This window comes from Lysobacter sp. Soil_C_15 (assembly GCF_057657315.1).
On the sequence record NZ_JBDGIR010000005.1, the window covers coordinates 203,021 to 313,235 of the forward strand.

The following is a 110,215-nucleotide window of genomic DNA, read 5'->3' on the forward strand; positions in this document are numbered from 1 at the left end:
GCCCAGGCCGTAGGCGATCGCCAGTTCGCGCACCCGATGCGGAATCGAGCCGTCCGCGCCCGGATCGGCGCCTTGAAACGACCGCGGCGGCGCCGCGCAGAGCCAATCGACATCCGTATGCGTCATGGGCGAAATCCGTTGGCATTGCTCTTGCATCCGAACAATATCGTCTTTACGTGAAGACAAGCGCGGCCAAATCCGGCCAACGCACACAGCGATCGCGAACTCAGTCGCAAACACGCAAAGCGGCGACGCCGAAAGCTTTCATTTCGGCGTGGATCACGTGCGCATTGCGATGCGAATCTGAACCACGGGTGCGCGGCATCCTGAATCGACGTGCGTGCCGTCACGGCCGCGCAAACAAAAAAGCGCCGCCCGGGCGGGCGGCGCCGCGAGCGCGACCTGCGCGCTCAACCCTTGATGCAGACCACCTGGCGCAAGGTGTGGACCACCTCGACCAGGTCAGACTGCGCCGCCATCACCGCCTCGATCGGCTTGTACGCTGCGGGCGATTCGTCGACGACCGCCGCGTCCTTGCGGCATTCCACGTGGGCCGTGGCCTCGCGGTGCTGTTTGAGGGTGATCGTCCGCCGCGCCTCGGCGCGGCTCATCAACCGGCCGGCGCCGTGGCTGCAGCTGTGGAAGCTGTCCGCGTTGCCCTTGCCGCGCACGATGTAGCTGCGCGCGCCCATGCTGCCGGGGACGATGCCGAGCTCGCCCTCGCGGGCGCTGACCGCGCCCTTGCGGGTCACCCACAGCGATTCGCCGAAGTGCTGCTCGCGCTGGACGTAGTTGTGGTGGCAGTTGACCGCGGTCTTCTCCAACTGGAACTTCGGCAGCTGGATCCGCATCGCGTGCAACACCCGTTCCATCATCGCCTCGCGGTTGTGGCGGGCATAGTCCTGCGCCCAGCCGACCGCTTCGACGTAGTCCTCGAACAGCGGCTCGCCCTCGAGCAGGAAGGCCAGGTCCTTGTCCGGTAGATGGAAGCCGAGCACGCGCCGCTCCAGCTTGATCCGCGCCAGCTCGATGAAGTAGCTGCCGATCAGGTTGCCGGTGCCGCGCGAGCCGGAGTGCAGCATCACCCACACCGCGCCGGCCTCGTCCAGGCAGACCTCGATGAAGTGGTTGCCGCCGCCGAGCGTGCCGATCTGCTTGTCGAGCTTGTCGGTGCGCAGCTTGCGGTGCTTGGCGTGGATCGCGTCCAGCCGCGTCGCCAGCCCGGACTTGGCCAGGCGGGTGGCATGGCTGTCGGGCAGGCGGCGGTGTTCGCCGCCGCGGCCGTTGCCGACCGGGACGCAGTGCTCGATCGCCGAGCGCAGCTTGGCCAGGCTGTCGGGCAGGTCCTTGGCGCGCAGGCTGGTGCGCACCGCGGCCATGCCGCAGCCCAGGTCGACGCCGACCGCGGCCGGGATGATCGCGCCGCGGGTCGGCACCACCGAGCCCACGGTCGCGCCCTTGCCCAAGTGAGCGTCGGGCATCACCGCGATCCAGGGGCCGACGTGGGGCAGGGCGGCGAGGTTGCGCAGCTGTCGCCGCGCCCCTTCGTCGACCGCGACCCCGCGCACCCAGCCCTTGACCGGGACCGAGCCTTCCTCGGCGTGCAGCAGTTCGTAGCTTGATGTACTCATGTCAGTGTTCCTTGTGCAGTGCGCCGGTGCGGATCGGTCCGCGGTACTTGCCCACGCGCCGCGGGCGGCGTGGAGCGGGCGCGTCGTAGGCGTCCGGCAGGTCGTCGTTGTTCAATCCGTGTTCGAGCAGCTCCGCCCGTCCCAGCTGGCGTTTGCGCTGCGCGTACAGGTCGCCGCGACCGTACAGGCTCTCGCGCCGTACCTTGCACTCGCTCGCCTGTCGGCCGAGCACCGCGTCGTAGGCGAACGCCCGCACGGTGGCGTGCGGGCCGTGCCGGGGCTGGCGCTGCCAGGCCGGCGGCACGGGCGCCAGTTCGATCGCATACCAGACGCCATCGATACGGCGCAGTTGGGCGGTCGGTCCGAGCTTGCGCACGTCCGGTTCCAGGCCGCGTTGGCGCAGCTGGACCGCCCGGGCATGGACCCGCTTGCGTTCGAGCTGTGCGCGCAGCGCCGCTTCGTTGCGCATCAGGCAACCGCTGTCCGGGCACACGTACAGATCGTGCCAGGATTCGGCCAAGGCCGTCAGGCCGCCGTAGCGGCGCATCGCCTGCAGTTCGCCGTCGATACGCTGCACGCGCATCGCAACGAAATCGTCGATGTGCTGGTGGATGTGCTGTTGCACGGTGTTGCGCCGGTCGACGCGCTGGCACAGCTCCGAATAGACGAAGTCCCAGCGTCGCCCGACCTGTCGGTCGAGGTAGCGCTTGAGCGGATTGAGGTTTTCGTTGAGCCACTTGCGATTGCTGTGGCGGTGTTTCATGCCCTCTTGATGGGGATGGTCCTCGGGATCGCGCGGCGGGCGCGTGCGGGCCTGGGGGCCGCCGCCGCGGCGCGGTCGTTCGACGATCACTTTGTACATGTCGTTGCGCATAGTCGTTTGGTCCGATAGTCCGTCGCCGGCGCAGCGCGCACGGCGACGCTGGCCGCTCCCGCAGGAGCGGCGTGCGTTTAGGGCTTGGGGCCCCGGCGCTATCGGAATCCGGACGGCGGCGCCGCCCGGTCCTGCTTTCAGCCGTGGCCCTTGAGGCTGACCAGTTGCTTCATGACTCCCTCCAGACCGCCGAACACGGTCAACTTGTCGATCTTCTCGGTGATCTTCTCCAGCGCCTCGAGCTCCTTGAGCCGCATCAGCACCGGGCTGTCCTCGATCAGCTTGGCGGTGTTGAGCAGGCTGCGGGTCGCGTTCGCCTCCTCGCGGCGGCGGATCACGTTGGCTTGAGCCGTCTTTTCCGCCTGCACCACGCCGTTGAGGATCTCCTTCATCTCGCCCGGCAGGATCACGTCCTTGACGCCCACGCCGAGCACCTCGATGCCGAACTGGCCGACCTGGCCGCGCACGTAGCCGAAGATGTCGGCGTCGAGCGAGGCCTTGTCGCCGAGCAACTCGTCCAGGCTCTTGGCCGAGACCGCCTTGCGCAAGCCATACTGCAACTCGCGGTAGACATGCTCGGCGTACTTGGCGACGCGGGTGCGCGCGGCGACCGGGTCGGTCACGCGCAGGCTCGCGGCCAGGTTGACGCGCAAGGAGACCTTGTCGCGGGTCAGCAGCTCCTGGCCCGACACCTCCATCGCCTGTACGCGCAGCTCCACGGTCTCGACCGCGACGTTCTTGCGCAGGTTCCAGAACGCGTAGGCGCCCGGCGCCAGTTCGCGCACCAGAGTGCCGTCGACGAACAACAGGCCGGCGGACTCGGAGGGCACGTTGCCGGCGACGGCGACGCGCTCCAGCCAACCGATCTGGCGCAGGCCATCGACGATCTCGCGCTCGATCTCCAGGCCCTCGCCCAGCGCGATCGCGCGGATCTTCACCTGGCCCAGGCCCTTCCAGTACAGGCGGCGAGTGCCGGGATTGAGCACATCGGCGATGCGGCCGTTGCGCAGCATCAGGCCGACCTCGTCGCTGCCGATGTCGGCCAGGACGAAGTCGTCGTACAGGCGCTCGGCCAGGCCGGCGATCAGCGCCTCGCCGTCGTTGCCGCTGTATTGCGGCTGGACGATGGCGTGGACGACCAGCTCGAGTTCGTTGCCGAAGTCGGTCAGCTTGTGCACGCCGGGACCGAGCACGCGCTCGATGCGACGGTTGCGGTACACCAGGACGCGCTCGGCATCGCCGACCACGACCTTCTTGATCCAGAACATGATGAGTCTCCTTGTCGTTCCGGTGATCCGATCCGTGGTGAGCTGCCGCAGCGACCGAATCGGTTCGTCGCCGGGCGTGGTGGGCGGCGCGCTGGCGTGCGCCGCGGAATAAGTGGAAACGCCCCGACGTCGTCGCTGCGGGGCCGGCGTGCTGCCTGCGGGGCCGGTGCGGGCTCGCCGCGGCGACGTTCCCTGTCGCTGCGGGCGGGCGTCGTACCGCAGACCGCGTCGAGGACGCGGGTCCGGCATCGTCGCCGTTGCGGCGTTCCTTGGCGCGCCCCAGGCCGGCGGCGCGTTGCGGAACGCCGCTCGGGGCGTTTCCTGGTGCGGAACTTTCGTTCCTATTTCTAAGCCGTCGTGAAAGGACGGTGGACAGCGGGAGTCGAACCCGCGACCAACAGCACCCTAAGCTGTCGCTCTACCCAACTGAGCTATATCCAAGAGACGACGCATCGGATTCGAACCGATGACCTGACGGCTTGCGCCGCCCGCTCCACCATTGAGCTAGCGTCGACGAGAAACATCCCGACGCGGACTTCGGCATACGCCACGGCACAGCCGCGCGCACCGGACGGGAACGAACCCGTACCGCTGTAGTCCTGGCCTTGCGGATGCTTCGTATTGCCGCCTGTCGCCAGGCGGCAATGCGTTCGGGCGCAAGCGCCCCTGTTCTGCGATTCCTTACGCGCGGCCCGTGCCGAAGCACCGGAGCACGGCGCTGATGCGCCTCATTGGCCTGTCCCCTTTCCTCTCGGATGCTTCGGGGGCGTCTGGAATGGCGGAAATCCTGCCGTTTCCGGCGGTTGTTGGTGATTCCCTTTGCGAGCGCTGAAACGAAAACGCCCCCGGAGTGGAGTCCGAGGGCGTTCGCTGTCCTCGGGAGATCGGGGCGACCGACCTCCCATGGGCGGGAGATCAATCCGGCGTGTGCAGTTCCTGGTGGCGACCGCGCTTCGACGAGGCGCAGTCGAACGACCCGAGGCACAGTGGCCGCGGCGCGTTCTGCATGGCGATGTCGGAGTGGATGAGCATGGGAAGGCGGTCGTTGGAGATTGCGTCGCGAGGACGATGGAGGCGCACGATACTCGTGAGAAATTCGTTATGCAATACCGTTCGTCGCCGCATGAGCGGACGAATGCAGGCGCGATGCGTGTTGGGACGTAGGCGCTGCATGCGCATCGCACATCGAGGGCGAGCATCGAGCCGCGTCGACGGCGAGTCGAACCGGCACTCGGCCGTCGGTGCGGCCGGTGCGCGACATCGTGCTCGACCGCGCTGCGTTCCGGTTCAGTCCGCGCGAAGGCGCGCCAATAGCGCCTGGGTATCCACGACTTCGGCGAATTCCGCATGCAGGGTCGCCAGATGCGCGCGGCTGACGGCGTCGGCGTCGATGCGCCGGCCTTCGGCGTCGACCAGGTCGAAGCAGAAGCAGGCATCGCCGACGACCAGAACGCGATAGCCAAGATTGGCCGCGACCCGCGCGGTGGTCGATACGCACATGTCGGTGCTGATGCCGAACAACACCACCGTGTCGACGCCGAGGCGGCGCAGGCGCAGGTCCAGATCGGTGCCGATGAAAGCGGCGTTGACCGACTTGGTCACCAGCGGCTCGCCCGGCCGCGGTTCGAAGCCGTCGCGGAAGCCGTTGCCCGGATGCGAGGGGTGCAGGGTCGAGTCGGGCAGGACCGAGTCGTGACGGACATGGATCAGCGGCCGGCCGGTTTCGCGCCAGGCGGCGAGCAGGCGTCGGCCGTTGGCTTCCATCGCCGGGTTGTTGCGCGCGCCCCAGGGCGGAAAGTCGAAACCGCGCTGCACGTCGATCGGGATCATCGCGGCAGTAGCGAAGGCGGCAGAAGCCAGGGCGGCGGAAGCGGGGTCGGACATCGGGCGGCTCTCCTGCGGGGCGGCGTTGGTCGAGACGCCACTGTGGGCGCTCGCGCCGGCCGGTCTCAACCCGGCAAAATGCCGGCCAGGCCGACGCGCCTTCCGACCGCGCCCCGCATTGCGACCATGAAGACTCTCGACGATACCGACCGCAAGCTGATCGCCCTGCTGCAGGACAACGCCCGTCTGTCGACCGTCGCCCTGGCCAAGGCGGTCGGACTGGCGCGCAGTTCGGTGCAGGAGCGCCTGCAGCGGCTGGAGTCGGCCGGGGTGATCGCCCAGTACACGCTGCGCTTGGGCAGCGGCGGGGATCCGTTGCGCGCCTGGCTGCTGCTGCGTTACGGCGACGGCTTCAGCTGCGACGACGTGGTGCCGCCGCTGGTCGCGTTGCCGCAAGTGCGCGCGATCCACAGCGTCGCCGGCGAGATCGACCTGATGGTGCTGGTGGAAACCGTCGGACCCGGCGAACTGGCGGACCTGCGCGAACGGGTCGCGGCCTTGAAGGGCGTGGACGACGTGACCACGCTGCCGGTGTTGCGCACCGCGTTGGAGCGGGGCTGAGTGTTTCGTAGCCGCTACTCCGACTCCACCCCGGCCAGGTTCAACACCCAGTCCGGGGTTTCCGGTTCGCCGGCGAAGAACGTCGCCGGCTTGCGTTCGCCGATCGCCCAGCGGTGCAGCCAGCTCGGTCCGGCCGGGCCGAGGTAGGCGTCGGCGCGCTGGTAAGCTCGGTCGCGCAGCGCTTCGTCGAGGCCGACGAAACGGTAGCCGCGTTTGCGCGCCATCGCGATCAGCTCGCCGTAGGTATCGGCGTTAAGCAGGTTGGCGTGGATCAACCACACCTGCGGCAGGTTGTAGCCGAGCAGGGCGATCGATTGCCGCTCGTAGTAGTCGAGCTTGGCGCCCATGTAGCGCAGGTAGTCGCGGCGCAGGCGCGCCTTGAGCCGGGCGTCGCCGCGCTGGTCCAGGCGCAGGTAGGCGCCGGCCCAGATCCAGTCGGCGTTGTCGACCGTCACCGGGGCGATGCGGTAGCCGTGATCGGCGAGAAAAGCCTGCAGGGCGGCCTTGTCCTCGGCGCTGCGACCCGCGCGCAGATAGGGATGGCGGAACCAGCGCGGCGCCGGCTGCGATTTCTCGCCCGCCAGCGCCTTGAGTTGGCGCTCGCCGCGCAGGATGTCGGCCTGGTAGGCCTGCAGCCCGACCGCGTGCAGGTCGGAATGGCCGTAGCTGTGGTTGCCCAGTTCGGCTCCGGCATCGCGCCAGTCGCGCAGCATCTGCAGGCGCTCGGGATCGATCCGGCCGCGGTCTTCGAGCTTGCCTTCGTTGACGAAGCCGACCACCGGCGCGCCGGCGCGGGCGACCGCTGCGACCAGGCGCCGGTGTCCGGGCAGGACCTCGATGGTGGGAACCTCGGGCAAGGGCACCCAGGGCAGGTCGTCGACGGTCAGGGCGATGCGCCGGTCCAGCGGCGGCGCGGCGACCGCGCTGGCCGCGGCGGCAAGACTCAGGATCAGGCTCAGGATCGCAGCACGGCCCCACGGGGCCGCGGCGGACGGAAACGGACGCATGCGGGGTTCTCGGCGGACGACGCGGCGATCATCGCCGCGCCGGAGCCCCATGCCTAGCGAACTGCGGCAAGACCGCGGCGAGTGTCGACCGCGGTCCGCCTGGCTTGCGATGGCGGTCGCGTCAGCTCAGCCGGCGCGAGACGAAGTAGTACGCCAGGTTGCCCAGGCCGCAAGCGGCGAGCAGCACCGCGACCATGCCCGGGGTGACCTCGCGCCAGCCGGCGCCCTCGATGATGCCGAACGCGGCGGCCAGCAGGACCAGGACGATGCCCCAGCGCAGCGCGCCGTGGCGGCGGCGCTGGTCTTCGTCGCGGGCCATCGAGCGCAGCAGCTCGTCGGCGCCGCCGGTGGACAGCAGCTTGCTGCGGAAGCGCGCCTCGACGGCGATCTTGATCGCCATGACGATGCAGATGAACAGGGTGATCGGAATCAGGACTTCGGGATCCATGGTGCGCCTCGGCAGAGTGGGTCGGGTGGGTTCGAGGCAAGAGATACGGCCGGGCCGGGATCGGTTGCAGCCGGTCCGGCCGGCCCGGGAACCGCCCGGCGTCACGTGTTCAATATGTCGTGTGTCATATTTGGCCGGGTATCGAAGTCACTGCAACCGATCTCGCCATGCCCGCATCCTCGATGAGATGACCGGCGAACCCGACCGTCCCGACCATCCCGACCGCCTGCTGGTGAGCGCCGTGCTCGATCGCGCCCCCGGCGCGTTCGAGCGCCTGGTGCGCGAGTACCAGGGCCTGTGCTGGCACATCATCCAGCGCATGGTCCGGCATCCGGACGATACCCGCGAGCTGTGCCAGGAGGCGTTCCTGCGCGTGCACCAGTGCCTGCACCAGTACCGGCACGAGAGCCCGCTCAAGTCCTGGATCGGCCAGGTCGCCTATTCGGTGGCCAAGCGCCATCTGGAGCGCAAGCGGATCCCGATCGTCGAGGCCGCCGACGACGAGGACGCGCCGTCGCCGCTGGAAAGCGTCAGCGACGGCTTCGACCTGGAGGCGGCCTGCGCCGACGAAGAGATCGCCGCCGGCCTGCACGCCGAGATCGAGGCCCTGCCGCCGTTGCAACGCACCTTGCTGACCCTGTATCACCTGGAAGAACTGCCGATCGGCGAGATCGCCGCGATGACCGGCCTCGCCGAAGGTACGATCAAAAGCCACCTGTTCCGAACCCGGGCCCGGCTGCGCCAGCGCCTGGAAGCCCGGTTGGGAGAATTCGCATGAACCGCACGCCGCCTCCGTTCGATCCTTCCGATGACCGCGATCCCGCCGTCGCCCGCGAGTGGCGGCTGCAGGAACGGGCGATGCGCGACGAGCGCGCCGGCGCGCCGATGGAAGCCGGCGACCCGCGCCTGGCCCAGTACCGGCTGCTCAGCCGGGCGCTGCGCGCGCCGGTGATGGAGCCGATCCCCTACGGCTTCGCCGAGCAGGTCGCGCGTCGCGCGCAAGCCGCGGCGCAGGGCAACGACCGGCTCGAACGCTGGCTGCAGCAGGGGCTGCTGGCCGCGCTGGTGGTGACCGGCTTGGCGGTGGCCGCGCTCGGCAGTGCGCAATGGCTGCCGGCGTTCGCCTCCGCCGCCGGCCTGCTGCCCGACGGCAGCCTGTCCTGGGGGCTGGTGGTGGCCGCCTGCTGCATCGTGACCTGGGGCTGGGACGGCGCGATGCGCAGCGTCGGCCGGGGCCAGGCCTCCGCCCGCGCCGCCTGAGCGCGATCGCGGATCTGCTGCGTCCGCGTCCGTGCGGCCGCACGCCGTGCCGCGCCACGCAAGCGTTTGGTGAAGCGCGACGGTTTCGTCCGCACGCGCGCGGACGCGCGCGCCGGCGCCTGCCGCACAGCGCACGCGCGCTCGAATGCGCGCCGACTGCGGACCGCGATCGGCATGGAAATCGCGTACCGCGACGGGGTACGCAGTTCCGTGCCGGAGCCGGCAGGCGCGTGTCACCCAAGTAACAGCTATCCCCCGACCCCCTAACCAGACTCGCCTCACGTGCTCGACACAGGAGAGGCGAGTGATGGAACGTAACGAAATCGAACAGGGCGATTACGCTGCGGCCGATGCGATGTTCACCGTCGCCTGGCGCGAGAATCTGCCCGAACTGGAAGCGCGCGCGCGGCGATTCGCCGAAGGCCAGCGCGACCGCGCCGAGGAATTGCTCGGCAATACCGCGATGAAGGCGTGGCTGTTCATGCGCAACTCGCCGCAGACGATCACCGACCCGTGCGGCATCCTGTTCGTGGTCATGCGCCATGTCTTTCTCGACAGCGTGCGCCAACGCAACCGCGACCGCGAAGTCTTCGACCGCAACCGCGACATCGACAACGACGCCGCCGGCTTCGCCCACGACGGCCTGTCGGCGCTGCAACGGCTCGAGCTGGACGAGCAACTCGACCGGGTGATCGTCGCGGTATCGAAGATGAGCCGCGAGCAGCGCCGGCTGTTCGCCTACCGATTCATCGACGACCTGCCGTATCCGGAAATCGCCGCGCGGCTGCGCATCAACCAGCCCCTGGCGCGCAAGCGGGTGGAACTGCTGCGAAATCGGCTGCGCAGCGCGGTCGGCGACTGATCCCGATCCGGCGACAAGCCGCGGCCTCCGGCTTCACAAGCCGCCAGGGGCTGCGTTCCACCCGTTAGACCCACGCGACACCGTCATGCGGCTCAGGACGTCGGTCCTGCAGACGTTTCCTCCACCGACCGATCAAGGACAGGCTCATGGCCGCTCCCGATACTCCCGTCAATTCGCAGATCACCGATGCAGTCACCCAGACCAACGTAAAAGTCGTCGCCGAAGCGCCCGCGCAAGCGATCGCCTCGCTATACCAGGTATCCAGCCATTCGGCCGGACTTTCGCTGCAGAACGCGGTGTACAGCCAGCAGGCCCTGAACCAGATCTCGACGGCGGTAGTGTCCAAGGCGGTCGCGCTGATCATGTCGATCGGGGAGAAGTCGTGACGCGCGCCACGCCGATCCGGCGCGCATTCGCCGTGGCGAACCGATAACGCGGGAGAACAGCGATGAGATGGTTCGGCAAGAAGACGACGCCGCCGGCGGCCGCAGCGCCCGCAGCCGCCACGACGGCCGCCGCACCGGCATCGCCGGCCGCGGCGCCCACCCCCGCCGCCGCGGCGCCGTCCGCGCCTGCGGCGGACGCAGCGGCCCCTGCGGCCGCCGTAGCCACCGGGACGGCGGCGACGCCGGCGGCCGCGGCCCCCGCTGCCGCAGCGGCCGATGGCGCGAGCGCTGCCGCCGCCGGCAACGGCGCCAGCACCAGCGGTGCCGCGGCGAGCGGCAGCGGTTCGCCGGCGGGCGCAGGCAATGGCGGCAGCGGTAGCGGTAGCGGAAATGGCAGCGGAAACGCCGGCGGCGGCGATGGCAACGGCGGCAGCGGCAACGGCGGGTCGACGTCCGATACCGGTTCCGCCGCCGCGGCGCCCAAGTCGCCGTTGAGCATGGCCCGCGATCGCGCCGTCGGCCAGGCCGACGCGGCGGCGCCGCCGCCGACCGATGCCTTGAACCAGCAGATCGTCCAGGCGGTGCAGTTCACCAACACCGAAACCGCTTCCTATGCGCCGTCGCAGATCGCGACCGCGCCGGACATGATGATCAGCCAGGCCGCGGGCCTGGTCGCGCAGTCGGCCGCCGGCTACTTCGACGGCATCAGCAAGATCACCCTGGCGGCGCAAGGCATGCTGATGAAACAGCTGACCCAGGACTTGGTCGAAGGCCAGTTGGAAAAGGCCGCCGAAGACGCGCTGGGCATCCTCGCCACCGAGATCCTGATGGGCGCCGCCGCCGCGGTCGCCGCCGCGTCCGGCGCGATGGAGGCCGAGTCGGCCAGCTTCGCCATCGACCGCATCGACCAGAGCATCTCCAAGTACTCCTCGCTGCTGCAGAACCGCAAGAGCTAGGCGTCGCGCCTACCGCCTTGACAGGACCCGGCCATGGCCTACTTCGCTTTGCCCGCGATCGAATTGCCGCGCTACCGCTTCGACTACTACAGCCGTCTGGAAGCGATCCTGCCGGTCGACGCGCCGGCGACGACCGCGAGCGCGTCGCTGATCCTGCCGGTGAGCTATCGCCGCCGGGACGCGGACAGCCAGGCCGAAGTGCAGGCCACGGTCGAGGTGGTGCAGGGCCTGCCGTTGTCGCTGGTCGGCCTGTTCGGCGGCGGCGGCGATGGCGGGCAGCGCGCGCGCGGCCAACTGGCCTTGTTGGTCGGCGCGCTGCGCTCGATGGAGCGGCGCAACCCGCTGGCCGCGCTGGCCGCCAGCGCCGATCGCCGGCGCTACCGGCGCGGCGAATGCGCTGCCGAGAATCTGTACGTGGCTTGTCAGTGCTTGGCCGGGCCGCTCGGATTGGCGTCGGCGGCCGGCGCGGCCGCGACCGACCCGGTGCTGTACCGCAGCGTGCGCCGCGCGCTCGAGCGTTTGCAAAAGCGGGCGTCGGCCGACGGCGCGGCGCGAGCGTCGCAGGCCCTGCTGCCGGCCCTGGAGGAGTTCAACCGGCGGATCTACGACGCCGGCGCCTACACGCCGTTCGAAGACGCCTGCCGCGCGCGTTCGCTGGCGCTGCGCCGTCTGCGCGCCACGCCCGGGGGCGAAAAGCGCTATCTGCAATCGATCGCGATGAGCCTGCGCAGCCTGGAGCAGCAGGGCGTCGTGCATGCCCAGATCGGCGTCGGCGTCGGTCAGGTCGAGGCCGCCAATGCGGTGGTCGCGGCCTACAACGGCGTTCGCCAGACCGCGTACAAGCTGCTGGTGCGGATCGCACCCGGCGCGGCGGGCGCGTTGGGCGAGCGATTGCGGACCCGGATCCTGCCGCTGTTCGAAGCCCCGAGCCTGAGCGAGCTGATCGGGATCGACCTGAGCGGCGGCGGGAACGAGGACTACCGCCAATGGCTGGATTTCCTCGACCGGCAATCGGCGACGCTGGCCCAGTACTTCGGCGGCGCCGCCGGAGCGCGTGCGTTGCAATTGTGCAACCGGGTGGATTGCGGCGCCGGCGCCGGCGTGGCCGCCGACCAGCGTTCGGCGATCGGCTATGCCATGGCCTATGCGCGGCAGTTGCCGGACGCCGGCTTCTATCGCGCCTATGCCGGCCAGGTGTCGGCCGCGCAAGCGCTGGAGCGCGGCGATACCGCGGCGGGCGTGTTCGATGCTCTGTTCCGCGACGCCACGCTGAGCCTCGACGGCTTGGCCCTGCGCCGCTACCGCGCCGACGGCGAACCCTGCCGCGCCCTGGTCGCGCAGGCCGGCCGGCGCGACACCATGGCGCTGTGCGAGGCGCTGGACCGGCCGCTGCCGGGCGTGGACGGGGCCGATGCGGCGGCCCCGGCCGGTTCCGCCACTGCGGCGGGTACGGCGACGGCGCCGGCCAGCGCCTACGCGACGTTGGCCGCGACCCAGGCCCCGTTCGGCTTCCGCCTCGGCCCGGCCGCTGACGGCCGAAGCTACTTCGGCGCCCGATATCCGCTATTCGCCTTCGACACCCGTCTGCAGGCCGTCGCCTTCGATGCCTTCGAGCCGGCCCCGGGCGGCCGTCTGGGTTATGTCGACACCGATGCGCTGCAGGCCCTGAGCGACCGGCTGATGCTGTTCGGATTGCAGGCGCTGGCCCCGGCGCAGCTCGACGCCCTGACGCAGCTGGTGCGCGGCGCCGATTCGCTCGCCGACCTGTTGAGCCAGGGCCAGGGCGTGCTGCAGCCGATGCTGGCGGCGGCGCTGGCGCCGATCGGCCCGGCGCTGAGCGCGGACCAGGGCTACGCCGCTTTCTCCGCCCTGGTCGAGGCGATGGCCGGCGGCAGCGCCTTGCGCAGCCTGTGGTTCGCCGCCCTGGCGCGGGCCTTGAACCTGTTCATCAACTGGCGCGCCTACCTGCTCGCCAGCGGCGGCCAGGGCGCGGCGCAGAACGACGTCCAGGAAGCGTTCCTGCGCACGGTGCTGCTGCTGGCCTATGCGCTGGTGCCGCTGGACGCCGGCGCGCAGAGCCAGGTCGGCGAGCAGCTGCAGCAACTGGTCGGCGCCGTCGCCGCCGCGTACTGGCAGACCAGCGTCGGCCCGTTGGCCGCCGTCGCCGACCCGCGCACCCGCACCGCGACCATCGCCGGCTACAAGGCGCCGGGCTCGGTCGTCACCGTCACGCGCGATGCCGCGCCGGCCTGATCGGCAACCGCATTGCGTATCGAATCCCTTGTAAGACCGGAGTTGGCCATGGACGAGAATCTGCGCTGCCTGCTGCACATGGAACTGGAGGGGCTGTTCGATCCGCGCGCGCCGGCCGCGGCAGCGCCGGAGCGCGCGCCGTCGCCGGCCGCGGCGGACCAGGCCGATGCAGGGTCGGACGATGCGAGGCTGGCCGACGCGGTGTGCGCGCGGCTGCGCCAGCCCGAGATGCGCGCGACGCTGGGACGGCTGGCCACGCAACTGGGGCTGCACTGATGGCGCGTACCGAGCAGACCGCGCAGCCGCCCGCGCCGCCGCCGGCCGCGCCCGCCGCCGCGCCCGCGCCGGTCGCCGAGACGCCGGGCGAGCTGGATCGCCAGATCGGCGTGTTCGCGCAGAAGTGGTTCGACTTGCAACTCGATCCGGAGAAATGCCGCCAGGTCGCGGCCCTGCTGAGCGCGTCGAACGCCTCCGGCGCAGCGCAGACGCGCGCGCCGGATTCCGCCACGGCCGTGCAGGCCAAGGCGGTCAGCGTAGTCGACGCCGGCCGCGAACGGATCCAGAAAGTGATCCAGCAAGGCCTCGCCCGCACCCAGGACACGGTGCGCAGCGCGACCCAATCCGAACGCGAAGCCGAAGCCAACATCCTCGGCGCGGTCGAGCGCGCCACCTCGCTGGAAGACCTGCGCCTGCCCAAGCCGCGGGTCGGCGACGAGTCGGTGCAGCCGCCGCTGGCGCAGTTCGCGCATCAGTTGCAACGGCTGATCCGGGCCGAAGTCGACACCTGCTTCCAGCAGCAGTTCGCGCCGCTGGCGCAGCAGCTGCAATCCGTCATCGAAGCCGCGCGCAGCAAGGGACTGCTGCCGGGGCAAGCAGATTCCGATCCCTCGGAGCCGTCGCGATCCGGGCCGGAAAACCAAGGCGGCGCCGCGAAAAACGCCGCGAAACCCGATCCGAACAACAATCAAAACAACGCCGGCACGGCGCCATGATCGGCTTCACAACGCGATGGACGCTTCGTTACTAACCAACGTACGGCATGGGCCGTACACCACTTCAAGGAGTTCAACATGGCTTTCCCGACCGCCGTCAACGACCAAATCACCGATGCCGTCACCCAGTCCAACGTCAAGGTCATCGGCGAAGCGCCCGCCTTCGCGATGGGCTCGATCTACCAGTCGATGGCGCACTCGACCAGCATCCTGTTCGAGAACGCGGTGTCGGCGCAGCAGCAGCAGAACACGCTGTCGCAGGCCGCGACCAACCAGGGCGTGATGCAGATCTACACCGTCGACACCACCGCCGCCGCCGGCGCCACCGAGAAGGTCGCCCAGACCGGCGTGTCCGACAACCTGACCAGCCTGCTGACCGTGCTCAACGCGTTCAAGTAAGCCGAACGGTCCGACCGTTTAGATCGGCCGCTGGGCGCCGGTCAGGAAGTTCCGCTGCCGCCGGCGTCCGCGTCCGATCCGTTTTTCGCTAATCGCCAATCGAGGACCTTGTTATGGCTTACCCTACCGCAGTCAACAATCAGATCACCGACGCCGTCACCCAGTCCAACGTCAAGGTCGTCGGCGAAGCGCCGGCCTTCGCGATGGGCTCGATGTTCCAGGCCGCCGCGCACTCCACCAGCATCCTGTTCGAGAACGCGGTGTCGGCGCAGCAGCAGCAGAACTCGCTGTCGCAGGCCGCCGCCAACCAGGGCGTGATGCAGATCTACACCGTCGATACCACCGCCGCCGCGGGCGCGACCGAGAAGATCGCCCAGACCGGCGTGGCCGACAACCTGACCAGCCTGATGACCGTGCTGAAGGCGTTCAAGTCGCCGTACGGCTCGTAAGCAGCGCCAAGCGATGCCGGTCCGCTACGGCGCCGGCATCGTTACGGCTCCCGCACCGGCGCGCAGGCGCGCGCCGCGGCGACGCCGAGCCGATCGCCGGGCCTGCGTCGTCCAGCTTCCATCGCTGGGCTTCGATCGCTCAGTCCCGGCCGCCGTATGACGTCCTCGCTGCGGGCGTCGAAGGCAGACGAAACACCAAGGGGGGCGTTATGGAATCCGCAACCGGCCGCTGCCGCGGCCGTCTCGTGGCCGCATCGACGGCCGCGCGGTACCCGCTATGGGCATGAGCGCCGACGACGGCGTCGCGGTCCGGCGCAGGCGCTGGGGACTGGATCGCTGCAGCCTGCTGCGCGGCTTGCCGCCGGCGCTGCTCGACCAGATCGCCCGCCACGCCAGCGAAGTCAACTTGGAAGAAGGACACGCGCTGTTCTTCAAGAACGATCCCAGCGACTTCCTCGCCTTCATCGTCCATGGCCGCATCTACAAGCTGCTGTACGGGCCGGACGGGCAGGAGCTGATCGTCGATACGATCGAAAGCGGCGAGACCGTCGACGAGACGCCGCTGCTGGATGCGCATCCGCACACCTTCACCGCGGTGGCCTACAGCCCGACCCGGGTGCTGCTGCTGGCGCGCCGTCACTTTCCGCTGCTGACCGCCGATGCGATGGTGCTCGAGCGCGCCCACGCCTCGCTGTGCCTGCGCCTGCGCCACGCGGTCGAGAGCCTGGAAACCATGTGCCTGCACCGGCTCGAATCGCGCCTGGCGCGCTATCTGCTGTCGCTGATGCGCACCCAGCCGCATTCGCGCGGCGAGGACTTCGAAGTCGCCTTGCCGCCGACCCAGAGCATCCTGGCGGCGATGGTCAACGCCAGCCGGCCGAAGTTGAACGCGCAATTGCAGACCTGGCACCGCAGCGGCCTGGTCAGCCGCAAGCGCAACATTTTGCGCATCAACGACATCGACCAGTTCCGCTGCAAGGCCTATCTCGGCCGCGAAACCGAGCGCCCGGCGCAGCCGCGCGCGCGCTCGGCGGTCTCGCGGCGCAGCGCCTGACGCGGCTGCGCCGCGCCGGCCGCCGACTCGCTCCGGCTCACTTCAGCATCGGTCCCAGCACGGTCCAGACGTGGTCGCGCAGTTTGGGCTGGGCGCTGGCGATCGGATGCAGGTTGTCGGCCTGGAAGGCGTTGCGGTCGAGCGCGATCGGCTCGAGCAGGAACGGCAGCAGCGCGGTGCCGTGCAGGCGCGACAGTTCGCGGTAGTTGCGCTCGAAGCCGGCGGTGTATTCCTTGCCCAGATTGGGCGGCATGCGCATGCCGATCAGCAGCACCTGGGCCTTGGCGGCCTTGGCGGCGAGGATCATCCGTTCCAGGTTGGCCCGGCTTTGCGCCAGTTGCAGGCCGCGCAGGCCGTCGTTGGCGCCCAGCTCGATCACCACCACCGACGGACGGTTGCGCTGCAGTTCGCCGGCGATGCGCGCCGCACCGCCGGCGGTGGTCTCGCCGCTGACGCTGGCGTTGACCACTTTCCAGCCCGGACGGCTGCGGGCGACGCGCTCGGCGGTCAGCGCGACCCAGCCCTGCGACGCGGCCAGGCCGTAGCCGGCGGACAGCGAATCGCCCATCACCAGCACGCTGCGCGCGGCCTTGGCCGCCGGCGCGGCGGCCGCCGCGCGCGGCGCGGGCTGGGCCATCCCCACCGCGGGCAGGCCAGCCGCGGCCAGGCCGACCGCGAGCAGCGCGGCGGTCAGGGCGCGCGGCCATTGAACGCGGCGGCCCGATCCCGCATATCGTTGCCTGGACCGTGACTTCATGGACCCGACAGGGTTCTTAAGAATCATTTAATAACGTCTCCCGAAGATGCGGCGAGGCGACCGCAAGGGCAAACATAAGGGCGATCATGGCAGCTTCCCACCTGGCCGATACGATCATGGCCGATTCCATCGCCAAAAGCGCCGACGCTGACGCGGCCGAAGACGCCGCCGCGCGCGCGGCCACGCCGACCTTGCAGGTCGAGCGGCTGGGCAAGACCGTGAGCCTGCCTTCGGGCGAGCTGACCATCCTCGACGCGATCGGCTTTTCGATCGCCAAGGGCGACAGCGTGGCGATCGTCGGCGCCTCGGGTTCGGGCAAGAGCACCTTGCTGTCGCTGATGGCCGGGCTGGATTCGCCCAGCAGCGGCCGGGTGCTGCTCGACGGCGAGGCGATCTCCGCGTTGGACGAGGACGGCCGCGCGCGGGTGCGCAGCGAAAAGGTCGGCTTCGTGTTCCAGAGTTTCCAACTGCTGCCCTCGCTGACCGCGCTGGAGAACGTGATGCTGCCGCTGGAGCTGCGCGGCGATCGCGACGCGCGCGCGCCGGCGCAGGCGATCCTGGCCAAGGTCGGGCTCGGCCAGCGCCTGGATCACTATCCGCGCCAACTGTCCGGCGGCGAACAACAGCGCGTGGCCCTGGCGCGCGCCTTCGTCACCCGGCCGTCGCTGCTGTTCGCCGATGAACCCACGGGCAATCTCGACACCCACACCGGCCAGGCGATCATCGAACTGCTGTTCGAGCTCAACGCCGATGCCGGCACCACCCTGGTGCTGGTGACCCACGACGATCACCTGGCCGCGCGCTGCCGCCGCCGCCTGCGCCTGGACAGCGGCCGGCTGGTGCAGGGATGAACGGCGCCGCCACCACCCTGGCGATGGCCTGGCGGCAACTGCGCCGCGACCTCAAGGCCGGCGACGTGCGCATCCTGCTGACCGCGCTGATCGTCGCGGTGCTGGCGGTGACCGCGGTCGGCTTCGTCACCGACCGCGCCGAGCGCGCGTTGGCGATCGAGGCCAATCGCCTGCTCGGCGGCGACGCGGTGATCCGCGCCGACCAGCCGATCGCCGGCAAGCTGCGCGCAGCTGCGAATGCGCCGGCGCTGCGCCGCGCCGAAGCCACCGAACTGCAGACCATGATCCGGGTCGGCGAGCGCCTGCAGCTCGGCGACCTGCGCGCGCTCGGCCAGGGCTTCCCTCTGCGCGGCAGTTTCCGCATCGCCGAGCGCGCCGGCGGCGTCGAGCGCGACGCCGACGGCGTGCCGGCGCGCGGTACGGTGTGGATGAGCCGCGCCGGCGCCGACACCCTCGGCGCGCAGGTCGGCCAGCAGATCGCGATCGGCGATACGCGCCTGCGCCTGGCGGCGCTGGTGACCCAGGAGCCGGACGCGTCGCTGGACTACTTCAATATCGCGCCCAAGGTGTTCCTCAACCTGGCCGATTTGCCGTCGACCGGGTTGATCCAGCCCGGCAGCCGGATCCGCTACCGCCTGGTGGTGGCCGGCGCGCCCGGCGCGGTCGAGCGCTTCGTCGCCGCGGCCAAGCCCGCGCTCGGTCGCGGTCAGCGCCTGGAGACGATCGCCGACGCGCGCCCGGAAGTGCGCTCGGCACTGGACCGCGCCGGCCGCTTCCTCGGCCTGGCCGCGCTGGTATCGGTGGTGTTGGCGGCGGTCGCCGTGGCGATGGCCGCGCGCCGGCACAGCGAACGCCATCTGTCCGGCACCGCGGTGATGCGTTGCCTCGGCGCCAGCCAGCGTCGCCTGGTCGGCATCCATGTCGGCGAAATGCTGCTGCTGGGCCTGATCGCCAGCGCGATCGGGGTCGGCCTGGCGTTCGCCTTGCAATGGGCGATCGGCGGCTGGCTGGAGCAGGCGCTGAAGATGTCGATCCCGGGCGCCGGCTGGCTGCCGGCGCTGCAGGGCCTGGGCGTGGGCCTGGTGGTGCTGCTCGCGTTCGGCGCGCCGCCGGTACTGGCGCTGCGCCGGGTGCCGGCTTTGCGCGTGCTGCGCCGCGACCTCGACCCGACCGAGCCCAGCGCCTGGCTGGTCGCGATCGCCGGCCTGCTCGGCCTCGGCGGCCTGCTGTGGTGGAAAGCCGGTTCGGCCGCCCTCGGCGCGGCCATGCTCGGCGGCATCGCCGCGACCTTGGCGGTGCTGGCGCTGCTGGCCTGGGGCTTGATCGTGGTGGTGCGCCGGTTGCGTTCGCGCCTGCGCGGCAGCCTGCGCTACGGCCTGGCCAACGTCAGCCGCCGCGCCGGCACCAGCATCGCCCAGATCTCGGCCCTGGGCCTGGGGCTGATGGCGCTGCTGCTGCTGACCTTCGTCCGCACCGATCTGCTCGACCGCTGGCAACTGGCCCTGTCGGCCGATGCCCCGAACCGCTTCATCATCAACGTGCAACAGGACCAGGTCGCCGACCTGCGCCGCTTCGTCGCCGACCAGGGACTGGCGGCGCCGACGATGTTTCCGATGATCCGCGCCCGCCTGACCGAGCACAACGGCAAGCCGGTCACCGGCGCCGACTACGCCGACCGCGGGGACCGCGCCAAGCAACTGGCCGAGCGCGAATTCAATCTGTCGGTGGCCGAACGCCTGCGCGCCGACAACAAGATCGTCGACGGCAGGTTCTGGGCGCCGCAGCGGCTGGCCGCGCCGGAGGTGTCGGTCGAGGAAAGCTTCGCCGAGACGCTGGGCTGGAAGGTCGGCGACACGGTCGCGTTCGACGTCGCCGGACAGTTGTTCGAGGCGCGCATCACCAGCCTGCGCAAGGTCGACTGGGAAAGTTTCCGGCCGAACTTCTTCGTGATCGCCTCGCCGGGCTCGATGGACGGTTACGCGGCCAGCTACATCACCGCGATCAGCGTTCCGCCGGCGCGGACCCGCTTCACCTCCGAACTGGTCGAGCGCTTCCCGAACCTGTCGGTGATCGACATCGAGCAGGTGCTCAAGCAGGTGCGCAACACCGCCGACCAGGTCTCGACCGTGGTCGAGGTGGTGTTCTACTTCTCGCTCGCCGCCGGCCTGCTGGTGCTGATGGCCGCGGTCAGCGCCAGCCAGGACGAGCGCCTGCTCGAAGGCGGGGTGATGCGCGTGCTCGGCGGCAGCCGCCGCCAGTTGCGCCTGGCCCAGGCCTCGGAGTTCGCCGCGATCGGCCTGTTGTCGGGACTGACCGCGGCGATCGCGGCCTCGGTGCTGGCCGGGGTGGTCGCGGTGCAGGTGTTCGATCTGCCGTGGCAGTTCGATGGGCGCATGGCCGCGGCCGGCGCCGGCGCCGGCGTGCTCGCGGCGCTGCTGGCCGGCCTGTTCGCGACCCGGCGCGTGCTCGACGCGCCGCCGTCGGTGACTTTGCGCGAACTGCAGGGCTGAACCGGCGGGCGCCGCAGGCTGCGGCGCCCGCGGGCGTTCAGGCGCTGAGTTGCGGCTCGGCCTGGAAGCGGCGCGCGTAGCCGCGCTCTTCGGCGACCCGCTCGACTTCGCCGTCGGCGAGGTCGGGTGCGGCGTAGACCGCATACACGGTGGCGCTGTCGCGGCGGCCGATGTGGTGCAGGCGATAGCGCGAGGCGCCGCTGCCGGTGTTGGGCGGGTAATGCTGCGGCGGCACGCCGCCTTCCAGATCGAGTTCGCTGTTGTCGACGGTACCGCCGACGAAGAGGGCTCGCATCGCGCGGGTCTCCTGTGTGCTGGGCCGTGGCTCGATCCTCCCGGGGCTGACGTTGGCGGGCGATGAAGCCGCCGTGCAAAGAACGCAAAGCGGCGCAGGCGGCGCCGAGACGGCTCAGTCGCCGGGCGTCAGATGGCCGGAGAACAGCTTGCGGCGCAGGCGCGCGCGCAGCCAGACGGTCTGAACGAGCAAGCCGAGGCCCAGCGCGAGCGCCAGCCAGGCCACCAGCATCGCCCCGGGCCGCGCCGAGGCCGATTGCTCGAAATAGACCCCGGCCAGCCCCCACAGCGCGGCGAAGACATAACCGGGATTGCCGCGCATGCGCGCGTTGAGCGCGCCCAACAGCAGCGCCATCGCCGCCAGCAGGGCCAGGCTCCAGCCCAGCATGCGTTCGGTCGGCAGCAGCCGATAGGCGACGATCGTCTGGGCGGTGTTCAGAAATGCCGCCAGCGACAGCCAGCCGGCGTGCAGCGAGACCGGCAGCTTGGCCCACCACGCCTGCGCCGGCAGCGGTTCGGTGTCGCGCGCCAGCCGCAGCGCGGCCCAGGCCAGGCAGGCCAGGGCCAGCCAGATGATCGCCAGCGCGAGCCAGAACCACTGCTGCGAGAACACCGGCATCCACAGTGCGGTCAGGGTGAAACCGGCCGCGACCGCGGGCCGCATCCGGACCAGGGTGGGGTCGTCGCGGTAGCGGCGGCGCGCCTGCCACAGCGCGAACAGCAGGTCGAACAGGAAGATCGCGCCCCAGATCGAGAACGCATAACCGGCCGCGACCAGCAAAGTGGGGTAGCGGTCGGACAGGCTACCGTTGTCGGGGCCGAAGGCGCCGCGTTGCGAGAACCAAGCCACGACCGGCATCAGGGCCGCGGCGACGACGACGGGCAGGCGCATGTGCGGGCCTTCTCTCGATCCGGTGCCGACACCCTAGCCCGGGGCCGCGTAAAATCCTTGCGATGACCGCTCAACTTCGCTCACGAGACCGTTGCCACGATGCGCGCTGACCGCTCCGACGACGCGCTGGAAACGCTGTTCCAACCCTTCGCCGACGGGCTGCTGCGCTGGCCCGAACAGGGCGGCGCGCTGTTCCTGGGCGCCCGCGACGGCATCGGCCTGCGCCAGCGGCCGCGCCCGGGCCTGGTCTGCGAGCAGGGCTTCAAGCCCGACGTCGACGCCTTGCGCCGCGCCGGGCTGGATACGGTCGACCTGGAAACCCTGGATCCGCAGCAGCGCTACCCGCTGGTGCTGGTCCTGCCGCCGCGCCAGCGCGACGAGGCGCGCGCGCTGTACGCGCAGGCGCTGGCGCGCACCGCGCCGGGCGGGCGGGTGGTGGCCTGCCTGCGCAACGACGAGGGCGCGCGCACCGGCGAGGCCGACCTGGGCCTGATCGCCGGCCCGGTGGCCAGCCTGTCCAAGCGCAAATGCCGCGCGTTCTGGACCGCGCCTTGGCAGGGTCCGAAAGACCCGGCGCTGGCCCAGGCCTGGGCCGGCGCCGACGCGCCGCGCGAAATCCTCGGCGGACGCTACCTGAGCCGGCCCGGCGTGTTCGCCTGGGACCGGATCGACCCGGCCTCGGCCCTGCTCGCCGAGCATCTGCCGGCCGACCTGCGCGGGCGCGCCGCCGATCTGGGCGCCGGCTACGGCTATCTGGCGATGGAGTTGCTGGCGCGTTGCCCCGGCATCGTCGCCCTGGGCCTGTACGAAGCGCAGTCGCGCGCGCTGGCGCTGGCGCGGGCCAACCTCGCGCGCGCGTCGACCGCGGCGGCGCTGGAATTCTTCTGGCACGACGTCACCGCCGGGCTGGAGCGGCGCTACGACGTGATCGTCAGCAACCCGCCGTTCCACGCCCAGGGCCGCGAGGAGCGCCCCGACATCGGCCGGCGTTTCATCGCCGTCGCCGCACAGGCGCTCAATCCCGGCGGCCGGCTGTGGCTGGTCGCCAACCGGCATCTGCCTTACGAAGCCGAACTGGACCGCAGTTTCGGCGAGGTGCGCACGGTCGCCCAGCAAGGCGGCTTCAAGATCGTCGAGGCGATCCGCCGGGCGGTGCGCGCATGAAACTGGTCAAGCTGATCGCCAACCTCGGTTACGGCAGCCGCAAGGAGGTCAGCGCGATGTTCCGCGAGGGCCGCATCACCGACGCCGCCGGCGAGGTGCTGTACGCCGACGACCAGGTCGCGCACGAGGCGATCCGGATCGATGCCGAGCCGCTGGACCCGCCGGCCGGACTGGCGCTGATGCTGCACAAGCCGGTCGGCTACACCTGTTCGACCAAGGACCCCGGCCGGGTCGTCTACGACCTGCTGCCGCCGCGCTTCCGCCAGCGCTCGCCGCTGCTGTCGCCGGTCGGGCGGCTGGACCGCGACACCAGCGGCCTGTTGCTGCTGACCGACGACGGCCAATTGCTGCATCGGATCGTCTCGCCCAAGGCCAAATTGGCCAAGGTCTACGAGGCGAGCCTGGCCGCCGACCTGCGCGGCGACGAAGGCGCGGTGTTCGCCAGCGGCGAATTGATGCTGGAATCGGAGAAGACGCCGCTGGCGCCGGCGCAGTTGGAAACGCTGTCGCCGCGGCAGGCCCGCCTGACCCTCACCGAGGGCCGCTACCACCAGGTGCGGCGCATGTTCGCCGCGGTCGGCAACCACGTAAACGCCCTGCACCGCAGCCGCATCGGCGGGCTGTCGCTGCAGGACCTGCCGAGCGGGCAGTGGCGCACGCTCGACGCCCACGATCTGGAGGTGTTGTTCCGTGGTTGATCCTGCGCGGGCGGCGATCGCGTCGCCGATCGATTTCCGGCCCCAGGCGGTGCTGTTCGACATGGACGGGCTGATGCTCGACAGCGAGCGGGCGATGCTGGAGACCTGGCGCGAAGCGGCGCTGGCCGAAGCCATCGACGCCGACGACGCGGTCTGGCTGAGCATGGTCGGGATGCACGACCGGGCCAGTTTCGCGATGCTGGTCGAGGCGTTCGGCGAGGACGCGGCGACCCGGCTGCGCGACGCCAGCTACCGGCTGTACGACGCCCGCGTCGCCGCCGGCCTGCCGCGCAAGCACGGCTTGATCGAACTGCTGGACCTGCTCGACGCGCATGGCGTTCCCAAGGCGGTGGCGACCTCGACCCGGCGCGAGCGCGCCCTGGCCAAGCTCGCCGCCAGCGGCCTGATCGACCGCTTCGCGGTGATCGTCACCGGCAGCGACGTCGAGCATCCCAAGCCGGCGCCGGACATCTACCTGCTGGCCGCGCGCGAGCTCGGCGTCGACCCGGCGCATTGCCTGGTGCTGGAGGATTCCGAGCCGGGCGTGCGCGCCGCGCTCGCCGCCGGCGCCACGCCGATCCAGGTGCCGGACTTGGTCGCCCCTGGGGACGCGCTGCGCGCGTTCGGCCACCGGATCGTCGCCTCGCTGGCGCAGGCGCGCGAGTTGCTGGCGACGGTGCTGGCCGGGGCCGCGCAGCCGGCGGCGGGGCGGTGAGCATTTAGAGCGCGACGCGTAAGCAAAAAGCAAAAGCGAAAAGCAGCAAGGCGAAAAGCAAAGCAAATCCCCCCCTGGCCCCCTTTTTCAAAGGGGGGAACAGCAAGAGCCTGTAGCGTTAGCCGCGTTAGCCGCGTTAGCCGCGCCTTTCCCCCCTTTGAAAAAGGGGGGCAGGGGGGATTTTCTCCCGCTGTTGCTGTTGCTGTTGCTGTTGCCGTCGCCCAAGCGCCGTAGCCGCCAGCGCCTCACTGCGCCATCAACTTGCGCCACCCCTCCGGCCCCAGTTGCTCCAGGGTGGCCAGATTGCGTTCCACGATCACCTCCGGATCCGGAAACGCGGCGACCGCGCGTTCGACGCTGGATTCGCGCAGCAGGTGCAGGGTCGGGTAGGGCGAGCGATTGGTGCAGTTGCCGACCTCGTCGTAGGCGGTGCCGGCGAACTGGTAGTCGGGGTGGAAGCTGGCGACCTGGATCTCGCCCTCCAGGTCCAGCGCCGCGACCGCGCCGTCGGCGAGGTCGAGGAAATCGTTGAAGTCGAGAAAATCGCCCAGCACCTGCGGATGCACGATCAGGGTGGTGTCGATCCGCTCCGGATCGCTCTGCTCCAGCAGCACCAGTTCGGAGGACAGCTCTTCCAGCAGTTGCTCCGGCGTGGTCGCCGCGCTGAGCACGAAACGCACCTGGCCCTTGGCCAGCACCGCCTTGGCGAACGGGCACAGGTTCAGGCCGATCACCGCGCGCTCCAGCCAGCGTCGGGTCGCGGCGATCGGGTCCTGGGCGGTCATCGCGCGCGGACTCAGTCGCGGAAGTTGTCGTACTGCAGCGGGCGTTCGAAATTGCCGGCCTTGAGCAGGGCGATCGCGCTCTGCAGGTCGTCGCGCTTCTTGCCGGTCACGCGCAGCTTGTCGCCGTTGATCTGGGTCTCGACCTTGAGCTTGGCGTCCTTGATCGCCGCGGCGATCTTCTTCGCCAGTTTCTGCTCGATGCCCTGCTGCACGGTGATCTTCTGCCGTGCCCCGGCCAGGTTGGTCTCGACGTCGCCGAACTCCAGGCAGCGCGCGTCGATCTGGCGCGCCGACAGGCGCTGGCGCAGGATCAGGGTCATCTGCTCAAGCTGGAACTCGCTCGGCGCCGATTGGGTGATCGACTTGTCGTCCAGCACGAACTTGGCGTCCACGCCCTTGAAATCGAAGCGCGTGCTCAGCTCGCGATTGGCCTGGTCGACGGCATTGGTGAGTTCGTGGGTGTCGACTTCGGACACGACGTCGAAGGAAGGCATGGCGCACTCGCAGGGGTTGGGGGGAACGGCGCCAAGGTTAACGCAAGCGCTGCGGCGATATGCACTGTTGCGGGCGTTTTTGCCGGTCCTGCGCCCGGCGGCGGCGGGTTGGCCGCTAGAATCCCGGTTTTCCACGCCACCGGACCGATCATGCTCAAGACCGCCGCCTTCGCCGCGCAAAGCGCGCGCGCCCCGCTGGCCCCGTTCGAGATCGAGCGCCGCGAGCCGGGCCCGAGCGAGGTCCTGATCGACATCCTCTATTGCGGCGTCTGCCACTCCGACATCCACCAGGCCCGCGGCGAATGGGGCCGCTCGCGCTTCCCGATGGTGCCGGGGCACGAGATCGTCGGCCGGGTCGCCCAGGTCGGCTCGGCCGTGGATACCTTCCGGGTCGGCGACGCGGTCGGGGTCGGCTGCTTCGTCGACTCCTGCCGCGAATGCCCCCAGTGCCGGGCCGGCGAGGAGCAGTACTGCGACCAGGGCATGACCGGAACTTACAATTCGACCGAGCGCGGCAGCGGCGCGCCGACCTACGGCGGCTATTCGACCCGGATCACCGTCGACGCGGCCTACGTGCTGCGCATCCCCGAGTCGATCCCGCTCGACCGCGCCGCGCCGTTGTTGTGCGCCGGCATCACCACCTATTCGCCGCTGCGCCATTACGGGCTCAAGGCCGGCGACGCGGTGGCGGTGGTCGGCCTCGGCGGACTGGGCCACATGGCGGTCAAGCTGGCGGCGGCGATGGGCGCCCGGGTGACCGTGTTCAGCACCTCCGAATCCAAGCGCGATGCGGCGCTGCAGCTCGGCGCCCAGGCCTTCGCCGCGACCCGCGACCCGGCGGTGTTCAAGACCCTGGCGCGGTCGTTCGACTTCGTCGTCGACACCGTTTCCGGCGAGCACGACTACAACGCCTACCTGAACCTGCTCAAGGTCGACGGCACCATGGTCCTGCTCGGCATCCCCGAGCAGCCGGCGCCGGTCGCCGCCGGCGCGCTGATCGCCCATCGCCGCCGCCTGGCCGGTTCGATGATCGGCGGCATCCGCGAGACCCAGGAGATGCTCGATTTCTGCGCCGAGCACGGCGTGGCCTCGGACATCGAGCTGATCGGCATCGACGGGATCAACGAGGCCTACGAGCGCATGCTCCGGGGCGACGTGCGCTATCGCTTCGTGATCGACATCGCCAGCCTGCGCGACGCCGGCTGAGGCCGCGGCGCCGGCGCCCCCTCTGTAGGAGCGGCGTCGGTCGCGACCACCGAAGCGATTTACGCAAGCGCGCTTGCCGAAGTCCTGATCGCCGGCCGCGCCGGCGTGTTCGTTCCCGATCGCATCAGATGAGGGGCAATACGTGGGTGGGCCGGGTACGGTCCGGCGCGCGCAGCGAGCGGGCTCCGGGTCGATTCGCTGACGTACTTCGCCTCGGTGGTCGCGGCTCATGGCCGAAGGAAATCCCGTGGGACGCGCTCCTGCAGGGAGAGGGCGCGAGTAAGCTGTCGGCATGCCCCTGTTGCTGCTGATTCCGCTGGCCTTGCTCGCCCTGGTGCTGCTGTGGGCGCTGCTGGTGCCGCTCGGCCTGGTCCTGCGCTACCGCGCCGGCCGCGCGCGCCGGCGCGCGGTGCCGTGGGCGGTGACTCTGGCCGCGGCGCTGTCGCTGCCCTCGTTGCTGCTGTTCTTCGCCGCCGCCTGGACGGTCGCGCATTGGGTCGAAGACGCGGCGCTGTTCGCCGCGGCGGGTTGGTTCGCCGGGCTCGCGACCGGAATGGCGGGGCTGATGCTGACCCGCTTCGAACCGACCCCGGGCGGGCTGTACTACACGCCGAACCGCTGGCTGGTGCTGGCCCTGACCTTGATAGTCGCCGCGCGCGTCGTGGTCGGCCTGTGGCAGGCCGCGCACGCCTGGGACGCTGCCGCGACGACCGCGTGGTTGCCGCGCCAGGGCGGTTTGCTCGCGGTCGGCGGGTTGCTGCTCGGCTACTACCAGGCCTACACGCTGGGGCTGCGCCGTCGCTTGCGGCGATCCGATCCGCACCGCTGAGGCGGCCGTGCGCCGCGACTTCGGACGGATGACGGCCATCGCCGCGCACGGCATGATGGCGCATCCACGCGATTGTTCCCGATCATGCCCGCTCCCCACGTCTACGCCGGCCCGCAGCGCGCGCCGCATTCCGCCGCTGCGCCGGTGCCCGCGCCATGAGCGCGGCCCATCCGCATCGCGGCCGCGCGGTGATCACCATGCTGGTCGCGGTGGCGATGTTTTCGCTGATGGACGCGATCCTCAAGCTGCTGTCCGAGCACTATCCGCCGTTCCAGGTCGCGACCTTGCGCGGTCTGTCGTCGCTGCCGTTCGTGCTGACCTGGGCGCTGGCCAGCGCCGGCTGGCGACCGCTGCTGCGGGTGCGCTGGCCGCTGCATCTGCTGCGCGGCGTGCTCGGCGTGGGCATGATGGCCAGCTTCGTCTACGGCGTGAACCGGTTGCCGCTGTCGAGCGCGTACTCGATCTTCTTCATCGCGCCGCTGCTGATCACCGCCTTGTCCGGGCCGATCCTCGGCGAACGGGTCGGTCCGCGGCGTTGGGTGGCGATCGGCATCGGCCTGCTCGGCGTGCTGGTGCTGCTGCGGCCGACCGGCGAGGGAATGCTGAGCCTGGCGGCGCTGGCGATCCTGGCGGCGTCGCTGGGCTATGCGGTCAGCGCGATCACCGTGCGCCTGCTGGCGCGCACCGACAGCACGCAGGCGATGATGGTCTGGCTGATGGCGATGATCACCGTCGGCGCGGGCGCGCTGGCCTGGACGCAGTGGCTGCCGATCCAGGTCCGCGACCTGTGGCTGATCGCCGGGCTGGGCGTGGCCGGCTCGATCGGCCAGTACGCGGTCACCGAAGCGTTCCGGTTGGGCGAGGCCTCGCTGATCGCGCCGCTGGAATACACCGCGTTGATCTGGGGCGTGCTGCTCGATCTCAGCCTGTGGGGCGTGTTGCCCGACTCGGTGACCTGGGTCGGCGCCGCGATCATCGTCGCCAGCGGCCTGTACCTGCTGCGCCGGGAAAGCGTGCACGCGGAATCCGAGCATCCCTGAGCCGGGCGCGGGAACGCGCGGGACAGGGATGGGCAAAAAAACAACGGGCTCCCGAGGGAGCCCGTTGCGGAGTCGCCGATCGGGCCGGCCGACCGGACGCGCTTTCTCAGAAGCGCGCGCCGATGCCCACGCCCAGGGTGATCGGGTTCAGTTCGGCCTCGCCGACCTTGACGCCGTCCAGCTTCACGTCCGACTTGCTGCCCTGCATGTAGCGCACGTCGGCGCGGGCGAACCAGGTCGGGTTGATGTTGAGGTCGACGCCGGCGGTGGCGATGCCGCCCTTGGCGTTCTCCACGCCCAGGCGCTGGCCGTCGATCAGCTTCTCGCCGCTGTAGTTGGCCTGGTAGTAGCCCAGGCCCACGAACGGACGCACGATGCTGTCGGCGCCGCGGAAGTGGTACTGGCCGCTCAACGCGACCGGCTGCGAGTCGACGCTGCCGATCTTGCCGCCGCCGCTGTTGACGCGGTGACCGAACTTGTCGGCCGCGCCCCAGGCTTCGATGGCGATGTTGTCGTTGATGTAGTAGCTGGCGCTCAGCGTCGCGGCGCCGTCGCCGTCGAGGCTGGTGCGCGCGCCGCCGATCTGCGGGTTCTTGGTCGGCTCGGTCAGCGCGTAGCCGCCGACGACGGCGAAGCGCTTGCCGCTGGCGCTATCGGTGGTGGCGGCATCCTGAGCGAAGGCGGCCGGGGCGAAGGCCATGGCGCCCATCAGGGCAAGGGTCAAATGACGAATGCGGTTCATGGAGTGGACTCCTGTTGTTGTGGTGTTGCTGACGCCTTGGGGGAGGCGGGGCACAAGGTAGCCACGCATGCATGAACCGAACTTGCCGGGCGAACGCGAGTGAAGGAACTTTCACGCAAACATCGTGTTAAAGGCGGTTTTTCCCGGTAAAAGTGAACTTAATGAACGCGAGCGGGCTTGCGGGACTCGCGATGGATCGCATATGAGCAGGTGTGGTAACGAGTATCGACGTTCTCCTTTGGAGTGATGGAAACCGCTTGTTTCAAGCTGTTTCGTCGAAGGCATGGCAAGGATTTCGTCGGCGGATCGATAAGCACGCTGTCGTGTGCGGTGGATGAAATGCGAAGGAATGGATCGGATTCGGCAAACGATTCGCCGGAAGAAACCGGATGAATCGAGCCTGACCGTATCGGTTCGGCGGGTCGCCAGGCGCGGTTCCGGATCGCGCGCGGTCTGGCCATGCCGAGCGGGGCGCGGGGGTTAAGCCTTCGCTCAACCCCCTGCGCCGCGCCATGACGAAGGTCATGCCGCCGACCGGCACGGGACGGCGGCGGGGCGCTGGCGGCACACTGGCGCCACTCCACCGTCAAGGATCCGGCGATGCGTCCCCTGCAAGCGCTCCGACTGACCGCACTGGCCGCAGCGACGCTGGCCTGCGGTTCGGCTTTCGCCTCCGATATCCAGGTCGATGCCGAGTGCAAGATCGACAGCGGCTACCACCTGACCCTCAACGAACGCAGCCTGATCCTGACCCGTCAGGACGGCGCGCCGAAAGCGATCGTGCTGCGCCAGGGGCGGATGTTCGTCGACGATCGCTGGGTGACGCTGAGCGCCGAGGATTCGCGCCGGCTGGCGGAGTTCGAGCGCGGCACCCGCGCGGCCATGGTCGAGGCCCAGCAGATCGGCCGCGAGGCGGCGCATATCGCCTTCACCGCGCTCGGCGAGGTCGCCGCGGCGCTGGGCAACCAGCCCGAGCGCACCCGCGCCCAGGTCGAGAAGGCCCGCCGCGAACTCGACGCGCGCCTGAGCCAGGTCATCACCCCGACCCGTTTCAGCGGCAAGGCGCTCGGCGACGGCATCGGCGAGGCGATCGGCGAGGCCTTGCCGGCGGTGCTCGGCGACGTGGTCGGCGGCGCGGTCAGCGCGGCCTTCAGCGGCGACGTCGAGCGGTTCAAGCGTCTGGAGCAGCTCGACGCCAAGATCGAGGCCGCGGTGCGGCCGCGCGCCAAGGCCTTGGAACGCAGCGCCGACGGGCTGTGCCGGCGGATGGGCGAGCTGGACAAGATCGACGACAGCCTGGGCTACCGCTACGAGGGCGGACCGCTGAACCTGATGCGGGTCGAGTACCAGCCGAAACAGCCCTGATCCGGCGCCAATACCGGGGCGTACGCTGGGGCCGCGACGGCCGGCTTTGTGCCGCTTAGGCCTTTAGTACGCCCCGGCCGGCAGCGCGGTTGGCGTGACCGCCTGCAACCGCCACAATAGGGTTTTCGCGCATTGCGGAGCCCCACGAAATGGCTGAGTTGAAGGAAGCACGCGTCCCCGATATCGGCGACTACGACGGCGTACCCGTCATCGAACTGCTGGTCGCGGTCGGCGACACGGTGACCCAGGACCAGAGCCTGGTCACGCTGGAATCCGACAAAGCCACCATGGAAGTGCCGGCGCCGTTCGCCGGCATCGTGCGCGAAATCAAGGTCAAGATCGGCGACGAGCTGTCCGAAGGCAGCGTCGTGGCGCTGATCGAAGTCGCCGACGGCGACGCCAAGCCGGCGCAGGAGCCGGCCAAGCCGGCCGCCCCGGCGGCGGCCAAGGCCGAAGCCCCGGCCAAGACCGAGGCCCCGGCCAAGAGCGAGCCCGCTCCGGCCAAGGTCGAGGCGCCGTCGGTCCCGATCGCCCTCGCCGGCGCCGGCCAGAACACCGATCCGGAAGCCATGCCGCCGCGCAGCCCGCCGGTGGCGTTCAGCGCCGACGAGCTGATGCCGGACAAGGTGCCCTACGCCAGCCCGGCGGTGCGCCTGTTCGCGCGCGAGCTCGGCGTCGACCTGGCCCGGGTCAGCGGCAGCGCGCGCGGCGGCCGGATCAGCAAGGAAGACGTACAGGGCTTCGTCAAGAGCGTCATGCAGGGCGCGGCCGCGCCGAGCGCCGCGACCGGCGCCGCGCCGTCGCTGGGCGGCGGGCTCAATCTGCTGCCGTGGCCGAAGATCGACTTCAGCAAGTTCGGCGAAACCGAAACCAAGCCGCTGACCCGCATCCAGAAACTCTCCGGCGCCAACCTGGCGCGCAACTGGGCGATGATCCCGCACGTCACCCAGCACGACGACGCCGACATCACCGACCTGGAAGCGCTGCGCGTGGCGCTGAACAAGGAGAACGAGAAGGCCGGCATCAAGCTGACCATGCTCGCGTTCCTGATGAAGGCCTCGGTGGCGGCGCTGCAGAAGTTCCCGACCTTCAACGCCTCGCTCGACGCGACCGGCGACAACCTGACCTTGAAGAAGTACTTCCACATCGGCTTCGCCGCCGACACCCCGAACGGCTTGGTCGTGCCGGTGGTGCGCGACTGCGACAAGAAGGGCGTGCTGCAGATCGCCCGGGAAACCGGCGAACTGGCCGCCAAGGCGCGCGACGGCAAGCTCGGCCCGGCCGACATGAGCGGCGGCTGCTTCTCGATCAGCTCGCTCGGCGGCATCGGCGGCACCGCGTTCACCCCGATCGTCAACGCGCCGGAAGTGGCGATCCTGGGCGTGTCCAAGTCGGCGACCAAGCCGGTCTGGGACGGCAAGCAGTTCGCCCCGCGCCTGATCCTGCCGCTGTCGCTGTCCTACGATCACCGCGTGATCGACGGCGCCGCCGCCGCCCGCTTCACCGCCTACCTGGGCCAGCTGCTCGGCGACATGCGTCGCGTGCTGCTGTAAAAGCGTTCGTTCGCGACCGGCGCGGCTCGCCGCCGCCGGTCGTGCGGCGCCTGCGCGCCGCCGATCGCTTCCAGCCCGCCGTCAACAGGAACGCACGCCGCCATGAGCCGCCACGCCCTCGCTTCCGCTTCCCGCCGTCCGCATCGCCGCGGCCTTTCCGTCTGCGCACTGGCCGCGCTGCTGTCGATCGCGCCGTTGGCGCAGGCCCAGGACGATTGCCGGGTCGCGCTCGGCCGCGGCTGGCCGCCGGCCACCGAGAACCACGGCTCGGCGGTGGAGCAACTGCTCGCGGCCAAGGCCGCGCCGCAGCTGAGCCTGACCTACCTGCCGGCGCGCGGCGCCGAAAGCGGCCTGCTGCTGATCCCCGGCGACGGCGACTGGACCCTGCGCCATGCCGCGGCCAGCGAGCGCGTCGCGGCGTGGGCGTCCTCGCGCAACGGCGGCGCCCTGCAACTGCGCGTGGACCAGGAGGTCGAGAACGAAGAAGCGCCGATCCCGGCGCCGCTGGCGCAGCGGCTGGTCGCCAGCTGGAAACGTGCCTTGGCGACCATCGTGCCGGAAGACCGCGGCGCGGAGTTCACCGACAAGGACCAGTTGCTGTTCGTGGTCGATGGCCTGCGGGTCAGCGGCCTGCGCCCGGACTGCGGGGCGGGCGAGCTGATGATGGATCAGGCCGGCCTGCTGACCGAGGCCTCGAACGAAAGCGCCTCCAAGCGCGAGCGCCGCTGGCGCGAGCTGGAGGAGTCGCTGGACGAGCTCGACCGCCGCCTGAGTCAGGCGTCCGCGCCGCCGGCCGGCTGAGCGCGACGCCGCGACGGCCGCGCGCCGTCCCCCCACCCGCGAGCGCGGCCGGCCCCGCCGCCTCGCCACCGAGATACGAATCAAAGGAATCCAGCGCCATGGCCAGCAGCATCGAAGTGAAGGTCCCCGACATCGGCGATTACGACGACGTACCCGTGATCGAATTGCTGGTCGCAGTCGGCGACACGGTCAAGAAGGACCAGAGCCTGGTCACCCTGGAGTCGGACAAGGCGACGATGGAAGTGCCCTCGTCGGCCGACGGCGTGGTCAAGTCGCTCAACGTCAAGGTCGGCGACAAGGTTTCCGAGGGCGCGGTCATCGCGATTCTGGAGAGCGCCGATGGCGCCGACGCCGGCGCAGCGGCCAAGCCGGCCGCCGCCGAAGCCAAGCCCGCGCCCGCCGCCGCCGCCGCCGCCGCCGCGCCGGCCGAAGCGCCCAAGCCGGCCGCCGCGCCGGCGCCCGCCGCCGCGTCCGCCAGCGGGCGCAAGGCCGACGTCGAATGCCGGATGCTGGTGCTCGGTTCCGGTCCCGGCGGCTACACCGCCGCGTTCCGCGCCGCCGACCTCGGCCTGGATACGGTGCTGGTCGAGCGCTACGCCAGCCTCGGCGGCGTCTGCCTCAACGTCGGCTGCATTCCGTCCAAGGCGCTGCTGCACGCCGCCGCGGTGATCGACGAGGCCGAGCACGCCGGCGACTACGGCGTCAGCTTCGGCAAGCCGACCATCGACCTGGACGCGCTGCGCAAGTACAAGGAAAAAGTGGTCGGCCAGCTGACCCGCGGCCTGACCGGCATGGCCAAGCAGCGCAAGGTGCGCACCGTGACCGGCACCGGCAGGTTCGTCTCGGCCAACGAACTGGAAGTGCAGGGCGAGTCCGGCACCCAGTTGATCCGCTTCGAGCAGTGCATCATCGCCGCCGGCTCGCAGGCGGTGAAGCTGGGCAACTTCCCCTGGGACGACCCGCGGGTGATGGATTCCACCGACGCGCTGGAGCTGGCCGAAGTGCCGGCCAGGCTGCTGGTGGTCGGCGGCGGCATCATCGGCCTGGAAATGGCGACCGTGTACCGCGCGCTCGGCAGCGAGGTCACCGTGGTCGAGTTCATGGACCAACTGATGCCGGGCGCCGACCCGGACCTGGTCAAGCCGCTCGCCGATCGCTTGAAGAAGCAGGGCGTGGCGGTGCATCTGAAGACCAAGGCCGCCGCCACCGAGGCGTTGCAGGAAGGCATCAAGGTCTCGTTCGAGAGCGCCGAGGCCGGCAAGGCGCCGGCGCTGGAATCGGGCGTCTACGACCGGGTGCTGGTCGCGGTCGGCCGCGCGCCCAACGGCGCCAAGATCGGCGCCGACAAGGCCGGCGTGCAGGTCACCGAACGCGGCTTCATCCCGGTCGACCGGCAGATGCGCACCAACGTGCCGCACATCTTCGCCATCGGCGACCTGGTCGGTAACCCGATGCTCGCGCACAAGGCCACCCACGAGGGCAAGCTCGCGGCCGAAGTGGCCGCCGGCGAGAAGAAGGAATGGGTGGCGCGGGTGATTCCGTCGGTGGCCTATACCGACCCGGAAATCGCCTGGGTCGGCGTTACCGAGACCGAAGCCAAGGCCAAGGGGCTCAAGGTCGGCGTCGGCAAGTTCCCGTGGGCGGCCAGCGGCCGCGCCATCGGCCTCGGCCGCACCGAGGGCTTCACCAAGCTGATCTTCGACGAGGCCAGCCACCGCATCGTCGGCGGCGGCATCGTCGGCGTGCACGCCGGCGACCTGATCGCCGAGATCGCCCTGGCGATCGAGATGGGCTGCGAAGTGGCCGACATCGGCCACACCATCCACCCGCATCCGACCTTGAGCGAATCGGTCGGCATGGCGGCCGAGGTGTTCGACGGCACCATCACCGATCTGTACATCCCGAAGAAGAAGTAGTCCGGCGACGGCCCGCCGCAGCGTCGCTCACGCTGTCGCCCGACGGGGCGACGGCGTGGTTGCGGCGATCGACGGCGCGGCCCGCGAGTCGTGGTTCCGAGGAGTAGGAGCGGCGCAAGCCGCGACCGCGAACCGACGACGGTCCGCGCGGCGGTCATGGGGCTATGCGATCGCGGCCGGTGACTGGAGGAAATCCGGTGGGACGCCGCTCCTACCCTCGTAGCGTGCCGTCGCCGTGAGACCGGACGCGCAGCGCGCCTCAGAACGAGAACGTCACCCCCGCCATCGGCCCCTTGAAGCGCTGGTCCAGGCCGAGCACGCCGTCGCGGCCGCTGCGGCGCGCGTCGATCTTGAACCAGTCGTAGCCGACGAAGGCGCCGATCGCCGGGGTGAAGCGATACTCGACCAGGGCGTTGGCGCGGCTGACGTCGCCCTCGTAGTCGCCGAAGTCGCCCCAGTCGGCGTCCAGATACTGGCCTTGCACGACGAACCGCCAGTGGTCGTTCGGCGCCAGGGTCAGGCGGGTGCCGATCACCGGCGCATAGCCGTCCTCGCTGGAACTGGTGCGGTAGCTGTCGGCGCCGGACACCGCGCGCAGCTTGCCTTCCAGCTTGGCGTACTCCACGCCGATCTGCAGGCCCCAGCTGACGGTGTCGGTTTCGATCACCGCGTAGTCGTACATCAGGCTGGCCAGTTCGAACTTGGCCTTGGCTTCGGCGAAGCTGCCGGCCGGAATGGTGGTGTCGTCGAAGGACACGTTCTCGCTGAGCGTGGCGCGGCGTTTCTTGTCGTAGCCGAAGTAGTTGAACAGCAGGCGGTTGCGCTCGCTGAAGCGGAACAGGCCTTCGATCCGCGGCACGGTCTGGTCGCTGCCGAAGTCGAAGTCCTGACTGAAGCGGTAGGGATCGCCGCGGAAAGTGGTGCCGGCGCTGAGTTCGCCGCTGGCGTCGACCGACATCGCGCCCAGGCGCACGGTGAAGCGATCGTCTTCGGCATGGGCGGGCAGGGCGACGCACGCGCCCGCGCCGATCAGCGCGAGCGTCAAAGGCAGGAATCTGGAAGTCACGGAATCACTCCATCTGCATCTGCGGGGGAAGGGCGGCACGTTCATGTGCCGCCGCGTCCATGAATGCCCGCGCGGAAGTAGTGCATCCGTGAAAAAAACCGCGCTCGACCGTTGCGGCAAAGCGCGATGTCGCAAACGGTGAACCCGTAGACGAAAAAAACGGACCCAAAGGCGAAGCCCCGGCGGATCAGGCCGGGGCTTCGGGGTGCCCACCGCTGCTTTGCCATTGACGAGGAGAGAGTGGCGGCGGGCGTTCCCAGATACTGACCGGTGGCTCGGCGAAAGGTTCCGCCGTTCGTCAAAGAATTTGCTTCAGGGCGCCAAAGCCGGGGCCGAACCGACGGCGCGGCGGCGCTCGATCCGCTTCCAGACCTTTTCGTGCAGATGGAAGGCGACCGTGTTGCAGGCCGGCTCGACCAGGGCCAGGGCGCCGCCGACCCAGACGCTGCCGGTCATCAGATAGCCGACCAGGAAGGCGACCGAGAAGTGCACGCAGGCGAAGCTGAGGGTCTTGGTCATGGCGCCGGGGCCTTATTGAGAATTGTTCTCAACAATACGCCGCTCCCCAGTAAAGGCAAATTGAAATATCGGCAGGTTGCGATAGTTTTGGTCTATCGTCGGCGCTGCCGCGGCGGCCTGTTTACCTCCCAGGTAATTCAATGCCGGCGCGGTTCCGGCGATAGTGCCGGCATGCGCCGCCGCCCCCGTCATCCGTTCGCCGCGATAGAGACCGTAGACCGGAGGCCCTTCGACCGCATTGTGACTTCGCCGGTTGCCGCAAAGTCGGCCGCGTTCTATACTTTTGCGGCTCTAACGGGCGCTTTGCGCCACCTCCCAGACCGACGAGACCCGCGTGCACGATCCATTGTCCGCAGGCCGCCGGCTGGCGTCGCGCGCGATTGCCTGGCAAGCCGGCGCGATGGCGCTGGCGGCGCTGGCCTTCCTCCCCCTCGGCGCACAGCATGCGCTGGCGGCGGCGGTCGGCGGCGCAGCGGCGACGGTGGGCAGCCTCGTAGCCGCCAGGATGGCCTTGGGGGGCGGCGTGCAACCGGCCGGGATGGCGGTCGGGCGGTTGTTGATCGGCGTCATATTCAAGTGGGTGGCGGTGCTGGCGGTGCTGGGGCTTGGAATGGCCTGGTGGCGTTTGCCTCCACTCCCAATGCTGGTGGGACTGCTCGCGGCGACGCTGGGCTTCGTACTGGCCAATCTTTTGAAACGATAAGGTGTCTTTCGTGAGTGAACAGACCGGTTCGGGCGGCCTGAACGAATACATCAAGCACCATCTGACCCACAACACCAGTGAGGTCTTTGGCAGCGATGCGATGTCGAAGTTCAATTTCGACTCGTGGATCGTCGCCTTGGTGCTCGGCCTGCTATTCATCCTTTGGTTCGGTCTGGCGGCGCGCAAGGCGACCGCGGGCGTGCCGAGCAAGGGCCAGGCCTTCGTCGAGATCATTCTCGAGTTCATCGACGGCCAGGTGAAGGACACCTTCCACGGCGACCGCCGTTCGGTGACGCCGCTGGCGCTGACCATCTTCATGTGGGTCGCGTTCATGAACACGATGGACCTGCTGCCGCTCGACCTGTTCGGCTGGCTGGTCCACACCTTCGCCGGCGCCGAAGCCGCGCACCACACCTATTTCCGCGCGGTTCCGACCGCCGACCTCAACACCACCTTCGCGATTTCGGCCTCGGTGTTCTTCATCCTGATCGGCCACGCCATCTCGGCCAAGGGCGGTCTGGGCTTCGGCAAGGAACTGGTTACCGCGCCGTTCCATGCCCACGGCCCGATGAAGCTGCTGCTGGTTCCGGTCAACCTGGTCATGAACATCATCGAGTGGCTGGTCAAGCCGGTTTCGCTCGCGATGCGACTGTTCGGCAACATGTACGGCGGCGAGCTGGTGTTCATGCTCATCGCCGGTCTGATGGGAAGCATCTACACCTTCGTGCCTGGCGTGCTCGCCAACGCCGCCTGGGCGATCTTCCACATCCTGATCATCCTGCTGCAGGCCTTCATCTTCATGATCCTCACGGTCGTCTACATCGCCGGCGCCCGCGAGAGTCACTGATTCCGGTTCCAAATCGCGTCACCCCCATTCGTTTTCCCTTTCACCGTTTAGCACTACCTCTACCAGGAGAAGCACCATGGAGTTCATCGCCAACGTTCAGGGTCTGACCGCCATCGCGATCGGCATCATCATCGGTCTCGGCGCGCTGGGCGCCTGCCTCGGCATCGCGCTGATGGGCTCGAAGTTCCTCGAATCCGCCGCCCGTCAGCCGGAACTGGTGCCGATGCTGCAGGGCCGCATGTTCCTGCTCGCCGGCCTGATCGACGCCGCGTTCATCATCGGCCTCGCCGTCGCCCTGTTCTTCGCGTTCGCCAACCCGCTGATCAGCGTCCTGCAGGCCGGCTGATCCGTGTCGGTCCGCGCCCTCGGGCGCGGACCGGGCAATCCGGGCCGGTAAGCGCCGGCCCAACGTAAGCAACGTCGAGGACCCGTCATGAATCCCAACATGACTTTCTTCGGCCAGATGCTCTCCTTCGCGATCCTCGTTTGGTTCACGATGAAGTTCATTTGGCCGCCGCTGAATGCAGCGATCGAAGAGCGCCAGAAGAAAATCGCCGAAGGCCTGGCCGCTGCCGAGCGCAGCCAGAAGGACCTTGCCCAGGCGCAGGAAAGCGTCGACGCCGCGCTGCGCGAAGCCCGCACCAAGGCCAACGAGATCATCGAGCAGGCGCATCAGCGCGCCAATCAGATCGTCGACCAGGCCAAGACCGATGCGATGGTCGAAGCCACCCGCCTGAAGGCGCTGGCCGACGCCGAGATCGCAGCGGCCGCCGACCGCGCCCGCGAGGACCTGCGCAAGCAGGTGTCCGCGCTGGCCGTGACCGGCGCCGAGAAGCTGCTCAAGCGCGAAATCGACGCCAACGCCCACAAGGCGCTGCTCGACGAGCTGGCCGCAGAAATCTGATCGGAACGCCCACGCGATGAGCCAGAACCTCACCCTCGCCCGTCCGTACGCCCGCGCCGCCTTCGCGCTCGCGCGCGATGCCGGCCGCTCCGCCGAATGGTCGCAGGCGCTCGCCTTCTCGGCGCGCGTCGCCGCCGACCCGCAGGTGCAGGCGGTCCTCGGCCACCCGCAGCTGAGCGCGGCCGACGCCGTCGGCCTGGTCGCGATCGACGGCGCGGACGAATCGGTGCAGCGCTTCCTGGCGCTGCTCTCCGACAACCGTCGCCTCGGCCTGCTGCCGGAAATCGCCGGTCTGTTCGAAGAGCTGCGCGCCGACGCCGACCGCGTGGTCAAGGCCAAGGTCACCTCCGCCAGCGACCTGCCGGCGGCCGAGCTGGACTCGATCAAGGCCGCGCTGGTCAAGCGCTTCGGCCGCCAGGTCGAAGTCGAGACCGCGGTCGACGCTTCGCTGATCGGCGGCGCGGTGATCGACGCCGGCGACGTCGTCATCGACGGCTCGCTGAAGGGCAAGCTCGCGCGCCTGCAGACGGCGCTGGCCGGCTGAAACCGGGACTCGGGACTCGGGATTCGGGATTCGCAGAAGCCTAAGGCTCGACCGGATCCCGAATCACCCATCCCCGATCCCGAACCAAAAGAAAGCACCCGCGCGTCGCCCATCGCGATGCAGGACCAAGGAAACGACAATGGCAAGCACCCAGCTCAACCCGTCCGAAATCAGTGAACTGATCAAGACCCGCATCGAGAAGGTCAAGCTGGCCGCCGAAGCGCGCAACGAAGGCACCGTCACCTCGGTGTCCGACGGCATCGTGCGCATCCACGGCCTGGCCGACGTGATGCAGGGCGAAATGATCGAACTGCCGAACAACACCTTCGCCCTGGCGCTGAACCTGGAGCGCGACTCGGTCGGCGCCGTGGTGCTGGGCGATTACGAGCACCTCAGCGAAGGCGACACCGCCAAGACCACCGGCCGCATCCTCGAAGTGCCGGTCGGCCGCGAGCTGCTGGGCCGCGTCGTCAACGCGCTGGGCGAGCCGATCGACGGCAAGGGCCCGATCGCCGCGACCCTGACCGCGCCGGTCGAGCGCGTGGCGCCGGGCGTGCTGTGGCGCAAGTCGGTCGACCAGCCGGTGCAGACCGGCTACAAGTCGGTCGACGCCATGATCCCGATCGGCCGCGGCCAGCGCGAGCTGATCATCGGCGACCGCCAGACCGGCAAGACCGCGATGGCGATCGACGCGATCATCAACCAGAAGGGCACCGGCATTAAGTGCATCTACGTCGCGATCGGCCAGAAGGCCAGCTCGATCGCCAACGTGGTGCGCAAGCTGGAAGAGAACGGCGCCCTGGCCCACACCATCGTGGTCGCCGCGACCGCGTCCGAATCGGCCGCGATGCAGTACATCAGCGCCTACTCGGGCTGCACCATGGGCGAGTTCTTCCTCGACCGCGGCGAAGACGCGCTGATCGTGTACGACGACCTGTCCAAACAGGCCGTGGCCTACCGCCAGATCTCGCTGCTGCTGCGCCGTCCGCCGGGCCGCGAAGCCTACCCGGGCGACGTGTTCTACCTGCACAGCCGCCTGCTCGAGCGCGCCGCGCGCGTCAACGAGGACTACGTCGAGAAGTTCACCAACGGCGAAGTGAAGGGCAAGACCGGTTCGCTGACCGCGCTGCCGATCATCGAAACCCAGGCCGGCGACGTCTCGGCGTTCGTTCCGACCAACGTGATCTCGATCACCGACGGCCAGATCTTCCTGGAAACCGACCTGTTCAACGCCGGCATCCGCCCGGCGGTCAACGCCGGCATCTCGGTGTCGCGCGTCGGCGGCGCGGCCCAGACCAAGATCGTCAAGAAGCTGTCGGGCGGCATCCGTATCGCCCTGGCCCAGTACCGCGAGCTGGCGGCGTTCGCCCAGTTCGCCTCGGACCTGGACGAAGCCACCCGCAAGCAGCTCGAGCGCGGCCAGCGCGTGACCGAGCTGATGAAGCAGAAGCAGTACGCTCCGATGCCGATCGCCCTGCAGTCGCTGTCGATCTACGCGGTCGACAAGGGCTTCATGGACGACGTGCCGGTGAACAAGATCGGCGCGTTCGAAGAAGCGCTGCATTCGCATTTCGTCAACACCAACGGCGCGCTGATCGAGAAGGTCAACAGCACCGGCGACTGGAACGACGAAATCGAAGGCGCCTTCAAGAAGGGCATCGAAGAGTTCAAGCAGACCGGCAGCTGGTAACCCTGGAGCCGGGACTCGGGACTCGGGACTCGGGATTCGCGAAAGCGGGTTCCGAGACGCCGGATCCGAAGTCCCGGGCGAGCAGTAACGATTCTGGCGGGGACGCTTCGAGTCCCGAGTCCCGAGTCCCGAGTCCCGGATAAAGAGATGGCAGGCGGACGCGAAATCAAAACCAAGATCAAGAGCGTGCAGAACACCCGCAAGGTGACCCGCGCGCTGGAAATGGTCTCGGCTTCCAAGATCCGCAAGGCGCAGGATCGGATGAAGACCTCGCGCCCGTACGCGCGCGTGATCAAGCAGGTGATCGGTCACCTGGCCCAGGCCAATTCCGATTACCGGCATCCGTACATGGTCGAGCGCAAGGACGTGAAGCGCGTCGGCTACGTGATCGTGTCGTCCGACCGCGGCCTGGCCGGCGGCCTCAACAACAACCTGTTCCGCAAGCTGCTCGGCGAGTTCCGCAAGTGGCAGGAGCAGGGCGTCGAGGTCGACGTGGTCACCATCGGCCAGAAGGCCTCGGTGTTCTTCCGCCGGATCAAGGTCAACATGCTGGCTTCGGTCACCCACCTGGGCGACCAGCCGCACCTGGAGCAGCTGGTCGGCGTGATCAAGGTGATGCTGGACGCCTACAGCGCCGGCAGCATCGACCGCGTATTCGTCTGCTACAACGACTTCGTCAACACCATGACCCAGCGCGCGGCGTTCGATCAGCTGCTGCCGCTGCCGGAACCGGAGACGCAGGTCGCCAAGCACGACTGGGACTACATCTACGAACCCGATGCGCAGACCGTGCTCGACCACGTGCTGACCCGTTACATCGAGTCGCTGGTGTACCAGGCGGTGTTGGAGAACGTGGCCTCCGAGCATGCCGCGCGCATGGTCGCGATGAAGGCGGCGAGCGACAACGCCACCAAGCTGATCGGCACCTTGAACCTGGTCTACAACAAGGCCCGTCAGGCAGCGATCACCCAGGAAATCTCCGAAATCGTCGGCGGCGCCGCGGCGGTCTAACCCATCCGGTGGGCGCGGCCGGCCGGCCTGCGACCACGAGCAGCATTGAAAGTTACTGAGGAATCAAAGATGAGCAGCCAGGGCAAGATCGTTCAGATCATCGGTGCGGTCGTCGACGTGGAATTCCCGCGCGATGCGGTGCCGAAGGTGTACGACGCGCTGAAGGTCGAGAACACCGCCATCACGCTCGAGGTGCAGCAGCAGCTCGGCGACGGCGTCGTGCGCGCCATCGCGCTGGGCTCCACCGACGGCCTCAAGCGCAACCTGATCGCGACCAACACCGGTCGCGCGGTGTCGGTGCCGGTCGGCGCGGCCACCCTGGGCCGGATCATGAACGTGCTCGGCGAGCCGATCGACGAGCGCGGTCCGGTCGAAAGCGACGTGCATTGGGAAATCCACCGCGCCGCCCCGGATTACGCCGACCAGTCCTCGGGCAACGAGCTGCTGGAAACCGGCATCAAGGTCATCGACCTGATGTGCCCGTTCGCCAAGGGCGGCAAGGTCGGCCTGTTCGGCGGCGCCGGCGTCGGCAAGACCGTCAACATGCTCGAGCTGATCAACAACATCGCGACCGAGCATTCGGGCCTGTCGGTGTTCGCCGGCGTGGGCGAGCGTACCCGCGAGGGCAACGACTTCTACCACGAAATGTCCGACGCCAACGTCATCGTGCAGGACGACCTGTCGAAGTCGAAGGTGGCGATGGTGTACGGCCAGATGAACGAGCCGCCGGGCAACCGTCTGCGCGTCGCCCTGACCGGCCTGACCATGGCCGAGTACTTCCGCGACGAGAAGGACGCCAACGGCAAGGGCCGCGACGTGCTGTTCTTCGTCGACAACATCTACCGCTACACCCTGGCCGGCACCGAAGTCTCGGCGCTGCTGGGCCGCATGCCGTCGGCGGTGGGCTACCAGCCGACCCTGGCCGAGGAAATGGGCGTGCTGCAGGAGCGCATCACCTCGACCAAGACCGGTTCGATCACCTCGATCCAGGCCGTGTACGTGCCCGCGGACGACCTGACCGACCCGTCGCCGGCGACCACCTTCGCCCACCTCGACGCCACCGTCGTGTTGAGCCGCAACATCGCCGCGCTGGGCATCTACCCGGCGGTCGATCCGCTCGACTCGACCTCGCGCCAGCTCGACCCGAACGTGGTCGGCGTGGAGCACTACGAGACCGCGCGCCGCGTCCAGGCCACCTTGCAGAAGTACAAGGAGCTCAAGGACATCATCGCGATCCTGGGCATGGACGAGCTGTCGGAAGAAGACAAGACCGCCGTGGCTCGCGCGCGCAAGATCGAGCGCTTCTTCTCCCAGCCCTTCCACGTCGCCGAAGTGTTCACCGGCGCCCCGGGCAAGTACGTGTCGCTGAAGGACACCATCCGCGGCTTCAAGGGCATCGTCGAAGGCGAGTACGACCACCTGCCGGAGCAGGCGTTCTACATGGTCGGCGGCATCGAAGAAGCGGTCGAGAAGGCCAAGAAGATGGGCGTGGGCTAAACCCGCGATTCCCTCTCCCGCTTGCGGGAGAGGGGTGGGTGAGGGCGCTGTTACCGATTGTTCCTGGCGACGTTCGTACTCATCCATCGCGTGCCCTCACCCCTGCCCTCTCCCGCTGAGCGGGAGAGGGGGACAATGAATAGAGGCGTTTCTTTATGGCATCCACCTTCCGTTGCGACATCGTCAGCGCCGAGGAAGAAATCTTCCACGGCGAGGCGACGCTGCTGGTCGCCACCGGCGAGATCGGCGAGCTCGGCATCGCCCCGCGGCACGCGCCGCTGATCACCCGCCTCAAGCCGGGCAAGGTCGTGGTCACCCTGCCCAACGGCGAGCAACTGGATTTCGCCGTGTCCGGCGGCATCCTCGAAGTGCAGCCGCAGGTCGTGACCGTGCTGGCCGACACCGCGATCCGCGCCCAGGACATCGACGAGGCCGCCGTGCGCGCGGCCAAGGAAGAAGCCGAGCGCGCGCTGGCCAACCGCGGCCCGCAGATGGACGTCGCCGAAGCCCAGGCCAAGCTGGCCGAGGCGATGGCGCAGCTGCAGGCGCTGGAGCGCCTGCGCAAGAACGTCAAGCACTGATCGGCCGCGCTGCGGCCCGATGCGGAAACGCCGGCCCTGGGCCGGCGTTTTCGTTTGCGCGCGGCCTTCGCCCTCGCGTTCGCGGCGCCTCACTCCGCCGCTGCGGCGCCCCACGGAAGCTGCCTGCGGTCGCAAGCCGCGGCCGCGACCTCAGTCCCGCGCAGCGCGGCTGTCGACGCCGCGCGTCGCCCCGCGAACCTCAGCGCCGATACACCCAATGGCGCGAGACCAGGAAGCCGACTCCGCCCAGGATCACCTCGATCACCGGCTTGGCCAGCCAGGTCCATTTGAGCCCGGCGTAGTCGTCGACCGTGCCGACCGCCCAGGTGCTGACCAGGGTGGTGCCGATCCACATCGTCACGAAGCGCCCGAACTGGCGCCGGCCGACCGTGGTGTCCTCGCCGGCGAAGGTGAAGCGGCCGTTGAGCCAGAAGCCGAGCATGGCGCCGCTGATGCGGCCGGCCAGGTTGGCCGCCTCGACCGGCATGCCCAGGTGGCTGAGCCCGACCATCACGCCCCAGTCGAGGAAATACTGCAGGGCGCCGAAGGCGAGGTAATTGCGGCCCTGGCGGGTCAGGCTCATGCGCGGGACCTTGCCGAGGTGAATGGCGCGGGATGGGGCGAGGCCTGGGCTGAACTGTGCATGTCGGTACTCTATCGAAGGGACAATGTACCATTCGGCATATCAATCCTCGCCCGAGTCCCGGTTTTGCGCAGCGCGGTCCTGATTCCCTGCTACAACGAAGCCAAGACGGTGGCCAAGGTGGTCGCCGATTTCCGCCGCGCCCTGCCCGAGGCCGAGATCTGGGTATTCGACAACGCCAGCACCGACGACACCGCCGCGCTGGCCCGCGCCGCCGGCGCGCAGGTGCGGCGGGTACCGGCCAAGGGCAAGGGCAACGTGGTGCGGACCATGTTCCGCGAGGTCGAGGCCGACGTGTACCTGATGGTCGACGGCGACGACACCTATCCGGCCGAACACGCGCGCCAGTTGCTCGAGGACATCGTCGAAGGCCGCGCCGACATGGTCGTCGGCACCCGCCTGGAGCAGTTCGACTCCGACTCGTTCCGCCGCTTCCACGGTTTCGGCAACAAGCTGGTGCGCTGGAGCATCGGCCGCCTGTTCGGCCAGCCGGTGCGCGACGTGCTGTCGGGCTATCGCGCGTTCTCGCGCCGCTTCGTCAAATCGATGCCGGTGCTGTCGCGCGGCTTCGAGATCGAGACCGAGATGACCGTGTTCGCGATGGCCAACGCCTTCGTGCTCAGCGAACGCACCGTGCCCTACGGCGTGCGCCCGGAAGGCAGCGAATCCAAGCTCAACACCTTCCGCGACGGCTTCCGGGTGCTGCGCACCATCGGCTTCCTGTTCAAGGACCTGCGTCCGCTGCTGTTCTTCGGCACCGCCGCGCTGCTGGCCGCGCTGGCCAGCGCCGGTTTCGGCGCCTTCGTCGTCCACGAATACAGCCTCACCGGCGCGGTCACCCATCCCTCGACCGCGGTACTCGCCGCGGCGTTGGCCCTGACCGCGTTCATTCTGCTCGCCACCGGCCTGATCCTGGACACCGTCAACCGCCGCTCGAACGAGATCCTGCGCCTGATCACCGACCAGGTGGTGCGCTACAAATCGGAGTGAACGGCTCGCGCCGCAGCGGGCACAGTTCCAGCCGCGCCAGGCTGTCCTGGATCGGCCGGCAGGCGCCGTCCAGGTGCAATCCGTACAGGCTCATGCGCTGCGCGGCGACTGCGTCGACGGCGACCGGGCGCAGCAGCCACAGCGGTCCCTCGTGCGTCGCGATGCCGCGTTCGACCCGCGCCTGCAGGCGGGTGCAGCGCTGCGGGTCCATGAAGTTGTTGCGGATCGCGTACAGCGGTACGTCGCGCGGCAGGAATGCGGCGGCGTGGCCGATCGGTTGCTCGGTGCTGGACAGCACCAGGCTGCCGGGCGGCAAGGCCGGGAACGCGACCGAGATCATCGGCGTGCGGAATGGATCGCGGCCCCAGCCCGGGTGCTTGGTCGGGGCGATCGCGAGCAGGCTGCCGAGCACCAGCGCGGTGCGGGTCCAGCGCCGCGCGAACAGCTGCGACAGCAGGCCGACGATCAGCAGCGAGCACAGCAGCTCCAGCGGCAGCAGATAGCGGTAGATGCAGTACACCGCCAGCCAGAATCCATAGCTGACCAGGACGAAGGCCAGCAGGGGCCAGCGCAGCCCCTGCGCGTCGGTTTGCGCGCTGTCGGCGCGCGTCGCGTCGTCGCGGCGGCGCCCGGTCCACAGCCAGCCGGCGAGCGCGGCGAAGCCGAGCAGCAGCCGCGCGTCGGCCAGCGAGGCCTCGGAGAAGTCGTTGCTCTTGCGCAGCAGGCGCAGCGGCACGTTCGCCGCGTCCCACGCGGTCTGCGGCAGGAAGCGCAGGTCGCGCCGGTCTTCGAACAAGGCGTCGGGCGAATGGAACCACTGGTTGAAGTAGGGGAACAGCGGATTGCCGTGCTGCTGCCACAGGTACCAGCCCCACGGCCCCCAGCTCAGCGCGGCGCCGATCGCCCCGCCGAGCGCCAGCGCGCACAGCCGCGCCGGCGCCTGGCGCCAGGGCCCGGCCAGCGCCGCGGCGGCGATGAAGCCCAGGCAATACATGACTGCGGTCAGCTTGAGCCCCGCGGCCAGACCGCCGAGCAGGCCGACCGGCAGCCAGGTCGCCCAGGCGCCGCGGCGGCCCGGCGAGTCGGCCAACCACCACAGGCCGGCCAGGACGAAGGCGGCGACGATGTGGTCGTTGAAGGTTGCCGCCGCGCCCGGATAGACCGCCGCGCCGGTGATCGCGACCAGTCCGGCCATCCAACTGCGCAGCGCGCTGCGCTGGGCCGGCCACAGCCGGTCGAGCAGGCGCAGGCCGAAGAACAAGGCGAGGAAGGTCGGCAGCGCCAGCCACAGCGAGACCAGCCAGCCGCCTGCGCCGGCGCGCACCAGCAACGCGAACGGCAGATCGGCGATCGGGTTGTGCCAGGTCTGCATCTGCGCCGCGGCGATGTCGGTTTGCAGCCGACCGTCCAGCCATGCCAACGGCGTATACAAATGATAGTTACGCAGGTCCCAGTTCGCGTCCTGGCGCTGCCCCACGGCCGCGAGCAGGGTGAAGAACAGGGCCACGACGGCGGCGGGGCGCCAGGAAACTCGCTCAGCGGACATGCAGGGTCCCGCAATCGGCAGTTGCTAAGATTCGGCCCGGGCGCGGCATGCGCGTCAAGGAAGTGGACACAACGATGGCTCGTGATTCGATGAACCAGTTGCATATCGTCATCCTCGCCGCGGGCGAGGGCAAGCGGATGAAGTCCGCCACCGCCAAGGTGCTGCAGAAGATCGCCGGGCAGCCGATGCTGGCGCACGTGATCGACACCGCGCGCGCGCTGAAACCGGCCGGCATCCACGTGGTCTACGGCCACGGCGGCGAGCAGGTGCGGGCCGCGTTCGCCGGACAGGACGACCTGTCCTGGGCCGAGCAGAGCCAGCGCCTGGGCACCGGCCACGCGGTGCAGCAGGCGATGCCTAATGTGCCGCAAGACGCGCGCGTGCTGATCCTGTACGGGGACGTGCCGCTGATCGCGGCCGACACGCTGCAGCGCTTGCTCGCGGCGCAGGGACGGATCGCAGTGCTGGTCGCCGACCTCGCCGATCCGACCGGCTATGGCCGAATCGTGCGCGATTCCGAGGGCCGGGTCGGCCGCATCGTCGAGCACAAGGACGCCGACGACGAGCAGCGCGCCATCCGCACCGTCAACACCGGCATCCTGGTCGCCGACGGCGAGCCTTTGCGGCGCTGGCTGGAGCGTCTGGGCAACGACAACGCCCAGGGCGAGTACTACCTGACCGACGTGTTCGGTTCCGCCGCCGCCGAATACACCGCGGCCGAGATGGTCCATGTCGAAGACCCGATCGAGGTCGAGGGCGCCAACGACTCCTGGCAGTTGGCCCAGCTCGAGCGTGCGTTCCAGCGCCGCGCCGCGCGCGCTTTGTGCGTGCAGGGCGCGCGCCTGGCCGACCCTTCGCGTTACGACCAGCGCGGCACGGTCGCGGTCGGGCGCGATGTCGAGATCGACGTCGACGTGATTTTCGAGGGCACGGTCGAACTCGGCGACGGCGTGCGCGTGGGGCCGTTCAGCCGGCTCAAGGACGTGCGCCTGGGCGCGGGCACCGAGGTGCGCGCGCATTGCGACCTCGACGGCGTGGTGGTCGAGGGCGCGGCGCAGATCGGACCGTACTCGCGGCTGCGGCCGGGCACGGTGCTCGCCGACGGCGCCCACGTCGGCAACTTCGTCGAAACCAAGAACGCCCGGGTCGGCGTCGGCAGCAAGGCCAATCACCTGACCTACCTCGGCGATGCGGTGATCGGCGCCGGGGTCAATGTCGGCGCGGGCACCATCACCTGCAACTACGACGGGGTCAACAAATCGACCACCACGATCGAGGACGGCGCTTTCATCGGCTCCAACGCTTCGCTGGTGGCGCCGGTCACGATCGGCAAGGACGCGACCATCGGCGCCGGCTCGGTGATCACCCGCCCGGCGCCGGCCGGGGAACTGACCGTGGCGCGCGCGCGCCAGGCCACGATCGAAGGCTGGAAGCGGCCGGTCAAGAAAAAGTAAGCGCGACCCCGCGCATCGCGGCGCGCCGCATGGCGCGTTCCGTGATGCGCGGCAGCGCGGCCGGCGTCGCGCGCGCGCTAGCCTGCCGTCGGCGCGGGGAGCGCGACGGGAACCGATCGATGGACAGCAGGCTCGCCGGCGCGATGCTGGCCGCAACCGCGTTGCTGTGCGCGCCGCCGGCGCAGGCGGTGTTCCGCCTGTACCTGGCGCCCGATGGCGACGACGCCCGCGACGGCCGCAGCGCCGCGACCGCGATCCGCAGCCTGGCGCGCGCCGACGCCCTGCTGCATCGGCATGCGCCGCGCGAGGACGTCGAGGTACGGATCGCGCCGGGCAACTACCGCGGCCAGCAGGTCGTGTGGACCTACTTGAACGGCTATCGGATCAGTTTCCTGCCGACGCCGGGCGCGACCGCGCGGCCGGTGTTCGACGGCGGCGGCGCGGCCGGCACCTGGTTCGAACTGCGCAGCGCCGCCGGCGCATCGAAGCTGCATTTCCGCTACCTGACGGTGAGCGACTACTGGCTAGGCGTCGACCTGGTCGGCGACCGCAACGACCCGGCCGGCGGCTGGAACGGCTACAACGAACTGCGCAGCATGCGCTTCGTCCGCATCGGCGGCCGCTACGGCGTCGGCCCGGCGCCGTACTCGTACGCGGCGGTGCGGCTGATCAATTCGCGCCGAAACGGCCTGTACGACAATCACTTCGAATCGATCGAGAACCCGACCGAATACTCGGGCTATCTGCACGCGGTCTACGCCGCGCACGGCTCCGGCGCCAACCGGATCGAGCGCAACCGCTTCGTCGCGGTCAACGGCGATGCGATCCGTACCCGCGACGGCGCCGACGGCAACTGGATCGTCGACAACGCGTTCGAGCGGGCCGGCAAGCGCGCCGCGTACTCGGACTGGTACTGCGTCGAACGCTGCACCCTGCCGCGGCCGGAGTGCCCGTCGGCCGGCAACGTGTTCCGCGACAACCGGGTCGGCGACGGCTATTACGGCGCCATCGCCTCGACCTTGCTGTTCGGCGCCGACGACGCCTGCGGCGCGCTCGGCGAGCCGCGGCTGATCGAATCGGGAACGGTGCGGGATTAGGCGCGACAGGGAACGGGCGCGTCGCGGCGACCGGTCTTCCCTGAGCCGTCATGCCCGCGAACTCGGGCATGCAGAGACTTGGGAGTCATAGCTGGATGTTGCCCTGGATCCCCGCCTTGGCGGGGATGACGGCAGGTGGAGGCTGCATTCCCTGAGCCGTCATGCCCGCTGACGCGGGCATCCAGAGGCCGAAAATCATGCCGGATGGGCCCTGGATCCCCGCGTTCGCGGGGATGACGGCAGGGATCCGCAGTAGCGGTCCGCTGAGTCGCCACGCCCGCGCAGGCGGGCATCCGCAGGCTTCGGGGCCATGCTTCAGGGCACGTATTCGACCGACTCTGTGGCGCCGGCCTGGGCCTTGACGATCTCGGTGTAGTACTGCGCCGCCGCGGCGTTGCTGAGGAAGGCGTTCGGCGCCCAGATCATCACGCCCTGGTAGCCGCCGCTGGCGACGCTGCCGGCGATCGAGCCGGCCTGCGACGCCGAGCTGAATTCCGGCGAGATGCCGAGGAACAGATTGCTCTTGGCCATGCCGTAGCCGACGTAGGGCGCCAGGTAGCCGACGCTGCCGCCATAGGTCATCTCATAGCCTTCGGTCAGCTGGGTGGCGGCGTTGTAGGGCGAACGGAAGTACTGCGAGTCCGACCACAGCGCTTTGCTCAGGGTCTTGCCGCTGAAGTAGGGGTTGCTGCGGATCGCCTTCAGCACCGCATAGAACGAGCTCGCGCTGCCCGAGCAGGTGGAGTACTCGTCGTCGACGCTGATCCCGTCCAGGCCGTACTTGACCATGTCGGCAACCATCGCGTTGCCGAGCCGGTTCGCGGTCCTGGAGGTCATGTTGCACGACCAGCCGGCGTTCTGGTGATTGCCCAGATAGGAGATCTGGACCTTGATCCCCGCCGCCTGCAATTGGCGCACGGCGTCGATGTTGTCCTTCAGGATCGCGCTCATCTCCGTGTTGTAGTACAGCACCGGCGTGTTCGGCGTGCTGCCGTTGATGTTGGCGGCGAACAGCACCAGGTCGGAGAAGAACGGCTGGCCGGTGCTCTTGACCCGGAAGTGGCCGATGTCCTTCACGTTCTGCGGCGAAGGATTGTTCAAGAACACGACGTTGCGCGCAGCGCTGGCGCCGAAACTGGCGAGCATTGCCATTAGACCGAAAGCCAAAAGCGTAGATGTGCGAAGCATTGGCGGATCTCCTCTTCCATTGTTTGGAAAAACGGCTCTATTCCAGGGCGCGAAGCGATCGCCGGATGCATGCGCCCACGCTAGAAACGAACCAGGATGCGTTTCACCCTATGGTTCGCACGACGGATGCTGTGGATGCGGCGCGATGCGGTTCGCCGCGCAAGCGTGGAGCAGGCGGCGGACGAAGACCATGCGTTCGTTCGCGAATCGGCGAATCCGCGTCTGCCGCCGCAACCGTCGCCGAGCCGTCGGCGGAGCGTCGAAGAGGCAGGCAGGCGGCCGGCGCAAGCGCAACAAGCGCTGCGCTATCCTCGATGCGGCCGGGTTCGCAGCCTGAGCCGCCTGCGGATATCGGGACCTTCGGCAAACGCGCGACGGCCCCTCTGCAGCGCCTACGTCGCCGAAGCGGATCGCTCAGTCCGGCAACACCATCGACACGCACAAGCCGCCGCCCTGGCGATTGAGCAGGGCGATGCGGCCGCCGTGGGCCTCGGCGATCTCGCGCGCCAGGGCCAAGCCCAGGCCGGTGCCGTTGCGCTTGGTCGAGTAGAACGGCAACAAGGCGTTGGCGAGCACGGCATCGTTCATGCCGCTGCCGCGGTCGAGGATGTCGATGCGCCAGGCGTCCTGCACCCGGCGCAGCTGCAGGCGCACTTCTTCCGGGGGCGAGCCCGATTCGTGCGCGTTCTTGAGCAGGTTGATGAGGCTCTGTTCGAGCTGGGCCGCGTCGACCCGCGCCACCGCTTCGCCGGGCACGCCGTCGTAGGCGAAGGCGACCTGGCTGCGCAACTGTTCGATGAAGCGCGACCATTCGATCGGCTGCAGCCGCGGCGCGGGCAGCTTGGCGAAGCGGGCGTAGTCGCGGATGAAGCCTTCCAGGTGGCGGGCGCGTTCTTCGATGGTCTGCAGCGCGGTCGGCAGGCGCTCGTGCTGGCCGCGGCGCAGCAGTTCGGCGCCGGAGTGGGCCAGCGAAGCGATCGGCGCCAGCGAGTTGTTGAGCTCGTGGCTGATCACCCGGATCACTTTCTTCCAGGTCTGCACTTCCTGCCGGCGCAGTTCGGCGGTGAGCTGGCGCAGCAGCACCAGTTCGTGGGCGCGGCCGTTGAGGCGGAAGATCCGCCGCGACAGGTGGTAGATCTCTTCGTTCTCGATGTCGCCGACGCTGAACATGCCGTCGCCGCCGCGCTCGAAGGCCTCCTGCATCGGCCACGGCGCACGCGCCAGCAACTCGGCGAAGTCCTGGCCTTCCAGGCGCCGGCCGTCGCCGAGCATCTTGCGCGCGGCCAGGTTGCCGTGGACGATGCGCCGCGCCGGATCGACCAGCAGCATCGCCACCGGCGTGTTCTGGACCATGGTGTCGAGCAGCAGTTCGCGCTGGACCAGGCTCAGACGCTGCTCGCGCAACGCATCGCCGAGGCGGTTGTGGCTGGCGACCAGTTCGCCCAGGTCGCCGCCGCCGGTCCAATGGAAGCTGATCGAGTAGTCGCCGTCGCGATAGCTGGCGACCGAGCCGGCGAGAGCGCGGAACAACGAGTTCATCGGCGCGAACGCGCGCCGCACGTGGTAGACCAGCAGCGGCGCGAGCAGCGCCACCGCGATCGCGGGCGCCAACCAGCGCTCGGACAGGTAAGACGACAGCCACAGGCTCAGGGCCGCGCCGACGGCGAGATAGGCCAGCGCGATCGCGGCGAAGACCAGGCTCAGGGACGGACGGCGCATGCGGGCGGCCTCAGTCGCGCTTGATGCCGAGGCGGTCGAGGCGCCGATACAGCGCCTGCCGCGACAGGCCCAGTTCGCTGGCGGCCTGGGCCAGCACGCCGCCGGCGCGTTCCAGCGCGGCTTCGATCGCGGCGCGATCGGGCTCCTCGACGGCGCCGTTGCCGCCGGCTCCGGCCGACGCCGGCGGCAGGCCCAGGTCGGCCGCGCCGATCACTTCGCTGCGCGCCAGCAGGGCCGCGCGCTGCAGGGTGTTGCGCAGTTCGCGCACGTTGCCGGGCCAGGCATGGCCGAGCAGGGCGCGTTCGGCGTCTTCGCCCAGGCGCTTGCCGGCGCCGAGCGGATTGGCCTGGAGGAAATGCCGGGCCAGCGGCAGCACGTCGTCGCGGCGTTCGGCCAGCGGCGGGATGTCGATCTGGATCGTGTTGAGCCGGTAGTAGAGATCCTCGCGGAAGCGGCCGTCGCGGATCATCGTCGCCAGGTCGGCGTTGGTCGCGCTGATCACCCGCACGCTGACTTGACGCTCGCGGTTGGAGCCCAGCCGTTCGAAGCGTCCGGTTTCCAGCACGCGCAGCAGTTTCATCTGCCCGGCCGGCGGCAGGTTGCCGATTTCGTCGAGGAACAAGGTGCCGCCGTCGGCGGCTTCGAACTTGCCCTCGCGCGATTTGTTGGCGCCGGTGTAGGCGCCGGCGTCGGCCCCGAACAATTCGGCCTCGATCAGCTCGGTCGGCATCGCCCCGCAATTGAGGGTCACGAACGGGCCGGCCTTGACCGCGGAGTTGGCCTGGACGATCTCGGCGATCTTTTCCTTGCCGGCGCCGTTGGGGCCGGTGATCAGCACCGGCACGTCGGCGCGCGCGACCTGGCCGGCCAGTTCGATCACCGCGGCCAGTTGCTCGGAGCCGAACACCAGCCCGCGCAGGTCGAAACGCGCTTCCAGGTCGCGGTGGCGCTTGCGCCTTTGTTCGTGCAGGCGCGAGACCTCGCGCGTGCTGGCGCCGAGTTCGAGCAGGTTCTCGACGCTGGCGAGCAGCTTCTGGTCGTCCCAGGGCTTGGCCAGGTAGTCGGCGGCGCCGGCCTTGGCCAGGTCGACCGCGGTGTCCAGGTGGGTCCAGGCGGTCAGCAGGATGATCGGCAGGTCGGGGTGGCGTGCGCGGATCGCCCGGAACAGGGCCACGCCTTCTTGGCCGGAGGTGGTGTCGGCGCTGAAGTTCATGTCCTGCAGCACCAGGCCGACGTCCTCGCGCGCCAACAGCTCCAGGCCCTGCTCCGGCGACTGCGCGGTGACCACACGGATTTCGCGCAGCCCGAACAGCAGGTCCAGCGCGGTGGCGACCGCGGGGTTGTCGTCGATGACCAGGACCGTGCGCATCGTGCATCCAGTGAGCGTGCGGCGGCGCGACGCCGCGCCGCCGTAGTGCGGTGAGTATGCCAGCGCCGCCCGGCGCGGGCGAACGCGGGCGTCTGCGCCGGCGTCGCCGGGCTGTTGTCCGGCCGTTATTCGGCCGCGTCCTGCGCGTTGCCGGCGGGCCGGGTCGCGGCGATCCAGCGCCCGATCCGCGCTTCCAGTTCGTCCAGCGGCAGCGCGCCGCCGCCGAGCACCTGGTCGTGGAAGGCGCGGATGTCGAAGCGCTCGCCGAGTTCGCGTTGCGAACGCGCGCGCAGCTCGCGGATCTTCAGCTGGCCCATCTTGTAGGCCAGGGCCTGGCCCGGCCAGGCGATGTAGCGGTCGGTCTCGGCCTGGATGTTCGGCTCCTCCATGTCGGAATGATCGCGCATCCACTGCACCACCCGGTCGCGGTTCCAGCGCCGGTGGTGGATGCCGGTGTCGAGCACCAGCCGGTTGGCGCGCACCAGCTCCTGCGAGAGCCGGCCGAAATCGCTGTACGGGTCCTGGTAGAAGCCGATCTCCTTGCCCAGGTCTTCCGAGTACAGGCCCCAGCCTTCGATGTAGGCCAGCTGCCCGGTCAGGGTGCGGAACTTCGGCAGCGCCGGCAGCGCGCGGGTGATCGAGGATTGCAAGTGATGGCCGGGCACGCCCTCGTGATAGGCGATCGCTTCGATGGTGCCGAGCAGGCGCTTGTCCGGCTCGCCGGTGTTGACCGTGATCAGGCCGGGGCGGGCGCCGTCGGGCGTACCGGGCATGTACTGCGCGGCCGAGGCTTCCTTCTCGCGCCAGGCTTCCACCGCCTGCACCTGCACCCGGGTCTGCGGCAGGGTGCCGAACAGCTCCGGCAGGCGTTGCTCCATCTTGGCCAGGTAGCCGCGGTACAGCTCGAGGATCTGCTCGCGCGACTGCGCATGCCGGGCCGGGTCGGCGGCCATCTTGGCGCGCGCGGTCTTGAGGTCGGCATAGCCCAGCCGCTTGGCGATCCGGGTCTGCTCGCGCTCGATCCGCTCGACTTCGCTCAGGCCCAGGGCGTGGATCGCCTCGGCGTCCAGCGAGGAGCCGGTGAACTGTTCGATCTGGTAGCGGTAGTAGGCCTCGCCGTTGGGCAGCGACCACACGCCGTACTCGCTGCGGCCCTGCGGCGCGTACTCCTTGGCGACGAATTCGGCCAGGCGGCGATAGGCAGGGCGCACTTCGCCGTCGACGACCTCGAGGATCTGCTTGCGCAGGCGTTCGCGTTCGGCCGCCGGCACGGCGTCGGGGAATTTCTTCAGCGAGGCGGCGAACACGCTGTCCTCGCCTGCGGCGTCGGCGATGCCGTTGCACTGGCCGACGATCTTCTCCAGCAGGTAGCGCGGCGGCATCAGGCCTTCGCGCGCGCCCTGGCGCGCGACTTCGGTGACTTGGTCGAGAATGCGCGGGATCGCGCGCAGCCGGACCAGGTAGTCGTCGTACTGGCGGGTGTCGTTGAACGGGAAGGCTTTGACGATGATGGTCAGGAACAGATGGCTGCCGTTGAACTGGTCCAGCGGCATCAGATGGCTCTTGATCGCGTAGGACCGCAGATCGCTCTCGATCCAGCGCAGCAGCAGGCGGTGGTTGAGCAGATCGGCCTCGGCGAAGCCGCGGGTGTCGACCGCGCGCACCTTGCCCAGCATCTGCCGGCCGAAGGCCTGGCGGCGCTCGGCGCCGGCCAGGGAGAAGTCGCTCCACTGGGTGTTGTAGCGGTAGTCGCCGAAGAAGCTGGCCTGCTCCGGCAGCAGCCGCAGCATGCCCTGCCAGTGTTCGTCGATCAGGGCGTTGAAGGCGCGGGTGCGGACGGCGACGTCGTCGGCCGCGGCGGCGCGCGGCGCCGCGGCCACGGCGGTGTCTGCGGCTTGAACCGCGCCGCCGGCGAGCAGGGCCAATACGGCCAGTGCGAGCGCGCCGCGGCGCAGGCGGGCATTGGGACGGGGATGCGGACGCGGGGCGGTGGGGCTCATGGTGGGCTCCGTGGCGAAAAGGGCTGGATAGAGCGCGGACGCACCGTCCCGAGCGCATGGCGCGGGGCCGGGCGAACCAAGGATTAGCGTGAAGGGTGTCAGGCCGAGCGCGTCGCCAGCGCCGGCGGCACCATCGCCGCGCGCCGCGCCGGTCCGTACACCGCGAGCTGGCCGAGCAGCCACAGGCACAAGGCCCCGACCGGCAGATACCAGGCCGGCAGGCGCGGCAGTTCGTACAGCTTCATCAGGCCCAGATTGATCGCGAACGCCAGGGCCATGCCCAGGACGATGCCGATCGTGGTCAGCAGGAAGTTCTCGGTCTGGAAATAGCGCAGGATCTGGCCGCGGGTGGCGCCGAGCGCGCGCCGCACCCCGATCTGCTTGGTGCGCTGCTGGACCCAGAAGCTGGCCAGGCCGACGATCCCGAGCGCGGTGACGATCAACAGGGCCAGGATCACTCCCGACAGCAGCCAGGCCATGGCGCGGTCCTGGCGATAGTACTCGTCGCGGACCTCGGCGAAGGTGTTCTCCTTCAGCACCACCCGGCCCGGACGGGTGCGCTGCAGTTCGGCGACCGCGGCCTTGAGCACTTCCGCGCGCCGGTCCGGCTCGGTGGCGATCAGATAGTTCGACCAGCTCCAGTGCGGGCGGACCGGAAAGATCATCGAGTACTGGCCGTTGCCGTAGTCGTTGGGCCGCAGCAGTTCCTCGACCACGCCGATCACGGTGATCGGATTGTTGCCCCAGCTGTAGAACTGCTTGCCGAGCGCCGTCGCCGGCGTGGCGCCCGGGAACAGGCGCTCGGCGAAGCGGCGGTTGACCACCGCCACCGGAATGCGCCCCTCGTCGAAGGACGCCTCGATCGCTTCCATGTTCTGGTATTCGCTGGGCAGGAAATCGCGCCCGGCGATCAGGCGCAGGCCCATGGTCTCGATCAGATCCTCGCTGCCCAGGTAGACCGAGGCGTTGAAGCTGTTGTCCTTCTGGTCGGCGCTCATGCGCACGCCGCTGTTGGAGCTGGAGCCGCCGAGCGGAATCTGCGAGGCCGACGCGGCGGAGATCACGCCGGGCACGCCGCGCAGGGACTGCACGTCCTCCTGCACCCGCGCCGAATCGTTGCGGTTCTTGCCGGGACTGACCGTCTGGATGCGCAGCAGGCGTTCCTCGGCGACCCCGGTGGGGCGGTCCATCCGCTCCAGGCGCTGCGAAATCAGGTACACCGCGTTGCAGACGATGGCGCAGGCCAGGGCGATCTCCAGCACGATCAGCGCGGCGGCGGTCTTGTGCCGGCGCAGGGTGGAAAGAATGGGGCGGATGTCCATGGATGCTCCGTCGAGGCCGCCGGACATCGCCGGCGGCGGGTCGTTGCTGGTTCGCGGCGTGCGCGTTATTGGGATTTGAGCTGGATCGCCGGCGTCACCTGGCAGGCGCGCCAGGCCGGCAACAGCCCGGCCAGCACGCTGGCGCCGATCGACAGGGCGAAGGTGGTCAGCAGCATGGTTCCGTCCAGTTGCGCCAACTGCGCGTACTGGGCCGGGTTCTGCCGCACCGCCCACAACCCGAGCAGGGCCAGGCCCAGGCCGAGCACCGCGCCGGCCACGCCGAGCGTGCCGGCCTCGACCAGGAACTGCAGGAAGATGTCGCGGCGCGACGCGCCCAGGGCGCGGCGCACGCCGATCTCCGACGAGCGCCGCAGGCACTTGGCCAGCAGCAGGCCGACGGTGTTGATCAGGCACACCAGCAGGAAGCCGAACGCCAGCCAGACCTGCAGGCGCACGTCGTTGGGCACCACCTTGTTGTGTTCCAGATGCTGCATGACGTCGCGCAGGCGCGGATTGGGCGGGCGCTGGAAGCGGCCGGCCTTGCGCTGTTGTTCGGAATAGGCACCCAGGTAGTCGCGGTAGGCGCCGGCCTGGCCCGGATCCATCTGCGCCCAGTACTGCACCCAGGCGCAGGGCGCGGTGGACGACAGTTGGTCGCCGCCGGAATCGGCCCAGCAATTGCGGTTGCCGCTGTGCTCCAGGCCGATGTCGCGTGCGGTCCAGAACGGCACGAACAGTTCCTCCGCCTCGCCGTAGCGCGACAGGTTGAGGTCGTAGAAGCGCGGCACCGGGCGCCAATCGCCGAGCACGCCGACGATGCGCAGGTCGACGTTCTCCACCCGCACCGTGCGGCCGACGCTGTCGGCGCCGCCGAACAGGGTCTGGTTGAGTTCGCGCGAAATCACCGCGACGCGGGCGTGGCCCTCGTCTTCGGCGCGGGTCCAGCCGCGGCCGTACTGGAACGGCGTATCGAACAGGTCGAAGAAGCCTTCGCTGGTGTAGCGCGCCTCGCTGATCTTCGACGACTGGCCGTCGGACGGAGTGACCACGACGTTGCCGCCGGACATCAGCGCCTGGCGCTGGGCGCGGCCTTCGCGCAGCAGTGCTTCGGCGTCGAAGCGGGTCAGCTGGGCCTCGGGCTCCTCGCCGGGCTTGAAGCCGTGCAGGTCGGCGGCATCGAGCTGGACGTAGAACAGGCGCTCGCTCTTGTTCGGTATCGGATCGCCGGACAGCACGTGGAACACGGTCAGGGTGGTCATCGACGCGCCGATGCCGAGCGCGATCGCCAGCACCATCAGCGCGGTCAGCACCCGGTTGCGCTTGAAGCTGCGCAGGGCGAGTTGCAGGTAGTAGGCGAATTGGCTGTTGCCGGACATGGCGGCGGCCTCAGGCGGACAGGGCGTCGGCGATTTCGGCCGGCGCCGGGGTGCGGATCAGGCTGGGCTCGGCCTTCAGGTCGGTGGCCATGCCGTCGACGATGTGCACGTTGCGCTGCGCGCGCGCGGCCAGCTCCGGGTCGTGGGTGACCATCACTATCGTGGTGCCGGCGGCGTTGATCTCCTCCAGCAGCTCCATCACCCCGCGCGCCATCTGCGAGTCCAGGTTGCCGGTGGGTTCGTCGGCGAGCAGCAGGCGCGGCGTGCCGGCCAGGGCGCGGGCGATCGCGGCGCGCTGTTGCTGGCCGCCGGACAGCTCGGCCGGGTAGTGCCTCATGCGCGAGCCCAGGCCGACCTGGGCCAGCGCCTGCTCGATGCGCTGCCTGCGCTCGGCCGCGGGCATGCGCCGGTAGCGCAGCGGCACGTCGCAGTTGTCGAACAGATTGAGGTCGGGGATCAGGTTGAAGCTTTGGAAGATGAAGCCGATCTTCTGGTTGCGCAGGCGCGAGCGGGCGTCGTCGGACAGGCCGCGCACGTCCTCGCCGTCGAGCCGGTACTCGCCGCCGGTGAAGGTCTCCAGCAGGCCGGCGATGTTGAGGAAGGTGGTCTTGCCCGAGCCGGACGGCCCGGTCACCGCGACGAACTCGCCCTCGCCGACGTGCAGATCCAGCGAACGCAGCGCGTGCGTTTCCACGAGTTCGGTGCGGTAGACCTTGGTGACCTGGCGCATGTCGAGCATGAAGGCGGTTCCTCGAAAAGATGTCTGAAACGAAAGGCGATGCTCAGCGCACCGCGAACATCGGCAGCGCCGCGGCGGCCGCGTAGCGCGCGCCGCGCAGCGGCCGGCGCGGCTCGGCGTTGGCGCTGCGCGCCGCGGCCGCGTCGCGGGCCAGGGCGAAATCGACCAGCTGGTGCAGGCGCAGCGGCACCGCGTCGGCCAGCTGCTGCGGGTTCCACGCCGGGGCGGCGGGCTTGTGCATGGCGTACATGATCATTCTCCACTGATGCGGACCGCGTCCGCGTTGTCGAATTGGTCGCTGCCGGAGACCACGATGCGCTGGCCCGGCTGCAGGCCGTCGAGGATTTCCACCTGGCTCAGGCTGCTGGCGCCGGTGCGGATCGGCCGGCGCGCGGCCAGGCCGTCGGCGACCACATAGGCGTAACGGCCGCCGGACTGCTCCAGGAACGGGCCGCGCTCGACCATCAGCACGTTGCGGCGCGTGTCCAGGACGATGCGCGCGCTCATGCGCTGGTTCTGGCGCAGACCCGAGGGCTGGCGGTCGACGAAGCGCAGGCGGCTGACCACTTCGCCGCCGACCACTTCCGGCGACACCGCCGAGATCCGCGCCGGGAAGTTGTCGCCGCTGCCGCCGCCGATCTGCGCCGGCATGCCGATCGCCAGCTCGCGGGCGAAGCTTTCCGGCACCTTGATCTCGACCTCGAACACGCCCAGGTCGACCACGCTGAGCACCGGCGCGTTGGCGGCGACGTTGGCGCGTTGGGCGACCTGGATCTGGCCGACCTGGCCGTCGAACGGCGCGCGCAGGGTCAGCGCGTCGACCTGGCGCTGCGCCTCGGCGACGATCGCGCGCTGGCGATCGGCGAGCAGGCGTTTGTTGCGCGCGTCCAGGCCGGCGCTGCGGCCTTGGCGATCGAGATCGCCGCGGGCGTGGTCGAGGCCGATGTCGGCTTTCTTCAGTTCGTCCTGGGCCTTGGCGACGTCGACCTTGGCCACTGCGCCGCCGTCGAAGGCGCGCTGGTAGCGCTCCAGGTCGCGCACCGCGGCGACGCGGTCGACCTGGGCCTGGTCGAGTTCCTTGCGCGCGGTCGAGCGGGCCAGTTCCGCGGCCAGGTCGGCGCGGCTGGCTTCGGCCTCCAGGCCGGCCAGGGCGGCCTGTTCCTGGGCCAGCTTGCTGCGCAGTTCGGGGCTGTCGATCTCGGCCAGGACCTGGCCGCGGCGGACCACGTCGCCGGCGACCACCTTGAGCTCGACCGAGCCGCCGGCGATCGCGTACAGGATCGGGCTGTTGGCGGCGATGACCCGGCCGTCGGCGGCGATGTCGCGGACCAGGTCGCCGCGCTTCACTTCGGCGAAACGCAGCCGCTCGGCCGCGATCGAACGGCCGCCCGCGCTCCAGCCGGACAGCAGCCAGGCGCCGGCGGCCAGCGCCAGCGCGCCGGCGCCGGCACCGAACAGCCACGGCCGGCGCCGCGCGGCGGCGGAGGGGGCGACCCGGTGGTCCTGCGCAGAAGTGTCGCGGATACTCATTTCGGTGCGGCTCGCGGCGGGTGTCTGGGCTTAACCCAAGCACAACTCGTGCCAATCGCAAGTTGTTGATTTAAAATGACCCATCAACCTGTCCGCGTGTCCGTGCGGACGCTTGCGCCGTCCGCCGGACGTGTCCGCAAAGCGCACTGGCTAGAATCGGCGGATCCCCCGAAGGAGTTGCCCCCAGCATGTGCGGAATCGTTGGCGCGATCGCCGATCGCGATGTGGTCCCCGTCCTCATCGACGGACTCAAACGTTTGGAATACCGCGGCTACGACTCGGCCGGCATCGCCGTGTTCGATGGCGCGCAGCTGCGCCGCGTGCGCCGCACCGGCCGCGTCGGCGAGATGGAGGCCGCGGCCCAGGCCGAAGGCTTCAGCGCCCAGGTCGGCATCGGCCACACCCGTTGGGCCACCCACGGCGGCGTGACCGAAGCCAATGCCCACCCGCACATCAGCTTCGGCGAGCTGGCGGTGGTCCACAACGGCATCATCGAAAACCACGACGAGCAGCGCGAGCGCCTGCGCGCCGCCGGCTATGCCTTCGAGTCGCAGACCGACACCGAAGTCATCGCCCACCTGATCCACCACCACCTCAAGCAGGACGGGGACCTGCTGACGGCGGTGCAGAGCACGGTACGCGAGCTGGTCGGCGCCTACGCCATCGCCGTGGTCAGCAAGCGCGAACCCGGCCGGATGATCGCCGCGCGCATGGGCTGCCCGCTGCTGATCGGCCTGGGCGAGGGCGAGAACTTCATCGCCAGCGACGTCTCGGCGATCCTCCAGGCCACCCGCCGGGTGATCTTCCTGGAAGAAGGCGACACCGCCGACCTCGGCCGCGACTCGGTGCGGGTGTTCGACGCGCAGGGGGCGCGCATCGAACGCGAAGTGCACGTGTCCGACGTCTCTCTGGCCTCGCTGGAGCTGGGCCCGTACCGCCACTTCATGCAGAAGGAAATCCACGAGCAGCCGCGCGCCATCGCCGACACCATCGAGGCGGTGATGGACAACGGCGCGTTCTCGCCGTCGCTGTTCGGGGCCCAGGCCGAGTCGGTGTTCGCCGGCATCGAGGGCGTGCAGATCCTGGCCTGCGGCACCAGCTACTACGCCGGCCTGACCGCGCGCTACTGGATCGAGGCCATCGCCGGCCTGCCGTGCCAGGTCGAGATCGCCAGCGAATACCGTTACCGCGCCGCGGTCGCCAATCCCAAGCAGCTGATCGTCACCATCTCGCAGTCGGGCGAAACCCTGGACACGATGGAGGCGCTGAAGTACGCCAAGTCGCTGGGCCACGAGCGCACCCTGTCGATCTGCAACGTGCCCGAAAGCGCGATCCCGCGCGCCAGCAAGCTAGTCTACTACACCCGCGCCGGCGCCGAGATCGGCGTGGCCTCGACCAAGGCCTTCACCACCCAGCTGGTGGCGCTGTTCACCCTCACCGCGACCCTGGCCAAGCTGCAGGGCAAGCTGTCGGCCGAGCAGGAAGCCGAGTTCGTCGACGCCCTGCGCCACCTGCCGGGCAGCGTCCAGCACGCGCTCAACCTGGAGCCGCAGATCACCGCCTGGGCCGAACGTTTCGCGCCCAAGCAGCATGCGCTGTTCCTCGGCCGCGGCGTGCACTACCCGATCGCCCTGGAGGGCGCGCTCAAGCTCAAGGAAATCTCCTACATCCACGCCGAGGCCTATCCGGCCGGCGAGCTCAAGCACGGCCCGCTGGCCCTGGTCGACGCGGCCATGCCGGTGGTGGTGATCGCGCCGAACGACAAGCTGCTGGAGAAGGTGAAGTCCAACATCCAGGAAGTGCGCGCGCGCGGCGGCGAGATGTTCGTGTTCGCCGACCTCGACAGCCACTTCGGCGAGTCCGAGGCGGTGCACGTTATCCGCACCCCGCGCCATGTCGGCGTGCTGTCGCCGGTGGTGCACGCGATCCCGGTGCAGTTGCTGGCCTACCACGCCGCGCTGGCGCGCGGCACCGACGTGGACAAGCCGCGCAACCTGGCCAAGGCGGTGACGGTGGAGTGAACCGCCGCTGTTTCGCCGCCGCGCCCGCAGCGCGGCGGCGACAGCTGCGATAGCGGCCGGCGGCGCGGCCGCCGCCGGTCCGGCGCGCTGGATGCGCGCGTGCGGTTTGGCCAGTAGGGCTTCGCGAGTGCGGTTCCGATCGATAGCCTGATCCGCGCGCTCGGCGTTCCATCGATGCGCAATTCCCGTCCGGCCGGCAAGCCGGAGCAATCAGGCGGCGCGCAACGCCGCCGTTCGGCCCAGCCCCACGGCGCACCGGCCGTCGCCCAGCGCCCTCATCCGAGTCCCGCGCTGCCATGACCATCGACCTCGAACGCTCCATCTCCCGCTCCGGCCCGAGCGCGGCCGCCGCGGAAACATCCGCCGCTTACCGCAACGACCGCGCCCACGTCATCCATTCCTGGTCGGCGCAGGCCGGCCTGGACCCGGTCGTCGTCGCCGGCGCCAGCGGCTCGCATTTCTGGGACGAGAGCGGACGGCGCTGGCTGGATTTCTCCAGCCAGTTGGTCAACGTCAACCTGGGCCACCAGCACCCCAAGCTGGTCGCCGCGATCCAGGCCCAGGCCGCGCGCCTGTGCACGGTCGCGCCCTACCACGCCAACCCGGCCACCGCCGAAGCGGCGCGGCTGATCGCCCAGGCCGCCCCCGGCGATCTGAACAAAGTCTTCTTCACCAACGGCGGCGCCGAGGCGGTCGAGAACGCGGTGCGCATCGCCCGCCACCACACCGGCCGGCTCAAGGTGTTGTCGGCCTACCGCAGCTACCATGGCGCCACCGCCGGGGCGATTTCGCTGACCGGCGACCCGCGTCGCTGGGGCGCCGAACCGGGCATGCCGGGCACGGTGCGGTTCTGGGGACCGTATCCGTACCGCTCCGCCTTCCATGCCGATTCGCCGACGCAGGAATGCGAACGCGCGCTGGCCCACCTGGCCGATACCTTGATGGTCGAAGGGCCGCACACCGTCGCCGCGGTGCTGCTGGAATCGGTGGTCGGCGGCAACGGCATCCTGGTGCCGCCGGACGGTTATCTGCAGGGCGTGCGCGAACTGTGCGACCGCCACGGCATCGTCATGATCGCCGACGAGGTCATGGCCGGCTTCGGCCGCTGCGGCGAATGGTTCGCGATCGACCATTGGGGCGTGGTGCCGGACCTGATCGCCTTCGCCAAGGGCGTCAACTGCGGCTACGTGCCGTTGGGCGGGGTGATCCTCAGCGAATCCATCGCCCGCACGTTCGACGACCGCCCCTTCCCCGGCGGCCTGACCTATTCCGGCCATCCGCTGGCCTGCGCCGCGGCGGTGGCCTGCCTGGACGTGTACCGCGAGGACGGCATCATCGAACGCGCCCGCCGCCTCGGCGAGCGGATCGTCCGGCCTGCGCTGGAAGAACTGCAGCGCAAGCACCCCAGCGTCGGCGAAGTACGCGGCCTGGGCATGTTCTGGGCGATCGAACTGGTGCGCGACCGCGACAGCCGCGAGCCGCTGGTGCCTTACAACGCGGCCGGCGCCGACAACCGGCCGATGGCCGAGTTCGCCGCGGCCTGCAAGCAGCGCGGCCTGTGGCCGTTCGTGCACTTCAACCGCGTGCATGTGGCGCCGCCGCTGACCATCGACGAGGCCGACCTGCGAGACGGGCTGGCGATCATCGACGATGCCTTGCAGGCGGCCGATCGCCACGCGGCGGGTTAGCCTGCCGCGCCGGAGACCGCGGAAGGCCCCGGCCTGGGCCGGGGCTTGGGTATCCGCGGCTCAGGCCGCGGCCGCTTTCTCCGCCAACGCGTCCAGGCCGAAGATGTCCTTGGTGCTGTCGGAGAAGATCACCGAAAACACTTCGTCGTGGTTGCGGAAGGCCTTGAATTCCAGGCAGTTGCCGCTGGGGTCGCTGAGGAACATGGTGGCGTGCTCGCCCGGCAGTTCGCGCATGCGCACGTGCGGCGGGTCGATGAAGCCGTAGCCGCGCGCCTTGATCCGTTCGGCCAGCGCGCTCCAGTCGCGCCAGTTGAGGTTCATGCCGAAGTGCGGCACCCGCACGGTCTCGCCGTAGAACGCCGAGCCGAACGAATGGTCGGCGTCCTCGCCGGTCTGCGGCGTCTGGTGGATCACCAGGTGGTGGCCGTAGAAGTCCAGGTCGATCAGGTTGCGGGTCGAGCGCCCCTGCCTGGCGCCGAGCACCTCGCAGTAGAACCGGCGCGCCTGTTGCAGGTCGCGCACGCCGATCGCCAGATGGAACTGATGGATGGCCTCGTCGCGGTGGCCGGCCGCCGGGCCCAGCACCAGCTCGGCGACCGCGGCGCGCTCGCCGGCCGGCGCGTCGTCGGCCTTGCTCGCTTCGTCCAGGATGTTGCGCCAGAACGACGACCACGCCGCCATGCTGTCGCAGAAACCCTGCTGCAAGGCCTCGACGCTGCCGCTGTCCATGCCGGCGATCTCGTCGCCGATCAGCTTGCGCAGCCGCTCGCGATGGGCGATGTCGTGCTCGCCGACATGCAGATCCCAGAACGTCCAGGCGATCCGGTCGTGGTTGCGCTGGATATAGGGGTTGCGGATCAGGTGCTGGTACAGCCGCGCCAGGTAGATCTGGCACACGCACTCGCCGCCCATGCCGCGCAGGCCGATGCCGTAGGCCGGGCTGCGGGCGGGGTCGATCAGGCGCGCGCGGGCCTGGTCCAGCAGTCGGAGGTTGCCGGCCAGCGCCATCGTCTGCGGCGGGGGCTGAGCGACGTCCAGGCTGGCGAGAAACCGGTCGTACAGTTCCGGGTGCGCCTGCGCCGGGTCGCCGCCGCCGAGCTCGTCGAGCAGGATGTCGGCGAGGAAGCTGCGCATCCGGCCGGGTTGCAGCCGGGCGACCAGCAGCGCGATATCGGTGATGTAGTAGCTGGTGAAGTAGCGGTACTGCAGCAGCAGCGAATGCAGACGCTGCGGGCTGGCGGTTTCCACGAAGGCGAACATTGCCTGCGCGTGCTCGACGGTCTGCTGTTGCAGTTCGTCGGCCAAGGCCCAGAAACGTTCGATGTCCACGTTGGAGCAACACGGCTGTGATGGCGAAACAGTCTTCATGTTGGTCATCCGTCCTCTAGCTTCGAAGGTGAGCGGCGTCGCACGGATCGGGATCGCGCCCGCGGCCGGGCCGCGCCGAAAGCCCCGGGGTCGAGCACGCGGCGGCGGGGCGGACCGCACACGTTGGTTCGTGGGGGCACAGGCGCCGACGGCGGGCCTGCGCTACGCGCCGGGCGCGGCCGGCGCGTCTTCCGGCGGCGCGCGCGGCGCCGAAGCCCCGGACAGGGTTCGCACCCGCGAATGCCCCGCCGTCGCCCACCGGAGAGGCAGCCGTGCGCCAGCATCCCCGCTCACGCCCACCGGCACCGTGATTCGCGACCCTGAATTACAGCTCGTCCGGAAGTCAGGGCAGCGAAGGAGGAGGGCCAGTCGGGTTCGGCCGGCGAAGACGTGCCAGCGCCATGCTCAGCCTGACATCGCCCGTAGGAAGGGCCGTGCCGAGTTGCATGTGAATGCGGCAGGCGCTGCGGATTCTGTGGCGAAAGCCGGTCGCAGCGCGGGTACGGTCGCCGGCGGCGCCGACATCGCCCGGTAGCGCGCTACGGCCGTTGTCGAATTCGCGGCCGGCGGTTCGTCGTCAGGCAAAGGGCAGCAAGGTCGCCCGCCCCTCGACTTCGGCCGGAGCATTACGCCATGAGCATCGTCATCACCGCTTTCGAACGTTCGCCCGACGGCGGCCAGGGCCTGGCGCGCGACACCCGCGTGCGCTGGGCGCTGGAAGAAGTCGGCCGGCCCTACGCAGTGCGCCTGCTGTCGTTCGCGGCGATGAAGCAGCCCGCGCACCTGCGCCTGCATCCGTTCGGCCAGATTCCCACCTACGAGGAAGGCGAGCTGGTCCTGTTCGAAACCGGCGCGATCGTGCTGCATTTGGCGCAGAGCCATCCCGGCCTGCTGCCGGACCAGGCCGATGCGCGCGCCCGCGCCGTCGCCTGGATGTTCGCCGCGCTCAACACGGTCGAGCCGCCGATCTTCGAGCTGGCGGTGGCCAAGATCCAGGAAGGCGACCGGCCGTGGGCGCGGCAACGCCTGCCCCTGGTGCAGGACCGGATTCGTCAGCGCCTGGGCCAGCTGTCGGAACGCCTGGGCGGATCGCCGTGGCTGGACGACGGCTTCAGCGCCGGAGACCTGATGATGGTGTCGGTGCTGCTGCGGCTGCGGCCGTCGGGCTTGCTCGACGAATTCCCGCGCCTGGCCGCCTATGTCGCCCGCGGCGAGGCGCGGCCGGCCTATCTGCGCGCGTTCGCCGCGCAGTGGGCGGTCAATGCCGGCCCGAGGCAGCCCGGCTGAACCTCGGTCGCCGGGCGGAACGGCTGGGCGCCGACCCGCACGGCACCGGCTAGCGGGGCATCGACCAAAGACAGTGCCTGACTTCGTCCCCCCGCTGGGCCGCTATGAGCGATGCCGGAATCTTTCCGCCCAAAGCCGGAATCGATCGGCGCATCCAGGCGAGCGCGTCGCCCAGGCAATGGGAGTAGACGACCCACGCGATGTCTTGGTTTCCCGCGCAGGCTTGCAGGAGTTCGGCCTGGAACTCGCAAGTCACGAACTCCTGCCGGCACAGCGCCGCGAACGCGTTCCAGTCCGGGCCCATCAAGCGGCGGCCTCTTCCATCCGCGACGCCCGACCAAGCCCAGGCCTCCGGCCGACGTCCGGACGGCGCAGAGCGTCGCCGAAGAACCCGCAGCCGGCCTCGCCCGGTTCGCGGCTGCCGGCGGCGAGCCGGGCGGCCGCGCTTCGAGTCCGAGGCACGACGGCCGCGTTTTCGCGCAAGGCGCAAGCGTCGGGCGGGTATCGAATTCGCACGCAGATCGGCCGATTGCGGGTCCAGGTCAGGACAGCGAGGGCGCTGGAACGGAGTAGGCCATGTTGATCGAATGCGGCGCGCTGTCGACGAACCCGTACTTCCGGTACAGATGCCTGGCATCGCCGTCGGCGACCAGGTTCACGTAGGCCGAGGGCTCGGCGTTGGCGCGCAACCATTGGTCCAGTGCATCGAGAATGCGTTTTCCAAGACCGCGTTTTTGCCAGCGCGGCGCCACTGCGATGTCGACGATGGTGTAGAAGCAGCCGCCGTCGCCGATGATCCGCCCCATGCCGACCACCGCTCCGGCATGCATCAGGCTCACCCCGTACAGGGTGTTGGCCAGGCCCCGCGCGGCGGCCGTCGCAGTGCGCGGCGACAGCCCGCTCTCGCGGCGGAGCCGGCAGTAGTCGTCGACGCACGGGAAGTGCGCGAGCAGCACGACATCGGCGGGGTCATCGGACATCGGCAGTCTCTCGATTCGGGCCAAGGCTAGCGGTTCAGGTTATCGCCGTCATGCGGGTAGGAGCGCCCCCGCGCCGGTGCCGGCCTTCCCAGGCCGCGGCGGTACAGGTCAGGGCGCGTCGCGCAAGCCGCGTACGCGATGGAGGAATTCGGCGAACAGGTCGCGCTGTTCCGGAAAGCGCGCCAGGCCTTGCTCGAACACGGCTTCGGCCGCATCGAGCTGGCCCAGCTGCATCAGGCATTCGCCGCGCGAGAAGAACGCCGCCGTGCCGTCGGGGTTGACCTGCAGCGAGCGCTCGAAATCCGGTAGCGCCCGGTCGTAGCGGCCGAGCTCCATTTCGGTGAAAGCGCGGTTGTCGATCGCCTCGAAGAACAGCGGGAACAGCTCGATCGCGCGGCCGTATTCGGCGATGGCGTCCTGCCTGCGGCCTTGTTCGGCCAGGGCGTTGGCCTGCGCGTAGTGCCGGTTGGCCGCGCCGACGATCTGCGCCGCGTCCTGGCCGGTGAACTCCAGGTAGCGCGGAAAATCGGTGAGCCGGAGGTACTCGACGAAACCGGACAGTTCCTGCGCCGTCGGAGTTTCGTTGCCCAGGCGTTGCCACTCCTCGCCGAAGCTGCCGCCGTCGATCGGCGCGTGGAAGGCGAGCACCGGCGCCTGGCGCAGCGAGGCCAGGCTGGGCTTCGCCGGCACCGGCTGATAGATCAGGCAATGCGCCGCGCTCGACCCGTCGGGCCACGTGTCCATGGCCAGGATCTTGACGGCCGACCAGCCATCCGCTCGTTCGATTGCGATCAGATCGCCTGCTTTCAGCACGCGCATATCCCTGTGCATTGGCCCGCTCCATAGCCTGTCACGTCCGGCGCCGGCAGCCAAGCCGGCCGGGCGCCCGGCCCGCCATCGCGTCCTGTCTGCGCGCGGACGTTTTAGTTCCGCTTCGGGAGCGACCAGCCGGCCTTGAGACCCGGTCCATTCGACCGCCGCCGCTGATCAAGCGCCGAAGCCGGGCGGCGCGCGAAAACCGCCCAACTCCTGTGCGATCAGGCGGGCTGTTTCGATGGTGGTCCGATCGCCGTACTCCGGACCGATGATCTGCAGGCCGATCGGAAGGCCATCGCGCGACAATCCGCTGGGAAAGGCCGTGCTCGGCAGATACGCGGCGGTCGCGAGACCTACCCAGAAGTAGTGCTCGTAATGCGATGTCCGCGCCGAGTCGACGGCGAGAACTCTCTCAGGCTTGGGGCGATGATCGTGTTCGTAGGCCGTTGTGGCGCAGATCGGGCATATCACCACATCCCAATCGTCGAAGAACGCGCGCCACCGCAATCGCTGGCGGGTACGCGCGTCATCGTGATCGGCCCAGCTTCGATGATCCAGCACGCGCGCTCGCATCAGCACCGCCGACGGCGACTCGTCGTTCGCATCGAGCGCCGCCGCCTCCTTGCGGACCAGGGAATAGTATTCATCGGAAAGCTTGGCGAGCCCTGCCGACGCCAGCAGGTTCAGATACGTGTTGTACGACTCGCGCGGATCGAACTCGGGCCGCGCCAGATCGGAGACTGCCGCGCCGGCCCGGGCGAGCGTTTCCCCGACTTCCTGCACGCGATCGGATATCTCGACGGAGGTGGCGACGAAATCCTCCTGCGGCCAAATCGCCACGCGCAGGCCCCGCAGCGTGCGCGCTCTGGGCGCCGGAAGCTCCAGCTTCCAGCCCGGCGACCGGAACCGGTCGGGACCCGCGACGACCTCCAGGGCCAGGGCCAGATCGTCCGCGCTCCGCCCCATCGGCCCGACGACGTTCAGGTCCGGCGCGGACACGACGCCCGCAGGATTGTGGCCAAGCGTCGGCACGATGCCAAAAGTGGGCTTGTGCCCATACACGCCGCAGAAATGAGCCGGATTGCGGATCGAGCCGCCGATATCGGAAGCCAATTCCAGGCCGGTCAGGCCGGCCGCCAGCGCGGCGGCCGATCCGCCGGAGGACCCGCCAGGCGATCTGCGCGTATCCCAGGGGTTGTGGGTCGTGCCGTAAATCTCGTTGTAGCTCTGCCAGTCGCCGAGCCGCAGCGGGACGTTGGTCTTGCCCATGACATGGGCGCCGGCCGCTTTCAGGCGTTCGACCGCCGCGGCGTCGTGCTGGGCGCGGTGGTCCCGAAGCTCCGGCACGCCCCAGGTCGTCGCCAGCCCGGACACGTCGAAAGACTCCTTGATCGTCATCGGGACGCCGTGCAGCGGCCCCGACCGCTGTCCCCGCGCCAGAGACTCGTCGGCCGACTTCGCCGCTTCCAGCGCGCGGTCGAAATCCCTCACCACCACGGCATTCAAGGCTTTATCGAGCCGTTCGATGCGCTCGATGTAGTATCGGGTGAGCTCGAGCGAACTGATTTGTTTCCGTCGAATCAGTTGCGCCAGGTCGGTCGCCGACGAAAAAGCCAGCTCTTGCGACGCGAGGCCATTGCGCGCAGACGCAATGGGGGAATCGCAGGACGAAGCCGCAGCGCCGTCTGGCGCCCCAGGAGAATCAGGCCCGCCAATCGGGTTCATAATGCCCCGTGTGTAGGTCGGTGGACTGCGGCCAAGGGTGTTTTCGCCCCTGGTGCTTGCCGGCTTGTCCCGCGATCCCCGAATTCTAGCGAAAACGCAAGCGGCCGCAACGAGTCGCGTCCGGCTTGCCCGGCGTAATGGGCCGAAGTTTCCGCTCCGAAGCGGATTTTCGCCGGCCATCGCGTTATTGCTTGACAGGCCGATAGCTATGGCCGGACCCTGCGCGGCATGAATATCGATATCGAGAAGCTCAGCCTGCCGGAACTGAATTCCCTTCTGGCAGCCGCGGAGCGGCGCAGGAAGCTGTTATCCAGCCGTCGCCCTGTCGCTTTGGTTCGTCGGAAGGCGATCGCGCTCGCCGCGCAATACGGCTATACGATCGAAGAACTCTATGGGGAACCGCTTGCGGCCGAGGTTTCGCGCAAGAAGCGAGCCCCGCGGAGAAAGGCGAGCAAGAAGCCGAGCAAGGTCGCCGCCAAGTACCGCGACCCGGACAATAAGCGCAATACTTGGTCGGGCCGAGGGCGGATGCCGCGCTGGCTGGCTCAGAAGACCAAGCACGGTCGTAGCGTCGCCGATTTCCTGATCCCCGGCCTGGCCAAACCGACGGCGCGCAAGAACAGTCCGATCGGCCGGCGTACGCTGGTCAAGAAGAGCTGACCCAGATCCCGATGCGCGAATCAGCGCGCGCGGGCCTCGTTTCCGGCCCTTGATGCCGCGACCGACGGCGTCGGAGCCGTGCGACCGCGACTCGCATGGTCGCGCGCCGATAGTCGTCGATGCAGACCGCCGACGCTCGCCGCGCTTGGCGCATCCACTCCTCCACGGCCGGCGTTCAACCGGCGCGAAGCCCATTCGGCGCCGAGCGGGCAGGCGCTCGAATCCGGCGCGCGCGCCTGCAACCGGGCGACTGTCGGTACGAACGCGGGGCGGCCGCCGCCGCGCTGCAAGGCATCTAACTCTGGTCGCCGCGGGCCAGCGCTTGGCCGACGGCGCGGCCGCGCATGCCGCGCCACAACAGGCAGACGACGAACGCCACTTCGCCTAGCTGGAACGGCAAGGCCAGCAGCGATACCGTCTTGCCCCAGGACGGCATCGCCAGGCCGGTGACGCTCAGGGCGAGATAGGCGACGCCATTCAATCCCAGCCACAGGGCGATCGGACGCGGTACCAGGCGCGATGTCCAGGCCAGCGCCGCCAACGGGAACAGCCAGGCGCCCCAGAAGATCTGCAGCATGTTGATGCCCGCGTCGTGCAGAGCCGAGGCCAGGCCGACCAGCGAGGTCGTCTGGGTCGCATCGAAACCGGCCGACGCTCCGCTGCCCAGGAGCAGATGCGCCACCGCGACGTCGTTGAACGCATTGGCGAAATACAGCGGCACCGGCATCAGCCCCAACACCGCCATCAGGACGGCGCGGCGGCGATCGACGTCCTTGAACAGGCGGAACAGCGCCAGCGTCAGAAAAACCTCCAGCGTCGCGCAGAACAGATCGCTCAGGATGCCGAGCCGGAACAGCCCGGCATGCGAGACGATGTTGGCGGCGGTCGCGGCCATGTCCTGGCTCACGAACAACTGGCTGGGGATGTAGACCAACCGGATCGGCGCTACCAATACCAGCAACAGGTAGAGCAGTCCCGCTGTCAACGCGTCGCGCCTGATCGTGCCCATTCGCCCCTCCCGAGAGTGCGCACAGGCTAGGCAACCCGGCGCTGCGCGCTCATGTGCCGATCGTCAGTAGTCGCATGGGCGGCGCGCGCGCCGATGCGGCGAACGCGGGTCGGCAGGCCAGCAGCAGGGCGCACCCGCGCCGGTTGGCAAGCGAGCTGCCCGCTGCGCCGCGACCGAAGCGGCCGACTGCTCAAGCCACCACGGAAGGGTCGGCGACCTCGACCACCGCCGGCGCATCCGTCGCGGCGTCGGGCACGCGCCAGATCCGCGCTTGCGCACCGACGCCGGGCACCTGCGTTTGCAGCAGGCATTCGCGCGTGCTGTCCGGATTCCACCGGGCTTGCAGCGCGAGGCCGTCGGCGAGCCGTACCACCAGGGCGAAGGACGACACCGAACCGTCTTCGGCAAGCACCCAGCGTCGGCCGGTCACCTGGCCGGCGGTCGCGACCGCGGTGGGGCCGATTTCGCGCCACAGCGCTTCGAGACGGCGTTCGAGCGCCGCCTGTCGGATCGAGCCGACCAGGACCGCCCACAGCGCGAGCGCGAGGCAGGCGAGCAGGACGGTGAAGATCAGGTTGAACCACCAACCGGGAGTTTCGTCGGTCCACAATCGGACGATGGCCCAGGCGGCGCCGGCGCTGGCGACAAGATTCAAGAGTGCGAACCCGGTCCGTCCCGCTGCGCCCATGCGGCGCGGGAAGCGCAACGACTCCGGTGGCGTTGCGGACGGCGGCGTGGCGGCGTCCAGCCGCGGCACGAGGTGGACGACATGGCCTTCGTCGCCGTTCTGCGTCCGATGCGTCGACATGCGCGCATGGTAGCGGGCGGGGTTGGGACGGCCAAGCGGCTCGGGCGCCGCCGACGAGGCGGCGGCGAGGCGTCGTCGGGATAGCGCACCGGTCGTAGCGTCATCGGCTTGCGACATCGGCCTCGGCAGCGAGCGCAGCGTCCGGCCGGCTGGGCCCACCGTCCCGGCGCGACGGAGGCACGGTTGGCCGCTTCGGTCGGGGTCTCGCGCGCCGGGATGGCCGGCGCCGCGGTATACCGGTCCGGCGCGCCCGCCGGCGCTGGCATGATGGGCGCCGACGCCCGTGTGACATTGGTGCCGCCGATCCGATGAACGCCCCTGCCGACGACTTGCACCGCCGCGACGACGAGCCGCCGTTTTGGCTGCCCTTGCTCGCGGCGCTGCCGCTGGCGGCCTGCCTGCTGCTGAGCGCGGTGCCGATCCTGGGCCAGGGGCCGGCGAGCGCATCGCGCACCATGTACCTGTGGGCGTTCGCGCTCTGGCTGTTGCCGTTGACGGCCTTGCAGCGGGCGTTGCGGCAGCGCTGGTCGCTGGCGACTACGGCGGCGATGCTGCTGCCGGCGACTTTCCTGATGGCCTGGGCCAGCCGTTGGCTGTTGCTGTTGCCGCCGTTGCTCGCGCGCGGATCGCTGCCGCCGCACTTCGATTGGTCGATGAGCTTGCGCGGCTTGGAAGGCACCTGGCTCAGCCTGGTCGCCGCCTGCGCGATCCATGCGGTGGTCGCCTACGCCGTGCAACTGCGCCGCGAGCGCGAGCGGGTGGCGCAGGCGCAGGCCTGGGCGCGCGATGCGGAGCTGACCGCGCTGCGCTATCAGTTGCAACCGCATTTCCTGTTCAACACCCTCAATGCGGTCTCGGCCCTGATCGGGGAAGGGCAGGCCGGGCAGGCGCAGCGGATGCTGGCGCGCCTGAGCGAGTTCTTGCGCGCCACCCTCGACGGCGGGCGCGGGCACGAGGTCAGCCTGGCCGAGGAGCTGGCCTTGACCGAGGCCTATCTGGAAATCGAGCATGCCCGACTGGGCGAACGGCTGCGATTGCGCCGGCGGATCGGCGCCGGCGTGCTGTCGGCGCGGGTGCCGTATCTGCTGCTGCAGCCGCTGGTCGAGAACGCGGTCCGCCACGGCATCGCCCGGCGCACCGCGCCGGGTCGGATCGACCTGGACATCGCCGCCGATGGCGATGCCTTGCGGATCGAGATCGTCAACGATCCGGCCACGACGGCGGACGGCGATGCCGATCCGGCGCCGGCGGGCGGCACGATCGGCGTGCGCAACGTGCGCGAGCGCTTGCAAGCGCTGTATCCGCAGCGGCATGCGTTCGAAGCCGGCACCGACGGCGACGGCCGCTACCGGGTGCGTCTGCGCCTGCCGCTGCAGCCGGTTCTGGCCGCGGCCGACACCCAGGCGGCGCGCTGATGCGGGTGGCGGTGATCGACGACGAACCGTTGGCGCGGCGCGCAGTGATCCAGCGCCTGGCGCGCCATCCCGACCTGATGCTCGCCGGCGAGTACGCCGACGCCGAATCGGCATGCGCCGGACTGATGGTCGCGCCGGTCGACCTGGCCTTCGTCGACGTGCAGATGCCGGGCCGGAACGGCCTGCAATGGCTGGCCGCGTTGGCGCCGGCGCAGCGGCCGCTGGCGGTCCTGCTGACCGCGCATGCGCAGTACGCGGTGCAGGCCTTCGCCTTGGAGGCGGTCGACTATCTGCTCAAACCGATCGACGATGCGCGCTTCGACGAGGCAGTGGAGCGCGCGCGTCGGCGCCGCCGCGAGCGCGAAGGCGCCGGCGCCGCTGCGCCGGCCGTCGCGCCGCTGCGCCGGTTCGCGGTGCGGGTCGGTCGGCGCGCGGTGTACGTCGAGGCCGACCGGGTCGAATGGATCCAGGCCGACGGCGACTACGCCCTGCTGCACATCGGCGGGCGCAGTCATCTGTTGCGCGAACCCTTGCATCGGCTGGCCGAGCGCCTGGACCCGCGGCGCTACGTGCGCGTGCACCGCTCGGCGATCGTGCGCGTGGACTGCGTGGCCGAACTGCAGGCGCTGCCCAACCGCGACGCGATCGCACGCCTGCACGACGGCACGCCGTTGCGGGTCAGCCGCACCTACATCGACGCCTTGTTGGCCCGCTTGCACGACGGCGCCGGTACCGGTTGAGCGGCCGGGTCGGGCCGGGTCCACCGGTTCGCCTCAGCGCGCGCACGGCCCATCCCAAAAGCGCTGCGGCCGCGAACGCCGGCTCCTACAGTGAAGGCCAGCCTTCCACGGAGCTCTACCGGCATGATCCGTCTGCGCCGCAACCGCCGTTCCCTGGCCACCTGCCTGCTGGCCGCGACGCTGTCCGCCGTTGTGTCGCCCGTTTGGGCCGACTGCGGCCAGGCGCCCACCGACCCCGCTGCGGTCACCGCCCAGTCCCTGCTCGACGCGCTGCTCGCTGTCAACGGCGTGCCCGGCATGGGCGCGGCGGTGTGGCGCGACGGCGAGCTGGCGTGGATCGGCTGCGCCGGCTGGCGCGATCTCCAGGCCCGGCAGCCGGTGCGCGCCGACACCGTGTTCCGTTTCGCCAGCGTGTCCAAGGCGATCGCCGCGACCGCGGCGGCGAAACTGGCCGAACAGGGCAAGCTCGACCTGGACGCGCCGTTGCGGTCGCGGCTGCCGTGGCTGCCCGCCGCCTGGGCGCCGATGAATCTGCGCCAGGTCGCGGCGCACGTGGCCGGGCTGCCGCACTACCAGGCCGGCGACGAGGGCGTCGGCCGCGACGGTCGCCGTTACGCCAGCCAGCGCGAGGCGGTCGGCGTGTTCGCCGGGCGCGCGCTGTTGAGCGCGCCCGGCAGCCGGTACCACTATTCCTCCTATGGCTACACCCTGGTCGGTGCGGCGGTCGAAGACGTCGCCGGCGAACCGTTCCTGGATTACCTCGGCCGCGAAATCGTGCCCGGCCTGAGCATCGGCGCCGAGCAAGGCGGCCGCGGCGAACGCGAATCGCAGTTGTACGAGCTCGAAGGCGGCGCGGCGCAACGGGTCGAACGGCCGCGCGATCACAGCTACTCGTGGGGCGGCGGCGGCCTCGCCGGCACGCCAGAATCGCTGGCCCGTTTCGGCGGCCGGCTGATGAGCGGGCAGATCCTCAAGCCGGCCAGTTTCGCCGCCCTGCAGCAGCCGCTGCGATTCGACGACGGCCGGCCGGTACGCGAGCGCGACTACCGGCTCGGCCTGGGCTGGCGCCTGGGCACGGATCTGGACGGCGCGCGCATCGTCCACCACGCCGGGATCACCGAAGGCGCGCGCGCGGCCTTGGTGCTGTGGCCGCAGCGCGCGATCGCCGCCAGCGTGGCCTCGAACGCGGAGTGGGTGTCGTCGATCGAATCCACCGCGATGATGCTGGCGGCGCCGTTTCAGCCGCCGCCCGCGGGCTTGCCGGCGGCGGCGTGTCCGCTGGCCCAGCGCCGCTACGGCGGCCGCCTGGGCGAACAGGCGCTCGCCGGCGCGATCCGCTTCCGTCTCGAACGCGGACGCTGCGTCGGCGAACTGGAGGCCGATGCGGTCCTGCGCGCCCATTTCGCCAAGGCCTCGGCGTGGACGCAACCGCGCCTGCAGGCGATCGCGCTCGATGCCGGCGGCGGCCTGGCGCGCGCCGCGCTGGTCACGCCGTTCGGCCTGTACGACCTGCGCGCGCAAAGCGACGGTCGCTACCTGGCGCAGCTGAGCGGCGACAAGGTGCTGGAGTTGCGGCTGTGAGCGCGCGCGCGGCGATGCGGCGGGCGCTGGCCGCGCTGAGCGCCGCTCAGACCTGCGCCGGCCACTCGGCGACCAGGAAATCGATCAGTGCGCGAACTCGCGAGGACACGTGGCGCGCGCTGGGATAGACCAGCGAGAACGGCCGCGAGCGGCCGGCGTATTCGCCCAGCACCTCCTGCAGCCGGCCGTCGGCGAGATCGTCGGCGACGACGAATCGATAGGTTTGCAGCAACCCGGCGCCGGCGCGCGCCAGCGTAGCCGGGCCGAGGAAGTCGTCGCTGCAGTGCAGGCCGCCGCGGGTGTCGAGGTCCAGGTCGCGGCCGTCGCGGCGGAATTGCCAGGGCACGGCCTGGCCGCTGCTGGGCAGAACGAATTGCAGGCAGTCGTGCGCGGCCAGGTCTTCCAGCGTGCGCGGAACGCCGGCGCGCTGCAGATAATCGGGCGCGGCCACCACCACCAGCGCGGCTTCGAACAGCTTGCGCACGATCAGGCCCGAATCCGGCGGCGTGCGGCCGCGCACCGCCAGGTCGAAACCGTCGGCGGTGAAATCGATGTTGCGATTGCTCAGCTGGATGTCCAGCGTCACCTCCGGGTAGGCGCGGCGGAATCGCGCCAGCGCCGGCAGCAGCAAGTGATGCGCGACCGGCGTCGGCAGGCTGAGCCGGACCTTGCCGGCCGGCGCGCGCTGCTGGCCGCTGACTTCGCGCTCGGCTTCGGCGAGTTGGTTCAGGCCCAGCCGGCAATGGCCGAGATAGCGACGGCCGGCATCGGTCAGGCGCACCCGGCGCGTGCTGCGCACGAACAGCTGCACGCCCAGGCGCGCTTCCAGCCGCGCCACCGCGCGGCTGACCGCGGCCGGGGTCAGGCCGGCCTGCTGGGCCGCGGCGGTGAAGCTTTCGGCTTCGGCGCAGAGGCAGAACAGCTCGATGCTGCCGAGCATGAGGGCGTCGAACTGTCGGCTCATGGTTTACGTCATGTAACTTATGAATTGATTTCGGACGCGTTTATACGCTTGCGGCGCATCAATAGCATGCCGGCTGTCGTTCCCCGTCCACAAGGAAGCCGCATGAAGCTCTACTACTCGCCCGGCGCCTGCTCGCTGGCCAGCCATATCCTGCTGCGCGAAACCGGCGCCGAATTCGCCCTGGAGCGCGTCGACACCGCCCGCCATGCCACCGAAGCCGGCGCCGACTATTACGCGATCAACCCCAAGGGCCAGGTGCCGCTGCTGGAGCTGGCCGACGGCCAACGCCTCAGCGAGGGCCCGATCATCGGCCAGTACCTCAGCGAGCGCGCCGGCGCGCAGTCGTTGCTGCCGCGCGAAGGGCTGGCGCGCTACCGGGTGCTGGAATGGCAGAACTACGTCGCCACCGAGCTGCACAAGTCGTTCAGCCCGCTGTTCCGCACCGATCTGGATGCCGCCGCCCGGCAGCCTCTGCGCGCCAGCCTGCGGGCCAAGTTCGAATGGCTGGACAGCCGGCTCGATGGCGAGCATCTGACCGGCGCGGCGTTCACCGTCGCCGACGCCTATCTGTTCGCGGTCGCGCGCTGGGCGCCGCAGGTGGCGCTCGACCTGAGCGACCTGCCGCGCTTGCAGGCCTTCCTGGCCCGGGTCGCGCAACGCCCGGCGGTGGCCGCGGCCTTGCGCGCCGAAGGCCTGCTGGCGGCCTGACGGAGAGCCTCGATGCCCTACATCCTGATCCAGGTCACCCGCGACGGCCTCGACGCGCCGCGCAAGGCCGAGCTGATCCGCCGCGCCACCCAGATGGTGGTCGAGGTGCTCGACAAGGACCCGGCCGCCACCTTCGTCGTGATCGACGAGGTCGAGGCCGAGAACTGGGGCGTGGCCGGGCGGCCGGTCGCGGCCTTGCGCGCCGAGCGCGCGGCGACGGCCGCAGAGCGCTGACATGTCGCCCGCACAGATCCAGGCCGAACGCGCCGCGTTGAGCGCGGCGATGCAGGATTACTTCGATGGCCTGTACTACAGCGACAGCGCGCGCCTGCGCCGGGTGCTGCACCCATGCGCGTTGTACGCCACCGCCAGCGGCGGCGAGCTGCTGGCCCGCAGCATGCCGGAGTACTGGCCGGTGATCGATGCGCGGACCGCGCCGGCGGGCAAGGGCGAACCGCGCGAGGACCGCATCGTCTCGATCGAACTGTTCGGTCCGGTCACCGCCCTGGTCCGCGCCGAATGCACGCTGCGACCGCGGCGCTTCATCGATCTGCTGACTTGGCTCAAGCTCGATGGGCGCTGGTGGATCGTGTCCAAGGTGTTCCACTACGACGAAATCGTCGCCGCTGCGAATTCGTCGCAACAGACTTCATAGCAGCCGGCTTCGCAGCATTGGCAATGACGAGAACGACCCGGCCGTTCGATCGGCCGGGCCGTCCAAGTCGCTTCAACACAGGCTCAGTTGCAGCTGCCCTTGTGCTTGGCGCGCACTCCGCGGCAGCGGAACCGGCCGTCGGCCAACTGGACGCAGGTCTCGGGCCTGGGATAGGTGCTGACGCAGCGCCGGGCGGCCTTGGCCGCCGCCTCGACGTTGCGCGTCGCGTTCGCCATCGCCTCGTCCAGCGTGGCGCCGTCTCCGGTCACCGCAACCCCGGCGTGGACCGGCGCCGACAGCGCCAGCAGCGCCGCCACGACCGGCGGCAGGGCCCATCGGGAACGGGACCGCATCACCGGCCTCCCGCCAGGAAGGCCTTGGCCGCGGGGCCGCTGAGGCCGTTGGCCGCCTTGATCAGATTGTCCAGGTCCGAGGGCTTGTTGGCGCAACTGCCCTTGTGATTGGCGCGTATCGCCACGCACTGGAAGTAGCCGGAAAATTTCTTCGATTCTTCGCAGCTGTCCAGCGACGGATAGCGCGACACGCAGGTGCCGTGGACGGCCGCGGCTTTCTCCACCGCCGCGACGCTCTTCTCCAGCGCGACCCCCAGATCCTTGTCGACGCCGTACACCTCTTCTCCGGCCACCGCCTGGCCGCAGGCCATGGCCAACGCAACCGCCATCGCGATCGAAATCCTGTTCATGCATCCCCCTGTTCGCGTGATGTGTAAGCACTGACAGCACCGCGATGCAGACCTCATCCCCGGCGCTGCCCGGCGATGCTAACCAGCGCGGACGGGCGTTCGCAACGCGGACCGGGCGGGGCCGGCGGGCGCCGTCGAGGGCATCCGGCCGGGCTGGCGCAAAACGTTTCATTCCTGAAATGTCCGCCGCGCAACTGCACGCGCGTTTGATTCGAACGTGATCGGTGCCGCAAAGCGCACCCCGCACCCACAGACCCAAGGACGACGGCCTGGCGCTCGCGCCCGGCCGGACAGCGCCCTGTCGCTGATTCAAGGAGATCCGCATGCCCGCAGGCCGTCTGCTCAATCTCAACCAGATCCTCGCCGGCGTGCGCCCGCCGGTGGCGGCGCCGCATCCGGCCACGCCGGCGACTCCGCCGCCTGCGGTGGTGGCGGCGCCGCCGCCGGCCGCGCCGAGGCCGCCGCCGGGCGTGTCGGTGACCGCGCCGCCTGCCGCGGCGGGCGAGTTGCGGATGCGACCGGCGGTGCCGGGGCTGCGGGTGAATCCGGCGGTATTGCGTGCGCAGATCGAAGGCCGCGGCTTGCGTCCGCGCTTGAACGACCTGCGCCCGGACCTGTTCGCGACCGCGCCCGGCGCCGGCTTCGCGCGCGCGCAGTCGCCGCAGCCGATCAGCCCCAGCGCCGCGCCGGACGACCGTTGCCTGTACGAAGATCCGCACAACCCGCAGCAGCGCTACTGGCTGCCGCGCTACCGCCTGCGCCAGCACGGCGGCCAGTACGAAGTCCGGGTCGCGCTGGGCCAGGACGGCCTGTGGACGGTCAGCATCGCGCTGGAAACCTATCCCGCCGAAGAGATCGCCGAGGCCGCGCGCACCGCGCAGATACTGCCGCTGACGCGCCAGGCCAGCATCGCCTACCGGGTGCCGGGCACGGCGATCGAGCAGCGCGTGCCGGTGGCCGAGATCCAGGACGACCCGCGCGGCGGTTGCATGATCCTGTTGCGCATGGGCCTGGCCGAACGCGACGGCCTGCTGCGCGCCTTCATGTCGGCCGATGCGCAGGCGCGGCTGCTGGTGTCGCGCGCGTTCTCGGTGGCGGTGCCGCTGCCGGCGGCGACCGCACCGGACACGCCCAAGCGTCAGTTGATGATGGTCAAGGGCCAGATGCAGTTCTCCAAGGCCAGCGTGTTGCGCGCCGGCGGCGCGGTGCGGATGGCGCCGGGCATCGCCGCGCCGGCGACGTTGGCGGCGCATGCGGACACGCCGGCGCCTGCGGGCGTCGCTGCCGCGCGCGCGGTGCGCATCGGCGATGTCATGCCCGGCGGCGGCATCGCCGGCGGACTGCCGGGCGGGCGTCCCTTGCCCGGACGCGGCCGCATCGGTGGCATCGGATTTCCGCCGCCGCGTCCGCGTCCCCAGCCCCAACCCGAGCCGCAACCGCAACCGCAACCGCAACCGCAGGAACCGCGCTACCAGACCAGCAATCAGTCGCAGGACTGGGCGGTGGCCCTGTTCTTCGACCCGCAACTGCATCCCTACGTCTATCCGGCGGGCAGCCGCAACAACCCCGGCGCCAGCCGCTGGGTGGTGCATTCGCTGCGCTATCCGGCCGGCAGCGGCCGCAGCCATCCGTATTTCCAGGATTTGTCCGATCCCAGCCGCATCTACTACCTGCCGGACGCGTTCAAACTGGCGCGCCGCAGCGAGGCGCCGCACGCGCCCTCGCTGGTGTTCCGGGTCGACCAGGGCGATAGCCCCGACGATGTGATGGTCGACTTGACCTGCGAAGTGCGTCCGGTCACCGACGGCGAACGCCTGCTCGCCGCGCGCCGCGAACTCGCCGCGCAGGTGCCGGCCAGCGCCGACAATCCGCAGCGCGAGTTCGAACTGCGCCTGCTGCGCGCGTCCTCGACCCTGCAGTTGGCCTTGAACCGCAACGGCGGCGTGCGCACCGAAGCAGTGCCGGCGACCATCGACTGGGACAACGGCTTCACCTTCAACGAGCGCTTCGAGTTCGCCGCCTTCCAGGAGGCGGTGGCGGTGCTGATGACGACCTCCAACTCGAACCTGCTGCAAGGCCATGTGGTGGTCAGCAGCGGCGTCAACGAGAACGTGACCGTGCCGGTGCGGCTTAACTTCGCCGACATGGAAGGCGAGATGTTCCAGTCGATCGAGACGCCCGATCCGCAGACCGGCGCGGTCGCGGTGCAGCTGATCAACGCCACCGAAAGCAAGCTGCGCTTCCAGCGCCTGCCGACCTGGATCAGCCGCGGCGAAAGCCTGGTCGAGGGCCGGATCGACGGGCTGGACCTGAGCCAGCCGATCGAGATCGAACCCGAGCAGCGCGTGGCCTTCACCGTGCAGCCGCTGGCGCCGCCGCCGGGCACGCTGCCGGCCGACGCGATCTTCGACACCGGCTCGGTGCGCAGCGTGCCGGACGGCGAGGCGATCATGAAGTACGTGCTCGACGATTCGATCGAGCAGGAAACCGTGCGCCCGGTGCTGATCGAGACCGCTGCCGACATCCTGCTCAACGCCGGCCAGCCGGACGGCGAGATCCACAGCATCATCGTCGAGTTCCGCGGCAACCGCAGCGCCGTCCTCAACGCCGCCAACCTGCGGGCCGAGGTCGAGGTGCCGGTGCCGTTGATGGACATCCTGTTGCGCCGCGACAGCGAGGGCTACTACGACTACCGCCAGACGGTGGTCTACAAGTCCGGCCGCAGCGCGCCGGCCACCGCCTGGCGCCACGTCGATGCGGCGCGCCTGTTCCTGACGGCGGTCTGAGCCATGTCCTTCTCCGGCCGTCCCGACTGGCGCAATCCGATGCACATCGGCGAACGCCTCGCGTTCGCCGTCTACGACCGCCCCGGCGCCTTCTCGTTGCCGCCGACCGAACTGGTCGCCCGCGGCGCCGACGCCGAGCCGCCGCTGCGCCTGGACCTGTTCCAGCAGGATCGCGGCCGCGCGGGCCTGGAGCGCTTCTCGATCCTGTCGCTGGGGTTCGCCGCCGAGTTCGGTCTCGACGGCGCACGCCAGGCCGCCTTCGATGCCGGTCAGGACTTCGCCCTGTCGGCCTTGCCGGCCGAAGGCGGCTGGCTGCGCCTGGATGCGGTCGACGCCCTCGACCTGCCGCCGGCGTTGGGCGAATTGCTGCCGCTGGATGCCGCCTCCCTCGGCGCCTTGGGCCTGGCGGTTCGCCTGGACAGCGCCGCCAGCGACTTGTTCGTCGCTGCGCTGCAGCGCGGCCTGCTGTCGGTGAGCGCGCAGGCTTGGCTGCGGGTGCGCGGCGTCGCCGAGCGCCTGCCGCTGAGCCTGGAGTTCGACCCCGCCGCCGTGCTGAGCGCGGTGCGCCAGCTGGGCGCAGGCCAGCTGGCGCTGGATCGCGACCTGCTGCGCGCGCGCCTGACCGACGCGCCGCAGAGCCTGGGATTCGGCGCGCAGATTCCGGCCGGCGCGTGGTCGCCGCAGGCCTTGGCCGATGCCTTGCTCGACCGGATCGCCGCGCGCTTCGCCGCGCCGGCGCCGACTCCGGCCGATGCGGCGCCGGGCGTGCGCCTGGTGTTCGATCCGGCGGCGATGGCCGCCGGGCGGGTGCGCTGGGACCTAGCCGAGCCGATGCTGGCCCCGCGCCTGTTCCCGATCCAAGCCGATCCGCTCGGCCCGCTGCGCACGATGCCGGCGGCGATGCACGACGCGGTGGTGCGCCGCCACGACGTGCGCGCGTTGAGCAGCGGTTGGCGCGCGCTGACCGTGCGGCCGAATCTGCCCGAGCGGCGGGTCGGCCTGGTCCAGGCCCAGGTCGAAGTGAAACTGCCGCCGCGGTTGCCGTCGCGGCCGTTCACGATCAAGGCCTCCGCACCGCTGGATGGGAGCGACCGGCCGGCGCGGTTGGACCTGCGCCTGTCGCCGAGCGAGCCGCTGAGCTATTCCTGGCAGACCGCCGCGGTGTTGCTGCACGAAGGCCGCGCGGAAGTCTTCAAGGGCCCTTGGCGGCAGTCCGAACGCGAGCACCTGCTGGTCGCGCCAGAAGACTTCGGCCTGCGCCTGATTGCGGTCGAAGCCGAACCCGCCTTTCTCGATCAGGCCGATATCGAACTCGAATGCGCCGGCCTGCGCCGGGGCCAATCCTGGTCGACGCGCGGCCGGCTCGACCGCGATGCGCCGACCCTGGCCTTCGCGTTGCCGCCCGACCTCGAGCAGGCCACGATCCGCGGCCTCGCCCGCGCCCATGCCGACGACCGCAGCTGCGTTCTGGCGCCGGTCGAGGCCGACGCCTTGCGCCTGGACGCCTTCAGCTTCGAAGGCGCCGGCGCGCGCGAACTCGCCATCAGCGCCGAGTTCGACGACGACGCGCCGCAACTGTTGATCGAACTGGCCCCGGAAGACCGCATCGACGATCCCGCGCGCCGGCGCAGCCTGCGCCTGAGCCGGCAGGCGGCTCAGGCGAGCTGGCAGTGGTTGGCGCTGTCGCCGTTGCGCAGCGGCTATCGCTGGCGCTGGTCGCCGCAGTCGCCGTGGTCGCCGGTGCTGCAACCCGATACGCCGCTGCGCCTGCGCAGCAGCCAAATCCCAAGGACGACCGTCGGAGCAGGAGCATGATCCGCAATCCCGCGCACGAGGAATATCAGGAAATCGCCGGCGTGCTGGTGGCGCCGGCGGACGAACCGGCGAGCTGGTACTACCGCGCCAAGGCGCCGGCGCTGGCATCGGACAACCAGGGCCGGGCGCAGTTCTCGCTGGTCGCGGTGGGGGCGATGGCGATGCTGTCGCTGACCGCGATCTGGGGCGTCGGCGCCGAGCGTCTGGACGCGCTGCGCGCCGAATTGGCCGCGCGCTCGCAACTGGCGCCGGAACAGGTGCGGCTGTACCCGGCGCCGGTCGAGGTCGGCGATGCGGTGCTGCTGATCGGCGACGGCCAGGGCGGCTATCTGCAATTGGCGAGCAGCCGCTCCTCGGGCGCGCCGCCGTACCACGCCGCGTTCAGCGCCATGTTGGCCGGGGAGCAGCTCGACAAGGCGCGCAAGGCGCTGTCCGGCCAGCGCGGCTGGTTGACGATCCGCTATCTGATCGCCGACCTCGCCCCGGCCCAGCGCGAAAGCACGGTTTCGTCCAGCGAAACCAGCGAATACGAACTGCGTGTGCGCAGCGACGCGGGCGAGGCAGGATCGAGCGCGGTCGCGCGCAGCGACTACCGCCAGGACGACATCGGTGCGCGACCGGCGCCGAAGACGCACTGGTACGCGGCGGACGCGGCTGACTGGGGCCTGCCGCGAAGTTGACCCTTGCGCCGCGGCCCGCGCGCCAGCGTCGCGCGCGCAGCGGCGGACTTTATCGGCGCGCCATTGCGCCCGCGGCCTGAGCCGCAGCAAGCAGGCGAACGCAACGCGGCCGTCGCCGGCCGCGCCGGGATCGCTTGTTCGAAAACCAACGTGCGCCGACCGGCGCGCGGCGGGGGAAGGCATGCCGACGCCGCGCAGGCGGAGCCGCGAAACAGAGAAAAACCAGGGAAAAAACCGTTGTCCGGACGCGATCGCCGGCGGCGTTTGCAAGGTTCGACCGGATCGCAAGGGGCCGCGGCATTCGCGCCGCGGCGACAGGAAAACGCAACGCGTCCCCGGACTAGGGCGCGGCGGACTATCGGATAAGGAGCAGGTCCATGATGAAACTCGACAGCGGCAGAAGCGTCGGCGATTACTTCGTACACGGCGACGATGCCAACGACCATACCTTTTACATCCTGCCGCAGGGGCCGACCTTCGCGCGCATGAGCAACGGCGACCTGGCCCTGCGCTTCGTCGAATACGGTCAGATCCGCGAGGACGGCGGCAAGAAGTTCGGCGGCTTCATCGCCTTCGACACCGACCTGTCGATCCCGGCCGACGACAAGAAGAAGATCGTCGCCGAGCTGCAGAAGGAACTGGCGGAAAAGTACAAGGGCAAGACCCCGCCCAAGGTGGTGATCGCGCCGGTGCTGTGGACCGACGGCACGGTCGAGCTGCTGCTGACCGAGGGCGGCGCCCTGGTCGAGAAGATCCGCGGCGCCGGCAAGCCCTCGCTGTACGGCGACAACAAGGCCTCGTTCATGGTCGAGCTGAGCGAGCTGGGCACGGCGATCTTCAAGGAGACCCTGAGCACCGGCTCGGCCTCGGCGGTGCAGGTGGTGTACAAGCTCAACTGCTACATGCGCCTGCCGGAAATGAAGGCCTGGGGCACCTGGAACGCATCGGAGTTCTACCGTTTCGCCCAGGAAGTCACGGTCAAGGAAAACTGCTGGGGCGACGACGCCTACAGCGAGATGGTCAGCTCGACGCGCTGGAAGAACGACGTCACCAAGACCCATTTCGACTTCGTCCAGGCGCCCAACGGCACTCCGGAGGAGAACGCCAAGCTCGAGGCCGACATCCGCGCGGCGATCAACAAGCAGCTGGAAGCGGCGGTGCAGCGCAACCTGCTCAAGGAAATCGCCGAGGTCGACCCCAACATCAAGGAACTGCAGGAAGGCCAGGACTTCGAAAAGATCCGCCGCGCGGTCAGCAAGACTCAGATCGCCAATGTGCGGGTCGAATGGAGCGAGGCCAAGGCGGTGATCGTCAACCGCATCCCGCAGGGCATGCTGCCGACCATCACCTCGCTCAAGGACGGCAAGAACAAGCCGCTGAAGTGGGAGAACTACTACTCCAAGATCAACCTGGACGAGTTCCTCAAGACCGTGCGGGTGAACATGCGGGTCAACGCCGACTTCGCCAACCTGCCGATCCACAGCGTCGAGGTCAAGATCAACTACCCGCACGGCCCGAACAAGAAGGTGCAGGAATTCACCTTCACCAGCCCCGACGACGTGGCCAAGTTCGAGGCCTTCGTCCACCAGAGCATCCGCAAGTTCAAGTACTCCTACACGGTCAACTACAAGGGCAACGCGTTCAAGCACCAGTCGCCCGAGATCGAGACCGACGACACCAACCTGGTGATCAACGTCGACGACCTCGGCCTGCTGTCGCTGGACATCGGCCCGGGCGACATCGACTTCGCCCAGGTGCCGCGCACCCAGGTCACCGTGCGCTACAAGGGCGGCAAGCAGCCGGTCGAGGCCAAGTTCAACCTGACCAAGGACACCCCGACCTTCCAGCTGCGCAAGATCATCGGCGTGCCGCGCACCCAGGACATCGAGTACGAACTGCTGTACTCGCTGGCCGACGGCCGCCAGATCAGGAAGAGCGGCGCGCAGCAGGCCAAGGAGCTGTACATCGACGACCCGTTCACCGCCCAGAAGACGGTCAGCTTCCGCGCCGCCGGCGACCTGGAAAACGAGATCGCCTCGATCACGGTGGAAGGCAGCTACGAGGACACGGCGAACAAGTACAGCCAGAAGACCGTGATCACCCTGTCCAAGGACATGACTTCGTTCGACTGGGCCTTCCCGGTGGTCGAAGAGACCCTGGGCACGGTCAAGTACGCGGTCACCACCCTGTACGCCGACGGCACCAGCAAGGAAGAGCCCGAACAGGTCGCTACCCGCTCGACCGTGCTGGTCGGCAAGAAGCTGGACGCGCTGGAAGTGGCGGTGGTGCCGGACCTGCTCAACTGGGACGATCTGAAGATGGTCAGCGTGGCCCTGTCGCACGGGCCCAAGCGCATCGACCTGCGCTTCAAGCCCGGCGACGAGGAAAAGAGCTGGAAGCTGCCGATCGCCAACGGCGAGGACCCCGAGTACGACGCCAAGATCACCTACTTCATGGCCGACAACTCGCGCAAGGTGGTGGCGCTCGACGACGCCACCGACCTGACCTTGTTCCTGGAAGTGCCGGCCTGAGCGCCGCGCCGTCGCCGCCGGACCCGCGCCGCGGTCCGGCGCGGCGGTTCCGCTCCGCGCCCAGCCCACCCGCCATCACGCCTGACTCGGAAGGAGTCCGATCATGCTTCTCCTCGACAGCCGCACTCGCGAGATCAACGGCATCTCGGTCTTTCCGGACCATGCCGATCCCGAGCAGTGGTACTACATGCCGACTGCGCCGCACCTGACCACGGTGCGCGATCCGGCGCTCGGCATCGACGTGCCGCAATTCCTCCTGATCGGTTTCCGCGGCGACGCGGGCACCGGCGGGTTCCTCAACTTCGACTGCAACGTCGGCGCCAGCGCCAAGCAGATCGACGATCTGGCGCGCGAGATCGCCAACGCCGAGAACCTGCGCAACAAGCCGCGCATCGCCCCGGTGCCGCTGGAAGACGGTTCGGTGCGCCTGCTGATGCTCGGCAAGGCCAGCGGCGACACCGCCGCGACCCCCGGCGGCGGCCCGCAGTTCGTGCTCAAGATCGACCAGGCCGCCAAGCCGGCGCTGTACGGCAACAACCAGGCCGCGTTCTCGGTGCGCCTGGACCAGGACGGCTACACGGTCATGGAGCAGTGCCTGGAGGGCGAGATCCTGCCGGTGGCGGTGATCTACTCGCTCGACTTCCTCGGCCTGCGCCCGGCCTACAACATCAACCTGAAGATCGACTGGGACCGCGTCCAGAAGCACATGGATGAGAGCTTCTCCGGCGGCAACATCTTCTTCTCCACCGAGATCGGCAAGGCGGTCGACGAACTGGTCGAAAAGCGCGCGATCGTGCTGGAGTCGGACACCTTCGTCGCCGAGAGCGAGGACACCAAGGGCATCATCGACCGCCGCGACGCGGCCTTGGCCCAGGTCCGCAACATGGTCACCGACGCCTTCTTCCAGCCCAGCCTGCCGCCGTGGTCGCCGGAGAAGAAGAACGACTTCGAGCGCGGCCTGGAAGCGATCGGCAAGTTCGCCGCCGAATCCTCGGCGCGCGCCGCCGGCGGGCCGATCGGCGCGCTGATGCCGAGCTTCAGCTACAAGCGCATGGACTACAAGCGGGTCGACCGCAAGAAGCTCAACGTCAACTTCTCCGAGCGCGTGGCGATCAAGCGCTCGATCCACCCGCAGGGCCACCTGGCGGCGCTGTTCAAGACCGTCCGCGACGGCAACGTGCCGCGCGATCGACTGGTCAAGCAGATCAGCCTGGACAACGACTTCTTCAAGAAGCGCCGGGTCAAGGTGATATCGCGTGCCGACCTGGCCGGCGACGACATCGGCAGCATCAACGTGCGGGTGCGCTACGGCGACAGGGCGCAGAACGCGCTGCTCGGCGCCAACGCCGGCGAGGCCAGCTTCGAGTGGCTGAGCCAGCTCGAGCGCGGGGCGATGAAGCGCGAGGTGCAGGTCGAGTACGAGGTCAACTTCAAGGGCGTGGACGCGGCCGAGCGGCCGACCAAGCTCAAGTCCAAGCCGCAGGTCTTCGACGTGGAGAACATCGAAGTCGTGCCGCGCGACCTGTACGCGATCAACACCGTGCCGGTGCTGGCCGAGAACTACCCCTGGGACCGCTACAGCTCGGTCGACGTATTCCTGCGCTATCGCGACCCGGCCAACAAGATCAACCAGAACGACATGGTCCGGCTGACCAAGGACGCGCCGGCCGGTTCCTGGAAGATGTTCATGATCGACCTGGCCAAGACCGGCTACCAGGTGCGACTGGTCCATCACGCCGTCAGCGGCCCGGACAAGGTCGTCGACTGGGCCGACCTGGACGAACCGCAGGTCACCGTGCGCAACCCGTTCCCGACCCGGCGCGTGCTGCAGGTGGTGCCCAACTTCAACTGGAGCGAAGTGCAGGAGGTGTTCGTAGACCTGCGCTACGCCGACCGCGCCAACGACGTGCTGATCGAGCAGCCGATGAGCTTCCAGGAAGGATCGGCCTCGCAGACCTTCGCCGTGGACATGCGCAACCCGGACATCAAGGCGGTCTTCTACAGCGTCAGCATCCTGTACAAGGACGGCCGCGACGTCGAGGAGATTCCCGAGTCGGTGACCTTCGGCAACCGGATCATGCTCAAGGCCGGAATGAAGGGCCGGCGCATCGTCACGGTCAAGCCGCCGAGCGATTTCGCCAAGCGCAAGATGCGCAAGGTCAGGGTGTCGCTGCGCTTCGAGGACCTGGTCGGCGGGCTGAACTTCGCCGAGGACTTCGAGTTCGACAACGCCCAGGCGGTCGGCGAGTTCGAGTACGACTATCTCGACCCGGCGCGCATGCGCTACGAGTACAAGGCCAGCTACCTGCTCGAGAACGGCACCAACAAGAGCCTCAACTGGTCGCCGGGCGAGGCCACCGATCTGGTGCTGAAGATGCCCTGATCGGCCTCGCCGCCAAAGGAACTTGCCGGCCGCGCAGCGGCTTCACGACCGTCGTCCCCGCGCAGGCGGGGTCCGGAGACTTCGGCGCCGTGCATCGGCGAAGCCCTGGATTCCCGCGGTCGCAGGGACGGCGAGCCGAAGACTCGCGCCGCCCGGCAAGCAAGCACAAGGACCGGCCGCGCCCGCGCGGCCACCGCAGAACCCCGGAGTTCGACATGCTCAGCCTCGAAAAGCCGCTCGTCATCGACGGCATCACCGTGTTCCGCGACCACTCCGACAAGAGCCAGTTCTGGTATCTGCCGGGCCCGGTCGCGCTGGCCTCGCGTCCGGCCGACGGGCGCAAGGAATTCAGCTTCCTCAAGTACCGCGTCGCCAACGCCGCGGCCGCCAACAAAGGCGGCGGCTTCGTCACCTTCGTCACCACCCTGCAGCTGCCCTCGTCGATGGAGAGCAAGATCGTCGGCCGGCTCAACGCCGAGCCCGGCGTGCAGCTGCCGGTGCGCCTGAGCCCGGCGACGTTCGAAGAAGGTTCGGTGCAGTGCGTGGCCTTGAACGTGCAAGGCGCCGGCGGCACCTCGGCCCAGCCGGCGCAGCCGGGCACCTTCAACGCGGTCGAGCACATCCTCGGCGCCAGCGTGCCGTCGATGGATGCGGCCAACCGCGCCGCCTTCAGCCTGAGCCTGTCGGCCGAGGGCTCGACCATCCTCGAGCAGGCGCTCAGCGATGGCATGACCCCGATCGGGGTGATCTACAACTTCAAGTACCTGGCGATGCGGCCGGCGCTGCGGGTGACCATCACCGCCGACTTCGAGCGCATCTACAACCACTTCAGCGCCAGCCTGGAAGGCCAGTACGCCTGGTTCAAGGCCGGCATCGACGCGGCGTTCGAGTCGCTGGTGCAGAAGGGCGTGATCGACATCCAGGTCGAAGCTTTCACCGATGCCGAAGACCGGCGCGACCAGGAACAATGGGCGCTGGATTTCTTCAAGAACGACCTGCTCAGCAAGTGGTTCGAACCGACCCTGGTGCCGGGGCGCCTGGCCGCCGACGGCGCCACGCCGGGCACCGGCACGCCGCCCGGCACCGGTACGCCGCCGAGCACGGGCACGCCGCCCAGCACCGGTACGCCGCCGAGCACGGGCACGCCGCCCGGCACCGGTACGCCGCCGAGCACGGGCACGCCGCCCGGCACCGGTACGCCGCCGGGCACGGGCACGCCGCCCGGCACCGGTACGCCGCCGGGCACGGGCACGCCGCCGGGCACCGGCACGCCGCCGGGCAGCAGCGCGCCCGGCTTCAACGGCACCACCGCCACCAGCCCCGGCACCGCGCCCGGCACCGGCACCGGCACCTCGCTGCCGCCGGCGCAGATCCAGCCGGCGGTGCTGACGGTCGAATCGCAGCAGCCCTCGCCGCTGCCCGCCGGGCAGTCGGTCAGCCACGCGCCGTCGAGCAGCGGCCTCAGCGAAACCATCACCGTGACCGGCGCCGGCGCGGTGGTCAAAGTCGATACCCAGCCGGTGGCGCTGGACGCGCAAGGCCGTTGCACCGTCAACGTCGACCCCAACGGTTCGCGGCTGATCGAAGTCGAATGGCCGGCCGCGACCCAGGAACAGACCTTCGGCCTGTTCTTCGATTTCGACAAGCCGGCCGCGTCCGGCTGGCGGGTCAGCCCGCCGTCGCCGCAGTACCGCGCCTATGTCGAGAACACCACCACCGACCCGCGCTACCAGGACGCTTCGGGCACGCTGCGCATCCAGGGCGACGGCGACTGGACCGGACCGCAGCGCGGCGCCGAGCGCCTGGCCGAGTGGATCCGCAGCCTGCCGCCGCCGCGCAACGTGCGCCTGCAGGCCTATGCCAGCCACGAGCACGTCAGCGGCGCCAGCGAGTCGCAACGGCGTTCGCACAACCAGTCGCTGTCGCAGCGCCGCCTCGACGTAGCCCTGGCGGTGGCGCGCCGCGCTGGCGCCACGGTCACCTCGCACACCGCCAGCGGCGACAACCCGGCCGACAGCCGTCCGGGTTCGCATTCGCCGATGGGCGGCGATCCGGACAACCGCGTGGTCCACGTCACCGGCCGCGTCGCCGGCACCCAGCCCAGCCGCTGGCGCGGCCAACTGCGCCGCCCGGCTTCGCTGCAGCCGCAACCTCAGCCGCAACCCCAGCCGCAGCCGCAGCCGCAACCGCAGCCACAACCGCAGCCGCAGCCGCAGCCGACCGTGCCGACGCCGCCGACCGCGGTCAGCCTGTCGCTCAAGCTCAAGTTCGTGCGCCAGGAAGAGCGCAAGAAGCTGACCCTGCGCTACAACCGCGCCGAGGCCACGCGCCGCACCTACGCGCCGCAGGGCTTCTTCGGCCTGATGCTCGGCGACCTGCGCGACAAGTCCAAGTACTTCAAGGAAATCGACCTGGACGATCCGTTCTTCCGCCAGTTCGCGGTCGAGGCCAGCCTGCCGATCGCGTTCGAGCCGATCGACCTGCTGTCGGCGCAGGTGGCGCTGGACTACGGCGACAAGAGCAAGCCGCGCGACCACAAGCACGCCGACTTCGTGTTCACCCCGGACGACCATGGCGTGCGCCGGTTCGAAGTGTTCATGAACCAGACCCGCGATATCGACTACGACGCCGCCTACCAGTTCCACTTCAATCCGCAATCGGACTGGGCCGCCGACCGGCACACGTACACGATCCCGGCGTCCTCGACCGAGGACCGCACCTTGTTCGTGAACCCTTACGAGCACGTCGAGTTCCGCGAGATCAACGCGATTCCCGGCGACATCGACTGGGACGTGATCGACTCGATCGAAGTGCGGCTGCAGGCGCGCGGCTATTCCAGTCCCGAGCCGCGCACCAGCCTGGTCCTGAGCAAGGACAGCGGGCCCAAGACTTGGCGCCTGCGCGGCGCCAAGCCGGGTCCGGCCAACCGCGGGGTGACCTACCAGCTGATCCAGCGGCGCAAGGGCGCGTCCCAGCCGGATCCGGCGACCGCGCCGGTCGAGGTCGACGTGCCGCAGATCGTGGTCCACGACAGCTTCGAGGATGCGCTGCAGCTGGAGTTCATCCCGACCTTCGACCCGCTGCAGGTCAAGCGCGTCTATATCGACGTCAAGTACAAGGACGGCAGCTACGAGCGCAGCGAACGCATCGAGATGCCCGGCGTGCAGACCGACCCGGCCAAGCTGCGCATCGCCCTGCGCAACAAGGACCTGCGCAAGTACCGGCGCCGCTACACCTTCGTCGGCATGCAGGGGCAGTTCGACCAGCGCGCTTGGGTCGACGAGACCGAAGAACTGGTCGCGGTGCTGTGAGGCCGGCATGAACGCGATGCTTGCCGAACGTAATCGCGAACCGGCGGCCGAGGCGCTGCCGGCGCCGATCGCCGCGACCCTGCAGCGCCTGAGCCGGGTGCTGCCGGGCCCGGCCGCCGCGGCCGAGGCCTTGCTCGGCCGCACTCTGGCGCCGCTGTCGCGCTCGTTGTGGCCCGAGGTGGCCTGGGATTTCAGCGACCTGACCAACACCGGCGTGCCGGTGGAGTTCTCGTGGAGCTCGCGCGAGTCCAGCCTGCGTTGGGCCGCCGAGGTCGCCGCGCCGGAGACCGACGATCGCGAGCGACTGGCGCTGGCGGCGCAGGCCTTGGATTGGCAGGGCGACCTGAGCGCCTGGTTCGAGCACCAGCGCCACGGCCGGCTGATCTTCGGCGCCTGGGCCTCGGCCCGGCACGGCGAGAACTCGCTGGCGACCAAGCTCTACGTCGATCTGCCCGCTGGGCGTCTGCCGCCGTGGTGGAGCGAGCGCCATCCCTGGTTCCGTTCCTCGCTGCTGGTGTGGCGGCTGTGCGGGGTCAATCCCGACGGCTCCACCGAGTTCTACGCCCGCGCGCACGAACTCGACCGGCAGCGCCTGGCGGCGATGGCGCAGGCCGCGCTCGGCGACGCCGGGCCGTTGATGCGCCAGCTCGACCAGCTGTTGTCGGGGGCGGAGCTGCCGCGTCCCAGCGGTTTGAGCCTGGTGTTGTCGGCGCAGGGCCAGCCGCTGGCTTTGAGCTGGTTCGTGATCGCCAAGGCGGTGTTCCGCGACGATGCCGAAGCCGGTGCGCGCCTGCAGCGCTGCGGCGACGAGAGCACGGTGCCGGTGCACCGCGCACTGATCGGCGGGCCGGCAGACGGACGTTGGCGGCACGGCGTGATGGGCGTGGTCGCCGACGTGGCCGGGCGCTCGTGGGTGCAGTGTTCGTTGCGGCCGACGTGAGTTTTCGGAACGGAAGCGGTAACGGCGGTCGGGTTCCCCTCACCCCAACCCCTCTCCCGCACGCGGGAGAGGGGCTTAGAGGGTTCGATCAGATTCGATCGGGCCATGCGAAGCGGTCGCCGTCGTTCCCCCTCACCCCGCTTGCGGGAGACGGTGCGCCGAAGGGGCGGATGAGGGGGCGAAGCGGTACCGGCGCGCGGCAGTCGCCGCTGCTCGTTCTCCGCGCTCCTCGCTTCGATGCCGAACACCCGAAACGAACAAGCCCGGCATACACCGGGCTTGTTCGTTCTTGCCGCCGCGGCGAATCCGCCTCAGTTGGCCGGCGCGTAGCGCAGGGTCAGGAACCACTCGCGGCCGGGCTGGTTGTAGTACGACACGGTCTCGTACTCGCGGTCGAACACGTTGGCCACGCGCGCCTGCAGGCTCAGCGCCGGGGTGAAGGCGTACTCGGCGCGCAGGTCGAAGGTGCCGTAGCCGCCCAGGCGGGTGCTGTTGGCGGCGTCGTCGTAGCGCGAACCGTAGCCCACCGCGGTGGCGCCGACGCGGAACTTGCCGAAGGCGCGGTCCAGGTCGATGCGGCCGCTGTGCTTGGCGCGGCGCGGCAGATCGTTGCCGCGGTTGAAGCCGCGACGGTTCTCTGTGTCGAGGAAGCTGGCGCTGGCGGCCAGGGTCCAGCCGGCGAACTCGGTGTCGATGCCGATCTCGGCGCCGCGCATGCGCGCGCGTTCGATGTTGTTGGGCAGGTTGATCGCCGCGTCGAAGGTGATCAGGTCGTCGGCGCGGGTGTCGAAGCCGTCGATGCGCGCGTTGAAGTTGTCGCCGCGGTAGGCCAGGCCGACTTCCCAGGTCTTGGACTCTTCCGGCTTGAGCTGGGCGTTGCCGAAGAACGGGTAGTACAGCTCGTTGAAGGTCGGCGCCTTGAACGCGGTGCCGTAGCCGACGGTGACGCGCCAGTTCTCGGCGAAGTCCAGGCCCCAGGCGGCGCCGCCGGTGGTGTGGCCGCCGAACTGTTCGTTGTCGTCGCGGCGCAGGCTGGCTTCGAAGGAGTGGGCGCCGAAGCGGCCCTGGTACTGGACGAAGCCGGCCTTGTTGTCGCGCTCGGCCTCGTCGTAGATCGTGTCGCTGTCGACGCGGTCGCGCAGCCAATCGAAGCCGGCGGTCAGCACGTGACCGTCGGCGACGGCGAAGTCGGCCTGCAAGCTGGCGCTGTCGCGGTCGGTGCTGAAGAAGCCCATCGGCAGCGAGCCGAGGAAATTGTCCGAACTGTCGACGTTGCGGCCGGCGACCAGCTGCACGTTGACGGTCTCGCTGGGGCGCCAGCGGACCTTGCCGCCGATCACCTGCTGCACGGTCTGCGAGTAGTTGACGAAGCTGCCGTCGTAGTCGTTCCGGCCTTCGGCGCGCAGCGCCTGGCCTTCGATGCTCCACTGCTCGTTGAGATCGATCCCGCCGCGCAGCGACAGCGCGTGGCTTTCGTAGCCGTCGCGGTCCGGTTCGTCGGTGAAGCAGCCGGCGAACACCGGGAAACCGGCGCCGCGGCAGGCATCGATGCCCTGGGTCTTGCGGAAGCTGTAGTCGGCGCCGAACCAGCCGCGGCCGCTGCGGCCGCCGAAACCGCTGCCGAACTCGATCGCGCCGTTGCTGCCGCCGCCGACGTGGACGCGCGGAGCGAAGCCCTGCCGCTCGCGGCGGGTGAACACCTGGATCACGCCGCCGATGGCGTCGGCGCCGTACAGGCTCGAGCGCGGGCCGCGGACGATTTCGATCCGGTCGATCAGCGCCAGCGGCAGGTCCTGCAGCGAGGCCAGGCCGGAGGTCGGCGAGCCGATGCGGATGCCGTCGACCAGGAACAGCACGTGGTCGGATTCGCTGCCGCGCAGGAACAGGGTGCTGAGCTTGCCGGCGCCGCCCTGGTTGGACAGCGAGATGCCGGCGCGGCCGCGCAGCAGGTCGTTGAGGTCGCGGGCCTGGCTGCGCTCGATCTCGGTACGGGTCAGCACTTCCACCGGGCTCAGGGCGTCGTTGACGCTGACCGCGGTGCGGTTGGCGGTGACCACGACCTCGTCGAGATCGGTGGCCTCGCCCGCGGGCGCGGCGAGGGCGGTGGCCGGCAGCGCGAGCGCGCAGGCGATGGCGAAGGACAGATTCAGGGCACGCATGGCAAAGCTCCACGACGCGCGCATCGGCGCGCGTCAAAACGGCGAAGGAGGCGGCGGGGGAGGAGGCGGACGACGACGGGCGCGCGAGAACGGCGGCCGTGCCGCGACGCCCTCCGCATCGCAACCGATGGTGCCTCAAGGCCGGTCTCCGGACTCGCGGGCGAAGCCGGCCGTGCCGGCTTCCGGTCGCGGCGCCTTCCCGTGCATCGCACAGTGGCGCAGGCCGCGACCTGGCTCGCTTACCGTTGCGGGGGCAGTGCCGGACTGGGCGCGGCGCCGGCGGAAGATCCGTCGGCCCGGGCGCGTCACCGGCTTCCCGTTTCAACCCCGTGGCGGTCGGCCGTGGGGTCACCTCGAAGCGGGGCGGATTCTACGCGATGGCGGGCGGGCTGTCCGAACGGGCGGTCCGAAAGGGAGCCGCCCGGCCCATTGCCCGCGCGGCGGCATCGCCCCGGATCGGCGGCGGCAGGGCAGGGGGGGGGGGCGTTCGAATGAAGGCGGCCGCCCCGGCTCAGTCGCGCTCGCCGTCTTCGGCGCGCTCGCCGCGCTCATCGGCACCGCCGTCGCGGTCGAAACCGTCGCCGTGGCCGTCGTCGCGCTCGCCGGCCGCGGCGAAGCCGGCGCCGGTCTCGTAGCCCTCGTCGGCGTGCACGGTGGTGCGCACCGGAGCGGCGGCCGGCTTGTTGCGCGGCGCCGGCAGCAGCGCGGTGGCGGCGTCGGCGGCCAGGATCAGTTCCTGCCGGCGCTCCTCGCTGATCTCCTGCCAGTGGCAGTCGAGCAGGGCGCCCTCGATCGCGTACAGCAGGTTGAGGGTCGGTTTGAAGCCGGCGCGCTTGACCCGCATGAAGGCTTCGACCGTGCCGACCGCGGCCAGGTCCTCGTGGGTGCGCAGGCCGACCTGGCGCAGCCAGGCGGCGCTCTTGGGACCGATGTTGCGCATCTTGGCCGCGCTCATGCGAGCGACTCCAGGTAGATCCTGGCCATCGCTTCCAGGCCGGCTTGGTCGTCGGCGTCGAAGCGTTCCGGCAACGGACTGTCGAGATCGAACACGCCGATCAGCTCCTCGCCGCGCAGCAGCGGCACCACCAGTTCCGAACGCGAAGCCGCATCGCAGGCGATGTGGCCGGGGAAGTCGTGCACGTCGGCGACCCGCTGGGTCTGCCGGGTCGACGCCGCCGCGCCGCATACGCCCTTGTCGAGCGGAATGCGCACGCAGGCCGGCAGGCCCTGGAACGGGCCGACCACCAGTTCGCGGCCGTCGTAGAAATAGAAACCGACCCAGTTGAGGTCGGGCAGGGCGTGCGCGATCAGGGCCGACAGGTTGGCGGCGTTGGCGACGCGGTCGCGTTCGCCGTCGAGCAGGCCGCGCGCCTGCGCGGCCAGCTGTTGGTATTGCTCGGCCTTGCTGCCGGTCAAAGAAGAGGCGGTAAACATCGAGGAAGTGTAACAGCGGCGTCTTGCGCGACTACCATGGGCCGATCCGGGAAGCAGGAACAAAAGCGCGAGATGAGTCACAACCAGCCTTCGGTCGCCGACGCCATCCGACCAACGGACGCAAAACGCGCCGACGCCGGCGATCCGGACGCGCGCCCGGCCTGCCCGCCGGGCCTGTTCGTGACCGGCACCGATACCGGCATCGGCAAGTCGGTGGCCAGCGCGGCGCTGCTGCATGCCTTGCGCGCGCGCGGCCTGCGCGCGGTCGGCATGAAGCCGGTAGCCAGCGGCTGCGAGCCGGGGCCGGACGGCTGGCGCAACGAGGACGCGTTGCTGCTGCAGGCGGCGAGCCTGCCGCGGCCGCGCTACGAGGACGTCAATCCCTATGCCCTGCCGCAGCCGCTGGCGCCGGAGATCGCCGCCGCCGAGGCCGGCGTGCGCATCGAGTTGGACGCGATCCGCGCCGCGCATGCGCGACTGGCCGCGCAGGCCGACTGCGTGGTGGTCGAAGGCGTCGGCGGCTGGGCGGCGCCGATCAGCGCCGCGCTGGACCAGCTCGACCTGGTGCGCGCGCTGGACCTGCCGGTGGTGCTGGTGGTCGGCCTGCGCCTGGGCGCGATCAACCACGCCCGGCTCAGCGCGCGCGCGCTGCAGGCCGACGGGGTGCGCGCGATCGGCTGGATCGCCAACGGCATCGACCCGGACATGGCCCGCGCCGACGAGAACTTCGAGATCCTGCGCGCGCGCCTGCCGATGCCGTGCTGGGGCCGGCTGCCGTATGCTCCGCAACCCGACCCGCAGACGTTGGCGCAGCGGCTGACGCCGCTGTTCTGACCGCGCCGTTCGAAGCCGCGCTGCGGCCCGCCCCGCGGCTTGGGTCTGCGTCGCGCGACGCAGACGACAAAAAACCCGGCAACCGAAGTTGCCGGGTTTCCTGTTTTTCCGACTGGGCTTGCCGATGCCGGCCGTCGATCGCGCGCAGAGAGAGGGACGCGCGGCGGCGGCGGCAACCGGCCTGAGCGGAATTACTTGGCGGCCGGGGCGACGCTGGCCTTGGTCGCGGCCTTGGCGGCCTTTTCGACGTTGGCCTGGGTGGTCTTGGCGGCCGATTCGATCTGCGACTTGGCCAGCTCGGCGATCGCTTCGTTGGTCTTCAGCGTGCGGCCGAGGGTTTCCTGGCCGGTGCTGACGGCGCGCTCGACGTTCTCGCGGGCGATCTGCACGCCCTTCGGCCACAGGGTCTTGAAGGCGTCGAAATCGCGCGCTTCGGCGGCTTCGCCGAAGAAGGCGAAGGTCGCGTTGACGCGGTCTTCGATCGCCGCGATCTGCAGGCCGAACACCGCTTCGGCGTTGTCGAGGGCCAGACGGTTGACCTGAGCGGCCGTGTCCGCGAACTGGCGCGTGGCGGCGGCGAACTGTTCGTTGAACTGCTGGTACATGGCTTAGCTCCTGAGTGGTCCAGGCGGAGAACGGCTGGATGGTGCGGTGCAGCATAGCCAGGGCTTTGTTGCGATGCAACATCGCACCGACGAGCGGTCTGAACCGGTTCAGAAAAGCTGCCTGTTCAGCCGTTTAGCGCCCAAGCAGCGGTTCAGGCAAAGCCTAGGTTCGGGCTGTGACGCCCAGGTTTCGCGCCTCTGACAGGCGCGCCGGGGCGCTGCCGCGCGGCGACTGGAGGATTCGCTCCCCGGCCCGAGGGCATGGCGTTCGGGCGTTCGGTGGCGCGCGAGCCGGTGGCTCGCAAGCGCCCCTTCACCCGCTTGCGGGAGAAGATGCCCCGAAGCAGCGCATGAGGGGCCGAGCCGCCGCTCAACCGCGGTAGCGGCAACCGGCGGTGCAGGTCTCGTGGACGACGATTTCGCTCAGCAGCGGCAGCACCGGCTTGAGCTGCTCCCAGATCCACACCGCCAGGCGTTCGCTGGTCGGGTTTTCCAGGCCGGGGATGTCGTTGAGGTAGTGATGGTCCAGGCGGTCGTAGATCGGCTGGAAGGCTTTCTTGACGTCGGCGTAGTCCATCACCCAGCCGCTGTGCTCGCCCAGTTCGCCGGTCAGGTGCACCTCGATGCGGAACGAGTGGCCGTGCAGGCGCGCGCACTTGTGCCCTTCCGGCACGTTCGGCAAGCGGTGCGCGGCCTCGAGGGTGAAGACCTTGAAGATGTTCATGGCGGACATTGTGCGGCAAGCGCTCGGGCGGTGGACGCCGCCGGTCCGGAGCGGGCCGGGCGCGGCGTCGGGACGGCGGATACGAAAAAGCCCGCGGCGCTGGCGGGCTTGGCTGCGGCGGCGGAGCCGACGCGAATCGATGGTGGCTATGGGTGGACTCGAACCACCGACCCCAGCATTATGAGTGCTGTGCTCTAACCGGCTGAGCTACATAGCCACGGGGAACCGCGAATTCTTCATGCCGGAGGGGTTCGTGTCAATGGGGGCGGCGCCGCTTTGCCCGACTTGTCGTCTGCCGCACCCCGTGGCAGAGTCGGAGTCAGTAGAAATTCGGAGTCCGCATCGTGATCGATCCGGACGGTTACAGGCCCAATGTCGGCATCGTGCTGATGCATCCGGACGGCCGCCTGTTCTGGGCGCGCCGCGTGCACCGCGACGGCTGGCAGTTCCCGCAAGGCGGGATGAACAGCGACGAGACGCCGCTGGAGGCGATGTATCGCGAATTGCGCGAGGAGACCGGCCTGCTGCCGCAGCACGTCGAAGTGCTCGGCGCGACCCCGGGTTGGCTGCGCTACCGCCTGCCGCGGCGGGCGGTGCGGCGCAACGACCGGCTGGTCTGCATCGGCCAGAAACAAGTCTGGTTCCTGCTGCGCCTGACCGGCCAGGAGTCAGACCTGCGCCTGGACCTGACCGAGAAGCCCGAGTTCGACCACTGGCGTTGGGTGGATTTCTGGTACCCGGTCGAGCACGTGGTGATGTTCAAGCGCGGCGTCTACGCCAGCGCCCTGCGCCACCTGGCCCCGTTCGCGCGCCATGTCGCCGGTTCCCAGGCGGTGCCGGCGCCCGGCCCCGACACCCGCCTGCACGACCCGCGCCTGGCCGGGCATAACCGGCAGCGGCCGCGCGCCCGTGGCGGCCTGCCCGGCAGCCCGGCCCGCGGCGGCTCGGAACCGGGCGCCTGAGGCCGGGGCGCCTGAGGCCGGGCCGGCAGCAGTCGGCTGCTGTTAATTGACAATCATTCTCATTCCTGGCGAAATGGGTCTCGCAGCCATCCGGCTGCCTGCCCGAACGCCCGCCGCCGTGTACGTCTGCATCTGCAACGGAGTCACCGACCGCGACATCCGCCAGGCCGCCGAGGCCGGGTGCCGCAGCCTGCCCGAGCTGACCATGCGCACCGGCGCCGGCGCCAACTGCGGCAGTTGCCTGGAACTGGCCGCTTCGCTGCTCGATCAGGCGCGCGGCGCGATCGAGCTGCCGCTGCCGGTATTGCAGCAGGCCGCCTGAGCCCGCCGCCCGGCGCGCCCGGGCCCGCGAACGCCACTGATTCTCGACTCCCGTTGCGCACGATTCGCGTTCCGTCATCGCGTCCGCGAAGTGGCTAGAGTGCCCGCCATAGCAACGTCGGAGCCACGGCCATGAAAGGCGACCCCAAGGTCATCGAGTATCTCAACAAGGCGCTCTACAACGAGCTGACCGCGATCAACCAGTACTTCCTGCACGCCAAGATGCTGAAGAACTGGGGCCTGAAAGAACTGGCCGAACACGAGTACCACGAGTCCATCGACGAGATGAAGCACGCCGACAAGCTGTCGGACCGCATCCTGTTCCTCGATGGCCTGCCCAACTTCCAGGCCCTGGGCAAACTGCGCATCGGCGAAAACCCGCGCGAGCTGCTGGCCTGCGACCTGGCGCTGGAGCTGGAAGCGATCCCGCTGCTGCGCGAGGCGATCAAGTACTGCGAAACCGTCAGCGACTACGTCAGCCGCAAGCTGTTCGCCGACATCCTCGACTCGGAAGAAGAGCACGTCGACTGGATCGAAACCCAGCTGGCGCTGATCGAGCGCCTGGGCGAGCAGAACTATCTGCTGACCAAGATCGAGAAAGGCGAAGATTGAGCGTAGAGGAGCGAGGAGCGAGCAAAGCGCCCGCTGCCCCTCCTGCACGAACGTATCCAGCCAGCCGCGCGCAAGCGCCGCCAGCCAGACAGCGAAAAGCCGCCGGTTCCCACCGGCGGCTTTTTTTCTTATGCGACAACAGTCGGCGAGCGCTCGTTCCTCGCTCCTCTCAACTCGCTCCTAGCTCTTTGGCCTTGCGCCGCCGCCCGAACAGCTTCCGCCACAACCACCACAAGGCCATGCCGATGGTCAGGCTGATCAGCACCACGATGGCCAGGGTCACCCAGGGATAGGCGAACACCAGGGCCAGGCCGCCGACCACGGCGGCGTCCTCGGTGACCGAGGCGGTCCAGTTGCTGATCGGTTCGGGCGAGGTGTTGAGCAGGGCGCGCGAGCCGGACTTGAGCAGGTGGCTGGTCAGGGCCACGCCGGCGCCGGCGGCGAGGGCGCCGGCGCCGAGCTCGCCGTCGGGCGACATCGCCGCCGCGGCCAGGAAGGCGCCGACCGGGACCCGCAACAGGGTGTGCAGCAGGTCCCAGCCCGAATCGACTCCAGGGATCTTGTCGGCGAAGAACTCGCCGGCGGCGAGCAGGCCGCAGACCCCGAGCACCCACGGCGACTGGGTCGCCTGCAGCGCCTGGGGCAGGTCCAGCCAACCCAGGAAGCCGGCCAGGCCGACGCCGAACACGGTCAGGTAGACCCGGACCCCGGCCAGCCAGGCCAGAACCACCCCAACTGCGAACAGGTGCGCATCGGTCACGGCGGCGTTCCCGTTAAGATCGAGGGTTGAGTATAGGCAAAGCGGCGTCCGTCGCAGTCCAGTATGGCCAAAGCCCCGCCGCCGCGTTTCGTCATCGTCCAGCAACAGCCGGACAAGCGTCCTTATATCTGGGCCGCCGTCGGCGTGGCGTGGGCGCTCACCCTGGCCGGCGCCTGGTTCTGGTCGCAGTCGCGGGCCGCGCCGATGCTGCCCGAGGTCAGCGCCGAGCTGGCCACCACCCGGCGCGAGCTGCGCCAGCGCCAGACCGAGCTCGACCGCCTGGCCCAGCGCGAGACCACCCTGCAGCGCTCCGATCAGATCAGCCGCGCCGCCAACAAGCAGGTGCAGGAAGCCCTGGCCCAGCGCGAGGAGGAGATCGCCGACCTGCGCGCCGACGTCGCCTTCTACGAGCGCCTGGTCGGCGCGACCGCGCCGGCCAAGGGCCTGAACGTTCACTCGGTCGAGTTCAAACCCGAGGCCGGCGGCACCTGGCGCTACCAGATCGTGCTGACCCAGAATCTCAACCGCGGCGCGGTCAGCAGCGGCGGCCTGCAGTTCCAGCTCGAGGGGGTGCGCGGCGGCAAGCTGGCGTCGATCGGCTGGGACGAGCTGCACCAGAAGCCCAAGGCGCCGCCGCAGAATTATTCTTTCCGCTACTTCCAGCAGCTCGACGGCAGCGTGATGCTGCCGGCCGGGTTCACCCCGCAACGCGTACGCGTCTCGTTGCGCGGGGAAAACGCTTCGATCGAGCAGCGTTTCGCCTGGAAGAGCGGCGTCACCGTAACCGGGGAAACTTAAGCGATGTTCAAGACCAGCAAACCGACCCAACTGCGCGAAGGCCAGGTCGACACCATGATCGGCCCGCAAGTGGTGATCCACGGCGACCTGCATTTCAGCGGCGGGCTGTATATCGAAGGCCGCATCGTCGGCAAGCTGGTGGCGCAGGAGGGGCAGCCGGCCAGCCTGACCCTGGCCGAGAACGGCAGCATCGAGGGCGAGGTGCGCGCGCCGGTGGTGGTGCTCAACGGCACCCTCAACGGCGACGTCTACTCCAGCGAACGGGTGGAACTCGCGGCCAAGGCGCGGGTCCAAGGAAACGTGCATTATCGGGTCGTGGAAATGACCGCCGGCTCGATGCTGACCGGCCGCCTGATCCACGCCGAGGCCGCAGCCGCCTTGCCGGCGCCTGAAGGCGCCATTACCGCCCTCGCCGGGATGGATTGAGCGGCGCGGGCCCCGCCCCCAGACGGTGTGGATGAGCGAAACGACCTCCCCCGCCACGCCGTCCCCCGCCGGGTCCGACCCGACCGCCGCCGCGCCGGCCGCTGCCGGGCAGCGCCACCCCTGGCGGATTCCGGCCGCGATCGTCCTGGCCGTGGCGTTGGGGTTCGGCGCCTGGGGCCTGTGGCGTTCGCTCAGCCAGGCCGGCGACGAAGTGCCGCCGGCCCCTGCCGGGGCCGAGGCCTTGACCCCGAAGCAGATGCGCGCCGAACTGGAGCAGCTGCGCCAGCGGGTGACCACCCTGGGCCGCTCCGACGAGATCAGCCGCCAGGCCAACCGCGACCTGCAAAGCGCCCTGGCCGAGCGCGACGAGGAGCTCGCCGGCCTGCGCGCCGACGTCGCCTTCTACGAGCGCCTGGTCGGCGCCACGGGCCAGCGCCGCGGCCTGACCGTGCATGCGCTGAAGATGCAGGCCCAGGACGGCGCGCCCAGCGTCTGGCACTTCACCACCACCCTGACCCAGAACCTCAACCGCGGCGCGGTCAGCGCCGGCCGCCTGAGCCTGGCCCTGGAAGGCACCCGCGACGGCAAGCTGGAAAAGCTGGCCTGGACCGACCTGCGCCAGCAGCCGGCGGCGCCGGGCGTGGCCTACTCGTTCAAGTACTTCCAGCAGGTCGAGGGCGACGTGTTCGTTCCCGCCGGGCTGGCCCCGGTGCGGGTCACGGTGCGGCTGACCCCGCAGTCCGGCGCCGCGGTCGAACAGTCCTTCACCTGGGCCGAAGCGACCCGCGACGCCGCCGCCAGCCCGGCGACCGGCATCGGCGGCTGATCGCAGTGTTCGCCCGGTGCGCTTGAATGCGCACCGCCGGGCCCTCATCCTTTTGCCCATGGAAACCATTCTTCACCCCGCCGCTCCGGGCTATCAGTCGCTGGAGCGGCCGCTGCAGTTCACCTCGGCCGCGGCGAACAAGGTCCGCGAACTGATCGCCGAGGAGGGCAACGACGCCCTCAAGCTGCGCGTCTACATCCAGGGCGGCGGTTGCTCGGGCTTCCAGTACGGCTTCGAGTTCGACGAACAGCAGGGCGAGGACGACCTCGCCGTGCAGACCGACGGCGTGACCCTGCTGGTCGATCCGCTGAGCCTGCAGTACCTGATGGGCGCCGAAGTCGACTACACCGAGAGCCTGCACGGCTCGCAGTTCGTGATCCGCAATCCGAACGCGAAGACCACCTGCGGTTGCGGTTCCTCGTTCGGCGTGTGAGCGAGCCTCACGCCCCGCCGGCATCGGCGTTCGCCTTCGTCGAATCCGGTTCGGCCTGGCGCGCGGCGCTGGACCGCGCCGACCACCTGCGCGACGACGCCGAGGCCCTGACGGCGCTGTGGCCGCGGGCGCGGGTGATCGTGCTCGACGCGTCCGGCCAGGCCTTTGCCGACGAAGACGGCCGCCTGCGCGCGCCCAGCGGCCAGGAACTCAGCGAAGGGCCCGGCGGTGTCGGCGCCGCGGTGTTCCTCGGCCTGGACGGCGACGGCGCGGCCTGGTTCGCGATCGAGGCCGAGCTGGTCGCCTGGCAGGCGCCGCGCCGGGTCGATCTGCGTAGCGCCGCCGCGCAGTGGCCCTGGCTGCACGCCAGCGTGTTCGCCCAGGCGCGCGCGCTGCAGCATTGGCGCAGCCGGCATCGTTACTGCGGCGCCTGCGGCGGCGAAGTCGGGTTCTCGCGCGCCGGTTGGCTCGGCCGTTGCGGCCTGTGCGGCAGCGAACATTACCCGCGCACCGACCCGGCGGTGATCGTCGCGGTCGACGACGGCGAGCGCCTGCTGCTCGGCCGCCAGAGCGGCTGGCCGGCGCGCCGTTATTCGGTCATCGCCGGCTTCGTCGAGCCCGGCGAATCGCTGGAGCAGACCGTCGCGCGCGAGGTGCTGGAAGAAACCGGCGTGCGCGTGCGCGGCTGCCGTTACCTGGGCTCGCAGCCCTGGCCGTTCCCGGGCGCGCTGATGCTCGGCTTCGCCGCGCTGGCCGAAGCCGACGAACCGCAGGTCGGCGACGAACTCGAAGAGGCGCGCTGGTTCACGCTCGACGAGATCCGCGCCGCCGCGGCGCGCGGCGAACGCGGCGCGGACGACGGCGTCGGGCCGTTGCTGTCGCCGAGCATTTCCATCTCGCGCTGGCTGATCGATCACTGGCTGGCGCAGGCCGAGGCGCGCACACACGGCTGAGGCCCCGGCGCCGGCCGCAAGCGCCGGCGCAATGCGTTCGCGTACGGTAGGCGCGCGGCGTCGGCGCCAATCTCGGGCCCGTGCGGTCGCGCTAGTTCGGGCGCGTTAGAATCGGACTCAGATTCGCTACGCCAGGAGCGTCGCCCGATGTCCGTCACGTTGATCGCCGCCGTCGTCGCACTGGTGCTCGGCCATCTTGCCCAGTCGCTGGCCGCGTCGGTGCGTCACTACGGTTGGTACGGCGACTGGCTGCGCTGGATCGGCAGCCGCTTTCCCGAAGGCAGCTTCTGGCACGGTCGCGGCGGCCTGATCCTGGCCCTGCTGCCGCCGCTGCTCGGCGTCGGCCTGTTCCAGCTGGCCCTGGACGAACCGCTGATCGGCCTGGGCGGGCTGGTGTTCGCGATCGTGGTGCTGTTCTACGCCTGGGGCCCGCGCGACCTCGACCTCGACGTCGAAGCGCTGGCGTCGGCGCGCGACCCGATCGCCCGCCGCGAAGCCGCGGCGCGCCTGTTTCCCTACGGCGACACCCCGGCCCTGGACGGCGGCTCGCTGATCGAGGCGGTGTTCCGCAGCGCATTGCGGCGTTGGTTCGGAGTGCTGTTCTGGTTCCTGGTGCTGGGGCCGGTGGGGGCGCTGGGCTACCGCCTGATCGCCCTGGCCGCCGAAGGCGAGGCCTCGCGCGAGTTGCCCGGCGAGAACCGCGCCGGCGCGCGCGCCGCGCTGGCGGCGCTGGACTGGCCGGTGGCCCAGCTGATGACCCTGGCCCTGGCCCTGGTCGGCAATTTCGACACCGTGCTCGGCGCCTGGCGCGAATCCGGCGGCGCCAGGCCCAGCCTGGACCACCGGTTCCTCGGCGCGGTCGCGCGCGCCAGCGTCAAGTGCGAGCTGGCCGAGGAGGCTGCCGACTATGTCGACGAGGCCGGGGTCGGCGCGCCGGCGGCCCCGGCGGCGATCGGCGAAGTGCCCGAACTGCGCGACGCGATGAGCCTGGTCTGGCGCAGCCTGCTGGTGTGGCTGGCGGTGCTGGCGCTGTTCGTGATCGCCGGCTTCGTGTCCTGACGGCCTAGGCCCGGGACCTGCGGGCGCGTTCGACGAGCTTCCTGCGGCCCGGCGATCCCTGCGGCGGCGACCGTTCGCTCCGCTTTTGCGACCGCCTGAACCGAATCCCGACGCCGGCGCATGGAACGGGTAGGGAGCCCCCGCCCCGGCTGCGTTTCTGGTCATGGGTACGGCGAGATCCGGCGTGCCGCGCGAGTCGACCGCTTCCCGCAACGCGGGGGAGGCGTAGTTCCCGCCGGGGAGGCGGGGCGGATCGCGCGCTGCGGATCGGCCGGGCCCGGCGATCGTGCTGACGCGCGCGCCGTGGCGCATCGGCGTCCGGGGGCGGTGCGGATTCGGCGGAAGCGACCGATCGAGCCGTTCCGGTGCGCGTTGCGTGATTGCCGTCGCGCCCGCCCGCCCAACTTCCTGCGGAGAACCCGATCCGGTGAGTCGATTTACGCCCATCATCCAGGCCGGTTTCGCGCCCGGCCTGGCCGTGCACGAGACCGCGGACTTCGTTCGCCCGGCGCAGGCGGCTGGGCTAGTATCGAAACAATTCCCGGGAACGTGGGCGAAAGTGGACGTGGGTCAGGACTCCTCGGCGGCGAACCAGGCGGCTTCGACGCGCGTGGAGGAAGACCATTTCGTCGCCTTCCTGCGCGATCATCGCGAGCCGCTGATCGCCTTCCTGCGCAAGTCCGCCGCCTCGCTCGAGGACGCGCAGGACATCGCCCAGGAAACCATGATGCGGATGCTGCGCTACCGCGAGCAGCCGCCGGAATCGCTCAAGATCCTGATGTACCGGATCGCGATCAACGCCCTCAACGACCGCGGGCGCAGGCAGAAGACCCGACACGCGCCCGAGCACGTCAGCCTGGACGAGGACTACCATGCGCTGCCTTCGCAGGAGCCCGCGCACGACCAGCGCGTAGCGACCGAGCAGGAGCTTGCGGTGGTGCGCGCGGCGATCCTGCAGTTGCCGGCGCGCAGCCGCCAGGTCTACCTGCTCAACCGCATCAACGGCATGAGCTACACCCAGATCGCGCGCCATTGCGGTATTTCTGTAAAGGCGGTGGAGAAGAATATCGGCCGGGCGCTGGCGCTGTTGCGCACGCGCATGAAGGAAAGCGGCTACGAGAGCTGGCAGGAATCATGAAGACTTCACTCACCGCATCGACGGATGTCGACGACGGCCGCGCGGAAGCGTGGGTCGCGCGGCTGGATTCGCCCGAATGCACCGCCCAGGAACGGGCGCAGTTCCAGGATTGGCTGGACGAATCGCCCGCGCACCTGGAGGCCTATGTGCAAGCCGAGCGCGCGCATCAGTTGGCCGCGCGGTTGGCAGGCGACGAAATGCTCCAGGCCGCCGCGCGCATCGCCTGGCGCGCCAGCCGCGACAGCGCGCGTCCGCGCTGGTGGGCGCCGGCGGCGCTTGCCGCCTCGCTGCTGGTCGCCACCGTGGTCGGGATCGGCTGGCTGCGCACGCCGGCGCCGCTGCCGGCCGGCGAACGCTACGCCACCGCGGTCGGCGAGCAGCGCTGGCTGCGTTTGGCCGACGGCACCCGGGTGCTGCTCGACACCGACTCGGCGATCGTCGCCCGCTTCGGCGAGGACCGGCGCGAGATCGAAGTCGATCGCGGCCGGGTCCAGTTCCAGGTCGCCGCCGATCCGCAGCGACCGTTCTCGGTCAAGGCCGGGCGCGGCACCATCCGCGACATCGGCACCACCTTCCAGGTCAGCAAGGCCGACAGCGCGGTCAACGTCGGCCTGATCGAGGGCGCGGTCGAGGTCACCGGCGCGGCGGCCCAGGCCCGCAGCACCCTGAGCCCGGGCCAGCAGCTCAACTACGACGGCGAAGGCCGGCTCGGCGCGCCCGAGCCGCTGGACCTGGCCGTGGCCCAGGCCTGGCCGGACGGCGACCTGGTGTTCAAGAATCGCCGCCTGGACGCCTTGCTCAGCGAGATGAACCGCTACTCGGCGACCAAGCTGCGCCTGGCCGAGCCGGGTCTGGGCGACATCACCGTCAGCGGCGTGTTCCATATCGGCGACCAGGCCTCGCTGCTGCAGGCGCTGGAGCGCGGCTGGTCGCTGCAGAGCGAGCGCAGCGCCGACGGCGACATCGTTTTGCGGCGCAAGGCGGGTTGAGACACCGCATCGGCCGAGTCGATGCTATGGTTGGATCAGCGCCGTCCACAGGGGGCGCCGTGTTCCGCTGTAGTCCGATCGATGCGGTTGGTGGATGGCCAAGATTTTCCCTGCGTTCCTCGTTTCCGTCGCGCTTCTAGCCGCGTCCGAAGCCGGGGCTTTTCAGGCCCCTCCTAACGATTCCACTGGGGATGGCTACCACATCCGCGCCGGTGCCCTGGACGACGCCCTCAATGCCTTCGCCGCGCAGAGCCGGGTGCAGATCCTGTACTCGCCGTCGCTGGTCGCCAACCGCCGCAGCGCCGGCCTGGACGGCAAAGCCCCCACCCGCGAGGCCCTGGCCCGGCTGTTGCAGGGCACCGGCCTCACCGCGGTAG

The 110,215-nt window shown here is 69.7% G+C and carries 108 protein-coding genes, 3 tRNA genes and 1 riboswitch (2 of these 112 cut by a window edge); of the genes, 66 read left to right on the forward strand and 45 right to left on the reverse strand.

What is annotated here, in order from left to right:
* The 7 genes from AC3A57_RS13680 to AC3A57_RS13710 form a co-directional block, all read right to left on the reverse strand.
* On the reverse strand, positions 1–126 hold the beginning of the coding sequence (locus AC3A57_RS13680; protein ID WP_487579409.1) for a hypothetical protein. It extends 150 nt beyond the left edge of the window; the window shows 126 of its 276 coding nt (coding positions 1–126); it begins with the start codon at positions 124–126; the stop codon falls past the left edge of the window.
* A gap of 284 nt (positions 127–410) precedes the next feature.
* A complete protein-coding gene (locus AC3A57_RS13685) occupies positions 411–1,631 on the reverse strand; it encodes an RtcB family protein (protein WP_487579410.1) in 1,221 nt (406 codons plus the stop codon).
* A gap of 1 nt (position 1,632) precedes the next feature.
* On the reverse strand, positions 1,633–2,394 hold the full coding sequence (locus tag AC3A57_RS13690; RefSeq protein ID WP_487579411.1) for a hypothetical protein: 762 nt from the start codon (positions 2,392–2,394) through the stop codon (positions 1,633–1,635).
* A 248-nt stretch (positions 2,395–2,642) separates the two neighbouring features.
* Positions 2,643–3,773, reverse strand: coding sequence for a slipin family protein (locus AC3A57_RS13695; protein WP_487579412.1), 1,131 nt, complete (start codon positions 3,771–3,773; stop codon positions 2,643–2,645).
* A gap of 367 nt (positions 3,774–4,140) precedes the next feature.
* Positions 4,141–4,213, reverse strand: a tRNA-Pro gene (locus tag AC3A57_RS13700).
* 3 nt (positions 4,214–4,216) lie between these two features.
* Positions 4,217–4,286: transfer RNA gene (locus AC3A57_RS13705), tRNA-Cys, on the reverse strand.
* A 774-nt stretch (positions 4,287–5,060) separates the two neighbouring features.
* The gene (locus AC3A57_RS13710) at positions 5,061–5,657 is read right to left on the reverse strand and encodes a cysteine hydrolase family protein (RefSeq protein WP_487579413.1); all 597 of its coding nucleotides are present in this window, start codon (positions 5,655–5,657) and stop codon (positions 5,061–5,063) included.
* Positions 5,658–5,783: 126 nt separating this feature from the next.
* Here AC3A57_RS13710 and AC3A57_RS13715 point away from each other — a divergent pair, with 126 nt between their 5' ends.
* Complete coding sequence (locus AC3A57_RS13715) at positions 5,784–6,218, forward strand: Lrp/AsnC family transcriptional regulator (RefSeq protein WP_487579414.1); 435 nt, start codon at positions 5,784–5,786, stop codon at positions 6,216–6,218.
* A gap of 14 nt (positions 6,219–6,232) precedes the next feature.
* Here AC3A57_RS13715 and AC3A57_RS13720 read toward each other — a convergent pair whose 3' ends face one another.
* Together AC3A57_RS13720 and AC3A57_RS13725 are read right to left on the reverse strand one after the other, a co-directional pair.
* Positions 6,233–7,225 (reverse strand): polysaccharide deacetylase family protein, encoded by a 993-nt coding sequence (locus AC3A57_RS13720; protein ID WP_487579415.1) that lies wholly within the window; start codon positions 7,223–7,225, stop codon positions 6,233–6,235.
* A 121-nt stretch (positions 7,226–7,346) separates the two neighbouring features.
* Positions 7,347–7,673, reverse strand: a complete 327-nt coding sequence (locus AC3A57_RS13725; RefSeq protein WP_487579416.1) for a hypothetical protein — start codon at positions 7,671–7,673, stop codon at positions 7,347–7,349.
* A 187-nt stretch (positions 7,674–7,860) separates the two neighbouring features.
* Here AC3A57_RS13725 and AC3A57_RS13730 point away from each other — a divergent pair, with 187 nt between their 5' ends.
* The 4 genes from AC3A57_RS13730 to AC3A57_RS13745 all read left to right on the forward strand — a co-directional run bounded on the left by AC3A57_RS13730 (position 7,861) and on the right by AC3A57_RS13745 (position 10,181).
* Positions 7,861–8,451, forward strand: a complete 591-nt coding sequence (locus AC3A57_RS13730) for an RNA polymerase sigma factor (RefSeq protein ID WP_487579417.1) — start codon at positions 7,861–7,863, stop codon at positions 8,449–8,451.
* The gene (locus AC3A57_RS13735) at positions 8,448–8,933 is read left to right on the forward strand and encodes a hypothetical protein (protein ID WP_487579418.1); all 486 of its coding nucleotides are present in this window, start codon (positions 8,448–8,450) and stop codon (positions 8,931–8,933) included. The genes AC3A57_RS13730 and AC3A57_RS13735 overlap by 4 nt, the downstream gene beginning before the upstream one ends.
* 307 nt (positions 8,934–9,240) lie before the next feature.
* A complete protein-coding gene (locus tag AC3A57_RS13740; RefSeq protein WP_487579419.1) occupies positions 9,241–9,795 on the forward strand; it encodes an RNA polymerase sigma factor in 555 nt (184 codons plus the stop codon).
* A 146-nt stretch (positions 9,796–9,941) separates the two neighbouring features.
* Entirely contained in the window at positions 9,942–10,181 is a 240-nt protein-coding gene (locus AC3A57_RS13745; RefSeq protein ID WP_221671192.1) for a RebB family R body protein, read from the forward strand.
* Here the strand turns inward: AC3A57_RS13745 and AC3A57_RS13750 are convergent.
* A complete protein-coding gene (locus tag AC3A57_RS13750; RefSeq protein ID WP_487579420.1) occupies positions 10,156–10,680 on the reverse strand; it encodes a hypothetical protein in 525 nt (174 codons plus the stop codon). The genes AC3A57_RS13745 and AC3A57_RS13750 overlap by 26 nt on opposite strands.
* Here AC3A57_RS13750 and AC3A57_RS13755 point away from each other — a divergent pair.
* The 7 genes from AC3A57_RS13755 (at position 10,679) to AC3A57_RS13785 (ending at position 16,284) form a co-directional block, all read left to right on the forward strand.
* Positions 10,679–11,137 carry a hypothetical protein gene (locus AC3A57_RS13755; RefSeq protein ID WP_487579421.1) on the forward strand — a complete coding sequence of 153 codons (459 nt, stop codon included), beginning with the start codon at positions 10,679–10,681 and terminating at the stop codon, positions 11,135–11,137. The two genes, AC3A57_RS13750 and AC3A57_RS13755, sit on opposite strands and share 2 nt — an antisense overlap.
* 33 nt (positions 11,138–11,170) lie before the next feature.
* Entirely contained in the window at positions 11,171–13,390 is a 2,220-nt protein-coding gene (locus tag AC3A57_RS13760) for a hypothetical protein (RefSeq protein ID WP_487579422.1), read from the forward strand.
* A 48-nt stretch (positions 13,391–13,438) separates the two neighbouring features.
* A complete protein-coding gene (locus AC3A57_RS13765; RefSeq protein ID WP_487579423.1) occupies positions 13,439–13,666 on the forward strand; it encodes a hypothetical protein in 228 nt (75 codons plus the stop codon).
* Complete coding sequence (locus tag AC3A57_RS13770) at positions 13,666–14,382, forward strand: hypothetical protein (RefSeq protein ID WP_487579424.1); 717 nt, start codon at positions 13,666–13,668, stop codon at positions 14,380–14,382. The genes AC3A57_RS13765 and AC3A57_RS13770 overlap by 1 nt, the downstream gene beginning before the upstream one ends.
* Positions 14,383–14,460: 78 nt before the next feature.
* Positions 14,461–14,781, forward strand: a complete 321-nt coding sequence (locus tag AC3A57_RS13775; protein WP_064747070.1) for a RebB family R body protein — start codon at positions 14,461–14,463, stop codon at positions 14,779–14,781.
* A 113-nt stretch (positions 14,782–14,894) separates the two neighbouring features.
* Positions 14,895–15,230: a RebB family R body protein gene (locus AC3A57_RS13780; protein ID WP_221671198.1), complete on the forward strand. Its 336-nt coding sequence runs from the start codon at positions 14,895–14,897 to the stop codon at positions 15,228–15,230.
* A 283-nt stretch (positions 15,231–15,513) separates the two neighbouring features.
* Entirely contained in the window at positions 15,514–16,284 is a 771-nt protein-coding gene (locus AC3A57_RS13785) for a Crp/Fnr family transcriptional regulator (RefSeq protein WP_487579425.1), read from the forward strand.
* 37 nt (positions 16,285–16,321) lie between these two features.
* Here the strand turns inward: AC3A57_RS13785 and AC3A57_RS13790 are convergent, their stop codons facing one another.
* A complete protein-coding gene (locus AC3A57_RS13790) occupies positions 16,322–17,041 on the reverse strand; it encodes an arylesterase (protein WP_487579426.1) in 720 nt (239 codons plus the stop codon).
* A gap of 86 nt (positions 17,042–17,127) precedes the next feature.
* Here AC3A57_RS13790 and AC3A57_RS13795 point away from each other — a divergent pair, with 86 nt between their 5' ends.
* Together AC3A57_RS13795 and AC3A57_RS13800 are read left to right on the forward strand one after the other, a co-directional pair.
* Positions 17,128–17,892 carry an ABC transporter ATP-binding protein gene (locus AC3A57_RS13795; protein ID WP_487579427.1) on the forward strand — a complete coding sequence of 255 codons (765 nt, stop codon included), beginning with the start codon at positions 17,128–17,130 and terminating at the stop codon, positions 17,890–17,892.
* Positions 17,889–20,402, forward strand: coding sequence for an ABC transporter permease (locus tag AC3A57_RS13800; protein ID WP_487579428.1), 2,514 nt, complete (start codon positions 17,889–17,891; stop codon positions 20,400–20,402). Before AC3A57_RS13795 ends, AC3A57_RS13800 begins: the two co-directional genes overlap by 4 nt.
* A 37-nt stretch (positions 20,403–20,439) precedes the next feature.
* Here AC3A57_RS13800 and AC3A57_RS13805 read toward each other — a convergent pair whose 3' ends face one another.
* Both AC3A57_RS13805 and AC3A57_RS13810 read right to left on the reverse strand, forming a co-directional pair.
* Positions 20,440–20,697: a hypothetical protein gene (locus tag AC3A57_RS13805; RefSeq protein ID WP_487579429.1), complete on the reverse strand. Its 258-nt coding sequence runs from the start codon at positions 20,695–20,697 to the stop codon at positions 20,440–20,442.
* A 114-nt stretch (positions 20,698–20,811) separates the two neighbouring features.
* Positions 20,812–21,588, reverse strand: coding sequence for a hypothetical protein (locus tag AC3A57_RS13810; protein ID WP_487579430.1), 777 nt, complete (start codon positions 21,586–21,588; stop codon positions 20,812–20,814).
* 99 nt (positions 21,589–21,687) lie between these two features.
* Between AC3A57_RS13810 and AC3A57_RS13815 the strand changes: the two genes are divergently transcribed.
* Genes AC3A57_RS13815 through AC3A57_RS13825 form a run of 3 tightly spaced genes read left to right on the forward strand, consistent with a single transcriptional unit; the run spans position 21,688 to position 24,165 of the window.
* A complete protein-coding gene (locus AC3A57_RS13815; RefSeq protein ID WP_487579431.1) occupies positions 21,688–22,752 on the forward strand; it encodes a class I SAM-dependent methyltransferase in 1,065 nt (354 codons plus the stop codon).
* Entirely contained in the window at positions 22,749–23,450 is a 702-nt protein-coding gene (locus tag AC3A57_RS13820; RefSeq protein ID WP_221671205.1) for a pseudouridine synthase, read from the forward strand. The genes AC3A57_RS13815 and AC3A57_RS13820 overlap by 4 nt, the downstream gene beginning before the upstream one ends.
* Positions 23,443–24,165, forward strand: a complete 723-nt coding sequence (locus AC3A57_RS13825; RefSeq protein WP_487579432.1) for an HAD family hydrolase — start codon at positions 23,443–23,445, stop codon at positions 24,163–24,165. The genes AC3A57_RS13820 and AC3A57_RS13825 overlap by 8 nt, the downstream gene beginning before the upstream one ends.
* A gap of 245 nt (positions 24,166–24,410) precedes the next feature.
* Here the strand turns inward: AC3A57_RS13825 and AC3A57_RS13830 are convergent, their stop codons facing one another.
* Complete coding sequence (locus AC3A57_RS13830) at positions 24,411–24,950, reverse strand: DUF1415 domain-containing protein (RefSeq protein ID WP_487579433.1); 540 nt, start codon at positions 24,948–24,950, stop codon at positions 24,411–24,413.
* A gap of 11 nt (positions 24,951–24,961) precedes the next feature.
* The gene (locus AC3A57_RS13835) at positions 24,962–25,444 is read right to left on the reverse strand and encodes a YajQ family cyclic di-GMP-binding protein (RefSeq protein ID WP_221671207.1); all 483 of its coding nucleotides are present in this window, start codon (positions 25,442–25,444) and stop codon (positions 24,962–24,964) included.
* Positions 25,445–25,594: 150 nt separating this feature from the next.
* On the opposite strand from AC3A57_RS13835, the gene AC3A57_RS13840 reads away from it, so the two are divergent.
* The 3 genes from AC3A57_RS13840 to AC3A57_RS13850 all read left to right on the forward strand — a co-directional run bounded on the left by AC3A57_RS13840 (position 25,595) and on the right by AC3A57_RS13850 (position 28,519).
* Positions 25,595–26,650: an NAD(P)-dependent alcohol dehydrogenase gene (locus tag AC3A57_RS13840; protein ID WP_487579434.1), complete on the forward strand. Its 1,056-nt coding sequence runs from the start codon at positions 25,595–25,597 to the stop codon at positions 26,648–26,650.
* 292 nt (positions 26,651–26,942) lie between these two features.
* Positions 26,943–27,479 carry a CcdC protein domain-containing protein gene (locus AC3A57_RS13845; protein WP_487579435.1) on the forward strand — a complete coding sequence of 179 codons (537 nt, stop codon included), beginning with the start codon at positions 26,943–26,945 and terminating at the stop codon, positions 27,477–27,479.
* Between the two features lie 155 nt (positions 27,480–27,634).
* Positions 27,635–28,519, forward strand: coding sequence for a DMT family transporter (locus tag AC3A57_RS13850; protein WP_487579436.1), 885 nt, complete (start codon positions 27,635–27,637; stop codon positions 28,517–28,519).
* A 106-nt stretch (positions 28,520–28,625) separates the two neighbouring features.
* On the opposite strand, the gene AC3A57_RS13855 is transcribed toward AC3A57_RS13850, so the two are convergent.
* Positions 28,626–29,261, reverse strand: a complete 636-nt coding sequence (locus tag AC3A57_RS13855) for an OmpW/AlkL family protein (RefSeq protein WP_487579437.1) — start codon at positions 29,259–29,261, stop codon at positions 28,626–28,628.
* Between the two features lie 600 nt (positions 29,262–29,861).
* Between AC3A57_RS13855 and AC3A57_RS13860 the strand changes: the two genes are divergently transcribed.
* The 4 genes from AC3A57_RS13860 (at position 29,862) to lpdA (ending at position 34,896) form a co-directional block, all read left to right on the forward strand.
* On the forward strand, positions 29,862–30,626 hold the full coding sequence (locus tag AC3A57_RS13860) for a DUF2884 family protein (RefSeq protein WP_487579438.1): 765 nt from the start codon (positions 29,862–29,864) through the stop codon (positions 30,624–30,626).
* A gap of 149 nt (positions 30,627–30,775) precedes the next feature.
* Positions 30,776–32,179 (forward strand): dihydrolipoyllysine-residue acetyltransferase, encoded by a 1,404-nt coding sequence (locus tag AC3A57_RS13865; RefSeq protein ID WP_487579439.1) that lies wholly within the window; start codon positions 30,776–30,778, stop codon positions 32,177–32,179.
* A gap of 102 nt (positions 32,180–32,281) precedes the next feature.
* Complete coding sequence (locus AC3A57_RS13870; RefSeq protein WP_487579440.1) at positions 32,282–32,980, forward strand: hypothetical protein; 699 nt, start codon at positions 32,282–32,284, stop codon at positions 32,978–32,980.
* A 98-nt stretch (positions 32,981–33,078) separates the two neighbouring features.
* Complete coding sequence (gene lpdA, locus AC3A57_RS13875; protein ID WP_487579441.1) at positions 33,079–34,896, forward strand: dihydrolipoyl dehydrogenase; 1,818 nt, start codon at positions 33,079–33,081, stop codon at positions 34,894–34,896.
* Between the two features lie 259 nt (positions 34,897–35,155).
* On the opposite strand, the gene AC3A57_RS13880 is transcribed toward lpdA, so the two are convergent.
* Together AC3A57_RS13880 and AC3A57_RS13885 are read right to left on the reverse strand one after the other, a co-directional pair.
* Positions 35,156–35,962: a hypothetical protein gene (locus tag AC3A57_RS13880; protein ID WP_487579442.1), complete on the reverse strand. Its 807-nt coding sequence runs from the start codon at positions 35,960–35,962 to the stop codon at positions 35,156–35,158.
* 312 nt (positions 35,963–36,274) lie between these two features.
* Positions 36,275–36,481, reverse strand: coding sequence for a DUF2061 domain-containing protein (locus AC3A57_RS13885; protein ID WP_487579443.1), 207 nt, complete (start codon positions 36,479–36,481; stop codon positions 36,275–36,277).
* Between the two features lie 334 nt (positions 36,482–36,815).
* Between AC3A57_RS13885 and AC3A57_RS13890 the strand changes: the two genes are divergently transcribed.
* The 9 genes from AC3A57_RS13890 (at position 36,816) to AC3A57_RS13930 (ending at position 44,258) form a co-directional block, all read left to right on the forward strand.
* Entirely contained in the window at positions 36,816–37,184 is a 369-nt protein-coding gene (locus AC3A57_RS13890; protein ID WP_487579444.1) for a hypothetical protein, read from the forward strand.
* 10 nt (positions 37,185–37,194) lie between these two features.
* The gene (gene atpB, locus AC3A57_RS13895; RefSeq protein WP_487579445.1) at positions 37,195–38,031 is read left to right on the forward strand and encodes a F0F1 ATP synthase subunit A; all 837 of its coding nucleotides are present in this window, start codon (positions 37,195–37,197) and stop codon (positions 38,029–38,031) included.
* 76 nt (positions 38,032–38,107) lie between these two features.
* Positions 38,108–38,377 (forward strand): F0F1 ATP synthase subunit C, encoded by a 270-nt coding sequence (gene atpE, locus AC3A57_RS13900; RefSeq protein WP_064748964.1) that lies wholly within the window; start codon positions 38,108–38,110, stop codon positions 38,375–38,377.
* Positions 38,378–38,464: 87 nt separating this feature from the next.
* Entirely contained in the window at positions 38,465–38,935 is a 471-nt protein-coding gene (locus tag AC3A57_RS13905) for a F0F1 ATP synthase subunit B (protein ID WP_064748963.1), read from the forward strand.
* A gap of 16 nt (positions 38,936–38,951) precedes the next feature.
* Entirely contained in the window at positions 38,952–39,479 is a 528-nt protein-coding gene (locus tag AC3A57_RS13910; RefSeq protein WP_064748962.1) for a F0F1 ATP synthase subunit delta, read from the forward strand.
* A gap of 139 nt (positions 39,480–39,618) precedes the next feature.
* Complete coding sequence (gene atpA / locus AC3A57_RS13915; RefSeq protein ID WP_487579446.1) at positions 39,619–41,169, forward strand: F0F1 ATP synthase subunit alpha; 1,551 nt, start codon at positions 39,619–39,621, stop codon at positions 41,167–41,169.
* 147 nt (positions 41,170–41,316) lie between these two features.
* Entirely contained in the window at positions 41,317–42,180 is an 864-nt protein-coding gene (gene atpG / locus AC3A57_RS13920; protein ID WP_221671220.1) for a F0F1 ATP synthase subunit gamma, read from the forward strand.
* A 69-nt stretch (positions 42,181–42,249) separates the two neighbouring features.
* On the forward strand, positions 42,250–43,677 hold the full coding sequence (gene atpD, locus AC3A57_RS13925) for a F0F1 ATP synthase subunit beta (RefSeq protein ID WP_064748959.1): 1,428 nt from the start codon (positions 42,250–42,252) through the stop codon (positions 43,675–43,677).
* A 155-nt stretch (positions 43,678–43,832) separates the two neighbouring features.
* Positions 43,833–44,258 (forward strand): F0F1 ATP synthase subunit epsilon, encoded by a 426-nt coding sequence (locus AC3A57_RS13930; RefSeq protein ID WP_221671222.1) that lies wholly within the window; start codon positions 43,833–43,835, stop codon positions 44,256–44,258.
* A gap of 199 nt (positions 44,259–44,457) precedes the next feature.
* Here AC3A57_RS13930 and AC3A57_RS13935 read toward each other — a convergent pair whose 3' ends face one another.
* Positions 44,458–44,841, reverse strand: coding sequence for a GtrA family protein (locus tag AC3A57_RS13935; RefSeq protein ID WP_487579447.1), 384 nt, complete (start codon positions 44,839–44,841; stop codon positions 44,458–44,460).
* A gap of 126 nt (positions 44,842–44,967) precedes the next feature.
* On the opposite strand from AC3A57_RS13935, the gene AC3A57_RS13940 reads away from it, so the two are divergent.
* On the forward strand, positions 44,968–45,891 hold the full coding sequence (locus AC3A57_RS13940) for a glycosyltransferase (RefSeq protein ID WP_487579448.1): 924 nt from the start codon (positions 44,968–44,970) through the stop codon (positions 45,889–45,891).
* On the opposite strand, the gene AC3A57_RS13945 is transcribed toward AC3A57_RS13940, so the two are convergent.
* The gene (locus tag AC3A57_RS13945) at positions 45,857–47,437 is read right to left on the reverse strand and encodes a hypothetical protein (protein ID WP_487579449.1); all 1,581 of its coding nucleotides are present in this window, start codon (positions 47,435–47,437) and stop codon (positions 45,857–45,859) included. The two genes, AC3A57_RS13940 and AC3A57_RS13945, sit on opposite strands and share 35 nt — an antisense overlap.
* Before the next feature lie 74 nt (positions 47,438–47,511).
* Here AC3A57_RS13945 and glmU point away from each other — a divergent pair, with 74 nt between their 5' ends.
* Both glmU and AC3A57_RS13955 read left to right on the forward strand, forming a co-directional pair.
* Complete coding sequence (gene glmU, locus AC3A57_RS13950) at positions 47,512–48,891, forward strand: bifunctional UDP-N-acetylglucosamine diphosphorylase/glucosamine-1-phosphate N-acetyltransferase GlmU (RefSeq protein WP_487579450.1); 1,380 nt, start codon at positions 47,512–47,514, stop codon at positions 48,889–48,891.
* A 119-nt stretch (positions 48,892–49,010) separates the two neighbouring features.
* Positions 49,011–49,988, forward strand: coding sequence for a right-handed parallel beta-helix repeat-containing protein (locus tag AC3A57_RS13955; protein ID WP_487579451.1), 978 nt, complete (start codon positions 49,011–49,013; stop codon positions 49,986–49,988).
* Positions 49,989–50,303: 315 nt separating this feature from the next.
* Here AC3A57_RS13955 and AC3A57_RS13960 read toward each other — a convergent pair whose 3' ends face one another.
* The 9 genes from AC3A57_RS13960 to AC3A57_RS14000 form a co-directional block, all read right to left on the reverse strand.
* Positions 50,304–51,134, reverse strand: a complete 831-nt coding sequence (locus AC3A57_RS13960) for a glycoside hydrolase family 18 protein (RefSeq protein ID WP_487579452.1) — start codon at positions 51,132–51,134, stop codon at positions 50,304–50,306.
* A 456-nt stretch (positions 51,135–51,590) separates the two neighbouring features.
* Entirely contained in the window at positions 51,591–52,895 is a 1,305-nt protein-coding gene (locus AC3A57_RS13965; protein ID WP_487579453.1) for a sensor histidine kinase, read from the reverse strand.
* 10 nt (positions 52,896–52,905) lie between these two features.
* Complete coding sequence (locus tag AC3A57_RS13970) at positions 52,906–54,264, reverse strand: sigma-54-dependent transcriptional regulator (RefSeq protein WP_487579454.1); 1,359 nt, start codon at positions 54,262–54,264, stop codon at positions 52,906–52,908.
* Between the two features lie 125 nt (positions 54,265–54,389).
* Positions 54,390–56,264 (reverse strand): DUF885 domain-containing protein, encoded by a 1,875-nt coding sequence (locus AC3A57_RS13975; protein ID WP_487579455.1) that lies wholly within the window; start codon positions 56,262–56,264, stop codon positions 54,390–54,392.
* Between the two features lie 98 nt (positions 56,265–56,362).
* The gene (locus AC3A57_RS13980) at positions 56,363–57,586 is read right to left on the reverse strand and encodes an ABC transporter permease (RefSeq protein ID WP_487579456.1); all 1,224 of its coding nucleotides are present in this window, start codon (positions 57,584–57,586) and stop codon (positions 56,363–56,365) included.
* A gap of 65 nt (positions 57,587–57,651) precedes the next feature.
* Entirely contained in the window at positions 57,652–58,962 is a 1,311-nt protein-coding gene (locus AC3A57_RS13985) for an ABC transporter permease (protein WP_487579457.1), read from the reverse strand.
* 10 nt (positions 58,963–58,972) lie between these two features.
* Positions 58,973–59,701 carry an ABC transporter ATP-binding protein gene (locus AC3A57_RS13990; RefSeq protein ID WP_487579458.1) on the reverse strand — a complete coding sequence of 243 codons (729 nt, stop codon included), beginning with the start codon at positions 59,699–59,701 and terminating at the stop codon, positions 58,973–58,975.
* A gap of 43 nt (positions 59,702–59,744) precedes the next feature.
* On the reverse strand, positions 59,745–59,951 hold the full coding sequence (locus AC3A57_RS13995; RefSeq protein WP_487579459.1) for a hypothetical protein: 207 nt from the start codon (positions 59,949–59,951) through the stop codon (positions 59,745–59,747).
* Positions 59,952–59,953: 2 nt separating this feature from the next.
* Positions 59,954–61,231: an efflux RND transporter periplasmic adaptor subunit gene (locus AC3A57_RS14000; RefSeq protein ID WP_487579460.1), complete on the reverse strand. Its 1,278-nt coding sequence runs from the start codon at positions 61,229–61,231 to the stop codon at positions 59,954–59,956.
* 188 nt (positions 61,232–61,419) lie between these two features.
* Between AC3A57_RS14000 and glmS the strand changes: the two genes are divergently transcribed.
* Together glmS and AC3A57_RS14010 are read left to right on the forward strand one after the other, a co-directional pair.
* Positions 61,420–63,252, forward strand: coding sequence for a glutamine--fructose-6-phosphate transaminase (isomerizing) (gene glmS, locus AC3A57_RS14005; RefSeq protein ID WP_487579461.1), 1,833 nt, complete (start codon positions 61,420–61,422; stop codon positions 63,250–63,252).
* A 296-nt stretch (positions 63,253–63,548) separates the two neighbouring features.
* A complete protein-coding gene (locus AC3A57_RS14010; protein ID WP_487579462.1) occupies positions 63,549–64,940 on the forward strand; it encodes an aminotransferase class III-fold pyridoxal phosphate-dependent enzyme in 1,392 nt (463 codons plus the stop codon).
* A gap of 60 nt (positions 64,941–65,000) precedes the next feature.
* Here AC3A57_RS14010 and AC3A57_RS14015 read toward each other — a convergent pair whose 3' ends face one another.
* Positions 65,001–66,308 (reverse strand): iron-containing redox enzyme family protein, encoded by a 1,308-nt coding sequence (locus AC3A57_RS14015; protein WP_487579463.1) that lies wholly within the window; start codon positions 66,306–66,308, stop codon positions 65,001–65,003.
* A 633-nt stretch (positions 66,309–66,941) separates the two neighbouring features.
* Here AC3A57_RS14015 and AC3A57_RS14020 point away from each other — a divergent pair.
* Entirely contained in the window at positions 66,942–67,595 is a 654-nt protein-coding gene (locus AC3A57_RS14020; protein WP_487579464.1) for a glutathione S-transferase family protein, read from the forward strand.
* Positions 67,596–68,137: 542 nt separating this feature from the next.
* On the opposite strand, the gene AC3A57_RS14025 is transcribed toward AC3A57_RS14020, so the two are convergent.
* The 3 genes from AC3A57_RS14025 to AC3A57_RS14035 form a co-directional block, all read right to left on the reverse strand.
* On the reverse strand, positions 68,138–68,599 hold the full coding sequence (locus AC3A57_RS14025) for a GNAT family N-acetyltransferase (protein WP_487579465.1): 462 nt from the start codon (positions 68,597–68,599) through the stop codon (positions 68,138–68,140).
* Between the two features lie 84 nt (positions 68,600–68,683).
* Positions 68,684–69,319, reverse strand: a complete 636-nt coding sequence (locus tag AC3A57_RS14030; protein ID WP_487579466.1) for a tetratricopeptide repeat protein — start codon at positions 69,317–69,319, stop codon at positions 68,684–68,686.
* A 243-nt stretch (positions 69,320–69,562) separates the two neighbouring features.
* A complete protein-coding gene (locus AC3A57_RS14035; protein WP_487579467.1) occupies positions 69,563–71,116 on the reverse strand; it encodes an amidase in 1,554 nt (517 codons plus the stop codon).
* 228 nt (positions 71,117–71,344) lie between these two features.
* On the opposite strand from AC3A57_RS14035, the gene AC3A57_RS14040 reads away from it, so the two are divergent.
* Positions 71,345–71,776, forward strand: a complete 432-nt coding sequence (locus tag AC3A57_RS14040; RefSeq protein WP_487579468.1) for an H-NS histone family protein — start codon at positions 71,345–71,347, stop codon at positions 71,774–71,776.
* Between the two features lie 295 nt (positions 71,777–72,071).
* On the opposite strand, the gene AC3A57_RS14045 is transcribed toward AC3A57_RS14040, so the two are convergent.
* Together AC3A57_RS14045 and AC3A57_RS14050 are read right to left on the reverse strand one after the other, a co-directional pair.
* Complete coding sequence (locus tag AC3A57_RS14045) at positions 72,072–72,785, reverse strand: DUF4386 domain-containing protein (protein ID WP_487579469.1); 714 nt, start codon at positions 72,783–72,785, stop codon at positions 72,072–72,074.
* 190 nt (positions 72,786–72,975) lie between these two features.
* Complete coding sequence (locus AC3A57_RS14050) at positions 72,976–73,710, reverse strand: hypothetical protein (protein WP_487579470.1); 735 nt, start codon at positions 73,708–73,710, stop codon at positions 72,976–72,978.
* Between the two features lie 191 nt (positions 73,711–73,901).
* Between AC3A57_RS14050 and AC3A57_RS14055 the strand changes: the two genes are divergently transcribed.
* The 3 genes from AC3A57_RS14055 to AC3A57_RS14065 all read left to right on the forward strand — a co-directional run bounded on the left by AC3A57_RS14055 (position 73,902) and on the right by AC3A57_RS14065 (position 77,329).
* The gene (locus tag AC3A57_RS14055; protein ID WP_487579471.1) at positions 73,902–75,008 is read left to right on the forward strand and encodes a sensor histidine kinase; all 1,107 of its coding nucleotides are present in this window, start codon (positions 73,902–73,904) and stop codon (positions 75,006–75,008) included.
* Positions 75,008–75,748 carry a LytR/AlgR family response regulator transcription factor gene (locus AC3A57_RS14060; protein WP_487579472.1) on the forward strand — a complete coding sequence of 247 codons (741 nt, stop codon included), beginning with the start codon at positions 75,008–75,010 and terminating at the stop codon, positions 75,746–75,748. The genes AC3A57_RS14055 and AC3A57_RS14060 overlap by 1 nt, the downstream gene beginning before the upstream one ends.
* Positions 75,749–75,871: 123 nt before the next feature.
* Positions 75,872–77,329: a serine hydrolase domain-containing protein gene (locus AC3A57_RS14065; protein WP_487579473.1), complete on the forward strand. Its 1,458-nt coding sequence runs from the start codon at positions 75,872–75,874 to the stop codon at positions 77,327–77,329.
* Between the two features lie 46 nt (positions 77,330–77,375).
* Here the strand turns inward: AC3A57_RS14065 and AC3A57_RS14070 are convergent, their stop codons facing one another.
* Positions 77,376–78,293 carry a LysR family transcriptional regulator gene (locus AC3A57_RS14070; RefSeq protein ID WP_487579474.1) on the reverse strand — a complete coding sequence of 306 codons (918 nt, stop codon included), beginning with the start codon at positions 78,291–78,293 and terminating at the stop codon, positions 77,376–77,378.
* 102 nt (positions 78,294–78,395) lie between these two features.
* Between AC3A57_RS14070 and gstA the strand changes: the two genes are divergently transcribed.
* The 3 genes from gstA to AC3A57_RS14085 are packed head-to-tail and all read left to right on the forward strand — an operon-like array spanning position 78,396 to position 79,656.
* Entirely contained in the window at positions 78,396–79,001 is a 606-nt protein-coding gene (gstA, locus tag AC3A57_RS14075) for a glutathione transferase GstA (RefSeq protein ID WP_487579475.1), read from the forward strand.
* A 12-nt stretch (positions 79,002–79,013) separates the two neighbouring features.
* Positions 79,014–79,235, forward strand: a complete 222-nt coding sequence (locus tag AC3A57_RS14080) for a tautomerase family protein (protein WP_487579476.1) — start codon at positions 79,014–79,016, stop codon at positions 79,233–79,235.
* A 1-nt stretch (position 79,236) separates the two neighbouring features.
* Positions 79,237–79,656 (forward strand): nuclear transport factor 2 family protein, encoded by a 420-nt coding sequence (locus tag AC3A57_RS14085; RefSeq protein WP_487579477.1) that lies wholly within the window; start codon positions 79,237–79,239, stop codon positions 79,654–79,656.
* 83 nt (positions 79,657–79,739) lie between these two features.
* On the opposite strand, the gene AC3A57_RS14090 is transcribed toward AC3A57_RS14085, so the two are convergent.
* Both AC3A57_RS14090 and AC3A57_RS14095 read right to left on the reverse strand, forming a co-directional pair.
* Complete coding sequence (locus AC3A57_RS14090) at positions 79,740–80,009, reverse strand: hypothetical protein (RefSeq protein WP_221671255.1); 270 nt, start codon at positions 80,007–80,009, stop codon at positions 79,740–79,742.
* Positions 80,009–80,359 carry a hypothetical protein gene (locus tag AC3A57_RS14095; protein WP_487579478.1) on the reverse strand — a complete coding sequence of 117 codons (351 nt, stop codon included), beginning with the start codon at positions 80,357–80,359 and terminating at the stop codon, positions 80,009–80,011. The genes AC3A57_RS14090 and AC3A57_RS14095 overlap by 1 nt, the downstream gene beginning before the upstream one ends.
* A 323-nt stretch (positions 80,360–80,682) precedes the next feature.
* Here AC3A57_RS14095 and AC3A57_RS14100 point away from each other — a divergent pair, with 323 nt between their 5' ends.
* The 7 genes from AC3A57_RS14100 (at position 80,683) to AC3A57_RS14130 (ending at position 94,805) form a co-directional block, all read left to right on the forward strand.
* Positions 80,683–83,145 carry a hypothetical protein gene (locus AC3A57_RS14100; RefSeq protein ID WP_487579479.1) on the forward strand — a complete coding sequence of 821 codons (2,463 nt, stop codon included), beginning with the start codon at positions 80,683–80,685 and terminating at the stop codon, positions 83,143–83,145.
* Positions 83,146–83,148: 3 nt separating this feature from the next.
* Complete coding sequence (locus tag AC3A57_RS14105) at positions 83,149–84,960, forward strand: hypothetical protein (RefSeq protein ID WP_487579480.1); 1,812 nt, start codon at positions 83,149–83,151, stop codon at positions 84,958–84,960.
* Positions 84,957–85,640 carry a hypothetical protein gene (locus AC3A57_RS14110; RefSeq protein ID WP_487579481.1) on the forward strand — a complete coding sequence of 228 codons (684 nt, stop codon included), beginning with the start codon at positions 84,957–84,959 and terminating at the stop codon, positions 85,638–85,640. The genes AC3A57_RS14105 and AC3A57_RS14110 overlap by 4 nt, the downstream gene beginning before the upstream one ends.
* Before the next feature lie 377 nt (positions 85,641–86,017).
* Positions 86,018–88,171 carry a hypothetical protein gene (locus AC3A57_RS14115; protein WP_487579482.1) on the forward strand — a complete coding sequence of 718 codons (2,154 nt, stop codon included), beginning with the start codon at positions 86,018–86,020 and terminating at the stop codon, positions 88,169–88,171.
* A 103-nt stretch (positions 88,172–88,274) separates the two neighbouring features.
* Positions 88,275–90,554, forward strand: coding sequence for a hypothetical protein (locus tag AC3A57_RS14120; RefSeq protein ID WP_487579483.1), 2,280 nt, complete (start codon positions 88,275–88,277; stop codon positions 90,552–90,554).
* A 215-nt stretch (positions 90,555–90,769) separates the two neighbouring features.
* A complete protein-coding gene (locus tag AC3A57_RS14125) occupies positions 90,770–93,865 on the forward strand; it encodes a hypothetical protein (RefSeq protein ID WP_487579484.1) in 3,096 nt (1,031 codons plus the stop codon).
* A gap of 7 nt (positions 93,866–93,872) precedes the next feature.
* A complete protein-coding gene (locus AC3A57_RS14130) occupies positions 93,873–94,805 on the forward strand; it encodes a hypothetical protein (RefSeq protein ID WP_487579485.1) in 933 nt (310 codons plus the stop codon).
* A gap of 311 nt (positions 94,806–95,116) precedes the next feature.
* Here AC3A57_RS14130 and btuB read toward each other — a convergent pair whose 3' ends face one another.
* The 3 genes from btuB to AC3A57_RS14145 form a co-directional block, all read right to left on the reverse strand.
* Complete coding sequence (gene btuB, locus AC3A57_RS14135; protein ID WP_487579486.1) at positions 95,117–96,964, reverse strand: TonB-dependent vitamin B12 receptor; 1,848 nt, start codon at positions 96,962–96,964, stop codon at positions 95,117–95,119.
* Positions 96,965–97,086: 122 nt separating this feature from the next.
* Positions 97,087–97,335: riboswitch (cobalamin riboswitch) on the reverse strand.
* Between the two features lie 140 nt (positions 97,336–97,475).
* The gene (locus AC3A57_RS14140) at positions 97,476–97,919 is read right to left on the reverse strand and encodes a TfoX/Sxy family protein (protein ID WP_487579487.1); all 444 of its coding nucleotides are present in this window, start codon (positions 97,917–97,919) and stop codon (positions 97,476–97,478) included.
* Entirely contained in the window at positions 97,916–98,398 is a 483-nt protein-coding gene (locus AC3A57_RS14145) for a GAF domain-containing protein (protein ID WP_221671266.1), read from the reverse strand. Before AC3A57_RS14145 ends, AC3A57_RS14140 begins: the two co-directional genes overlap by 4 nt.
* A 72-nt stretch (positions 98,399–98,470) precedes the next feature.
* On the opposite strand from AC3A57_RS14145, the gene bioD reads away from it, so the two are divergent.
* A complete protein-coding gene (gene bioD, locus AC3A57_RS14150; RefSeq protein ID WP_487579488.1) occupies positions 98,471–99,232 on the forward strand; it encodes a dethiobiotin synthase in 762 nt (253 codons plus the stop codon).
* Between the two features lie 191 nt (positions 99,233–99,423).
* Here bioD and AC3A57_RS14155 read toward each other — a convergent pair whose 3' ends face one another.
* The 3 genes from AC3A57_RS14155 to AC3A57_RS14165 form a co-directional block, all read right to left on the reverse strand.
* Positions 99,424–99,837, reverse strand: coding sequence for a phasin family protein (locus AC3A57_RS14155; protein ID WP_487579489.1), 414 nt, complete (start codon positions 99,835–99,837; stop codon positions 99,424–99,426).
* A gap of 370 nt (positions 99,838–100,207) precedes the next feature.
* Positions 100,208–100,561 carry a 6-carboxytetrahydropterin synthase QueD gene (queD, locus tag AC3A57_RS14160; protein WP_221671269.1) on the reverse strand — a complete coding sequence of 118 codons (354 nt, stop codon included), beginning with the start codon at positions 100,559–100,561 and terminating at the stop codon, positions 100,208–100,210.
* Positions 100,562–100,701: 140 nt separating this feature from the next.
* Positions 100,702–100,778, reverse strand: a tRNA-Met gene (locus AC3A57_RS14165).
* Positions 100,779–100,905: 127 nt separating this feature from the next.
* Between AC3A57_RS14165 and AC3A57_RS14170 the strand changes: the two genes are divergently transcribed.
* The 3 genes from AC3A57_RS14170 (at position 100,906) to bfr (ending at position 102,456) form a co-directional block, all read left to right on the forward strand.
* Entirely contained in the window at positions 100,906–101,523 is a 618-nt protein-coding gene (locus AC3A57_RS14170) for an RNA pyrophosphohydrolase (RefSeq protein WP_487579490.1), read from the forward strand.
* A gap of 118 nt (positions 101,524–101,641) precedes the next feature.
* Positions 101,642–101,845, forward strand: a complete 204-nt coding sequence (locus AC3A57_RS14175; protein WP_487579491.1) for a (2Fe-2S)-binding protein — start codon at positions 101,642–101,644, stop codon at positions 101,843–101,845.
* A gap of 131 nt (positions 101,846–101,976) precedes the next feature.
* Positions 101,977–102,456, forward strand: coding sequence for a bacterioferritin (gene bfr, locus AC3A57_RS14180; RefSeq protein ID WP_487579492.1), 480 nt, complete (start codon positions 101,977–101,979; stop codon positions 102,454–102,456).
* A 169-nt stretch (positions 102,457–102,625) separates the two neighbouring features.
* Here the strand turns inward: bfr and AC3A57_RS14185 are convergent, their stop codons facing one another.
* Complete coding sequence (locus AC3A57_RS14185; RefSeq protein ID WP_487579493.1) at positions 102,626–103,216, reverse strand: DUF4126 domain-containing protein; 591 nt, start codon at positions 103,214–103,216, stop codon at positions 102,626–102,628.
* Positions 103,217–103,279: 63 nt separating this feature from the next.
* Between AC3A57_RS14185 and AC3A57_RS14190 the strand changes: the two genes are divergently transcribed.
* From AC3A57_RS14190 to AC3A57_RS14230, 9 genes are all read left to right on the forward strand, one after another.
* Complete coding sequence (locus AC3A57_RS14190) at positions 103,280–104,014, forward strand: DUF6776 family protein (protein ID WP_487579494.1); 735 nt, start codon at positions 103,280–103,282, stop codon at positions 104,012–104,014.
* 3 nt (positions 104,015–104,017) lie between these two features.
* Positions 104,018–104,440: a bactofilin family protein gene (locus AC3A57_RS14195; RefSeq protein WP_487579495.1), complete on the forward strand. Its 423-nt coding sequence runs from the start codon at positions 104,018–104,020 to the stop codon at positions 104,438–104,440.
* 31 nt (positions 104,441–104,471) lie between these two features.
* Positions 104,472–105,266, forward strand: a complete 795-nt coding sequence (locus tag AC3A57_RS14200; RefSeq protein WP_487579496.1) for a DUF6776 family protein — start codon at positions 104,472–104,474, stop codon at positions 105,264–105,266.
* 58 nt (positions 105,267–105,324) lie between these two features.
* Positions 105,325–105,699 (forward strand): iron-sulfur cluster insertion protein ErpA, encoded by a 375-nt coding sequence (erpA, locus tag AC3A57_RS14205; protein WP_487579497.1) that lies wholly within the window; start codon positions 105,325–105,327, stop codon positions 105,697–105,699.
* Positions 105,696–106,652: an NAD(+) diphosphatase gene (nudC, locus tag AC3A57_RS14210; protein WP_487579498.1), complete on the forward strand. Its 957-nt coding sequence runs from the start codon at positions 105,696–105,698 to the stop codon at positions 106,650–106,652. The genes erpA and nudC overlap by 4 nt, the downstream gene beginning before the upstream one ends.
* Positions 106,653–106,799: 147 nt before the next feature.
* A complete protein-coding gene (gene ampE, locus AC3A57_RS14215; protein ID WP_487579499.1) occupies positions 106,800–107,711 on the forward strand; it encodes a regulatory signaling modulator protein AmpE in 912 nt (303 codons plus the stop codon).
* 286 nt (positions 107,712–107,997) lie between these two features.
* Entirely contained in the window at positions 107,998–108,849 is an 852-nt protein-coding gene (locus AC3A57_RS14220; protein WP_487579500.1) for an RNA polymerase sigma factor, read from the forward strand.
* On the forward strand, positions 108,846–109,838 hold the full coding sequence (locus AC3A57_RS14225) for a FecR family protein (RefSeq protein ID WP_487579501.1): 993 nt from the start codon (positions 108,846–108,848) through the stop codon (positions 109,836–109,838). The genes AC3A57_RS14220 and AC3A57_RS14225 overlap by 4 nt, the downstream gene beginning before the upstream one ends.
* A gap of 94 nt (positions 109,839–109,932) precedes the next feature.
* A protein-coding gene (locus AC3A57_RS14230; RefSeq protein WP_487579502.1) for a TonB-dependent receptor domain-containing protein crosses the window boundary here: on the forward strand, positions 109,933–110,215 show its beginning. 2,561 nt of this gene lie beyond the right edge of the window; only the first 283 of its 2,844 coding nucleotides appear in the window; it begins with the start codon at positions 109,933–109,935; its stop codon lies off the right edge, out of view.

Excerpts from the sequence above, each read along its gene's own strand:
- AC3A57_RS13685 (WP_487579410.1), bottom strand. The coding sequence starts at position 1,631 with ATGAGTACATCAAGCTACGAACTGCTGCACGCCGAGGAAGGCTCGGTC.
- AC3A57_RS13690 (WP_487579411.1), bottom strand. The coding sequence starts at position 2,394 with ATGAAACACCGCCACAGCAATCGCAAGTGGCTCAACGAAAACCTCAAT.
- AC3A57_RS13695 (WP_487579412.1), bottom strand. The coding sequence starts at position 3,773 with ATGTTCTGGATCAAGAAGGTCGTGGTCGGCGATGCCGAGCGCGTCCTG.
- AC3A57_RS13710 (WP_487579413.1), bottom strand. The coding sequence starts at position 5,657 with ATGTCCGACCCCGCTTCCGCCGCCCTGGCTTCTGCCGCCTTCGCTACT.
- AC3A57_RS13715 (WP_487579414.1), top strand. The coding sequence starts at position 5,784 with ATGAAGACTCTCGACGATACCGACCGCAAGCTGATCGCCCTGCTGCAG.
- AC3A57_RS13720 (WP_487579415.1), bottom strand. The coding sequence starts at position 7,225 with ATGCGTCCGTTTCCGTCCGCCGCGGCCCCGTGGGGCCGTGCTGCGATC.
- AC3A57_RS13725 (WP_487579416.1), bottom strand. The coding sequence starts at position 7,673 with ATGGATCCCGAAGTCCTGATTCCGATCACCCTGTTCATCTGCATCGTC.
- AC3A57_RS13730 (WP_487579417.1), top strand. The coding sequence starts at position 7,861 with ATGACCGGCGAACCCGACCGTCCCGACCATCCCGACCGCCTGCTGGTG.
- AC3A57_RS13735 (WP_487579418.1), top strand. The coding sequence starts at position 8,448 with ATGAACCGCACGCCGCCTCCGTTCGATCCTTCCGATGACCGCGATCCC.
- AC3A57_RS13740 (WP_487579419.1), top strand. The coding sequence starts at position 9,241 with ATGGAACGTAACGAAATCGAACAGGGCGATTACGCTGCGGCCGATGCG.
- AC3A57_RS13745 (WP_221671192.1), top strand. The coding sequence starts at position 9,942 with ATGGCCGCTCCCGATACTCCCGTCAATTCGCAGATCACCGATGCAGTC.
- AC3A57_RS13755 (WP_487579421.1), top strand. The coding sequence starts at position 10,679 with ATGGCCCGCGATCGCGCCGTCGGCCAGGCCGACGCGGCGGCGCCGCCG.
- AC3A57_RS13750 (WP_487579420.1), bottom strand. The coding sequence starts at position 10,680 with ATGCTCAACGGCGACTTGGGCGCCGCGGCGGCGGAACCGGTATCGGAC.
- AC3A57_RS13760 (WP_487579422.1), top strand. The coding sequence starts at position 11,171 with ATGGCCTACTTCGCTTTGCCCGCGATCGAATTGCCGCGCTACCGCTTC.
- AC3A57_RS13765 (WP_487579423.1), top strand. The coding sequence starts at position 13,439 with ATGGACGAGAATCTGCGCTGCCTGCTGCACATGGAACTGGAGGGGCTG.
- AC3A57_RS13770 (WP_487579424.1), top strand. The coding sequence starts at position 13,666 with ATGGCGCGTACCGAGCAGACCGCGCAGCCGCCCGCGCCGCCGCCGGCC.
- AC3A57_RS13775 (WP_064747070.1), top strand. The coding sequence starts at position 14,461 with ATGGCTTTCCCGACCGCCGTCAACGACCAAATCACCGATGCCGTCACC.
- AC3A57_RS13780 (WP_221671198.1), top strand. The coding sequence starts at position 14,895 with ATGGCTTACCCTACCGCAGTCAACAATCAGATCACCGACGCCGTCACC.
- AC3A57_RS13785 (WP_487579425.1), top strand. The coding sequence starts at position 15,514 with ATGAGCGCCGACGACGGCGTCGCGGTCCGGCGCAGGCGCTGGGGACTG.
- AC3A57_RS13790 (WP_487579426.1), bottom strand. The coding sequence starts at position 17,041 with ATGAAGTCACGGTCCAGGCAACGATATGCGGGATCGGGCCGCCGCGTT.
- AC3A57_RS13795 (WP_487579427.1), top strand. The coding sequence starts at position 17,128 with ATGGCAGCTTCCCACCTGGCCGATACGATCATGGCCGATTCCATCGCC.
- AC3A57_RS13800 (WP_487579428.1), top strand. The coding sequence starts at position 17,889 with ATGAACGGCGCCGCCACCACCCTGGCGATGGCCTGGCGGCAACTGCGC.
- AC3A57_RS13805 (WP_487579429.1), bottom strand. The coding sequence starts at position 20,697 with ATGCGAGCCCTCTTCGTCGGCGGTACCGTCGACAACAGCGAACTCGAT.
- AC3A57_RS13810 (WP_487579430.1), bottom strand. The coding sequence starts at position 21,588 with ATGCGCCTGCCCGTCGTCGTCGCCGCGGCCCTGATGCCGGTCGTGGCT.
- AC3A57_RS13815 (WP_487579431.1), top strand. The coding sequence starts at position 21,688 with ATGCGCGCTGACCGCTCCGACGACGCGCTGGAAACGCTGTTCCAACCC.
- AC3A57_RS13820 (WP_221671205.1), top strand. The coding sequence starts at position 22,749 with ATGAAACTGGTCAAGCTGATCGCCAACCTCGGTTACGGCAGCCGCAAG.
- AC3A57_RS13830 (WP_487579433.1), bottom strand. The coding sequence starts at position 24,950 with ATGACCGCCCAGGACCCGATCGCCGCGACCCGACGCTGGCTGGAGCGC.
- AC3A57_RS13835 (WP_221671207.1), bottom strand. The coding sequence starts at position 25,444 with ATGCCTTCCTTCGACGTCGTGTCCGAAGTCGACACCCACGAACTCACC.
- AC3A57_RS13840 (WP_487579434.1), top strand. The coding sequence starts at position 25,595 with ATGCTCAAGACCGCCGCCTTCGCCGCGCAAAGCGCGCGCGCCCCGCTG.
- AC3A57_RS13845 (WP_487579435.1), top strand. The coding sequence starts at position 26,943 with ATGCCCCTGTTGCTGCTGATTCCGCTGGCCTTGCTCGCCCTGGTGCTG.
- AC3A57_RS13850 (WP_487579436.1), top strand. The coding sequence starts at position 27,635 with ATGAGCGCGGCCCATCCGCATCGCGGCCGCGCGGTGATCACCATGCTG.
- AC3A57_RS13855 (WP_487579437.1), bottom strand. The coding sequence starts at position 29,261 with ATGAACCGCATTCGTCATTTGACCCTTGCCCTGATGGGCGCCATGGCC.
- AC3A57_RS13860 (WP_487579438.1), top strand. The coding sequence starts at position 29,862 with ATGCGTCCCCTGCAAGCGCTCCGACTGACCGCACTGGCCGCAGCGACG.
- AC3A57_RS13865 (WP_487579439.1), top strand. The coding sequence starts at position 30,776 with ATGGCTGAGTTGAAGGAAGCACGCGTCCCCGATATCGGCGACTACGAC.
- AC3A57_RS13870 (WP_487579440.1), top strand. The coding sequence starts at position 32,282 with ATGAGCCGCCACGCCCTCGCTTCCGCTTCCCGCCGTCCGCATCGCCGC.
- lpdA (WP_487579441.1), top strand. The coding sequence starts at position 33,079 with ATGGCCAGCAGCATCGAAGTGAAGGTCCCCGACATCGGCGATTACGAC.
- AC3A57_RS13885 (WP_487579443.1), bottom strand. The coding sequence starts at position 36,481 with ATGACCAAGACCCTCAGCTTCGCCTGCGTGCACTTCTCGGTCGCCTTC.
- atpE (WP_064748964.1), top strand. The coding sequence starts at position 38,108 with ATGGAGTTCATCGCCAACGTTCAGGGTCTGACCGCCATCGCGATCGGC.
- AC3A57_RS13905 (WP_064748963.1), top strand. The coding sequence starts at position 38,465 with ATGAATCCCAACATGACTTTCTTCGGCCAGATGCTCTCCTTCGCGATC.
- AC3A57_RS13910 (WP_064748962.1), top strand. The coding sequence starts at position 38,952 with ATGAGCCAGAACCTCACCCTCGCCCGTCCGTACGCCCGCGCCGCCTTC.
- atpA (WP_487579446.1), top strand. The coding sequence starts at position 39,619 with ATGGCAAGCACCCAGCTCAACCCGTCCGAAATCAGTGAACTGATCAAG.
- atpG (WP_221671220.1), top strand. The coding sequence starts at position 41,317 with ATGGCAGGCGGACGCGAAATCAAAACCAAGATCAAGAGCGTGCAGAAC.
- atpD (WP_064748959.1), top strand. The coding sequence starts at position 42,250 with ATGAGCAGCCAGGGCAAGATCGTTCAGATCATCGGTGCGGTCGTCGAC.
- AC3A57_RS13930 (WP_221671222.1), top strand. The coding sequence starts at position 43,833 with ATGGCATCCACCTTCCGTTGCGACATCGTCAGCGCCGAGGAAGAAATC.
- AC3A57_RS13935 (WP_487579447.1), bottom strand. The coding sequence starts at position 44,841 with ATGAGCCTGACCCGCCAGGGCCGCAATTACCTCGCCTTCGGCGCCCTG.
- AC3A57_RS13945 (WP_487579449.1), bottom strand. The coding sequence starts at position 47,437 with ATGTCCGCTGAGCGAGTTTCCTGGCGCCCCGCCGCCGTCGTGGCCCTG.
- glmU (WP_487579450.1), top strand. The coding sequence starts at position 47,512 with ATGGCTCGTGATTCGATGAACCAGTTGCATATCGTCATCCTCGCCGCG.
- AC3A57_RS13955 (WP_487579451.1), top strand. The coding sequence starts at position 49,011 with ATGGACAGCAGGCTCGCCGGCGCGATGCTGGCCGCAACCGCGTTGCTG.
- AC3A57_RS13960 (WP_487579452.1), bottom strand. The coding sequence starts at position 51,134 with ATGCTCGCCAGTTTCGGCGCCAGCGCTGCGCGCAACGTCGTGTTCTTG.
- AC3A57_RS13965 (WP_487579453.1), bottom strand. The coding sequence starts at position 52,895 with ATGCGCCGTCCGTCCCTGAGCCTGGTCTTCGCCGCGATCGCGCTGGCC.
- AC3A57_RS13970 (WP_487579454.1), bottom strand. The coding sequence starts at position 54,264 with ATGCGCACGGTCCTGGTCATCGACGACAACCCCGCGGTCGCCACCGCG.
- AC3A57_RS13975 (WP_487579455.1), bottom strand. The coding sequence starts at position 56,264 with ATGAGCCCCACCGCCCCGCGTCCGCATCCCCGTCCCAATGCCCGCCTG.
- AC3A57_RS13980 (WP_487579456.1), bottom strand. The coding sequence starts at position 57,586 with ATGGACATCCGCCCCATTCTTTCCACCCTGCGCCGGCACAAGACCGCC.
- AC3A57_RS13985 (WP_487579457.1), bottom strand. The coding sequence starts at position 58,962 with ATGTCCGGCAACAGCCAATTCGCCTACTACCTGCAACTCGCCCTGCGC.
- AC3A57_RS13990 (WP_487579458.1), bottom strand. The coding sequence starts at position 59,701 with ATGCTCGACATGCGCCAGGTCACCAAGGTCTACCGCACCGAACTCGTG.
- AC3A57_RS13995 (WP_487579459.1), bottom strand. The coding sequence starts at position 59,951 with ATGTACGCCATGCACAAGCCCGCCGCCCCGGCGTGGAACCCGCAGCAG.
- AC3A57_RS14000 (WP_487579460.1), bottom strand. The coding sequence starts at position 61,231 with ATGAGTATCCGCGACACTTCTGCGCAGGACCACCGGGTCGCCCCCTCC.
- glmS (WP_487579461.1), top strand. The coding sequence starts at position 61,420 with ATGTGCGGAATCGTTGGCGCGATCGCCGATCGCGATGTGGTCCCCGTC.
- AC3A57_RS14010 (WP_487579462.1), top strand. The coding sequence starts at position 63,549 with ATGACCATCGACCTCGAACGCTCCATCTCCCGCTCCGGCCCGAGCGCG.
- AC3A57_RS14015 (WP_487579463.1), bottom strand. The coding sequence starts at position 66,308 with ATGAAGACTGTTTCGCCATCACAGCCGTGTTGCTCCAACGTGGACATC.
- AC3A57_RS14020 (WP_487579464.1), top strand. The coding sequence starts at position 66,942 with ATGAGCATCGTCATCACCGCTTTCGAACGTTCGCCCGACGGCGGCCAG.
- AC3A57_RS14030 (WP_487579466.1), bottom strand. The coding sequence starts at position 69,319 with ATGGACACGTGGCCCGACGGGTCGAGCGCGGCGCATTGCCTGATCTAT.
- AC3A57_RS14035 (WP_487579467.1), bottom strand. The coding sequence starts at position 71,116 with ATGAACCCGATTGGCGGGCCTGATTCTCCTGGGGCGCCAGACGGCGCT.
- AC3A57_RS14040 (WP_487579468.1), top strand. The coding sequence starts at position 71,345 with ATGAATATCGATATCGAGAAGCTCAGCCTGCCGGAACTGAATTCCCTT.
- AC3A57_RS14045 (WP_487579469.1), bottom strand. The coding sequence starts at position 72,785 with ATGGGCACGATCAGGCGCGACGCGTTGACAGCGGGACTGCTCTACCTG.
- AC3A57_RS14050 (WP_487579470.1), bottom strand. The coding sequence starts at position 73,710 with ATGTCGCAAGCCGATGACGCTACGACCGGTGCGCTATCCCGACGACGC.
- AC3A57_RS14055 (WP_487579471.1), top strand. The coding sequence starts at position 73,902 with ATGAACGCCCCTGCCGACGACTTGCACCGCCGCGACGACGAGCCGCCG.
- AC3A57_RS14060 (WP_487579472.1), top strand. The coding sequence starts at position 75,008 with ATGCGGGTGGCGGTGATCGACGACGAACCGTTGGCGCGGCGCGCAGTG.
- AC3A57_RS14065 (WP_487579473.1), top strand. The coding sequence starts at position 75,872 with ATGATCCGTCTGCGCCGCAACCGCCGTTCCCTGGCCACCTGCCTGCTG.
- AC3A57_RS14070 (WP_487579474.1), bottom strand. The coding sequence starts at position 78,293 with ATGAGCCGACAGTTCGACGCCCTCATGCTCGGCAGCATCGAGCTGTTC.
- gstA (WP_487579475.1), top strand. The coding sequence starts at position 78,396 with ATGAAGCTCTACTACTCGCCCGGCGCCTGCTCGCTGGCCAGCCATATC.
- AC3A57_RS14080 (WP_487579476.1), top strand. The coding sequence starts at position 79,014 with ATGCCCTACATCCTGATCCAGGTCACCCGCGACGGCCTCGACGCGCCG.
- AC3A57_RS14085 (WP_487579477.1), top strand. The coding sequence starts at position 79,237 with ATGTCGCCCGCACAGATCCAGGCCGAACGCGCCGCGTTGAGCGCGGCG.
- AC3A57_RS14090 (WP_221671255.1), bottom strand. The coding sequence starts at position 80,009 with ATGCGGTCCCGTTCCCGATGGGCCCTGCCGCCGGTCGTGGCGGCGCTG.
- AC3A57_RS14095 (WP_487579478.1), bottom strand. The coding sequence starts at position 80,359 with ATGAACAGGATTTCGATCGCGATGGCGGTTGCGTTGGCCATGGCCTGC.
- AC3A57_RS14100 (WP_487579479.1), top strand. The coding sequence starts at position 80,683 with ATGCCCGCAGGCCGTCTGCTCAATCTCAACCAGATCCTCGCCGGCGTG.
- AC3A57_RS14105 (WP_487579480.1), top strand. The coding sequence starts at position 83,149 with ATGTCCTTCTCCGGCCGTCCCGACTGGCGCAATCCGATGCACATCGGC.
- AC3A57_RS14110 (WP_487579481.1), top strand. The coding sequence starts at position 84,957 with ATGATCCGCAATCCCGCGCACGAGGAATATCAGGAAATCGCCGGCGTG.
- AC3A57_RS14115 (WP_487579482.1), top strand. The coding sequence starts at position 86,018 with ATGATGAAACTCGACAGCGGCAGAAGCGTCGGCGATTACTTCGTACAC.
- AC3A57_RS14120 (WP_487579483.1), top strand. The coding sequence starts at position 88,275 with ATGCTTCTCCTCGACAGCCGCACTCGCGAGATCAACGGCATCTCGGTC.
- AC3A57_RS14125 (WP_487579484.1), top strand. The coding sequence starts at position 90,770 with ATGCTCAGCCTCGAAAAGCCGCTCGTCATCGACGGCATCACCGTGTTC.
- AC3A57_RS14130 (WP_487579485.1), top strand. The coding sequence starts at position 93,873 with ATGAACGCGATGCTTGCCGAACGTAATCGCGAACCGGCGGCCGAGGCG.
- btuB (WP_487579486.1), bottom strand. The coding sequence starts at position 96,964 with ATGCGTGCCCTGAATCTGTCCTTCGCCATCGCCTGCGCGCTCGCGCTG.
- AC3A57_RS14140 (WP_487579487.1), bottom strand. The coding sequence starts at position 97,919 with ATGAGCGCGGCCAAGATGCGCAACATCGGTCCCAAGAGCGCCGCCTGG.
- AC3A57_RS14145 (WP_221671266.1), bottom strand. The coding sequence starts at position 98,398 with ATGTTTACCGCCTCTTCTTTGACCGGCAGCAAGGCCGAGCAATACCAA.
- bioD (WP_487579488.1), top strand. The coding sequence starts at position 98,471 with ATGAGTCACAACCAGCCTTCGGTCGCCGACGCCATCCGACCAACGGAC.
- AC3A57_RS14155 (WP_487579489.1), bottom strand. The coding sequence starts at position 99,837 with ATGTACCAGCAGTTCAACGAACAGTTCGCCGCCGCCACGCGCCAGTTC.
- queD (WP_221671269.1), bottom strand. The coding sequence starts at position 100,561 with ATGAACATCTTCAAGGTCTTCACCCTCGAGGCCGCGCACCGCTTGCCG.
- bfr (WP_487579492.1), top strand. The coding sequence starts at position 101,977 with ATGAAAGGCGACCCCAAGGTCATCGAGTATCTCAACAAGGCGCTCTAC.
- AC3A57_RS14190 (WP_487579494.1), top strand. The coding sequence starts at position 103,280 with ATGGCCAAAGCCCCGCCGCCGCGTTTCGTCATCGTCCAGCAACAGCCG.
- AC3A57_RS14195 (WP_487579495.1), top strand. The coding sequence starts at position 104,018 with ATGTTCAAGACCAGCAAACCGACCCAACTGCGCGAAGGCCAGGTCGAC.
- AC3A57_RS14200 (WP_487579496.1), top strand. The coding sequence starts at position 104,472 with ATGAGCGAAACGACCTCCCCCGCCACGCCGTCCCCCGCCGGGTCCGAC.
- erpA (WP_487579497.1), top strand. The coding sequence starts at position 105,325 with ATGGAAACCATTCTTCACCCCGCCGCTCCGGGCTATCAGTCGCTGGAG.
- ampE (WP_487579499.1), top strand. The coding sequence starts at position 106,800 with ATGTCCGTCACGTTGATCGCCGCCGTCGTCGCACTGGTGCTCGGCCAT.
- AC3A57_RS14225 (WP_487579501.1), top strand. The coding sequence starts at position 108,846 with ATGAAGACTTCACTCACCGCATCGACGGATGTCGACGACGGCCGCGCG.